104 protein-coding genes (1 of these 104 cut by a window edge) are annotated in these 115,343 nt (G+C 51.5%); 101 read left to right on the forward strand and 3 right to left on the reverse strand.

What is annotated here, in order from left to right:
* The 40 genes from KB449_RS35505 to KB449_RS35705 all read left to right on the forward strand — a co-directional run.
* Nucleotides 1-490, forward strand: the 3' portion of a protein-coding gene (locus KB449_RS35505; protein WP_282913143.1) for a glycosyltransferase family 2 protein. Its footprint begins 488 nt before the window's first position; 490 of the gene's 978 nt are visible here — the last part of the coding sequence; its start codon lies beyond the left edge, outside the window; its stop codon occupies nucleotides 488-490.
* A gap of 19 nt (nucleotides 491-509) precedes the next feature.
* On the forward strand, nucleotides 510-998 hold the full coding sequence (locus KB449_RS35510) for a hypothetical protein (RefSeq protein WP_282913144.1): 489 nt from the start codon (nucleotides 510-512) through the stop codon (nucleotides 996-998).
* A gap of 15 nt (nucleotides 999-1,013) precedes the next feature.
* The gene (locus KB449_RS35515; protein ID WP_282913145.1) at nucleotides 1,014-1,991 is read left to right on the forward strand and encodes a glycosyltransferase family 2 protein; all 978 of its coding nucleotides are present in this window, start codon (nucleotides 1,014-1,016) and stop codon (nucleotides 1,989-1,991) included.
* 25 nt (nucleotides 1,992-2,016) lie between these two features.
* Nucleotides 2,017-2,817, forward strand: a complete 801-nt coding sequence (locus KB449_RS35520; RefSeq protein WP_282913146.1) for an ABC transporter permease — start codon at nucleotides 2,017-2,019, stop codon at nucleotides 2,815-2,817.
* Nucleotides 2,814-4,070 carry an ABC transporter ATP-binding protein gene (locus KB449_RS35525; protein WP_282913147.1) on the forward strand — a complete coding sequence of 419 codons (1,257 nt, stop codon included), beginning with the start codon at nucleotides 2,814-2,816 and terminating at the stop codon, nucleotides 4,068-4,070. Before KB449_RS35520 ends, KB449_RS35525 begins: the two co-directional genes overlap by 4 nt.
* A complete protein-coding gene (locus KB449_RS35530; protein WP_282913148.1) occupies nucleotides 4,063-5,127 on the forward strand; it encodes a class I SAM-dependent methyltransferase in 1,065 nt (354 codons plus the stop codon). Before KB449_RS35525 ends, KB449_RS35530 begins: the two co-directional genes overlap by 8 nt.
* Nucleotides 5,111-6,553 (forward strand): BUD32 family EKC/KEOPS complex subunit, encoded by a 1,443-nt coding sequence (locus tag KB449_RS35535; protein WP_282913149.1) that lies wholly within the window; start codon nucleotides 5,111-5,113, stop codon nucleotides 6,551-6,553. Before KB449_RS35530 ends, KB449_RS35535 begins: the two co-directional genes overlap by 17 nt.
* A complete protein-coding gene (locus tag KB449_RS35540; protein ID WP_282913150.1) occupies nucleotides 6,550-8,763 on the forward strand; it encodes a glycosyltransferase in 2,214 nt (737 codons plus the stop codon). Before KB449_RS35535 ends, KB449_RS35540 begins: the two co-directional genes overlap by 4 nt.
* A 14-nt stretch (nucleotides 8,764-8,777) precedes the next feature.
* Nucleotides 8,778-9,521, forward strand: a complete 744-nt coding sequence (locus tag KB449_RS35545) for a sugar phosphate nucleotidyltransferase (protein ID WP_282913151.1) — start codon at nucleotides 8,778-8,780, stop codon at nucleotides 9,519-9,521.
* Between the two features lie 24 nt (nucleotides 9,522-9,545).
* Nucleotides 9,546-10,097 carry a dTDP-4-dehydrorhamnose 3,5-epimerase gene (gene rfbC / locus KB449_RS35550; RefSeq protein ID WP_282913152.1) on the forward strand — a complete coding sequence of 184 codons (552 nt, stop codon included), beginning with the start codon at nucleotides 9,546-9,548 and terminating at the stop codon, nucleotides 10,095-10,097.
* Nucleotides 10,098-10,112: 15 nt separating this feature from the next.
* A complete protein-coding gene (gene rfbB, locus KB449_RS35555; protein WP_282913153.1) occupies nucleotides 10,113-11,129 on the forward strand; it encodes a dTDP-glucose 4,6-dehydratase in 1,017 nt (338 codons plus the stop codon).
* 3 nt (nucleotides 11,130-11,132) lie between these two features.
* Nucleotides 11,133-11,987: a dTDP-4-dehydrorhamnose reductase gene (gene rfbD / locus KB449_RS35560; protein WP_282913154.1), complete on the forward strand. Its 855-nt coding sequence runs from the start codon at nucleotides 11,133-11,135 to the stop codon at nucleotides 11,985-11,987.
* 3 nt (nucleotides 11,988-11,990) lie between these two features.
* Nucleotides 11,991-12,953 (forward strand): glycosyltransferase, encoded by a 963-nt coding sequence (locus KB449_RS35565; protein WP_282913155.1) that lies wholly within the window; start codon nucleotides 11,991-11,993, stop codon nucleotides 12,951-12,953.
* A gap of 40 nt (nucleotides 12,954-12,993) precedes the next feature.
* On the forward strand, nucleotides 12,994-15,018 hold the full coding sequence (locus KB449_RS35570; RefSeq protein WP_282913156.1) for a glucosyltransferase domain-containing protein: 2,025 nt from the start codon (nucleotides 12,994-12,996) through the stop codon (nucleotides 15,016-15,018).
* A 29-nt stretch (nucleotides 15,019-15,047) separates the two neighbouring features.
* On the forward strand, nucleotides 15,048-15,458 hold the full coding sequence (locus KB449_RS35575) for a sugar 3,4-ketoisomerase (RefSeq protein WP_282913157.1): 411 nt from the start codon (nucleotides 15,048-15,050) through the stop codon (nucleotides 15,456-15,458).
* 20 nt (nucleotides 15,459-15,478) lie between these two features.
* On the forward strand, nucleotides 15,479-16,033 hold the full coding sequence (locus KB449_RS35580) for an acyltransferase (RefSeq protein ID WP_282913158.1): 555 nt from the start codon (nucleotides 15,479-15,481) through the stop codon (nucleotides 16,031-16,033).
* Nucleotides 16,030-17,118 carry a DegT/DnrJ/EryC1/StrS family aminotransferase gene (locus KB449_RS35585; protein ID WP_282913159.1) on the forward strand — a complete coding sequence of 363 codons (1,089 nt, stop codon included), beginning with the start codon at nucleotides 16,030-16,032 and terminating at the stop codon, nucleotides 17,116-17,118. Before KB449_RS35580 ends, KB449_RS35585 begins: the two co-directional genes overlap by 4 nt.
* A complete protein-coding gene (locus KB449_RS35590) occupies nucleotides 17,108-18,040 on the forward strand; it encodes a glycosyltransferase family 2 protein (protein ID WP_282913160.1) in 933 nt (310 codons plus the stop codon). The genes KB449_RS35585 and KB449_RS35590 overlap by 11 nt, the downstream gene beginning before the upstream one ends.
* Nucleotides 18,024-18,416: a GtrA family protein gene (locus KB449_RS35595; protein WP_282913282.1), complete on the forward strand. Its 393-nt coding sequence runs from the start codon at nucleotides 18,024-18,026 to the stop codon at nucleotides 18,414-18,416. The genes KB449_RS35590 and KB449_RS35595 overlap by 17 nt, the downstream gene beginning before the upstream one ends.
* Before the next feature lie 96 nt (nucleotides 18,417-18,512).
* The gene (locus tag KB449_RS35600; protein ID WP_282913161.1) at nucleotides 18,513-18,788 is read left to right on the forward strand and encodes an alpha/beta-type small acid-soluble spore protein; all 276 of its coding nucleotides are present in this window, start codon (nucleotides 18,513-18,515) and stop codon (nucleotides 18,786-18,788) included.
* 153 nt (nucleotides 18,789-18,941) lie between these two features.
* Nucleotides 18,942-20,147, forward strand: a complete 1,206-nt coding sequence (metK, locus tag KB449_RS35605; RefSeq protein WP_282913162.1) for a methionine adenosyltransferase — start codon at nucleotides 18,942-18,944, stop codon at nucleotides 20,145-20,147.
* A 145-nt stretch (nucleotides 20,148-20,292) separates the two neighbouring features.
* Nucleotides 20,293-24,645, forward strand: coding sequence for an Ig-like domain-containing protein (locus KB449_RS35610; protein WP_282913163.1), 4,353 nt, complete (start codon nucleotides 20,293-20,295; stop codon nucleotides 24,643-24,645).
* A gap of 59 nt (nucleotides 24,646-24,704) precedes the next feature.
* The gene (locus KB449_RS35615) at nucleotides 24,705-25,487 is read left to right on the forward strand and encodes a tyrosine-protein phosphatase (protein WP_282913164.1); all 783 of its coding nucleotides are present in this window, start codon (nucleotides 24,705-24,707) and stop codon (nucleotides 25,485-25,487) included.
* Between the two features lie 93 nt (nucleotides 25,488-25,580).
* Complete coding sequence (locus tag KB449_RS35620) at nucleotides 25,581-27,770, forward strand: S-layer homology domain-containing protein (protein ID WP_282913165.1); 2,190 nt, start codon at nucleotides 25,581-25,583, stop codon at nucleotides 27,768-27,770.
* A 158-nt stretch (nucleotides 27,771-27,928) separates the two neighbouring features.
* Complete coding sequence (locus KB449_RS35625; protein ID WP_282913166.1) at nucleotides 27,929-28,708, forward strand: YveK family protein; 780 nt, start codon at nucleotides 27,929-27,931, stop codon at nucleotides 28,706-28,708.
* Nucleotides 28,689-29,384: a CpsD/CapB family tyrosine-protein kinase gene (locus tag KB449_RS35630; protein WP_282913167.1), complete on the forward strand. Its 696-nt coding sequence runs from the start codon at nucleotides 28,689-28,691 to the stop codon at nucleotides 29,382-29,384. Before KB449_RS35625 ends, KB449_RS35630 begins: the two co-directional genes overlap by 20 nt.
* A 25-nt stretch (nucleotides 29,385-29,409) precedes the next feature.
* Nucleotides 29,410-31,230: a polysaccharide biosynthesis protein gene (locus KB449_RS35635; RefSeq protein ID WP_282913168.1), complete on the forward strand. Its 1,821-nt coding sequence runs from the start codon at nucleotides 29,410-29,412 to the stop codon at nucleotides 31,228-31,230.
* A gap of 45 nt (nucleotides 31,231-31,275) precedes the next feature.
* Complete coding sequence (locus KB449_RS35640; RefSeq protein WP_282913169.1) at nucleotides 31,276-32,391, forward strand: DegT/DnrJ/EryC1/StrS family aminotransferase; 1,116 nt, start codon at nucleotides 31,276-31,278, stop codon at nucleotides 32,389-32,391.
* A complete protein-coding gene (locus KB449_RS35645) occupies nucleotides 32,391-33,032 on the forward strand; it encodes a sugar transferase (protein ID WP_282913170.1) in 642 nt (213 codons plus the stop codon). Before KB449_RS35640 ends, KB449_RS35645 begins: the two co-directional genes overlap by 1 nt.
* Nucleotides 33,029-34,009, forward strand: coding sequence for an ATP-grasp domain-containing protein (locus KB449_RS35650; RefSeq protein ID WP_282913171.1), 981 nt, complete (start codon nucleotides 33,029-33,031; stop codon nucleotides 34,007-34,009). Before KB449_RS35645 ends, KB449_RS35650 begins: the two co-directional genes overlap by 4 nt.
* Nucleotides 34,006-34,719, forward strand: coding sequence for an HAD family hydrolase (locus KB449_RS35655; protein ID WP_282913172.1), 714 nt, complete (start codon nucleotides 34,006-34,008; stop codon nucleotides 34,717-34,719). The genes KB449_RS35650 and KB449_RS35655 overlap by 4 nt, the downstream gene beginning before the upstream one ends.
* Before the next feature lie 272 nt (nucleotides 34,720-34,991).
* Entirely contained in the window at nucleotides 34,992-36,209 is a 1,218-nt protein-coding gene (locus KB449_RS35665) for a glycosyltransferase family 4 protein (protein WP_282913174.1), read from the forward strand.
* 44 nt (nucleotides 36,210-36,253) lie between these two features.
* Nucleotides 36,254-37,135 (forward strand): alpha-1,2-fucosyltransferase, encoded by an 882-nt coding sequence (locus tag KB449_RS35670; protein WP_282913175.1) that lies wholly within the window; start codon nucleotides 36,254-36,256, stop codon nucleotides 37,133-37,135.
* 38 nt (nucleotides 37,136-37,173) lie between these two features.
* A complete protein-coding gene (locus KB449_RS35675; protein WP_282913176.1) occupies nucleotides 37,174-37,917 on the forward strand; it encodes a glycosyltransferase family 2 protein in 744 nt (247 codons plus the stop codon).
* Nucleotides 37,917-38,990: a glycosyltransferase family 4 protein gene (locus KB449_RS35680; protein WP_282913177.1), complete on the forward strand. Its 1,074-nt coding sequence runs from the start codon at nucleotides 37,917-37,919 to the stop codon at nucleotides 38,988-38,990. Before KB449_RS35675 ends, KB449_RS35680 begins: the two co-directional genes overlap by 1 nt.
* A gap of 27 nt (nucleotides 38,991-39,017) precedes the next feature.
* Nucleotides 39,018-40,103 (forward strand): GDP-mannose 4,6-dehydratase, encoded by a 1,086-nt coding sequence (gene gmd, locus KB449_RS35685; protein WP_282913178.1) that lies wholly within the window; start codon nucleotides 39,018-39,020, stop codon nucleotides 40,101-40,103.
* A gap of 11 nt (nucleotides 40,104-40,114) precedes the next feature.
* Entirely contained in the window at nucleotides 40,115-41,047 is a 933-nt protein-coding gene (gene fcl, locus KB449_RS35690) for a GDP-L-fucose synthase (protein ID WP_282913179.1), read from the forward strand.
* A gap of 21 nt (nucleotides 41,048-41,068) precedes the next feature.
* A complete protein-coding gene (locus KB449_RS35695) occupies nucleotides 41,069-42,409 on the forward strand; it encodes a flippase (protein ID WP_282913283.1) in 1,341 nt (446 codons plus the stop codon).
* Between the two features lie 21 nt (nucleotides 42,410-42,430).
* Nucleotides 42,431-43,594 carry a glycosyltransferase gene (locus KB449_RS35700; RefSeq protein ID WP_282913180.1) on the forward strand — a complete coding sequence of 388 codons (1,164 nt, stop codon included), beginning with the start codon at nucleotides 42,431-42,433 and terminating at the stop codon, nucleotides 43,592-43,594.
* Nucleotides 43,595-43,622: 28 nt separating this feature from the next.
* Complete coding sequence (locus KB449_RS35705) at nucleotides 43,623-44,723, forward strand: glycosyltransferase family 4 protein (protein ID WP_282913181.1); 1,101 nt, start codon at nucleotides 43,623-43,625, stop codon at nucleotides 44,721-44,723.
* 229 nt (nucleotides 44,724-44,952) lie between these two features.
* On the opposite strand, the gene KB449_RS35710 is transcribed toward KB449_RS35705, so the two are convergent.
* Entirely contained in the window at nucleotides 44,953-46,134 is a 1,182-nt protein-coding gene (locus tag KB449_RS35710; RefSeq protein ID WP_282913182.1) for a hypothetical protein, read from the reverse strand.
* A gap of 361 nt (nucleotides 46,135-46,495) precedes the next feature.
* Between KB449_RS35710 and KB449_RS35715 the strand changes: the two genes are divergently transcribed.
* The 54 genes from KB449_RS35715 (at nucleotide 46,496) to KB449_RS35980 (ending at nucleotide 104,340) form a co-directional block, all read left to right on the forward strand.
* Nucleotides 46,496-47,854, forward strand: a complete 1,359-nt coding sequence (locus tag KB449_RS35715) for a sugar phosphate nucleotidyltransferase (RefSeq protein ID WP_282913183.1) — start codon at nucleotides 46,496-46,498, stop codon at nucleotides 47,852-47,854.
* 86 nt (nucleotides 47,855-47,940) lie between these two features.
* Nucleotides 47,941-49,104 carry a nucleotide sugar dehydrogenase gene (locus KB449_RS35720; RefSeq protein ID WP_282913184.1) on the forward strand — a complete coding sequence of 388 codons (1,164 nt, stop codon included), beginning with the start codon at nucleotides 47,941-47,943 and terminating at the stop codon, nucleotides 49,102-49,104.
* Nucleotides 49,105-49,231: 127 nt separating this feature from the next.
* Entirely contained in the window at nucleotides 49,232-49,903 is a 672-nt protein-coding gene (locus KB449_RS35725; protein WP_282913185.1) for a hypothetical protein, read from the forward strand.
* On the forward strand, nucleotides 49,903-50,616 hold the full coding sequence (locus KB449_RS35730) for a hypothetical protein (RefSeq protein WP_282913186.1): 714 nt from the start codon (nucleotides 49,903-49,905) through the stop codon (nucleotides 50,614-50,616). The genes KB449_RS35725 and KB449_RS35730 overlap by 1 nt, the downstream gene beginning before the upstream one ends.
* Before the next feature lie 21 nt (nucleotides 50,617-50,637).
* On the forward strand, nucleotides 50,638-51,624 hold the full coding sequence (locus KB449_RS35735; protein ID WP_282913187.1) for a copper amine oxidase N-terminal domain-containing protein: 987 nt from the start codon (nucleotides 50,638-50,640) through the stop codon (nucleotides 51,622-51,624).
* Between the two features lie 120 nt (nucleotides 51,625-51,744).
* On the forward strand, nucleotides 51,745-52,233 hold the full coding sequence (locus KB449_RS35740; RefSeq protein ID WP_282913188.1) for a VanZ family protein: 489 nt from the start codon (nucleotides 51,745-51,747) through the stop codon (nucleotides 52,231-52,233).
* Between the two features lie 222 nt (nucleotides 52,234-52,455).
* Entirely contained in the window at nucleotides 52,456-55,164 is a 2,709-nt protein-coding gene (locus tag KB449_RS35745; protein WP_282913189.1) for a stalk domain-containing protein, read from the forward strand.
* A gap of 148 nt (nucleotides 55,165-55,312) precedes the next feature.
* Entirely contained in the window at nucleotides 55,313-56,491 is a 1,179-nt protein-coding gene (locus KB449_RS35750; RefSeq protein ID WP_282913190.1) for a sensor histidine kinase, read from the forward strand.
* On the forward strand, nucleotides 56,481-57,215 hold the full coding sequence (locus tag KB449_RS35755; protein WP_282913191.1) for a response regulator: 735 nt from the start codon (nucleotides 56,481-56,483) through the stop codon (nucleotides 57,213-57,215). Before KB449_RS35750 ends, KB449_RS35755 begins: the two co-directional genes overlap by 11 nt.
* A gap of 342 nt (nucleotides 57,216-57,557) precedes the next feature.
* Nucleotides 57,558-58,145 (forward strand): hypothetical protein, encoded by a 588-nt coding sequence (locus KB449_RS35760; RefSeq protein ID WP_282913192.1) that lies wholly within the window; start codon nucleotides 57,558-57,560, stop codon nucleotides 58,143-58,145.
* 185 nt (nucleotides 58,146-58,330) lie between these two features.
* Complete coding sequence (locus tag KB449_RS35765; RefSeq protein WP_282913193.1) at nucleotides 58,331-60,493, forward strand: helicase-related protein; 2,163 nt, start codon at nucleotides 58,331-58,333, stop codon at nucleotides 60,491-60,493.
* Nucleotides 60,490-61,254 (forward strand): ComFC family protein, encoded by a 765-nt coding sequence (locus KB449_RS35770; RefSeq protein WP_282913194.1) that lies wholly within the window; start codon nucleotides 60,490-60,492, stop codon nucleotides 61,252-61,254. The genes KB449_RS35765 and KB449_RS35770 overlap by 4 nt, the downstream gene beginning before the upstream one ends.
* A 75-nt stretch (nucleotides 61,255-61,329) precedes the next feature.
* Entirely contained in the window at nucleotides 61,330-61,722 is a 393-nt protein-coding gene (locus KB449_RS35775; protein WP_282913195.1) for a flagellar protein, read from the forward strand.
* Nucleotides 61,723-61,811: 89 nt separating this feature from the next.
* Nucleotides 61,812-62,078 carry a flagellar biosynthesis anti-sigma factor FlgM gene (gene flgM / locus KB449_RS35780; RefSeq protein ID WP_282913196.1) on the forward strand — a complete coding sequence of 89 codons (267 nt, stop codon included), beginning with the start codon at nucleotides 61,812-61,814 and terminating at the stop codon, nucleotides 62,076-62,078.
* 25 nt (nucleotides 62,079-62,103) lie between these two features.
* On the forward strand, nucleotides 62,104-62,607 hold the full coding sequence (locus tag KB449_RS35785; protein WP_282913197.1) for a flagellar protein FlgN: 504 nt from the start codon (nucleotides 62,104-62,106) through the stop codon (nucleotides 62,605-62,607).
* A gap of 19 nt (nucleotides 62,608-62,626) precedes the next feature.
* Nucleotides 62,627-64,198, forward strand: a complete 1,572-nt coding sequence (flgK, locus tag KB449_RS35790; RefSeq protein ID WP_282913198.1) for a flagellar hook-associated protein FlgK — start codon at nucleotides 62,627-62,629, stop codon at nucleotides 64,196-64,198.
* Between the two features lie 19 nt (nucleotides 64,199-64,217).
* Entirely contained in the window at nucleotides 64,218-65,138 is a 921-nt protein-coding gene (gene flgL / locus KB449_RS35795; RefSeq protein WP_282913199.1) for a flagellar hook-associated protein FlgL, read from the forward strand.
* 17 nt (nucleotides 65,139-65,155) lie between these two features.
* The gene (locus KB449_RS35800; RefSeq protein WP_282913200.1) at nucleotides 65,156-65,737 is read left to right on the forward strand and encodes a DUF6470 family protein; all 582 of its coding nucleotides are present in this window, start codon (nucleotides 65,156-65,158) and stop codon (nucleotides 65,735-65,737) included.
* 166 nt (nucleotides 65,738-65,903) lie between these two features.
* Nucleotides 65,904-66,368, forward strand: a complete 465-nt coding sequence (fliW, locus tag KB449_RS35805; RefSeq protein WP_282913201.1) for a flagellar assembly protein FliW — start codon at nucleotides 65,904-65,906, stop codon at nucleotides 66,366-66,368.
* A gap of 4 nt (nucleotides 66,369-66,372) precedes the next feature.
* Nucleotides 66,373-66,624, forward strand: a complete 252-nt coding sequence (gene csrA / locus KB449_RS35810) for a carbon storage regulator CsrA (protein WP_282913202.1) — start codon at nucleotides 66,373-66,375, stop codon at nucleotides 66,622-66,624.
* A 150-nt stretch (nucleotides 66,625-66,774) separates the two neighbouring features.
* Nucleotides 66,775-68,391 carry a flagellin N-terminal helical domain-containing protein gene (locus KB449_RS35815; RefSeq protein WP_282913203.1) on the forward strand — a complete coding sequence of 539 codons (1,617 nt, stop codon included), beginning with the start codon at nucleotides 66,775-66,777 and terminating at the stop codon, nucleotides 68,389-68,391.
* A 127-nt stretch (nucleotides 68,392-68,518) separates the two neighbouring features.
* Entirely contained in the window at nucleotides 68,519-69,109 is a 591-nt protein-coding gene (locus tag KB449_RS35820; protein ID WP_282913204.1) for a DUF8042 domain-containing protein, read from the forward strand.
* Nucleotides 69,106-71,022, forward strand: a complete 1,917-nt coding sequence (locus KB449_RS35825) for a motility associated factor glycosyltransferase family protein (RefSeq protein WP_282913205.1) — start codon at nucleotides 69,106-69,108, stop codon at nucleotides 71,020-71,022. Before KB449_RS35820 ends, KB449_RS35825 begins: the two co-directional genes overlap by 4 nt.
* A complete protein-coding gene (locus KB449_RS35830; RefSeq protein ID WP_282913206.1) occupies nucleotides 71,022-72,071 on the forward strand; it encodes a nucleotidyltransferase family protein in 1,050 nt (349 codons plus the stop codon). Before KB449_RS35825 ends, KB449_RS35830 begins: the two co-directional genes overlap by 1 nt.
* Nucleotides 72,068-72,991 (forward strand): Gfo/Idh/MocA family protein, encoded by a 924-nt coding sequence (locus KB449_RS35835; protein ID WP_282913207.1) that lies wholly within the window; start codon nucleotides 72,068-72,070, stop codon nucleotides 72,989-72,991. Before KB449_RS35830 ends, KB449_RS35835 begins: the two co-directional genes overlap by 4 nt.
* The gene (locus tag KB449_RS35840; RefSeq protein ID WP_282913208.1) at nucleotides 72,984-73,697 is read left to right on the forward strand and encodes an acylneuraminate cytidylyltransferase family protein; all 714 of its coding nucleotides are present in this window, start codon (nucleotides 72,984-72,986) and stop codon (nucleotides 73,695-73,697) included. Before KB449_RS35835 ends, KB449_RS35840 begins: the two co-directional genes overlap by 8 nt.
* Nucleotides 73,690-74,511, forward strand: coding sequence for an SDR family oxidoreductase (locus KB449_RS35845; RefSeq protein ID WP_282913209.1), 822 nt, complete (start codon nucleotides 73,690-73,692; stop codon nucleotides 74,509-74,511). The genes KB449_RS35840 and KB449_RS35845 overlap by 8 nt, the downstream gene beginning before the upstream one ends.
* A gap of 98 nt (nucleotides 74,512-74,609) precedes the next feature.
* Nucleotides 74,610-75,026 carry a flagellar protein FlaG gene (locus tag KB449_RS35850; protein ID WP_282913210.1) on the forward strand — a complete coding sequence of 139 codons (417 nt, stop codon included), beginning with the start codon at nucleotides 74,610-74,612 and terminating at the stop codon, nucleotides 75,024-75,026.
* 31 nt (nucleotides 75,027-75,057) lie between these two features.
* Complete coding sequence (gene fliD / locus KB449_RS35855) at nucleotides 75,058-76,908, forward strand: flagellar filament capping protein FliD (RefSeq protein WP_282913211.1); 1,851 nt, start codon at nucleotides 75,058-75,060, stop codon at nucleotides 76,906-76,908.
* A gap of 55 nt (nucleotides 76,909-76,963) precedes the next feature.
* Nucleotides 76,964-77,362 (forward strand): flagellar export chaperone FliS, encoded by a 399-nt coding sequence (fliS, locus tag KB449_RS35860; protein ID WP_350356280.1) that lies wholly within the window; start codon nucleotides 76,964-76,966, stop codon nucleotides 77,360-77,362.
* Entirely contained in the window at nucleotides 77,355-77,705 is a 351-nt protein-coding gene (locus tag KB449_RS35865) for a hypothetical protein (protein ID WP_282913212.1), read from the forward strand. The genes fliS and KB449_RS35865 overlap by 8 nt, the downstream gene beginning before the upstream one ends.
* A 159-nt stretch (nucleotides 77,706-77,864) precedes the next feature.
* Nucleotides 77,865-78,860: an NAD-dependent 4,6-dehydratase LegB gene (locus KB449_RS35870; protein ID WP_282913213.1), complete on the forward strand. Its 996-nt coding sequence runs from the start codon at nucleotides 77,865-77,867 to the stop codon at nucleotides 78,858-78,860.
* Nucleotides 78,857-80,050: a LegC family aminotransferase gene (locus tag KB449_RS35875; RefSeq protein ID WP_282913214.1), complete on the forward strand. Its 1,194-nt coding sequence runs from the start codon at nucleotides 78,857-78,859 to the stop codon at nucleotides 80,048-80,050. Before KB449_RS35870 ends, KB449_RS35875 begins: the two co-directional genes overlap by 4 nt.
* Nucleotides 80,047-81,216, forward strand: a complete 1,170-nt coding sequence (gene neuC, locus KB449_RS35880) for a UDP-N-acetylglucosamine 2-epimerase (RefSeq protein ID WP_282913215.1) — start codon at nucleotides 80,047-80,049, stop codon at nucleotides 81,214-81,216. The genes KB449_RS35875 and neuC overlap by 4 nt, the downstream gene beginning before the upstream one ends.
* Nucleotides 81,213-82,295 carry an aspartate aminotransferase family protein gene (locus tag KB449_RS35885; protein ID WP_282913216.1) on the forward strand — a complete coding sequence of 361 codons (1,083 nt, stop codon included), beginning with the start codon at nucleotides 81,213-81,215 and terminating at the stop codon, nucleotides 82,293-82,295. Before neuC ends, KB449_RS35885 begins: the two co-directional genes overlap by 4 nt.
* A gap of 6 nt (nucleotides 82,296-82,301) precedes the next feature.
* Complete coding sequence (gene neuB, locus KB449_RS35890) at nucleotides 82,302-83,396, forward strand: N-acetylneuraminate synthase (RefSeq protein ID WP_282913217.1); 1,095 nt, start codon at nucleotides 82,302-82,304, stop codon at nucleotides 83,394-83,396.
* Complete coding sequence (locus KB449_RS35895) at nucleotides 83,380-84,396, forward strand: lipid II:glycine glycyltransferase FemX (protein WP_282913218.1); 1,017 nt, start codon at nucleotides 83,380-83,382, stop codon at nucleotides 84,394-84,396. The genes neuB and KB449_RS35895 overlap by 17 nt, the downstream gene beginning before the upstream one ends.
* A gap of 4 nt (nucleotides 84,397-84,400) precedes the next feature.
* Nucleotides 84,401-85,066, forward strand: coding sequence for a class I SAM-dependent methyltransferase (locus tag KB449_RS35900; RefSeq protein WP_282913219.1), 666 nt, complete (start codon nucleotides 84,401-84,403; stop codon nucleotides 85,064-85,066).
* Between the two features lie 183 nt (nucleotides 85,067-85,249).
* Nucleotides 85,250-85,447, forward strand: a complete 198-nt coding sequence (locus KB449_RS35905) for a cold shock domain-containing protein (protein WP_143106717.1) — start codon at nucleotides 85,250-85,252, stop codon at nucleotides 85,445-85,447.
* Between the two features lie 223 nt (nucleotides 85,448-85,670).
* Entirely contained in the window at nucleotides 85,671-86,231 is a 561-nt protein-coding gene (hpf, locus tag KB449_RS35910) for a ribosome hibernation-promoting factor, HPF/YfiA family (RefSeq protein WP_282913220.1), read from the forward strand.
* Between the two features lie 106 nt (nucleotides 86,232-86,337).
* Nucleotides 86,338-87,279, forward strand: coding sequence for a DUF2920 family protein (locus KB449_RS35915; RefSeq protein ID WP_282913221.1), 942 nt, complete (start codon nucleotides 86,338-86,340; stop codon nucleotides 87,277-87,279).
* A gap of 130 nt (nucleotides 87,280-87,409) precedes the next feature.
* The gene (gene secA / locus KB449_RS35920; protein ID WP_282913222.1) at nucleotides 87,410-89,926 is read left to right on the forward strand and encodes a preprotein translocase subunit SecA; all 2,517 of its coding nucleotides are present in this window, start codon (nucleotides 87,410-87,412) and stop codon (nucleotides 89,924-89,926) included.
* A 176-nt stretch (nucleotides 89,927-90,102) separates the two neighbouring features.
* Nucleotides 90,103-91,234 (forward strand): peptide chain release factor 2 gene (gene prfB / locus KB449_RS35925; protein ID WP_282913223.1). Its coding sequence is split into 2 segments (ribosomal slippage): nucleotides 90,103-90,180 and nucleotides 90,182-91,234, totalling 1,131 coding nucleotides; the frame shifts between segments, so codons are not numbered across the junction.
* A 222-nt stretch (nucleotides 91,235-91,456) separates the two neighbouring features.
* The gene (locus KB449_RS35930) at nucleotides 91,457-92,464 is read left to right on the forward strand and encodes a YitT family protein (protein ID WP_282913224.1); all 1,008 of its coding nucleotides are present in this window, start codon (nucleotides 91,457-91,459) and stop codon (nucleotides 92,462-92,464) included.
* Nucleotides 92,465-92,905: 441 nt separating this feature from the next.
* Nucleotides 92,906-93,988, forward strand: a complete 1,083-nt coding sequence (argC, locus tag KB449_RS35935; RefSeq protein ID WP_282913225.1) for an N-acetyl-gamma-glutamyl-phosphate reductase — start codon at nucleotides 92,906-92,908, stop codon at nucleotides 93,986-93,988.
* Between the two features lie 22 nt (nucleotides 93,989-94,010).
* Nucleotides 94,011-95,237: a bifunctional ornithine acetyltransferase/N-acetylglutamate synthase gene (argJ, locus tag KB449_RS35940; RefSeq protein ID WP_282913226.1), complete on the forward strand. Its 1,227-nt coding sequence runs from the start codon at nucleotides 94,011-94,013 to the stop codon at nucleotides 95,235-95,237.
* 16 nt (nucleotides 95,238-95,253) lie between these two features.
* A complete protein-coding gene (gene argB, locus KB449_RS35945; RefSeq protein WP_282913227.1) occupies nucleotides 95,254-96,036 on the forward strand; it encodes an acetylglutamate kinase in 783 nt (260 codons plus the stop codon).
* A 61-nt stretch (nucleotides 96,037-96,097) separates the two neighbouring features.
* On the forward strand, nucleotides 96,098-97,279 hold the full coding sequence (argD, locus tag KB449_RS35950) for an acetylornithine transaminase (protein WP_282913228.1): 1,182 nt from the start codon (nucleotides 96,098-96,100) through the stop codon (nucleotides 97,277-97,279).
* Nucleotides 97,280-97,781: 502 nt separating this feature from the next.
* Complete coding sequence (gene argF, locus KB449_RS35955) at nucleotides 97,782-98,744, forward strand: ornithine carbamoyltransferase (protein ID WP_282913229.1); 963 nt, start codon at nucleotides 97,782-97,784, stop codon at nucleotides 98,742-98,744.
* Nucleotides 98,745-98,871: 127 nt separating this feature from the next.
* Nucleotides 98,872-100,110: an argininosuccinate synthase gene (locus tag KB449_RS35960; RefSeq protein ID WP_282913230.1), complete on the forward strand. Its 1,239-nt coding sequence runs from the start codon at nucleotides 98,872-98,874 to the stop codon at nucleotides 100,108-100,110.
* Nucleotides 100,111-100,131: 21 nt separating this feature from the next.
* Complete coding sequence (locus KB449_RS35965) at nucleotides 100,132-100,302, forward strand: hypothetical protein (RefSeq protein ID WP_282913231.1); 171 nt, start codon at nucleotides 100,132-100,134, stop codon at nucleotides 100,300-100,302.
* Between the two features lie 264 nt (nucleotides 100,303-100,566).
* Nucleotides 100,567-101,982 (forward strand): argininosuccinate lyase, encoded by a 1,416-nt coding sequence (argH, locus tag KB449_RS35970; protein ID WP_282913232.1) that lies wholly within the window; start codon nucleotides 100,567-100,569, stop codon nucleotides 101,980-101,982.
* 284 nt (nucleotides 101,983-102,266) lie between these two features.
* Entirely contained in the window at nucleotides 102,267-103,094 is an 828-nt protein-coding gene (locus KB449_RS35975) for a helix-turn-helix transcriptional regulator (RefSeq protein WP_282913233.1), read from the forward strand.
* Between the two features lie 262 nt (nucleotides 103,095-103,356).
* Entirely contained in the window at nucleotides 103,357-104,340 is a 984-nt protein-coding gene (locus tag KB449_RS35980; protein WP_282913234.1) for a quinone oxidoreductase family protein, read from the forward strand.
* A 49-nt stretch (nucleotides 104,341-104,389) separates the two neighbouring features.
* On the opposite strand, the gene KB449_RS35985 is transcribed toward KB449_RS35980, so the two are convergent.
* A complete protein-coding gene (locus tag KB449_RS35985; RefSeq protein WP_282913235.1) occupies nucleotides 104,390-105,277 on the reverse strand; it encodes a LysR family transcriptional regulator in 888 nt (295 codons plus the stop codon).
* 178 nt (nucleotides 105,278-105,455) lie between these two features.
* Between KB449_RS35985 and KB449_RS35990 the strand changes: the two genes are divergently transcribed.
* The 4 genes from KB449_RS35990 to KB449_RS36005 are packed head-to-tail and all read left to right on the forward strand — an operon-like array spanning nucleotide 105,456 to nucleotide 110,120.
* Nucleotides 105,456-106,601, forward strand: a complete 1,146-nt coding sequence (locus KB449_RS35990) for an extracellular solute-binding protein (RefSeq protein WP_282913236.1) — start codon at nucleotides 105,456-105,458, stop codon at nucleotides 106,599-106,601.
* A gap of 2 nt (nucleotides 106,602-106,603) precedes the next feature.
* Nucleotides 106,604-108,298, forward strand: coding sequence for an ABC transporter permease (locus KB449_RS35995; RefSeq protein ID WP_282913237.1), 1,695 nt, complete (start codon nucleotides 106,604-106,606; stop codon nucleotides 108,296-108,298).
* Nucleotides 108,295-109,473: an ABC transporter ATP-binding protein gene (locus KB449_RS36000; RefSeq protein WP_282913238.1), complete on the forward strand. Its 1,179-nt coding sequence runs from the start codon at nucleotides 108,295-108,297 to the stop codon at nucleotides 109,471-109,473. The genes KB449_RS35995 and KB449_RS36000 overlap by 4 nt, the downstream gene beginning before the upstream one ends.
* An 11-nt stretch (nucleotides 109,474-109,484) precedes the next feature.
* Nucleotides 109,485-110,120: a metallophosphoesterase family protein gene (locus KB449_RS36005; RefSeq protein ID WP_282913239.1), complete on the forward strand. Its 636-nt coding sequence runs from the start codon at nucleotides 109,485-109,487 to the stop codon at nucleotides 110,118-110,120.
* 59 nt (nucleotides 110,121-110,179) lie between these two features.
* Here the strand turns inward: KB449_RS36005 and KB449_RS36010 are convergent, their stop codons facing one another.
* A complete protein-coding gene (locus tag KB449_RS36010) occupies nucleotides 110,180-111,637 on the reverse strand; it encodes a VanW family protein (RefSeq protein WP_282913240.1) in 1,458 nt (485 codons plus the stop codon).
* Nucleotides 111,638-112,125: 488 nt separating this feature from the next.
* Between KB449_RS36010 and ftsE the strand changes: the two genes are divergently transcribed.
* From ftsE to KB449_RS36025, 3 genes are read left to right on the forward strand one after another with little or no spacing between them, the layout of a single operon-like run.
* The gene (gene ftsE, locus KB449_RS36015; RefSeq protein WP_282913241.1) at nucleotides 112,126-112,812 is read left to right on the forward strand and encodes a cell division ATP-binding protein FtsE; all 687 of its coding nucleotides are present in this window, start codon (nucleotides 112,126-112,128) and stop codon (nucleotides 112,810-112,812) included.
* A complete protein-coding gene (gene ftsX, locus KB449_RS36020) occupies nucleotides 112,802-113,716 on the forward strand; it encodes a permease-like cell division protein FtsX (RefSeq protein WP_282913242.1) in 915 nt (304 codons plus the stop codon). The genes ftsE and ftsX overlap by 11 nt, the downstream gene beginning before the upstream one ends.
* 39 nt (nucleotides 113,717-113,755) lie before the next feature.
* Nucleotides 113,756-114,934, forward strand: coding sequence for a murein hydrolase activator EnvC family protein (locus KB449_RS36025; protein WP_282913243.1), 1,179 nt, complete (start codon nucleotides 113,756-113,758; stop codon nucleotides 114,932-114,934).
* Nucleotides 114,935-115,343: the final 409 nt, after the last annotated feature.

Below are 115,343 nucleotides of genomic sequence, written 5' to 3' on the forward strand. Positions count from 1 at the left end.
CAGAGATACGTTCATCCAATTAGGAGGCTTCCCGGCACCGATTATTTTGAATGAGGATATGATGATTGCGGCAAAGTGTATTACCAATGGCTATGCCGTCGTGTATAACCCGCGAGCCAGCGTCATTCATTCTCACGACTACAGTCTAAAAAAACAATTCAAACGCAATTTCGATATCGGCGTATCCATGCGGATGAACGAATGGATCTTCCAATATGCGCGAGCGGAAAAAGAGGGCGGCCGGCTTGTCAAGGAACAGCTAGGACGCTTGTGGAAACAAGGGAACTGGAGATGGACTCCGCGATGGGTCGGTGAAGCAGCTGCTAAGTATTTGGGATACCGACTGGGCGTATCTTACAAGCAGCTTCCTGTGCTGATTAGAAGACGCTTCAGTATGCACCCGGACTTCTGGTCTAACTACGATAAGTCGCAGATTGTTCGAGATCCCGTTATTTTCAAAGCAGAGGCGCAATCGGTCACCAATCATTGAGCATGAAGGGATGGTCATCATGAATCGATATACCAAGACTTTTGGCATTCTTGTCGCAGCTGCTGTTGTCGCAGGAGGCGTTAACTGGTATCAATCCGCATACGCAGACGTTCAACAGACAACGCCAGGCCTCGCGGATGATCCGATCGTGACGAAAAGTTATGTGGATCAGAAAATCGCGGATTTAAAGAATGGCGGTAATGCTGGCGAAGGCACGCAGACTCCGGAGTCTGCATCAAAGCTCGAAGTCGTTACTGTGCCATTCGGAGCTAAGCTAATGGTCAGTGCCGGCGGAGAAATTGTTGTGCGTACTGGCAAAGCCGTTGCGTATAGCTCGGACACGAACGGACTATCGGATCTCACGGCCGGCGCAGATATCGCTTCGGGTTCGCCAATTGCGACAAATCATTTGATCTTGTTTCCGCGGGATGGCAGAGGGATTGAACCGGATCCAAAGCAGAAGAATGGGTTGACGGTGTTGGTGCGAGGTTTCTACAAATTACAATAATGAAGGTTGATCCAGTTGGAAGTTACAGTAGTAATTCCTAATTATAATGGCAAGGAATTTCTCGGTCCGTGCTTGGATTCTCTTTGTAATCAGTCTGTAAGTGAATATAAATTAATTGTCGTCGACAATGGTTCTCAGGATAATAGCGTAGAGTTTATTAAAGAAAAGTACCCTAAAGTACATTTAATTGAACTCGAAAAGAATGTCGGTTTTAGTGCCGCTGTAAACATAGGAATAAAAAGCGCTCGGACTCAGTTTGTTGTGTTGATGAATTCCGATACAGTAGCGGAAACTTTCTGGTTAGAAACTCTCTATAACTGTATAGCGGCGCAACCACAAGTTTTCTCTTGCTCCAGTAGGATGATTCAAATGAGGGATCCTTTATTAATTGATAACGCTGGGGATCAATTTACCATCATAGGTTGGGCATTTCAAAGAGGGCATGGATTGTCAGTCAGTAAATACAATCAAAGCAGTAAGATCTTTAGCAGTTGCGGCGGAGCGGCTATTTATCGGACAGAGGTATTTGAAAAAATCGGATACTTCGATGAAGGTTTTTTTGCTTATTTGGAAGATGTTGAAATTGGATATCGCGCTCGTTTAAATGGATATCAAAATATATATTGCTCTGATGCCCAAATATATCACTTTGGAAGTGCTACTAGCGGAAGCAAATATAACGAGTTTAAGGTGAGATTAACTGGCAGGAATACAGTGTATATGCTATGTAAGTTAATGCCGAGACTTCAAATCATTTTGAACTTGCCATTCATCATTATTGGAATCTTGCTTATGGGTTGGAATATGAAAAGAAACTCTTTAAATAAGGCTTACTATGAAGGTATTAAAGAAGGACTTCGAAATCGGAATAGACAGCCTGTCTACAAATCTAGCCTAATACAAGTTCTTAAGATCCAATGGAATTTATACTATAATCTTCTGGAGTTCGGCCTCCAATTTCTTCAGAAATGGCAGGCTTCAAGAAATCAATAAATGAGTGCTCTGGGAGAGATTGAAAATGCATGTTGGAACTACACTAAGAAGTCTCTATTCGAATAAATTTTTAATTCGAAACTTTGTATTAAAAGAGTTGAAAAATAAATATGCCGGTTCTTTTCTTGGTTTCCTTTGGTCTCTAGTTCATCCTCTTACAATTATGGGTGTTTACTCAGTCGTATTTTCCTGGATGTTAAAAACTAGACTCGGTGAAGAGGTAGGAACTTCGAACTTTCCGGTTTGGCTTTACGCGGGGCTCTTGCCATGGACCTTATTTGCCGAATCGCTGAGTAGAGCGACGAGTTCGGTTCTTGACCATGCAAATTTAATCAAGAAGACAATTTTCCCATCTGAAATATTACCGGTTGCATTATTATTGGCTAATTGCGTTAACTTCTTAATTGGCTTAACGATTCTTTTATGTTTTAACTTAATCGTCGGCGGCAGTTTTACTTGGGGCGTTTTCCTGATTGGTGTATATTTTATTCCCTTATTCTTATTAACACTAGGAATGAGTTGGATAGTTAGCTGCCTAAACGTATATTTCCGGGATATGGGCCAGTTGGTGGGTGTGTTTGTGAATATTTGGTTTTACGCCACGACTATTATCTATCCTCTGAGCGTGGTCCCGCAGAGGCTTCATCCATATTTTCAACTGAATCCCTTAGTGCAAGTTGTCGAGGGTTTTAGGTCTGCTTTATTCAAAGGCCAGCTAATTTCCGATAATAAATTGATCTACTTATATGCCAGTTCATTTGTGCTTTTTATCGTAGGCCAATTTCTATTTCAAAAAACCAAAAAAGGGTTTGTGGATGTAATATGAATAACGAAGCCGTTATTAGGGTGAGTGAACTTTCGAAGTCATATAAAATTTATAAAAGACCCTACCATCGTTTATTAGAACTTTTGACCGCTAAGGATAAGGCTCTATCCGTAACGGCTTTAAATAATGTAAGCTTTGAAGTCCGAAGAGGCCAAACGCTTGGTATTGTTGGGCCTAATGGCTCGGGGAAAAGTACACTTTTGCAAATAATAACTGGAATTCTACAGCCCAGCACTGGCTCCGTGTACGTCGGTGGGCGTATTTCTGCTTTGTTAGAGCTAGGTGCCGGCTTTAACCCGGACTACACTGGAAAAGAAAATGTTTATTTATACGCATCAATTCTTGGCGTCAGTAAAGAAGAAATAGATAAGGCATTTCCCGACATTGTTCAATTTGCTGACATAGGAGACTTCATTCATCGGCCTGTAAAAACATATAGTAGCGGCATGTATGTGAGATTGGCATTTTCAGTTGCCATTAATGTTCAGCCAGATATTTTGATTGTAGATGAAGCTTTAGCTGTGGGGGATGAACGTTTTCAAAGGAAGTGCTTTCGAAGATTCGAAGAGCTTAAAGCTCGCGGAGTGACTATTCTTTTTGTTACACATAGTTTGGGATTGGTAAAACAATTCTGCGACGAAGCTATACTTATTTACAATGGAGTATTTTTGCAGCAAGGTCATCCTAATCAAGTTATAAACTATTATACAAAGCTTATTGCCGAGGAAGAGAATAAGTATAGTCAGGCTCCTACTGAAATTATGAAGACAGAAGAGGACTCGAACGAGTTTCGTTATGGAAACGGACAAGGTAAGATTGTAAGTTTTGAAGTTACGGGCGAAGAAAATAATAAGTCCAGAGTTTTTAAACACGGTGAAAAGATCTCCTTTAGTGTTGAGGTTGAATATGAAAGACCAACAGAAAATAGTTTGATTGCCTATACAATAAAGAGCATATCAGGAGTAGAAGTTACAGGGACGAATACGCTCTATGAAAATATTGATTTAGGTCTAAGAGTGCAAGGTGAACGCTTATTAGTTCAATTCGATCAAACGATCGTTCTAAATGCAGGAGACTATGTGGTGTCTTTTGGATTCGTACAAATGAACGACGATCGGATTGAGGTTTTGGACCGTCGCTATGATGCGACAACATTCAAGATTGTGGAGAATAAAAAAGCGGCCGGTTTTGTAGACCCCCAAGCAATGATTAAAGTCATCCATAAATCACTTAAGGGGGAAGAAAATGATTAATTTTTGTTGTATTGATTGCTCGAGTTTGCTGCACGTAGATCAAGAGCATTTAATTTGCTCTACATGCGGTAAAAGGTACCCAATAGAAGGCGGACTTTATTTGTTTCCAGGCAGTGACTTTTATTATTCCGACTCTTCTCCTGAAGAAATGCGAGAACTGATAATAAATTGTAAAAAACAGGGTTGGCTTGCAGCAGCTTTGCAGAGTTTTAAAGAAAAACCTTTCGTCGTTGATATTATTGCCGATGAGACTAGGGCAGATTGGCAATATTTAATTGATTTGCCCTTTAATTCAACGATTCTAGATATAGGGGCAGGGTGGGGAACCCTCTCAGTAGCGCTTGCCAGGAATTTTAAGCATGTTGTAGCTCTCGAGGGTACGAAGGATCGTTTGGAGTTTGCACGCATTCGCGCAGAGCAAGAGGGGATATCTAATTTAACCACGGTTCACGCAGATTTCTTTAAACATCCTTTTCAAAACGGACAATTTGACTTGGTTTCATTTAATGGCGTACTAGAATGGGTCGGAATGGGTTCAAAATCCGAAAATCCTCGAAATAGACAAGTAGAAGCCTTGAAATTAGCTTATGAATTGCTGAAAGAAGGCGGATATTTATATATTGGGATTGAGAATGCTTACGGATTAAAATATCTTCTAGGGGATCCCGACGATCATACAGGAGTTAAATATATTACTTATTTGGAGCGACAAGAAGCTAATCTGCTTAACCAAAAGCAAAATGGAATGGACTATCGCACATTTACTTATAATATGGATGGTTATATCAATCTTTTGCATGAAGCGTCTTTTTCAAATGTAGAATTTTTTTGCCCATATCCCGACTATAAACGCATTGAATCGCTACATAATTTATCCAATACAAATGTGACAAAGTTTCAGTTGGACATAATGAGAGCTAGCTCCCCGAGAGATGAGCGGAAAGAAAGAGCAATCGACATTGGATATTTGCTTAATGGCTTCGATACTATGAAACAGTTTACAAACTCATATAGTATCTTAGCGAGAAAGAGGGAAAACTATGCTACCTCAAATTGAAAGATATCTATTGGAATCGTGGAATCTTTTTTTTGATCGTCGCCCTCATCAACTCTCAAGTATGCTTCTCTCCAATCCTCAAAATAAAAAAAATGTTACAAGCAAATGCACGGTCCTTATATTTATTGATCAAGAACAAGAGCCTCGTTTGGTCGCTAAATTTTCTAGAAACAGAAACAATCAGAAAAAAGTTATTAATGAACAGCATTTGTTGGAACGACTAACATTAACTATGACCCCTCGTTCATTTGGTCTTCATGATATTAATGGACGTAAAGTGTCGTTTGAACAATTTATGAAAGGGAAATCGGTCAAGCAAAAGCTGAAGTATAATATACACCAAGTTTTTCAGAATACGCTTGACGATCCTGATTTACGATTAACGATCTCCCAAGATTTTGAGCTATTTTCTGCTTTTTATTCAGCATTTCTCAATCAAGCGGGTACTTTCAAACAAGTTTCAGAGAGCTATATCGATAGGTCGCTAGAACGTCTTGAACATCACATACATGAACTTGACTTGGAATCAGACTTTATTGATATTGCGAATGTTATGAAATTAGAGTATATGGAATCGCTACGACATACTTCCATAAACTTGTCCCATCTCGATATGACTCCTTCAAATCTTATCGTACAAGATGGAGAAATGGTATGCATCGACTTTGAGTTTTCGGCGTTTTCTCAGCATGCAAATATAGATCCTATACGTTTCTTGTTTTACTATTTTCATGAATTGCATGACAACGGAGTTCTTCCATATGGTTCTTATGAAGCTAATTTTATTTACTTTTTTAAAGAAGATGAATGGTTACAAAGCGTAGTTACTGAGCATTTAAGCCATACGTTGAGTTCTGTTAATCCTAATAAAGAACTATGGAACTTATTGTTTGTATTACTCATAGGTAATGTTCAATTGCAAAAAGAAGAACTCAATTATATACATGAAGATTTCATATTAAACAGTAAGAAGTTGATAGAAATCGTTTGTGGATTAAAATTAGGCCTGGATATTCACTCTCAGCAATACAATAAAGATTCGTTCAATACAAGAGCACACCAAGTAAAATCGAAGTATGAATTAATCGAGGATTTACACCAATCAGCATTAAAGGAAAAGCAATATCTGAAGGATATTGAACATAGGGATACGCTACTACTTAAAAATCACGGTTACATTAAGCTGTGTCAGGATACGATAGAATCAAAAGACGAGCAATTGGGGCGTAACGTTAAATATATAGAACAATGTCATTCAACAATCGAATTGCGAGATCGGCAGTTGGCAGAAAAAGAGCTTTTGATTGCGGAACTTCAACTGCGCATATCTAAATTGGAAACAGGACTTGTGAGCAAGTTTGGAAGGTTTCGAAGGAAGCTAAGCGCAATAAAAAAAAAGTATGGCAGTAAGGAGAGGCGGCCTTGAGCTTAACTAGGTGCGATATTATCATTCCCGTGTATAACGCTCTTGAGGAGCTGCGTGAATGTATAGATTCATTATTAAAGCACACAGAAAGACAACATCAAATCATCATCATAAATGATAAAAGTCCAGATCCTGCAGTGGCAGATTATTTAAATAGCCTTAAGGAAATTGAAGGGATTAAGGTATCGGAAAATGAAAACAATTTAGGTTTTGTAGGAACTGTTAACAAAGGTATGCGGATGAGCAATAGGGACGTAATACTATTAAATAGTGATACTGTCGTTACAGACAATTGGCTTAATAAACTAATTATAGCAGCCGAATCAGATGAAACGATTGCTACGGTTACCCCCTTAACCAATAATGGAACGATTTGTTCAGTACCTGTTTTTAATGAAGACAATGAGGTTCCCGAGGGTTTTACTCTCGATTATTTTTCTTACTTTATAGAAGAAATCTCCCTTAGACTGTACCCGGAAATTCCTACTGCAGTCGGCTTTTGCATGTACATTAAAAGAAAAGTAATCGATGAGATCGGCTATTTTGATGAAAATGCTTTCGGCAAAGGTTATGGTGAAGAGAATGACTTTTGCTGTCGAGCACTGGAACAAGGTTATGTGCATATCCTGGCTGACGATACGTATGTTTATCATAAAGGTTCTATGTCCTTTCAAGGCGAAAAGCTTAAATTGATTCAAAAAAATATTCAAGTTTTACTTCAGCGATATCCTTATTATAACGATATGATCCAAAAATTTATCAGTAATCATTCACTAGATATTATTCACGAAAATATTGATGTCAGGATAAATCAATACCGGTATCAAGAAGCCTCCGATGGGAATGTTCTGTATGTTCTCCATAATTTTTTTGACGAAGCTTATAATCATCCCGTCGGAGGGACGGAATACCATGTAAAAGACTTAGTAACAAGACTAGAACACAAAAGAATCTTTGTTATGGTAAGCAACGGATTCGAGGTTCGGCTAAAATGTTATTACAAGGGAACGGTCACAGGGGCACTAAGATTTAAATTAAATGATCCGTTAACTTCAACGCAGATTCATCATAGAGAATACGCTAGCATCGTCAGAAGCGTGTTAGAGACATTCAATATCGACGTTGTACACATTCATCACTTGATCAGGCATTCTTTCGATTCTGTTTTTGAAGCGAAAAAGCTCGGAATAAACGTTATAATCAGCGTTCATGATCTTTATCTCTTAAGCCACCAGCAACGTATCTCGCCGGAAGCATGGAATGGCGCAGTCAGACGTCTGCTTACGAGCGTTGATCGAATTATTTGTCCTTCGATGTTTATAAAAGAATCTCTGATGAAAAGTAGTTGTGATAATTCCATAGAGGACAAAATATTTGTTATAGAACATGGAATTGATTCGGATTCGTCCCTGCGTCCAAGTCGGTTAGGGGAGAGAGAAAATCGTCCATTGCGTGTATGCTTTTTGGGGGGGCTCTCTCCTACAAAGGGCAGTGAGTCTATAACAAAGTTAATACGAAGCTATAAAAAAGAGATTGAATGGTATGTTGTAGGTGGAATTGGCGATCCCAAGCTACAATTTCTCGAGCAAGAAAATTTGATGAAGATAGGGCCCTATGAACGGAAAGACTTAGAGGGACTTCTTAATCGGATAAACCCCGATTTAATCTGTCTTCTATCGACGGTTCCGGAAAGCTTTTCTTATACCTTGTCCGAAGCGTGGGCTCATCGAATCCCTGTTCTCGTCACCCCGGTAGGTGCGCTTAAAGAGAGAGTATTGAAAACGGGTGGAGGTTGGATAGCAGATTCAACGCAGTTTGATTCTATACTCCAAGCTTTTAAGAAAATTATCGGACAAAGCCCTCAGGAATGGAATGCCATCAATAAATGCGTAGAAGACATTCAACTAGTATCTATCGATACAATGGTTGAACAATATGCCAGACTGTACACAACAAATATGAATAGAAGCCAAAGAAACGCTCATTCAAGGCTTGATAATAAGGAGTTGCTGAACCGGATGAGACAGACTCATATTCATTCGGATCAGTTTCACGATTATGAGCTTTTAAGGCGAGAACTCGAGCTTATTAAAATGACAATCGGGTGGAGAGTTCTTAATCAAATGAGGACAAGAACACCCCGTGTCTTGTTGGTCGGCAAAAAACTACTGAAGTTTGTAGTTCGCTACGGGGGCATCAAAAAAAACTAGCTGGGGGTTTTTAGATGAAAGGAATCATTTTGGCTGGGGGCACTGGCTCCCGCTTATTTCCGTTAACGAAGGTAACAAATAAACATCTACTCCCTGTTGGCAAGTATCCAATGGTTTTTCATGCAGTAGCAAAACTCAAAGAAGCCGGTATTACGGATATTTTAATCGTAACTGGTAAAGATCATATGGGAGATGTGGTCAACCTTCTTGGGAGCGGGCAAGAAATGGGCGTTACATTTACATACAAAGTGCAAGATGAAGCGGGAGGCATCGCTCAAGCGCTCGGACTCGCTGAGAACTTTGTAAATAAAGATTTAATGGTGGTTATCTTAGGAGACAACGTATTCTCTGATAGCATCGCGCCTTATGTGCAATCGTTTCGAGAAAAAGGAAGCGGGGCCAAGATCTTAATTCAGGAAGTACCTGATCCCAAACGTTATGGCGTTCCCGAGCTGCAAGAAAAAAGAATTATTTCCATTGAAGAGAAGCCGCAACAGCCTAAGAGCAATTACGCCGTAACCGGCATATATATGTTTGATGCGCGGGTCTTCGAGATTATCCGTTCATTGAAGCCCTCCGCCCGTGGAGAGTTGGAAATAACGGATGTCAATAATGCTTATATTGCTACGGACGATATGGGTTATGACGTCCTGCAAGGCTGGTGGACCGACGCTGGAACGCATGCTTCTTTAACTCACGCCAATGAGCTTGCCAAGGATATTTTATTCGATGAAGAGTTTGGCAAGCTTAAACTGTAAACCGCGATTGGAGAAGATAGACAAATGAAGGTAACGGCAGCAACGCTCCCTGGCGTAAAACTAATCGATCCCTCTGTTTTCGGCGATCACAGAGGCTACTTTATGGAAACATACAATGCCAAGGTTTACGCTGAATTTGGAATAGATATGGTTTTTGTTCAAGACAATCATTCATTGTCAGCAGAGGCTGGCGTTCTTCGCGGCTTGCATTACCAGCTTGATCCCAAAGCTCAAACAAAACTTGTCCGTGTGGTGGCAGGTGCAATTTATGATGTTGTCGTAGATTTGCGTCAAGAGTCTCCGACATTTGGACATTGGCAGGGGTTCATATTATCGGCAGATAATAAACGTCAGCTTCTGGTTCCAAAAGGATTTGCTCATGGCTTTTGTACGATTGCACCGCATACGGAAGTGCTTTATAAGGTGGATGAACTGTATTCTCCGGAACACGATCGGGGCATTGCTTGGAACGATCCGGCATTGGGTATCGATTGGCCAGCATTGAATCCCATTTTATCCGACAAAGATATGAAGCATCCTTCTTTGGCTCATGCAGAGTTGAACTTTTCGTTCTAAGGGAGAGATTTAAAGATGAAAATACTCGTGACTGGGGGCGCCGGATTTATCGGTAGCAACTTCGTTCAATACAGTTTGCGTGAACATTCAAATGATCAGATTATTAATGTAGATTCGTTGACATACGCAGGTAATTTAGAGAACTTAGCTGCTGTAGAGAACAATCCTAACTATCGGTTCGTACTGGCAGACATTTCGGATCGTGCGAAACTTGAGCCTTTATTTGCTAACGGAATAGACGCCATTGTACACTTCGCGGCGGAGTCCCACGTAGATCGCAGCATTCTCGGTCCAGATATATTCGTACGCACGAACATTTTGGGGACGCAAACTCTGCTTGATTTGGCTAAGCAATATCAAATCGCTAAGTTCGTGCATGTATCGACTGACGAGGTATACGGCTCGCTAGGCGATACCGGACTATTTACGGAGCAGACACCGTTGGCGCCAAATAGTCCATATTCGGCAAGCAAGGCTGGCTCCGATCTGCTTGTTCGGGCGTACCACGAGACATTCGGCCTGAATGTGAATATCACCCGCTGCTCGAATAATTACGGACCGTATCAATTTCCTGAGAAGCTGATACCACTTATGATTCAGAACGCACTAGCCGACAAGGCGTTGCCAGTTTATGGGGACGGCCTTAATGTACGGGATTGGCTTTATGTGGACGACCATTGCAGTGCTATTGATCTTGTCTTGCGTAATGGCGTGAGCGGAGAAGTCTACAATATCGGCGGCAATAATGAACGTACCAATGTTCATGTCGTGAAAACAATTCTGGAGGAGTTAGGTAAACCGGATACTCTAATCCACTACGTTCAGGACCGTCTTGGCCATGATCGGCGGTATGCCATTGATGCTACCAAGATTCGCACCAATCTCGGCTGGAGCCCTAAGTTCCACTACGAATCAGGTATTCGCGAGACGATCCGTTGGTATTTGACTAATCAAGATTGGATGGAACGGGTTCACACTGGCGAATATCAGAACTATTACGACAAGCAATATGACAAGCGACAGGGAGGATAAATAATGCTTCAAGTAAAACCGATAGTGCTAGTTACTGGAGCTAGTGGTCAATTAGGTCAAGAGCTGTTGCGCTATCGGGAGGATCAAGTTGCGGTTGTCGGCAAGAGCAGGACGGAGTTGGATGTAACAGATCTAAAGCGTTGTAGAGAAGTGTTGGCTGATCTAAAACCATCTACTGTTATACACGCTGGAGCCTATACAGCGGTTGACAAGGCAGAATCCGAATCGGATCTTGCCTATCAAGTTAACGCGGTGGGAACGCGGAACTTAGCCTTGGCGGCCAGAGAAATTGGTGCAAAACTCTGCTATATAAGCACCGATTATGTATTTGACGGGATGACGGATATTCCATACAACGAATATGACAATACGAACCCGCAGTCTATTTACGGGAAATCCAAACGTGCAGGAGAAATTCTCGTTCAGTCGCTATGCAGTTCTTATTTTATTGTTCGAACCTCTTGGGTATTTGGGAAATATGGAAGCAATTTTGTAAAAACGATGCTCAAACTTGCTCAACAAAATGATACACTAAAAGTCGTCCACGACCAAATCGGTTCTCCGACCTATACGAAAGATTTAGCAGCATTTATTTTTCAATTGATTCGCACCGAGAACTATGGTATATACCATGCTTCTAATTCTGGACAATGCAGTTGGTTTGAATTTGCGCAGGCGATTTTTGAAGAAAGAAATATCCAAGTACATGTGACGCCGTGTACAACAGAAGAGTTTCCGCGTCAAGCCAAACGCCCTCCCTTCGCCATCCTGGATCATGCCGCTATCAGGCAAAATGGATTTTCCGATTTACAAAATTGGCGAACGGCGTTAAGGGAATTTTTACAGGAGATTGAGTAAACGATGAAAAGTGCTTCTGTCGGCGGTACGGAACACGCGGCTTCCGTCGCCATATGCATTGTAACCTTTAATAGCGCAGAATATATCGGCAATTGTCTAGACCACATCAGCCGGCAAACTTGGAGCAATCTTAGAACTATAATTGTAGACAATGCTTCCGTAGACAATACATTGTCCATTATCAACAACCACCCTTATCCGACTGATGTGATTAAGAACCCTATCAATCGTGGCTTTGCTGCAGCGCAAAATCAGGCAATTCAGGCAGGGTTGAACTCAAATTATTTCCTTGTGTTAAACCCTGATGTATCTATGGAGTGCAATTATATATACGAACTTATAAATGTTATGGAAAAAGATTCCGATATCGGTAGCGCATGTGGATGCCTCTGCTTTGCAAACGAACCGAATATAGTCGATTCGACTGGGCTTGCCATGAACTGGGCCAGACGAGCTAGCGATCGAGGTAGTGGTCGTCTTCAGCAAGATTTCATTCATGAGGAGGATGTTTTTGGCGTTTCGGGTGCAGCTGGCATGTATCGTAGCGCGATGATTAAACATATCTCACTTCAACAAGAGTTTTTTGATGAGGATTTTTTCGTGTATAAGGAGGATGTTGATGTCGCATGGAGGGCCCAGCTTCTAGGATGGAGGGCTCGTTATATCCCATCGGCAAGAGCTCTACATATCCGACAGTGGCGATCCAGCGTCAGCCGTAGCTCGATGAGTCTGAAAACTCGAAAACATTCGTATATCAATCGCTATTTGAGTCTAATAAAAAACGAAAATTTGGGATTCAAATGGTGGCTGCGAGTTCCCTTATTTATATGCTATGAAGTGGCAATAAACGGGTTTTTAATTTTAAAAGACCCGGCTGTGTTGGGGGCATGGAAAGGTTCTAAACGACTACTAACAGGTGCATTGCAGAAGCGGAGACAAATAAAAGAAAAAATGAACGAGCTTTAAATGCAACCAAAATCACTAGTTAGCTAGAGAGGGCAGACCAATGATTAAAGATGGCATGGAAGACTTGAAAGACTTGAAAGAATTATTTTATTCATTTCTAACTTATTTGAAGTATAATAAAATAACGCTTGTTCTGATTTTCTTCTTTTCTGTGCTAGCTTATGGGATTCCATTGTCGCAATATACTTTATCCGTGGACGAAGAAATGGCGATGTTTAGAGACCCGCATAGCAGTGTTATAGTTTGGGCATCCCAAGGGAGATTCGGGATTTCCTTTATTAAGTTTTTTTTGAATTTTGAGAATAGTAATCCGCTGACCAGTACATATCTTGCTATCTTTTTACTTGGCTTTTCTAGTTTGCTCTGGGCGTTTGTCTTTAAGCTGTATTACTCGGAAATAGAGACAAAGCAGGACCGCAAGGGCATTATCGTTTCCTTGTTGTTTCTTACTTTTCCTGCTTATGCGCAAAATATAGGTTTTTCTATGATGAGTTTCGAATTAGGCATCGGATGGAGCGTAACGGCGCTCGCTACTCTTTTTCTAACGCAGTGGGTCATTCTTAAAAAAAACGCTGTTTATTTATACTTATCTATAATTTGTACTGTATTTGCTACGGCTATCTATCAAGCTTTTCTTCCGGCAATTATTTGCGGAGCTATGGCAGTGACTCTGCTTTATTTAATTCGAATGTACAATAATCAAGTGAATGCAGAAAGCAAAACGTTGACCGCTTTAATTTTAAAATACGCTATTGTGTTCTCGTCGAGTCTGCTTACCTATAAGCTTATCGATAAAATAATTAGCGTATTCATCCCTCCATCTGACTACATTTCAGGTTTTTTTAACTGGAACAGACAGTCGCCGCTAGTTATTATTAAGCATCTGGTTCATCATTATTTACTCTATTTCAGCGGAAAAGTCATTTATGGAAGTCTTATTTTAATTCCGACATTTATGATTTCTATCCTGATTGTCGTCGTTTTAATTTGGAGAACGGTGAAGTATAAAGCCACGCGGAGAACAAGTCTAGCCTTGTTGATTGCCTTTTTCGGGTGTGTATCTACTCTTTTTTTAATGCCTGTCATGTTAGGTATTGCGCAATTAATCAGAATGGATCTGGTTAGCGCTTTGTTTGTAGCAATAATATGGATCTTATTTTACATCTTGCTGTCCAAACGTGGATGGGTTAAACCGATCTTGCTTTTAGTTGCTCTGTACTTTGCGTTTTACCAATCCATTTCAATATCCAAGTTATTTTACAGTGACTACTTAAGATATCAGGACGATGTTAAGCTTGCTGTTCAAATCGGAGATCAAATCGAGGAAACGACAGGCTCATATGAGACAGACTTGCCTGTGGCTTTTATCGGACAGCATAAGCAAGCAGAGAGCATGAATATAATCAAGCAAGAAGTATTGGGTTTTTCGCTTTTCGAGTGGGACCAAGGTAATCCTTATAGAATGAATCGGTTTATGGGTTCCTTAGGGTACAACTACCTTCTTCCGAGCAGCGAGCAGACAGAGATTGCGCTTAAACTTTCCAAGGATATGCCGATGTGGCCTCAAAAAGGCTCCGTGGCTTTAAAGAACAATGTTATTATTGTTCACTTATCTGAAGATCAGTCGGTAGGCAAGATTCAGTACTTTCGTAATGAAAATAATACAGTTGAGAGCAACCAGGTTGTGTATACAATGAACTGGAATTCAGAAAATAGTATGAGTAGCTTTGATGTAAAGTCCGAGGAGCAGAACGGAAAGTTAAGCATTTTGTCGGGCGATATTGACCCTCAAATCTCCTTCCAGCTAGACAGGGCCTACTTAAGTTCGGAGTTTAAGTATGTCGAATTTGAGATCACGGCTCAGGAGAAAGGGGATCTTCAATTATTTTTAGCAGAAAGCAAAGGGCAGTATACAGAAGAAAACAGCACGCTAATCTCCTTAAACAAGGGATACAATAAAATTTATTGCAAGCTACCACTAACTTTTGATAATCTTTCAGCCATAAGATTTGATCCTCCCGCAAAATCGACTGTGGAGTTCAGCAGTCTGCAACTTGTGAATTGAATTAATGATAATCTCGGGGAGACTAAGACATGAACCAAATCAACGAAGACAGCAAGTGTATATACACGATAGAGCGGGGAGATGAGCGGGGGCTACTGGCGGTCCTCGAAGAACATACTTCCATTCCATTCGATATCAAAAGAGTGTTTTATATTTACGATACAAAAGAAGGCATAAGGCGGGGCTATCACGCGCACTACAAAACGAGGCAGGCTCTAGTGTGTGTAGCTGGTTCCTGCAAAGTAGATTTGGATAATCTTCGGCGCCAAGAAACGATCGTATTGGACAAGCCTAATAAAGTGCTTCTGTTAGAACCTAATGATTGGCATGAAATGTATGATTTTTCTCCTGGTTGCGTATTGCTGGTATTGGCCTCGCATCATTACGACCCGCAGGATTATATAAGAGAATATGAAAAGTTCGTAGAAGTATACTCGTAATTAAACAGGAGTGAGAGAAGTTGCCTTATTTCAAGCATCCGAATGCACTAGTAGAAACCGAGAATATCGGCGACAATACGAGAGTATGGGCGTTTGCCCACATTCTCCCTATGGCCAAAATCGGTTCGGATTGCAATATTAATGATCAAACTTTTATTGAAAACGACGTTATAATTGGAAACCATGTGACCGTCAAGTCGGGGGTATATATTTGGGACGGCGTTCGGATCGAAGATCATGTTTTTATTGGTCCAAACGTAACTTTTACAAACGACCTTCGCCCGCGCTCGCAACAGTATCCCGAATCTTTTGCTAAAACAGTGGTTAGAGAATGGGCTTCTCTTGGAGCGAATGCGACTGTTGTAGCAGGAATCGAGATCGGACGTTATGCCATGATCGGAGCCGGCTCGGTCGTCACGAAGAATATTCCGGACCATACGCTATGGTATGGCAATCCCGCAAGAATGAAAGGGTATGTTTGTTGCTGCGGAAATAGTTTGGAAACGGACTACTCATGTAAGAACTGTGGACTTCAGTTTGGCATGCAAAATGAAAAGTTGGTGGAAATCAAATGATTCCCTTTCTCGATTTAAAGAGCATGAACTTGCAGATAGAAGAAGAAATAAAGGAAGCCATGAATCGCTTTATTCAGTCGGGCTGGTATGTCCTTGGTAAAGAAGTAGAGAGTTTCGAGCGAGAGTTTGCAGCTTATTGCGGTACGGAGCATTGTATCGGAGTTGCCAACGGTCTGGATGCGTTAATGCTGATTTTAAAGGGATACGGTATTAAAGAAGGCGATGAAGTGATTGTCCCCTCGAACACGTACATTGCATCGATTCTGGCGATTTCAATGGTGGGGGCGACGCCTGTCCTGGTTGAGCCGGATTTGCGTACATATAATATAGATCCAGAAGAAATTCAAAACAAAATAACGAATAAAACAAAGGCTATTCTAATCGTTCATCTTTATGGTCGGGTGTGCGAAATAGATCCAATCCGAGAAATAGCAAAGCGGAATCGTTTGAAAATTATCGAAGATTGCGCTCAATCTCATGGTGTTCAATACAATCAAAAGCGAGCTGGAAGTCTAGGAGATGCAGCCGGATTCAGTTTTTACCCTGGCAAAAATCTCGGTGCTCTCGGCGATGCGGGGGCCGTAACGACGGACGATGGAGATTTGGCAATTCGCCTCCGAGCGCTTCGTAATTACGGCTCGTTGAAAAAATACGAAAATGTAGAAAAAGGGTTTAATAGTCGTCTGGATGAGATCCAGGCTGCGGTTCTACGGGTAAAATTAAAGTATTTGGAAGAGGGGAATCAGAGAAGAAGAGAAATAGCGAATTTTTATTTGCAGCACATTCAAAATCCAAAGATTACTCTTCCGGATTTACCACTAGATGAATTGCAACATGTATGGCATTTATTTGTCGTGCGTTGCCCCGATAGGCAGCACCTGAGCGAACATTTACTCGAGCGCCATATACAAACATTGATTCATTACCCTATTCCACCACACAAACAAGAGGCGTACCTAGAATGGAAGGATCACTCTTATCCAATCTCTGAACGTATACACAGAGAAGTGCTAAGTTTGCCTATCAGTCCAGTTATGGAATTGACTCAAGCGGAAGCAGTGGTGAAGGCAATAAATGAATACTAAGCTTAAGTTCTCCATCGTCGTTCCTATTTATTTTAACGAATTAAATATTGAACATACGGTTCCCCGGCTTAAACGGCTTCAGGAATCGCTGCCTGAATTTGAACTGGAGTTTATATTTGTAGATGATGGCTCCAAAGATCGATCGCTAGCATTACTGCTAAGCGAGAGGGAAAAAGATCAAAGAATTAAAGTCATCAAGCTGAGTAAAAACTTTGGTTCGATGTCAGCAATTCAGGCAGGTTTAGGTTTGGCAAGAGGGGATTGCGTGGGCATTATCTCGGCGGATCTTCAAGATCCGCCGGAACTTTTTGTTGATATGATTGAACGTTGGAGAAGCGGTCATAAAGTAGTGCTTGCTTCAAGATCGGACCGTGACGAATCGTTTTCGCAGAAAATGTTCTCGAATACTTATTATTTTCTGATGGAAAAGTATGCTTTAAAGGGATATCCCGCAGGCGGTTTCGATTTTGTGCTAATCGATAAGCAAGTAGTTCAGGAGATTAACAATATTAAAGAAAAAAACACGAATATCATGAGCCTTATTTATTGGCTCGGTCATGATCGTAGTATTATTCCTTATGTCCGTCAGGAAAGAAAATTTGGAAAGTCCCGATGGACCTTGTCGAAGAAAGTGAAGCTGTTCATCGACTCGTTTGTCAGTTTTTCGTATGCGCCAATCAGATTTATGTCCTCCATTGGTTTTATCACGGCTGTCATCAGTTTCCTTTATGGCATTTTTGCTATTGTAAATGCATTTGTCGGAAACGTAGGCATCCAGGGATGGACGTCAATTGTAGCCGTAATTACGTTTTTGTTGGGAATCATAATGATGATGTTGGGGATAATAGGAGAGTATTTATGGAGAATATTGGATGAAAGCAGGCAGCGTCCGGCGTATATTATCGATGAAGTATTTGACTGAGATTATTAAATTCGTATTAGTGGGTCTTATAAATACATTTACTACTTATTTTGTTTATTTAGGTTTCCTGCACTACCTTCCTTATATCGCAGCCTATTCTATATCCTATGGGTTAGGCATTATTATCTCTTATTTCTTGAACTCGCTATTAGTGTTCAAAGAAAAGCTCTCTTGGAAATCTTTTATTAAATTTCCGCTCATATACGTCGTTCAATATGGACTGAATACGTTGCTGTTATACATTTTTGTCCATCATTTAATGATTCATGAGCGCATTGCATTATTAATTTCGATTATAATCACTACCCCTCTCACTTTTCTTTTGAGCAGATGGATTATAAAAAGTCGCACAAATAAGCTTGAACAAGTGAGATAGCCTTTATTTTCCCCCGCACCCATAAACTCATACGCCTCCGGCGAAGCGGACCTGGTCATACTAGGTCTGTCAAATTCAACGGAGGTGCATGGCGAAATGGCAAACAGACGCAATCGCAAGTTGGTGCCGGAGAGCGCAAAGGCACTGGACGCAATGAAGTACGAGATCGCATCGGAGCTGGGCGTCGATTTCGGTCAATACGGCGGTGCGGCAGGTGCAGGGGATACGGAGTTTGCGGGTGAGCTGGGCGCGTTCTCGGCCGGTGGCGGCGGTTCGCAGTATTTGGGCAACCTGACTTCGCGAGAAGCGGGCGCGGTGGGTGGCGGCATCACGAAAAGGCTGATCCAGCAAGCGCAGCAATCGCTCATTTAACTGCTGGATAATAACCAGTTGACAAAAAGCCCGATCGTATTTTCCGCACATTGACACCCCTCGACAATTCCGGTATCATTATTCAGAAGGTCTGTCCAACAACCTTTTCCTACCGGAAAAGGTTCATTTTTTGTGTAGGGGAGGTTGAAGATATTGTCGACGATTAAGGGCCGGCATCTCTTCACGTCCGAATCGGTCACGGAAGGCCATCCGGACAAAATTTGCGATCAAATCTCAGACGCGGTGCTTGACGCATTCCTTGCGGCTGATCCATACGCGCGCGTCGCTTGCGAAGTATCCGTCGCTACGGGTCTCGTACTCGTTATCGGCGAGATCTCCAGCTCCGCGGACTTCATTGACATTTCGTCGATCGCCCGCAAGACGATTCGCGAGATCGGCTACACCCGCGCTAAATACGGCTTTGACTCCACGACTTGCGCTGTCCTGACGTCGCTCAACGAGCAGTCTGCCGACATCGCGCAAGGCGTTAACGCAGCAATCGAGAGCCGCGACGGCAAGGACGTACTCGTCGAGAACGCCGACATCGGCGCCGGCGACCAGGGCCTCATGTTCGGCTTCGCGACCAATGAGACGCCTGAGCTCATGCCGCTGCCGATCGCGCTGGCGCACCGCCTGTCGCGTCGTTTGTCGGAAGTGCGCAAGAACGAGACGCTTGCTTATCTTCGCCCGGACGGCAAGACGCAAGTCACGATCGAGTATGTCGACGGCAAGCCCGTTCGCGTAGACACGATCGTTATTTCGACCCAGCATGCCGAAGAGACTTCGCTCGAGCAGATCCAAGCGGATATCAAGAAGCATGTCATCCTGCCAGTCGTGCCTGAAGAATGGCTCGACGGCGAGACCAAGTTCTTCATCAACCCGACGGGCCGCTTCGTTATCGGCGGACCGCAAGGCGATGCAGGCCTCACCGGACGCAAGATCATCGTCGACACCTACGGCGGATACGCGCGCCACGGCGGCGGCGCATTCTCCGGCAAGGATCCGACGAAGGTCGATCGCTCCGCAGCTTATGCAGCGCGCTACGTTGCGAAGAACATCGTCGCTGCCGGCCTGGCCGACAAGTGCGAGATCCAGCTTGCCTACGCCATCGGTGTTGCGAACCCGGTCTCCATCAACGTCGACACCTACGGCACCGGCAAGATCGCCGAGGACAAGCTCGTCGAGCTGATTCGTTCCAACTTCGACCTGCGTCCGGCCGGCATCATCAAGATGCTCGACCTGCGCCGTCCGATTTACAAGCAAACCGCTGCTTACGGCCACTTCGGCCGCACCGACATCGACGTGCCTTGGGAGCGTACCGACAAGGTTGAGCTGTTGAAGTCCGGCGCTTGGGCTTAATTCATTCATACGATCGATCACCACATGCAGCCGCCTCTACGGACGAAAATCCGTAAAGGCGGTTTTTGCGTATAGCCTTAATTTCCACCTTCCAGGAGCCGACATATACAGTACAGTATGCCTTTAGGATCTGGAGGAATCGCAATTGCAGCGTCTTCGTTTCGTACCCGTACTTTTATTGCTTACGCTCCTGGCCCAGACGTTCAGCCCGATCGGGGGCGCATTTGCAGCCAGCGGCGGTCCAGCCATCGTCGCTCTTCAGCCAGCGGACAACAGTCCGGTCGTACCTGCCAACGCGCAGCTCTCCGTGACGTTCGATGAGCCGATCTATCGGGGCTCCGCCGGTTCCATTCTTATTAAGGAAGTGGCGTCCAACAATACGGTGGCCAGCTTCGACGTAGCTTCCGACACTTCACGCGTGCAGATTAGCCCGAATAACCGGTTGAACATTTTGCCGAATGCCGGTACGCTCGTCGCCGGACTGGATTACTATGTCCAAATTACGCCGGGCGCTTTTACCGGAGCGAGCGGCTATTTCAGCGGCATCACGGATGCAACGGCATGGAACTTCCATGTTATAGCCGCGGATACTACGCCGCCTGCAGTCAGTGCTTATGTGCCACAGCAGAACGGTACCATAGGGGCGACCGGCGCGCTGACCCTCACGTTTAACGAAGCGGTCCAAGCGGCATCCGGCAGCATTCAGATCGTTCGCCGCGACACGCAGGACGCGCAGGTCATCTCTGTGCTGTCTTCGGCCGTGACCGGCTCGGGCACGAACGTGATTCGCATTCAGCCGCCGACGCGATTGGCCGCGAGCACGCAGTATGACGTACTCGTCGACAATGGGGCTTTCGTCGATGCTGTCGGCAACAAGTATGCCGGCATTTCCGGTCCCTACATATGGTCGTTCGCCACCACGGCTTCGGATGTAGCAGCGCCGCAGTTTGCGAACCCGCTTCGCGGCGCCTCCGGCGTGAACGGCGATTCGCCGATTACGTTGTCGCTTCAATTCCAGACGGGAATGAGGACAGGCACGACAGGGAATATTACGGTGAAAAAGGTATCGAACAACGAGACGGTTGAAACGATCGCCGCAAACGCGGGAAGAATCTCGATCAATGGCGCCACGGTGAACGTACCGATGTCCGTCTCGCTCGCGCGCAATACTTCTTATTATGTATTGATCGATCCCGGCGCTTTGGTGACGACCGGCGGGGCTTCCTATGAAGGCATCGTAGATCCTTCCGGCTGGTATTTCTCGACCATGGCTTCCGCGGACACGACGCGTCCTACGGTCGCAACGCTGACGCCTGCCGCCGGCGGTTCTACGACAGATATCACCGGATCGCTCACCATCCAATTCAGCGAGCCTGTCGTGCCCGGTTCCGGCAACGTTGTGATCCGCAACGCCGACACCAACGCTGTCTTTTGCTCGATTCCGGTTACATCGACTGCGATCACGGGCGGCGGCACCGCGACGATCTCGATCAAGCCTTGCGCCTCGCTGTCCCCGAACACCTCGTATGCCGTGCAGATCGGCACGATGGCATTCGCGGACCCCTCGGGCAACTATTACGCCGGCATCGGAACCTCGGACCTGACGACCTGGCGTTTCCGCGTGGCATCGGACAATACGCCGCCTGAGCTGGTGTCCACGGACCCGGCACCGCTGCTCAATAGCGTGCGCCCGAATGCCGTTCTCCGCATGACCTTCAGCGAACCGGTGCGGATCGCTTCGGGCGGCGTGACCGCCAGCGCGATATTGGCCACCGATGCCAGCGTCCGGATTTCTCTCTCGCTCGCGGTCGACGGCTCCGATCCTCGCATCGTGACATTGACGCCAAGCGCCAATTTTTCCGCGGCATCCCGTTATATCGTGAATGTCCCCGCGAACGCGATCACCGACCTGGCCGGCAATGCGTATCCCGGCATTCTCAACGATTACCGCTGGACGTTCCAGACGCTCGGCACGGACACGACGGCGCCAAGCCTGTCGAGTGCGACGATGGACAGCGCGGCGATCGTGCTCCTGACTTACAATGAAGCGTTGGACGAGAATTCAATTCCGTACGCCTCCAACTATTATGTGACCGTGAACGACGTACCGCGGCAAGTCAATGCCATCTCGGTCAAAGGGACACAGGTGCGCCTGACCCTACAATCGGGCGTGACAGTAGGGCAGACCGTCAAGGTGTCCTATACGCTCGGGGCTGTTACGCTTAAGGACTTGTCCGGCAATGCCGCACCGGCGTTTAATTCGACAAATGTCGCGAACACGGCCGATACGACCCAGCCGCGTCCGTCAAGCGGCGTGGTCTCCGGCAGCAGCGTGACATTGACGTTCAACAAGACGCTGGCGACCGTATCCTCATCGGCGGCGAGTCAGTTTACGCTCAAAGTGAACGGAACGGCGCAGAGCATCGCATCGATCTCTTCGAGCGGCGCGAACGTCACGTTCGGTCTGTACAGCTCTATCGCAGGAAGCCAGTCGGTGTCTGTCAGCTATACGCCAGGCAGCTTCAAGCTCACCGATTTGTCGGGCAACGAGGCGGCTGCGTTCAGCGATTTCTATGTGCAAAATACGAACGATACGACGCCGCCTTCGCTCACGGGCGCCACCGTGGCTGGGACTTCAGTCGTGCTTTCCTATAATGAGGGACTTCTCGCTTCTTCCGTGCCGCCCAAGTCCAGCTACTCTGTTCTCGTCGGCGGTTCGGCCGCCGAGATAACCGGCGTATCCGTAAACAATAATACCGTGACGCTGACGCTGGCCTCCACCGTGATGACCAATCAGACTGTGACCGTTACTTACATTCCGGGTTCTACGCCGATCAAGGACCTTGCGGGGAACGCAGCTTCGTTGTTTACGGGGTATTCGATTACGGCGGGCTCTGCAGCTACAGCCACAGTAACGAGTATTACGGTAAACGGGACCGCGCTCACGATTCAGTATTCCGGCGCCTTGAATCCGTCTACGGTTCCTTATGTCGCGCAATACACCGTCAAGAATGCTGACGGCGGGTTGTACGGTATCGGCAATGTCGGCGTTAGCGGCTCTCAAGTTATTCTGACGTTGACGGCGCCGGTAGCTGCAGGCAAAGCGGTCATTGTCAGCTATTCGACCGGAGGCAACGCGTTGAAAGACGCATCCGGTCAAATCGTAGCGGCATTCAGCGATAGGGCGGTTACGAATGGCACTTCAGCTGTCGCGGGATTGCCAGATTACTTGACGTTGGATGGAGCGGGGGGACTGCTGCTCAATCAGTCGACCGCCTCCAAGGCAGCGAGCCAGACATCGTCGGGCAAGACGGCAGTTCGTTACAACTTGGACCGGGACAAGGTGACGATGGCATACTCGGCGCTATCCACGTCGCTTAATGCAGGCACGGTGTCCGTGCCGCAGCTCTCGTTCAGCGTTCCGCAGAGCGAAGCGGGCGCGATCGTGGCCATTCCGGTGATGGCGCTCGCCGGCGCGGTCACGCAGAATTCATCCGCGGTCTTCCGGCTGGACTACGGCGATCTGCTCTTCAGTCTGCCGCTCAAGGCGATCAATTACAGCAAAGAAGTGCAGACCAGCGGCGGCGATATGACCAGCGCTTATCTAGTGCTTAAGATCGAGAAGCTCTCCAACACGACGCTGGCTTCGGCGTTGAATGCCAAAGGCATTCAGTCGCAATCGGCGACAGCCGACTTCACGGCTGCGATCGAAGTGGGCGGAGGCGAACGCGCGATCGACGAATACAGCACCTACGTGACAAGGACCTTCTTGCTGCCTTCCTCGGGCACATCCGCTTCCGATGCGGCGGTCGTGCGACTCGACGGCGATTCCGGCGAGATCGTCTACGTCCCGACCAAAGCCGTTGTCAGCGGTTCGACGCTGCGCGTGGATTTTATGCGCAAGAGCAACAGTCTCTATGCGGTAGTGGCGAAGCCGGTCACGCTGTTCAGCGATATGACCAAGCATTGGGCGGGCGTGGACGTGGCTGCGCTGGCCTCCAAGTTTATTGTCAAAGGGAGCAGTAATTCCGCCTTTGCGCCTGAGCGCAAGATTACGCGCGCGGAGTTTGCAGAATTTATCGTGCGAGGTTTGGGGCTGAACGGCAGTTCTGCATCCGCAGCGCGCTTCTCCGACGTAGGCAGCGGCGGCACCTCGGCTGCTTATATCGGCGCTGCGGTGAAGGCGAGTATCGTGCAAGGCGGTACGGACGGAAAGTTCCGGCCGAACGCCACGATTACGCGCGAGGAAATGGCGACGATGATGCTGCGGGCGATGTCGTATGCAGGCGTCATGCCGACCGTTACCGGTACGGAGATCAACGCTTACAAGGACCGCACCAAGGTGAGCAGCTGGGCGAAGGATGCCGTCGTGGCAGCCGTTAAGACGGGGCTCATCAAGGGCGTGACGACGACAGAGCTGAAGCCGAAGGATAATGCGACGCGCGCGCAAGCGGCGATTATCGTCAAGCGGTTTCTGGAGTATGTCGAATTGTTGTAAAATAGTCGGGGGCGCCATAGCGCCCCTGTTACATTTTTGTCGAAAGTGGGTACAGGTTGATGATAGATATACATTCCCATATCTTGCCTGGTCTCGACGACGGTGCGCAGGACTGGGAGGATGCTTTGGCATTGGCGCGCGCGGCGGCAGCCGAAGGCATCGAGACAATTATCGCGACCCCGCATCATGCCAATGGCGAGTATGACAACTTAGGACCGAACATCGTAGCGGCAGTGGAGGCGATGAACGAGCGACTGATGGCCGAGGGAATCGGGCTGACGGTACGGGCGGGACAGGAAATCCGGGTGCACGACGACCTGCTGGACGCCTGGGCGAGAGGGGACCTGCTTACTTTGGCCGGTACGCGGTATATTTTAATCGAGCTGCCCACCTCCAGAATTCCGCGCGGTCTATCCGAACTGCTGCACGAGCTCAAGCTGTTGAATCTATCGCCGATCATCGCGCACCCCGAGCGCAATGCTGAGATTGTCAGCCATCCCGAACGACTTGCCGAGCTTGTAGCGGCTGGCGCATACGGTCAGGTGACGACGCATTCGCTGCTGGGCGCCTTCGGCAAGCGAATCGAGCAAGCATCCTGGCAGCTATGCAGGGAAGGCCTTATTCATCTCGTATCTTCCGACGCGCACCATGTGACCAAGCGGGGATTTTTACTCCAAGAGAGTTATTGCAAAATAAACCGTTTGTTGGGCGTTAATTTTGAGCTTTTTTTTAGAAAAAATGCGGAATCCGTGCTGTATAATGGTGACATGTCGCCGCATCCTCCGATTGCTCGAAATGAGAGATTATGGATGAAGTTCGCAAAAATTCTCAGGAAAAGTTGACCTGGCCGCTAAGTATTCGTTAGAATACTTGTTAAGGCAAGTAAATATTAACACTGCTAAAACAAAAAAATGGTAGAGGTGAGATTATTGGTATTGAAGAAGAAGGTAATCGCCGGCACGATCGCGGCCAGCCTGACGTTCACCGCACTGGCGGGACTGCCGCTCAGCGACAAGGGAATCGCTGAGAAGCTGGGATTTAGCGTAGCTTATGCAGAAAGCGCTCAATTTCCTATTCCACAGGTCGTAACTTGGGCAAACGCAGTCAAACAAAGCATTGCTGGTGCCGTTTATGCGCCGCACGTAGCCGACAACATCGAAGTTAACCTGGGCAACAGCAGTGTTGCAAGCATTACATACTCCGTTTATGGTCAGCCTTCCGTACCCAGCACCGTTTACTCGGTATACCAGATTACGGAGCCGGTAGTAGGCAAGCTGAACTTGGGATCAGAAGACGATCGTAAAAATGTGGACAAGCTCTTTGCCGGAATCGCGAAGTTCGCGCTCGACCAAGATACTTATGCCCTTGAAGCGCTTCGTGAAGACGAAGGCATCCGGGATGCGCTTCGCAATATTTCCACGGATATCACGTTGAACGATCTTAGCACGTTCTTGTTTGATCCCACTACCGGCCTCCAAGCCGTAGTCAACAACAAACTGAACAGCAAGACGCCGTCCGAGCTAGCGACGCTCGCTACTGATGTAGCTGCTCGCAATGCTTTCATCGATGAGATTTTCTCGGCGATTCTGAATGGAACGAACAATTCCAAGATTCGCGCTGTGCTCAACGACAAGGGGATCCTTGGCAGCGACTTTAAGCAAGTCTTCCTGAACTTCCGTCACGCCGTTGGTGAATCCAACTTTGACAAGGCTGCCGTCGAGCTGTATCTCGCTTACCAACAGGCTGCAGGCATTGTCGGCTATACGCCTAACACGAACCCCGGCACCCCGACGCCAACCGTCGAGGCATCCGTTGCCGCTCTGGTGAACGACCTGGCCGCGCTGAAGTCGCAGATCGCCGCCGCTACGGGCGACGAGAAGCAGAAGCTGATCGATCAAGCCGTCTCCAAAGCCAACGCGGCTATCGAGAAGCTGGTATCGATCGATGCTTCCAAGCTCGTCTCAACGGTGAACGGCAAGGCAACGGTGTCCTTGTCCGCAGCGGACGTGACCAAGCTCGTTACGGCTGTCGGCGACGCCAAGAAAGCGCTGGCTGACGCAGCGGGTTCCGCGGACGGCCTGAAGGTTGGCGCGATTACGCTTGACCTGGGCGCAATCACGCAATCCGGCGCTTCCGTCTCGCTTCCGAAGGAGCTGTGGACGCTGGCTTCCGACATCAAGGCTGACGGCGTTGCCATCAAGGTTGGCCCGATGAGCGCTACGCTGCCTACCGGCACCTTCACTGACGCCGTTACGCTGGGCGTTACGGTTGAAGCAGCAGACGCAACATCCGCTTCGTCGAGCGTTTACGGCAAGTCCGTCGTATCCGACGTTTACAACGTCGACCTCGAAGTCGGCGGCAAGGCTGTTCACGAGTTCAACAAGCCGATCAAGCTTCGCCTGCCGCTCAAGAACCTGACCGGCGTCGACAAGGAACTGCTCTCCGTAGCTCGTTACGAAGACGACGGCTCCGTGTCGATCCAAGGCGGCAACGTAGATGGCGACTACATCCTTGAGGACCGTTACAAGCTGTCCAAGTATGTCGTTATCGAGAACAAGGTTACCTTCAACGATATTGCTAGAGTCGAAGGTTGGGCGGGTCGTCAGATCCAAGTCGTAGCGGCCAAGGGAGCTATCGAAGGCAAATCTGCCGGCATCTTCGCTCCGCAAGACAAGATCACCCGTGCCGAGTTCGCCAAGATTCTGATTACAGCACTCAACCTGGACAACACGCTGGCGACTTCCTCGAAGTTCTCCGACGTGCCTGCATCCCACTGGGCTGCTCCGTACATCGCGGTAGCTGCCGAGAAGGGTATCATCAACGGCAAGACGGCGTCGACGTTCGCGCCTAATGCGACGATCACCCGTGCCGAGATGGCTACGATGATCGCACGTGCGCTTAAGGTCACGCAAGATCTGAAGGACATCGACAATGTCGAAGCGGCACTGTCGGTATTCAAGGATTCGAGCAAGATCGGATCCGCGTTCCGCTCGAGCGTAGCATGGGCTGCTGCCAGCGACATCATCATCGGCGCTAACGGCAAGTTCCTGCCGAACACTAACGCGACGCGTGCCGAAGCTGCCGTTATCATCTATCGCGCAATTAACTTCAAGCCGCAAGCTTAATAGTTTCACCCGCTTTAGCTACGCTGCATGACGAATAGACGCATCCTCCTCTCTTGGTTTCGAGGGGAGGATGTTGTCTATGACCGGGTGTTGTTGGCGAATTATGGCATTTTGATCGTGATGGCAGCTTGGGACTCATACATTTGGAGGGAATTCGTGTGACTAATGAATTGGACCTGAGAGACTACTTCCGGATTGTTCGGAAGCGGCTATGGTGGATTGTCGGGGTCGTCCTGATCGTGACAGTCGCCGCAGGTCTATATAGCATTTATGTGAAAGATCCAATCTATCAAGCTTCCACCAAGATAATCGTCAATCAGACCTCGACGCAGGCGATTGCCAATCAACCACAACTGAATAGCGATGCCGTAAATACGAATATCCGCATGATCGAGACCTATAAAGAAATTATCAAGACGCCCGCGATCCTCGACAAGGTCGTCCAGAAATATCCACAGCTTCAGTTGACTTCCGAGCAGTTGGCCGAGAAGATCAAAGTCAGCTCGGTGAACAATACGCAGGTGATGACGGTTGGCGTTACGGATCTCTCTTATCGAAAGGCAGCCGAGATCGCCAACGCCGTGTCCGAGATTTTTCGTCAAGAGATCCCGAATATTTTTAACGTAGAGAACGTATCCATCCTCAACAATGCCAAGCTAGAGCCCGCTCAACTCCCCGGACCGATTTCGCCCAATATACCGCTCAATATCGCGATCGCTTTTATTGTGTCGCTTATGCTCTCTGTCGGCGTCGCGTTTCTGTTGGAATACATGGATGACAGCATCAAGACCGAGTCGGACGTCGAGAAATACCTGGAGCTGCCGGTTCTCGCCTCCATCTCCAGAGTGAACTTCGACGAACATCAAGCCGGTGCACCAGGAAGATCAACTCAAGTCAAAAGCGCGGGAGAATTGAATCATGTCTCAGCAGGCAAGTAGCAGCAAGCGACCGCTTATTACATTGACGAACGCGAAGTCTCCGGTATCGGAATCCTACCGCTCGCTCCGCACGAGCATCGATTTTTCTTCCGTAGACGAGCGAATGCAGGTCATTGCCGTGACTTCGGCGGGGCCTGGTGAAGGGAAGTCCACGACAATCGGGAATCTGGCGATTACTTACGCACAGTCCGAACGACGGACGCTTTTGATCGACGCGGATCTCCGCAAGCCGACCGAGCATCACACCTTTAACCTTTCGAATCGGAAAGGACTGTCCTCGGTACTGTCCCAGCAGTCTGAGGTTGACGATGTGATTCAGGCGACGGATATCCCGAATCTGTCCGTCATCTCTTCCGGCCCCATTCCGCCCAACCCTGCGGAGATGCTCGCTTCCAAGCGCATGAGCGCTTTGATCGATCAGTTGAGGGGGCAATTCGACGTCATTTTAATAGATACGCCTCCGCTGTTGGCCGTCACGGATGCACAGGTGCTTGCGACCAAATGCGACGGATACGTGCTGGTGCTCGATCAGGGCAAGGTGAAGCGGGATATCGCGATCAAGGCGAAGGCTAACCTGGAGAAGGTCGGTGCTCGTATACTCGGCGTCGTGCTGAACAACATCAAGCGCAAGAAGAGCGAAGGGTACTACTATTATTACTACGGGGAAAATAAATAACGATCAAGGCGGAGGCTTTCGTAAAATGGCAGTCAAGAAGAAGATGGCAATCTTGTTTCTCGTAGATTTGGTCATCATTTGGTTCAGTATCTGCAGCGCCTATTTCTTTCGTTTCGAAGGCCCTGCGCCTGAACAATACACGAACCAGATGTTCTTGTACTGCGCCATTTCCTCCGTTTTGTGCGGACTGAGCATGGCTTACTTCGGCATGTATCGCAAGATGTGGCAGTATGCCAGCGTCTCCGAGATGTTCTCGATGTGCGTCGCCGTTACGATCGGATGGGGCCTCTCTTTTCTCGCTACGACTATTGTTTCGGATTTTCGAGTACCGTTGTCCATCGCCGTACGCACGCTGGAGACCAGCCTGCTCCTCGTCGGCGGCATACGCGTGATCTGGCGAGTCATCCGTCTTCGTCAGGGGAAAGGCGTCGATCAGCGCATTCCAACTCTGATCTATGGTGCCGGTGATTGCGGCTCTCTTGTCGCCCGCGAATTCAAAGGCCAGTCGATGGACGATCACAAGCTAGTCGGTTTTATAGATGACGCGCAAAATAAGCATAACCTTACCATGCACGGCTTGCCTGTACTTGGAGGCCGTACGGATCTGCCAACGTTGGTAGAAGTATTTAAGGTTAAAGAAATTATTATTGCCTTGCCTTCCGTACCTCGATCCCAAGTATCGGAGATCATTAATCTCTGCATGGCTTGCGGCGTTAAGATCAAGATCATTCCCGGCATTAACGATCTGATCAAAGGTAGAATCTCGGTCAGTGCCATCCGCAACGTCGACGTCGAAGATCTGCTTGGCCGGGATCCGGTGCATACGGATCTGCAGGGCATCGCGGATTATGTACATAACAAGGTCGTCCTGATCACAGGCGCAGGCGGATCCATCGGTTCCGAGCTGTGCCGTCAAGTCGCGTCCTTCGCGCCGGACAAGCTCCTGCTCCTCGGACACGGCGAGAATAGTATTTACACCATCGAGATGGAATTGAAACACAAGTTCCCCGGCATGCTGTTCGAGCCAATCATCGCGGATATCCAGGATCGCAGGCGGATGGAGGAAGTATTCGACGCCTATCGTCCGCAAGTCGTCTTCCATGCGGCAGCGCACAAGCATGTCCCCCTAATGGAGAAAAACCCGGCGGAAGCCGTCAAAAATAACGTGTTCGGCACGCAGAATGTTGCAGATTGCGCAGACAAGTTCGGAACGGAGCGCTTCGTTCTCGTCTCCTCCGACAAGGCAGTTAACCCAACCAGCGTCATGGGGGCAACCAAGCGCATCGCAGAGATGTATGTGCAGAGCCTTAATGCGTCATCCCGTACCAAGTATGCGTCCGTTCGTTTTGGCAACGTCCTCGGCAGCCGAGGCAGCGTCATCCCGGCCTTCAAGGCCCAGATCGCCCGCGGCGGTCCCGTCACCGTCACCGACCCGCAGATGGTCCGCTACTTCATGACGATCCCCGAAGCTGTGCAGCTTGTCATCCAGGCCGGCGCCATCTCTCAAGGCGGGGAGATTTTTATCCTTGATATGGGCGAGCCGGTTCAGATTCTTAAGCTGGCTGAGGATCTCATTCGCCTGTCAGGCTACGAGCCTTATATCGATATTCCGATTCACTTCACGGGGATCCGGGAAGGCGAGAAGCTGTTCGAGGAGCTGCTCACGGCCGAAGAGGGCGCGACAAAGACGCACCATGAGCGGATTTATATTGGGAAGCCGGAAGTGATCAGCCGGGAGGACTTGGCTAGAGAACTGAACAAGTTAAATCGAGTCATTGCCGGCGGAGCCGACGATGTGAAGGAAGCGATTGAACAGTTGGTTCCTCTTTATGAACAAGTCTCGTAATTCATCGTGACTGCGGCGTAAAGGCCACGAAAGGAAGCCAGGACTATGAAAGAAAGAATCTATCTCTCCTCGCCTCACATGAGCGATGAAGGTTATGAGATGCAGTATATACAAGAAGCATTTGCGACCAATTGGATTGCCCCGCTAGGTGAGAATGTCGATGCGTTCGAGCGGGAGTTGGCTCAGAAAGTTGGAATTAAGTCAGCCGCCGCCCTTTCGTCCGGGACGGCAGCGATACACTTAGCCCTAAAGGCTGCCGGCGTAGGTGAGGGCGATATCGTTTTTTGTCCGACCTTAACGTTCTCGGCGACTGCCAACCCAATCATTTATCAGAACGCAACGCCGGTCTTTATCGATAGCGATTATAAGGCTTGGAACATGTGTCCCGAAGCGTTAGAACAAGCCTTTCACAAATATCCGCACGCAAAAGCCGTGATTGTTGTACACCTATATGGTCTGTCTGCGGACATGGACAGAATCATGGAAATCTGTCGCCGTTATAATGCCACCGTTATAGAAGATGCTGCCGAATCTCTAGGTACTTATTACAAAGGGAAACATACCGGGACGATTGGCGATTATGGCATCTTCTCTTTTAACGGAAATAAAATCATTACGACCTCCGGTGGGGGAATGCTTGTCTCGAATCTTGAAGACAAGATCGCCAAGGCACGGTTCTGGGCAACACAGAGTCGCGATCCGGCGAGACACTATCAACATAGCGAACTCGGCTATAATTACCGAATGAGTAATGTCGTAGCCGGAATTGGCAGAGGCCAGCTTAAGGTGCTGAAACAAAGAGTCGAGAAGAAAAAGTACATCCTCGAATTCTATAAGCGTGAACTTGGGAATCTGGATGGCATTGAGTTTATGCCAAGCAATGAATGGAACGAGCCTAACTATTGGCTAAGCACGACTGTTCTCACAGGCAAGGTGCGGCCAATTGATATCATAGAAGTGCTCGAGCGGGAAAATATCGAATCTCGTCCCGTATGGAAGCCGATGCATATGCAGCCTTACTTCGAACAATACGATTACATTGGAACCGATGTGGCGGAGCAGTTGTTCGAGAATGGGGTATGCTTGCCTTCAGATACGAAGATGACGGATGAGAACTTGAACAGAGTCACAGCACTAATAAAAGGACTGTGGTTGAGATAATGAAGAACTCTAACGGCGAAATTTATAGTAGGTTCGTTAAGAGACCTATGGATTTGACGTTAGCCTTATTGGCTCTCATTATTCTAAGCCCAGTCTTTCTTATTGTTGCGTTGCTTGTAAGGATTAAGTTGGGAAGCCCCGTGCTGTTTACACAATCCCGTCCGGGAATGAATGAACGTATATTCAAAATGTACAAGTTTAGGACAATGACGGATAAGCGGAATGACAATGGAGAACAATTGCCGGATCATGTTCGCCTCACTAAATTTGGAAGACTCTTACGCTCTACTTCGCTTGATGAGCTGCCTGAGTTGATTAATATCATTAAGGGCGATATGTCTCTGATTGGCCCTCGGCCACTACTTGTTCAGTATCTTCCCCTCTATAATGAGCAGCAGAAGAGAAGGCATGAAGTAAGACCTGGATTATCTGGATTGGCGCAGATCAGCGGGAGAAATGCTATAAGCTGGGAGAGTAAGTTTGATTTAGATGTTAAGTACGTAGATAATGTTTGTTTTACCAGAGATATGAGGATTCTGTTGTCTACTTTTAAAAAGGTATTTGTTAAGGAAGGGATTAGTTCAGACACATCTGTGACAATGGAGTATTTTGAAGGAAGTAAGGTGAGCGGTAGATCATGACAGAGATCAATATACTTATATTAAGCGCCGGTAGAAGAGTTGAATTAGTAACCTGCTTTCAAAAGGCGGCTGAGAAACTAGGGATTAAGAGTAATATTGTTGCAGGGGATTGTTCCGACACAGCTCCAGCTTTATTCTTTGCCAATAGAGCTGTACAATTTCCGAGGATTAATGAGCCTAACTATATCAAATCTATTATAGAAGTTTGTGTTAAAGAAAATATTTCGCTCGTCGTGCCGACAATTGATACAGAATTATTATTACTTGCTGAGAATAAGAACCTTATAGAAGTGAACACGAAAGCAAAAGTTCTTATATCTGATATTCAAATTATTCAAGTATGTAGAGATAAGACGGCAACCCAAAGATTTTTGGAGGAGCATGGATTCGGAGTTCCCAAAATGTACACTGATACAGAAATTGCGACTGAGAACATAGAGTTTCCGTTATTCATCAAACCAAAATCGGGCAGCTCAAGCATTAATGCATTTAAAGTAAATAATAAAAGCGAACTAGCTGTATATAAACAAATAATTGATCATCCCATAGTTCAAGAGTACATCGAAGGTGACGAATATTCGGTCGATGTATTCCTGGATTTTGATAGTACTGTGATAACAACAGTTCCTCGCTTAAGAATGGCAACACGTGGCGGTGAAATTTCCAAAGGGAAAATTGTGAAAGATCGGGAGATTATCGACGATGTTACTGAGATGATGAACGTCCTAAAGCCGATTGGACACATAACAGTACAGCTTATGAAAACTAAAAGGGGAATAAAGTATATCGAAATAAACCCACGTTTCGGTGGAGGGGCACCGATGAGTATTCAGAGCGGGGCTGATTCATGCGAAAATCTCTATAAAATACTACTCGGGCATGGGCTAGAATATAACGAAGAATATAGAGAGCAACTTACGCTTGTGAGGTTCGACAGCAGTATTTGTTTAGATGAGAACATGGTGAGACTGCAATGATTAAAGCTATTATTTTTGATTTGGATGACACACTTATCCCCGAAAGGCAGTATATTGAAAGTGGATATAAGTATATTGCGAACATAATAAGTTTCAAACTGGGGAAAAACAGTTTTGAGTTATATCATCTGCTCATAGAACTCTTTGAAGAAAATTCCCAAAAGGTATTCAATCGACTTTTTGAAAAGTTGGAAGTTACGTACTCCCAAGAAGAGATAGATAATTTGGTAATTGAATATCGTAATCATATGCCATGTATAGATTTTTTTGAAGATGTAATTCCTTGTATAAAGTTGATAAAAAGTAAACATATAAAATTGGGTATTATTACTGATGGGTTTACAAGAGCTCAGCATCAGAAACTTAATGTTACCAAAGCAGATGAAATATTTGATGAAATTATTGTAACTGATGATCTGGGGAGAGAATATTGGAAGCCTCATCCTAGGGCCTTTGAGATTATGAAGGAAAGATTAAATGTTGAGTTCGAAGAAATGATCTATGTTGGGGATAATCCGGAGAAGGATTTTTATATAAGAAAAATATACCCCATACAAACAATAAGAATCAATCGAGGTGGGCACTATAGCCTGAAAGACTATAAATTGGGGATAAAGGAAAACCTCTTAATTTCATCCCTGCTGGAACTGGAAAATATAGTAAAATATGGAATGTTCCCTTATCAATTGAGATGCAATAGTAGAACATGACAATACGATAGAGGATTTTGTACATCTCTCTCTTAGAGTGAAACTAGCCGGGTCGGTAGAGATCGGAAATAATACATGGCTTGGCATCGGCGGTGTTTTAAGTAATAACATTAAAATTACAAGTGACTGCAAAATCGGTGCAGGTGCAGTGGTTATAAGGGATGTAGAAGAAGCTGGTACGTATGTTGGAGGTCCATTGAGGCGGCTAAAATAATATAATTTCTACGAATATAGGGAGTTAAAATTTAACACAATGAAACATAGGTGGAATTATGAAGAACGTTTGGATAATAGCGCCATTTTCAAATATTGATAACATCGGTACAAGAAATAGATTTCAATATATATCACATATGCTATATAACGAAGGCTATAAGGTAACTTTATTTACGAGTAACTTTAATCATATGAAGAAGCAGCATATTACTGATGAAGTTGAAAGTTGCTACCCGTTTGAAGTGAAATTAATACCTGAAACAGGTTATAAGAAGAATGTTTCATTAGGAAGAGTTGTAAGTCATATAAAACATGGCCTAAATTTAAAGAGGTACATTAAACAACTAGAAAAACCGCATATCATATATTCTGCATATCCCACTATGAGCGTGTCATATGTAGCAGGCAAATATGCAAAGAAAAATAAAATACCATTTATTATTGATATACAAGACACTTGGCCGGAATCAATATCATCAGCAATAGATACCGATAAGCTCACGGTAAGGTTTATAATGTATCCATTTACTCAATTGGCTAACAAGATCTATAAAATGGCCGATTTAGTGTTCGGGGTTTCTGAAACATATGCGAACAGGGCGAATGTTTCAGGTACAAAGTGCAAAGAATTTATACCCGTTTACATCGGTGCAGAAATTGATAGGTTTAATCAAAATAATTCATCTTCAAGCATTGTTAAGAATGAAGATGATATATGGATCTCTTATATCGGCACTTTAAGTCATAGCTATGATATAGAAACCGCAATTCGGGCTTTTTCAGAGTTGAAGGAATATAAGAATATTAAATTGAATATTTTGGGGTCAGGCCCAGATGAGAAAAAGTTGAGAGCACTATCAATGGATTTAGGAATTTTAGATACTAATGTGTTTTTCCATGGGTTTATACAATATGAAATGATGGTTTCTTATTTACAAAATTCAGATATCGCTCTTAATGCAATAAAGCAGAATGCTAAGCAGACAATAACAAATAAGTTAGGAGATTATATGTCTGCTAGTTTACCAATATTAAACTCATGCCAAGAGACAGAGGTTCTAAGCCTAGTAGAAAATAATAGAATCGGTATGAATTATAAACCGGGTAATATCCCTTCATTAAAAGGAGCCATATTAGATATTACTCAAAGTAAAGAAAGATTGACGGAGTATTCTAGAAATGCCAAAAAGCTTGCAGAAGAACGCTTCAATCGTAAGGAGAGCTATAAAGTAATATTAGATAAAATTCAGCACTTGATATGGGGAAAAATTTAAGCATAAGATTTAATTTGTCTTAAAATATACGGATGGTGAATAGAGTGATCGCAGTTAAGATATGGGGTGGACTTGGTAACCAGTTGTTTCAATATGCATTTGGATATAGCCTTGCCAAGGTAAAACAGGCAGAGTTGATGCTTGACACGCATTTTTATACCCATCAGCCAAAACATGTTGGGAAAAGGAACTTTAAGTTAGATCAATTAAGGATTGAGAAAGGGGAAATTATGAATGAGATCCCTTTCGGAGTTCGAATTTTAGAGAATAAGTACATTAACAAAGCTATTCGGGTGTTCCCAACCTTTTCGATTAAAGCAGGATCTGAAATAACTTTTGTCAAAGAGACCCGGCAAACATTCCTTGATCATATTTTTAATATTGATTGCAAGAATTTATATGTGGATGGGTACTGGCAGACAACGAAGTATTTTTCAGATTTTCGAAAAGAGCTTATTCTTCAATTTAAGCCTACTTATCACTATTTACAAGAAGTTAAAGACACTTTAGATGAAATAAGCCAAACAAATAGCGTTGCTGTTCATATTCGGCGTGCAGATTATATTAATTCTAGAGGCAGAACGATAGGACATTACACGAGACCTCAATACTATCACGATGCAATTAGTAAAATAAGTCGAGAGCAGAATAATCCAGTCTTCTTCTTTTTTTCAGACGATATGGATTGGGTAAGGAACGAGTTTGGAGACGCTATCAACAGTCGGTTTGTTCAATTTAATACCTTACATAACGATATTGATGATTTAATGTGTATGGCAAAGTGCACACATAGCATAATGTCAGCGAGTACCTTTAGTTGGTGGGGGGCTTGGTTGAAAGAAAACCCAGAGGAGTCAATGGTTATTGCACCCAGAGGGAATTATTTTAACCAGTACTTCCTTGAGCCGAATTGGTTGCAAATTTGACAATAACCTCTGAGAACATACAGAAATGAGGAATTAATTTGGTTATTAGTGGCGAGGGTGGGATTCCCCCTAAAGTTTCAATAGTAACAATCGTATATAACAACGTGACTGGGCTGGAACGAACCATACAAAGCGTATTGCAGCAAAAAAAACGCTACTCGAATATTGAGTTTGTAATCGTTGATGGCGGCTCTACTGATGGAACGGTAGATCTGATCGAGCAATACTCCAGTGAAGTATCTAGTTGGATAAGTGAGAGAGACAATGGAATTTCAGATGCGTTTAATAAGGGAATATTAAATGCTACAGGCGAAGTGCTGTTTTTTTTAAACAGCGGAGATACCTTTATTGATGACATTGTATTATACAATGTCGCACAAGAATGGGCTAGGAATCCTGTAGATATCCTCTTCTATAAGGTGCATGTCGAAGGGCAGAAATTTATTCCGGCTAATAGTTATAAGGATAATGAAAACGATATATGGAAAATGTCCGATGTACCTCATCAAGGGGCATTTGTTAGTAATACCGTGTTTAATAAAATAGGTCTCTTTAATCTCAACTATGGTATCCGAATGGATCTTGAATTTTTTGCGAGATGCAGGAAAAAGAATTGCTCGCACCGCTATATTCCAGAGGTTATTGTTTCCTACGAGACTGGCGGGAAGTCGATGCTTAAGTCAAATAGAAAACAATTCTGGAAAGAGGGCATGTCCGTCAAATACCTTTATAGCATCCCCTTTACTGTTAAGGATGTAATCAAGATGGTGATTTATCGGTAATGAAAAAAAGGAAAGTAATTATACGAACAGGTAAAGTAATTCCTAATACGAGCATGGAGAACTATCTTCAAAATTGTATTTTGCCGCTTGCCTATATACTATTGGAAAATGGTTATAAAGTAGTCTTTCAAACGAATGTCAAAACAACCGATTTTGATTCTATTGCATTTAGATTACAGAACAGAAGAGGTCCATTTCACATACTGGGCATGTTATTTGATGAACTTCAGATCGCCTTTCATACTTTATTTACTAAAGATCAAGTATTGATCTTAAATATGAACCAACTGCTTCCCAACATTCTTTGTGCAAAAAATACGATAATGATAATCCATGATATTATGCCGTTGGAGTATCCAGCACATTGGCCTTTACTTCATAAGTATTATAAATACTACCTTGGGCCTCTACTAAAAAGGTGTAGGGCTATCATTTCGGTTTCAAATACGACCAAAAGAAAATTGCAGGAGTTTTACAATCTTAAAGAAGACAAAATTATAACCATTTATAATGGAATTAAATTTAGTATCAAAGAAGAAGATGTTACAACCAAGATGAATGTGGAAGAGGCATTCATTTACATTGGGGCTGATTTACCTAATAAGAACTTAAGGTTACTAACAGATGTTTTTGCAGAATTGGATGAGCGCTATTCCCTCAATATGATTAGTGGCTGTTGTAATAACAAAGATGTAACTGCTGCAGCTGCAATTAACAGTAATATCAAATTAATGGGATATATCTCTGAAGAAGAACTGAAACAACAATATCTGAACTGTAAGGCTTTGGTTTATCCATCATTTTCAGAGGGGTTTGGATTGCCTTTAATAGAGGCAATGTGGTATGGAAAAACGATAATAGTTGCGGATAAGGATTATGCAAGAGAGGTATGTGAAGATTATCCGGCAATCTATTTTGAAAACAATAAACAGTTAAAGAACGCAATAGTTATGAGTCAGGAGTATAGCGCTAATTTAGATCTCGTAAAGGTAAGGAAAGATTTAACTAGTAAGTTTTCTTGGGATAAGGCAAGGCAATCAATTTTCAATGTGCTAGACAATATTATGAAATAGTCAAACTAAAATGTGAGGTTATATCATATGGGAACTAAAGTAGCTATAATTACTGGTATTACAGGTCAAGACGGATCCTTTCTTGCGGAGCTTTTATTGAGTAAGAATTACATTGTTCACGGCATAATCAGAAGAAGTTCATCGTTTAATACCGGTAGAATTGAGCACTTATATATTGATGAGCTCCTGAAGGATATGCATCTAAGTAGAAGAGTTCAATTACATTATGGTGATATGACGGATTCAACTAACTTAATACGTCTTATTCGCGAGATAAAGCCCGATGAAATCTATAACCTAGCTGCAATGTCGCATGTTAAGGTGTCATTCGAGGTGCCAGAATATACGGCTGATGCCGATGGTATTGGAACCTTAAGATTACTTGAAGCCGTTAGGTTCTTGGGCTATGAGCAAAAGACAAAGATCTATCAAGCTTCTACCTCTGAGTTGTATGGAAAAGTAGTTGAGGTGCCTCAAACCGAAAATACACCATTCTATCCTAGAAGTCCTTATGGAGTCGCGAAGCTTTATGCATACTGGATTACAAAGAACTACAGAGAAGCATATGATATGTTTGCTGTAAATGGAATTCTATTTAATCATGAATCAGAGCGAAGAGGAGAGACCTTCGTATCAAGAAAAATAACGCTAGCAGCTGCTAGAATAAATAAGGGCACACAGAAAAAACTGTACTTGGGTAATCTAGATGCAAGACGTGACTGGGGCTATGCTAAGGACTACGTGGAGTGCATGTGGCTCATGTTACAACAAGACGTTCCGGAAGACTTTGTGATCGCAACAGGCGAGATGCATACCGTTCGAGAATTCGCCAATTTGGCATTCAAAGAAGTGGATATTGAATTGGAATGGCAGGGCGAAGGGGAACAAGAACAGGGTATAAACAAGGCCACAGGAGAAGTTATTGTTGAGGTAGATCCTAAATACTTCAGACCAGCGGAAGTAGAGCAACTATTAGGTGATCCTACAAAGGCAAAAACAGTGTTGGGCTGGAATCCAACGAACACAAGTTTCACTGAATTGGTAAAAATTATGGTTGCAAGCGATTTGAAGCTCGTTGAGCGTGAAGAAAGAATTAGAAGAGAATTTGATTAAGAGGTGAACCAATGAATACAGATTCTAAAATATATGTGGCCGGTCATGCTGGCATGGTTGGAAGTGCAGTTGTAAGAAACCTTGAAAGTAGAGGATACTCTAACATTGTTACGCGAACATCCAAAGAACTAAATCTAGTCCGCCAGGAAGAGGTCGAAGCTTTCTTTGAGTGTGAAAAACCGGAATACGTTATCTTGGCAGCAGCTAAAGTTGGAGGCATACTGGCTAATAAAACTTATCCGGCAGAATTTATTTACAATAATCTAATGATAGAAGCCAATGTCATCCATAGTGCTTATGCAAATAAAGTTGAAAAATTACTGTTTTTAGGATCTTCATGCATATACCCTAAAATGGCGGCACAGCCCATTAAAGAAGAGTATTTGCTTACGGGAGCGTTGGAAGAAACAAACGAAGCCTATGCCATTGCAAAAATAAGCGGTATAGAACTATGTAAGTTCTATAGGCAACAGTATGGCTGTGACTACATTTCGGCTATGCCCACTAATCTCTACGGGATCAATGATAATTTTGATCTTGAAACATCCCACGTATTGCCTGCCCTAATTAGGAAGTTTCATGAGGCGAAGGTAAATGGCTTAAAAGAAGTAGTCATGTGGGGAACGGGGAAACCTAAACGCGAGTTTTTATATGTCGATGATTTAGCGGATGCATGCGTACACTTAATGGAGAGTTATAGTGGAGATAAGCATGTTAATATTGGAACCGGACAAGATATTGAGATCGGCGAACTGGCGAAGATTGTAAAAAGTGTTGTCGGTTATGAAGGGGAAATTATAAACGACTTATCAAAACCGGACGGCACTCCAAGAAAGCTACTGGATGTCAGTTTATTAAGGAGTACCGAATGGCAACATCGAACTTCCCTTATCGAAGGCATAAAAACGGTATACGAATGGTATACGAATATTGATGTGCACTAACATGCGGGTATCCAGGTGAGTATGACAAAGTATGTTCCAAAGATGATACGAGAGAAATTAAGTAATAAGGTGATCATTCTATCAAATATCAGTTGGTTGGTATTTGATAGATTCTTTAGAATGGGTGTTGGGGTTTTTGTTAGTATATGGGTAGCGAGATACCTGGGGCCAAGTGATTTTGGCTTGTTAAATTTTGCCCAGGCATTCGTTGCCCTGTTTGCTGCTTTTTCAGCGCTAGGTCTAGATGGAATTGTAGTTAGAAATCTGGCCCACCATGCTGAAAAAAAACGAGAAATTTTAGGTACAACATTCTTACTGAAGTTAGTAGGCGGAGTGCTATTAACTGTTGTATCATTAGTGACTATTTTGGTAATTCGCGGAGATGACCATCAAAGCGTTTTGCTAGTAATGGTAGTTTCTTTAGGGTCCATTTTTCAATCTATGGATGCGATAGATTTTTGGTTCCAAGCTAACATCAAATCGAAGTTTACGGTTTATGCTAGAAGTGCATCCTTTATTATGATTTCTATACTAAAGGTTGGACTAATACTAACTGGTGCTGATTTGATGGCTTTCGCCATAGCTGGTGTTCTTGAAATAGGCTTAGGCTCAATCTTTATGATGTTTATTTATCAAAAGAAGGAGTTTGACTTATTTAAATGGAAAGCTAGATTTTCATTAGCTCGGAATTTATTAAGGGACAGTTGGCCATTAATATTCTCCAATATTGTTGTCGTTATTTATATGAAGATAGATCAAATCATGCTGGGTCAACTTAAAAATAGTGAAAATGTTGGAATCTATTCCGCTGCTGTAAGACTTTCGGAGGTGTGGTACTTTATACCGACTGCCATCGTGTCTTCTCTTGCGCCAATTATCGCAAGTTCTAAGAGGGACGGAAATCGTATAAAGTATGACACTCTTAATCAACAGCTATTTAATGTGGTTGCCATATTATCGATTGGAATCGCCATACCAATGACTTTTCTATCGGATACAATAGTTAACTTGTTGTACGGGAACGAATATGCTGTTGCCGGCAAGGTTCTAAATATACATATTTGGTCTGCAATATTTGTATTTCTAGGTGTTGCTAGAAATCCTTATATTCTCAATGAAGGCCTAATGAAGTTTTCTTTTGCTACCAACGGAATAGGCGCCTTGACCAACATTATCCTTAACCTTTTCTTAATACCCAAGTACGGGATGATTGGGGCTGCATATGCTACTCTAATTTCTCAAGCATTCGCATCATATTTGACGAACGCTCTTTATTCGAAAACTAGGCCGCTATTTATATATCAAACGAAGGCCTTATTTTTAACTTGGATATTAAGAAGAGAAAATAGAGGAAATCAGTAATAGTGGAAAGAGGGGGGCAATGTGCCTCAACTGAGAATAGCTATTTATCGACCGGGTGTGATTGCGAATGGAACTGCATTCGAGGCAATGGCGCTTATATATAAGTACTTACAACGTAAGTATGGATGGGAATTTACCGTCATCAAGGATGAAGAAGATCCCTTTGAAGATAAGAATCTTAAAGTAATTAATGTTCCCAAAAAGTCTAGGAAGACTATGCCGTTTACTCCTTTGCCATTAAAACCATTCGGGTTCAGGAGGGATGTCGTTAAAGTATTAAAGGGATATGACATTATCCTAAGCGTTGATCCTACTATATACAGCCAAGGGATACATGCTGCTTATGCCGCTAAAAAGTGGTCAATTCCTTTGGTCGTCGACGCGTCTCTAACCACAATGGGGGCTGGATATAGTTTGTTCTGGAAAGGGCATAAAAAATTTGCGAGTTGGGCATTGAAACAATCAAGCCTGATTTGGATTCCAACGCCTAAAACGGCTGAACGCTTCAGAGATCTAGGGTATCGGGACGAATCCATATTATCAAGATTAATTGTGTTAGGGCACCCCGTTGATACGGAATTGTTTAAGATAAACAACAGTGTGACAACTGAAAGGAAAACAATTATATGCGTAGCCCGATTGGTTTTGGAGAAAGGGATACAGTATATCATTGAAGCGGTTGCTCCTGTGATTAGAGAAGATAAAGAAGTGAAATTAAGGATCGTAGGAAGCGGGCCTGCGAAAAACTTTCTAACCAGACTTATTGAAGACGAAGGAATCAGCAACAATGTTGAATTCACCGATCCTGTGTCCCACAGCAATGTAGCAAGCTTATATCAGAGCTCCGGTTTATTTATAGGCCATCCTATCTCCATTTCCGATTGGGAAGAATTCTTTGGGGTTGTAAATATTGAAGCTATGGCCTGCGGTCTTCCTATTATTACGACGAGATGCGGTGGGATAACCTATTTAGCAAGAGAAGATATTGCTTCCTTCGTTGAAGAACGCGATATTGTAGCTACTACGGAAGCGATTAAAGGATTGTTATATAGTGATGAGTTGTATATGACGAGAAGTCAAAATGGAATAGAGTATGTCAATCGAAAATACTCTGTGAACGTCATTGGAGAGAAATATCGGAAATATGTTTTAAATCTAATAGAATCTCAAGCACACGGATCGTGAATGATAGAAATACTTTGAGGAGAACGATATGAAAATTGTTTATGATTTTAATGTATTCTCATTTCAAAGATACGGTGGAATTTCCAGGTATTTTTACGAGCTTATCCAAAGGGTTTCCAGGGATAATGATGCAGAGGTTTCGGCTTTTTTAGGTTTTCATATTAATCAGTATGGATTAGAAGACTATAAAGAATATATGAGCAATTACTTTGGTATAATGCGTCCTATGCTTCCTAAGTCGTATAAAGCATTTCTATTGCTAAATGAAATGTTGTTTTCCAGGCATCTTCAACATAATAAATTTGATATATACCATCAAACCTATTATTCAAGAAAAAACCACCGGACTAAAGCTGCCAAAATTCTTACGGTTCACGATATGATTCATGAAAAATTCCCCGAATACTTCTCTGAAAATGATAATACAACGAATCAGAAAAAAATCTCCATTAAAAATGCTGACGGGATAATTTGTATTTCCGAATCGACAAAAAAGGATCTTGTTGATATGTATAATGTCCCACAGGAAAAAATCAAAGTTATTTATCATGGTAATTCACTAAAAAAAGAAGTGAAGAATCAAAGAATAGTTGCGGCCCCTTACATTCTATATGTTGGCGACAGAAAAGGTTATAAAAACTTTAAATTGTTATTACAAGCTTATGTAAGTAACAGCATGACAAGAGATAATTATCACATCGTATGCTTTGGAGGAGGAGAGTTCTCTAAAGAAGAAAGAGAATATCTATCGACAAATAATATTATAAACAAGGTCCATCACTATGGTGGTTCTGATGATACTTTGTCAAACTTATACTATTTTGCATCATTGTTCGTTTATCCCTCTCTTTACGAGGGATTTGGTATACCTCCTTTGGAAGCAATGTATTATGGATGTCCGGTGTTAGCGAGTGATAAAAGCTCAATACCAGAGATAATGGGGGAAGCTGGGTTGTACTTTGATCCGTACTCTCTCGAGGACATGAGCGATAAGCTGAGTATATCCCTAGAAAATACGGACCTTCGAAATAAATTAATTACGAAGGGGTACGAACAAGAGAAGAAATACTCTTGGGACAGATGTAGCTCAGAAACGATAGAATTTTACAGAGAATTTCACAATAGATAAAGGTTACACTGATGCTCGGTTTCAACATGTTACCCGTTCTGATTGCACGGTGCGTTTTTCTTTTTTTAGTTGCTCTGTATTTGGGAAAGACACTGTATTATCAATTGGCTTAACGTAAATGAGAAGTAAATATTCTGAGAAAATTGTTGAGGATTAAACAGTGTGGATTGCAGCAGAATCGCTCCTGAGTTTTGATGCGTACAGATTGCTGGACATAGAAAAACCTCCATCATGTGAGGAGGTTTTCTTGTTCCATTTGGATTGTTTTTAGGTATCCACAAACATAGAGGATATAAGCAACGAATACGGGAGAGGCAATCAATACGGGTTCAACGAACGAACTAACGAATATTGCAATGAATAAACTAACGATTAAATATCGTTCAATGTTTGCTTTAATTAGCTTGAGAATTGAAGATGCATGCCGTATTTGAAATACAATGATGAGAATTACAGGGAATACTCCAACATAATTTCCGATATCAAGCCAGAAATTATGGGTGAAGTTCCCCTCTAACTCTGTTTTTAGCCCGCCTAAAGGATGCATAATCAGGCCCACAAACCCTTCTTTCCATAAGGTGTATCTGGAGCTTTGCAGTTCTTCGGAAAAGATTCTTTGAAGAATATCGGAGTTAGTAATAAAAGATGTGTAACGATTGTAGACGTAGAACAACAGCAATAGTACTACAGAAAAAGCAAAATAATCTCGTAATTTAAGTTTTTTATTAAAAAAGTAGATGGACAGACATGAAATGATTACGATAAATCCAATGTACATTGGCGTCCTGTTCAAAAGAGCAGAGTTTCCGTATATCGACATAATTGGGAGGAGTAAGACAAGCATCTTATATCTCAATTTAATGTTCGTGAATAAGAGACTAATTGCTGCCATTCCTAATGAAAAGTAAATTCCATAAACTGGACCGTTTATGACTACATCAGGTGACCAGTAAGAGTGTGCGGATCTATGAGCGATAGGGAATGTGCCAATGCTTTTAGATTCTGTATAAGTTGACATGAATGCGAACACAACAAAACCGGAAAGGGGGATCATTATTGCCAGCTTAATATTTCTAAATTGCTGGGCAAAAAAGTAGCCAACAAGGTAGGAGCCTACAAACAAAAGTCCATTCTTCATATCAGCAATTGGAAAGAGTTTATAGTAAGCTCCAATTGAAATATATAAAAATGAGAATAAAAACAAGATTGAGGTATCGAGCAAGATTCCTTGTTTTAAAATAATTTTATTTCTTAAAAGTATTGTTATTACAGCTGCGCATAGTAATGAGATAGACGAGTACGACGGGATATTTAATCCGAAAATGAATAACAATAGGATTAATAATTGCTCCCGAAAGCCAACTTTTACCGAGGATTGTTCGGTGAGATGATTTATAGAATATGTAGTCACAGTAACCCCCAAAATAATAGAAATCATGAAGAGTATATCAAAAGAACATTGATAAGGGCTACTATTGTTGAATCTAATGTCGAAGTTCATTGGTATTAGGGTGATATAATTCCAATTTAGGAGGGTGATTGTAATATGGAAAATCTATGGAAAGGTTAAGTTAGGTTGGGTAGCTAAAGGGTTTGGAGATATTTTTATACTAGGGTTTAGAGATTTCACTATAATAGTTAGGGTTTCTATGGTGACCACTCATAATTAATACAATAAATGGTATAAGTAATTTGTTGGTCTCATTGAAATGGTAAAAGGTAAACGTGCTCAACTTTTGGAATTTTAAGTTTTTGGGAATGAGGTCTAATTCATGAAGCTTATCCTTTTGTCAGGCGGCTCTGGAAAGAGACTATGGCCACTATCGAATGATGCAAGATCAAAGCAATTTCTCAGAGTAATTGAAAATAATGAGGGTCAGCTTGAATCCATGGTGGAACGTGTATGGAACCAACTGGAAAATCATAAGTTAAGTGATTCGACTGTCATTGCTACGAGTAAGGCCCAAGTAGAAATGATTCATAGTCAGTTAGGAAGCCAAGTTTCATTAGTTATTGAACCTGAACGACGTGACACTTTTCCAGCCATTGCGTTAGCGGCTTCGTATTTAATGTCTATGGCACAGGCGAGTATGGATGAGGTAGTCATTGTATTGCCGGTGGACCCATTTGTCGATAATAATTTTTTTGATAGAATTATAGACTTAGAGACTACATTGAAAAAATCAGAAGCAGATTTAGCTTTAATAGGTGTAAAGCCAACTTATCCTTCTGAGAAATATGGATATATTGTTCCAGAACAAAGTTCTAGAACTGATTATTTGGATGTTAGTCACTTTAAAGAAAAGCCTACTGAAATCGAGGCTATAGAATTAATAGTTCAAAACGCTTTATGGAATTGCGGTGTTTTTGCTTTTAAATTAGAGTACTTAATCTCTTTGTTGCATGATAAAGGATTGCCTGTTCAATATGATGCTTTATTGAATAATTATAATCTTCTGGAGAAGACTAGTTTTGATTATGCAGTTGTTGAAAAGGCGAAGAGAATCGTAGCAATTGCATACGAAGGTGACTGGAAGGATTTAGGAACGTGGAACACCTTGGTTGAAACAATGTCAAGGAATATAATTGGTAAAGGCATATTAAGTGAGGATTCAACTAATACACATATAGTAAATGAACTTGATATCCCAGTAACTGTTTTGGGAGTCAAGGATGCGGTTATTGCAGTTTCATCGGACGGTATACTAGTAAGTGAAAAAAGTGCCAGTCCTAGACTAAAAGAAACTTTAAAGGGTTATGAACAACCGCCTATGTATGAGGAGCGTCGCTGGGGCTGGTTTAGAGTTCTGGATTATACTAAGTTTGAGGATGAAGATGAAGTTCTAACAAAAAGGGTTTGTGTTAAATCTGGGAGGAATTTAAGTTACCACAAGCATTATATTAGGAGTGAAGTCTGGACGATCATCTCTGGACACGGAGAGTTTGTTATAAACGATGAGATCAAAACGGTAAAATCCGGGGATGTTTTGCGCATTCCTAAAGAAACCAAACATGCAATTAAAGCTATTTCTGATTTAGAATTCATTGAAGTTCAAACAGGAAATCAATTATTTGAATCGGATATAGAGAGAATATTTTTTACATGGGAAGAGATAACCGGACTGATGTAATATACAAAGCCGACCATTGATCTAACGAAAAATCGCTATTCAAAATGAGAATAACTAAATTACCGTGTAAAATTTGGAGGTTCCCTATGAAAATCACCATAGCCGGGACAGGATACGTCGGACTCTCCAACGCGGTGCTGCTGGCTCAGCACAATGAGGTTATTGCGCTCGATATCATTCAAGAAAAGGTCGACCTGATCAATTCGGGGAAGTCGCCGATTATTGATCGGGAGATTGGGCAGTATCTTGCGACAGGGAATCTCAAGCTGACTGCAACAACCGACAACTACGTTGCGTATAAAGAGGCAGATTATGTTATCATCTCGACGCCGACGAATTACGATCCGGAGAAGAATTACTTCAACACGCGAAGCGTGGAGGCGGTTATCGCGACGGTTCTGTCGATCAATCCCGATGCGGTAATGGTGATCAAGTCGACGGTACCGGTCGGGTACACGCAGTCGGTGAGGGAGAAGTTCGAGACGGACAATATTATTTTCTCGCCGGAGTTCCTGCGGGAGGGCAAGGCGCTGTATGACAATCTCTATCCGTCGCGGGTCGTCGTCGGGGAGCGGTCGGAGCGGGCGAGGGTGTTCGCGGATCTGCTCGTTCAGGGGGCGATCAAGGAGGACATTCCGGTTCTGTTCACGGATTCGACGGAGGCCGAGGCGGTCAAGCTGTTCGCGAATACGTATCTGGCGATGCGGGTAGCGTTCTTCAATGAACTGGATTCGTATGCCGAGGTGAGGGGGCTGAATACGGAGCAGATTATTGCCGGTGTCAGCCTGGACCCGCGAATCGGGGATCATTACAACAATCCGTCGTTCGGCTATGGCGGCTACTGCTTGCCGAAGGATACGAAGCAGTTGCTCGCGAACTATTCGGACGTGCCGCAGAATATCATGTCGGCGATTGTTGACGCGAACCGGACACGCAAGGACCATGTGGCGGAGATGATTTTGAAGCGTAATCCGAAGGTGGTCGGCATCTACCGGCTGACGATGAAGATGGATTCGGATAATTTTAGACAGTCGGCTATCCAAGGTGTCATGAAGCGGATCAAGGCGAAGGGTATTGAGGTAATTGTGTATGAACCTTCGTTAACAGATGAGTTTTTTAATTCAAGAGTATACGCGGATTTACGAGAGTTTAAAGAAAAGGCGGATGTCATTGTTGCAAACCGGATGTCAGAAGGTCTGGTAGATGTAGCGGAAAAGGTTTACACAAGAGATTTGTTTAGCAGAGATTAATGGTCATAACGAGGTTTAGTGCCTTTTTTTAACCAAAGAAATTCCCGGACTTGATTTACAACTTATGCGACTAGTTACAACTAAGCGTAGCGGCTTCCTACGTCGAAATTGAGGTGAACTTATGAGCATGAAGAAAAACAGATTAAAGAAATGGCTAATCGGCATCGGTTGTATTCTTGTTATTTTGCTCGTTAGTGCATACTTCGGCATTAACTATGCAGCCGATAAGGTTATGGACAAGCTGTCAGACTCTATATTGGAGAGCGCAATGGCTTCGCCCAGTTCTTCAATAAAGGATGAGGGTCAGTCTTCCCCAATTCCTACAGGTTCTCCGACTCCATTCTCTTTACCTGTCAAGGGGCCTGAACAGGAAGAGCTCGACCAGTCAGTGTCCGGTAACACCGTCCCTAGCGGGCAGAAGGAGGCGGACCCTAACTCTACCAATACAACCAGCGTTAATGGGAATTCTACAAAAAATTCCAATGATAACTCCGGTCACGCCTACAGTGCAGAAGTTTCGATCGACAAGGCGCAGACGGTAAAAGAAGAAATAACTTTTGGAGAAAAAACAAAGTTAATGACGATTATGCTAAAAAGATTGAGCGCCAGTGATATTAAGACATTGTCGGATCTGGCCAGCGGTGGCCTAAGCGTAGAGAAGAAGGTAGAAGCCAAGAAGATTATTCTTGAAAAGCTCAGTGAAAAAGAGTACGACGAACTGATTAAGATCGCTCAGAAATACGGTATGAGCGAAGGCAAGAGCTATGACGATTCTAAAAAGGAAAAAGGTATGCAGTAATGAAAAAGTTATCTAGACGATTTCAGACTACTTTTGTTGCGGGCCTTATAACCATTACAGTTGTTGTTGTAGTTGCAGGATGTTCAAATGGAAATAGTGGAGGCGACGTGCTTCCGTCTTTGTCTCCGTCACCTAGTGCGGCTGCAACCCAGTTCGTTTCCCCTTCGCCCAGTAGTGAAACTGAAGAAACTCCGTTGCCCACCGTCGCTCCTTCTGAAACTGCATCGGCTACGATCGCGCCCACTAGTACACCTGATGCCACGCCAGTTCCTAGCAAGAATGTCGAGCCCAACGCAAGCGAACCGGCAAAGACGCCTTCTGCTTCGCCGAAGCCCTCTTCTACAGCTACCCAGAAGAATGGTGAGATTGAGCAAAAATACGAATCCGAATTCACCTCCATCCGTTCCAGCTGCCAAGCAAAAGTTAGCAACTTAACCGGAGAAGTGACGTCTTATATTGCAGGGGCCAAGTCGGGGGACGGCGAGGTGTCGATTGCGGATCTGCAGAAGAAGTTCCTGGGCAAGGTTGCCGCAGCCGAGGCGAGCTGTGATCAGAAGTTCAACAGCACGCTAGCACAAGCGGAACAGGCGTATAAGGACGCGGGCGTCGAAGAGACGAAGCTCGCTGCATGGAAGAGCCAGTACGATAACGGTAAGGCGCAGGCGAGGTTGTCGGCGATGTCGAAGATTCTGGCTGCTTGGCAGGCTGAGTAGTCAAAGGAGATGAGTAGTACCATGAACAGCAAGAGAAACATCCTATCCGCCGCGTTGCTGGGCGCGATGCTGCTATCGGTGCCGGTAGCGGCATCTGCGGCGACGACGACGATCGCGGTGGAGTCGAAGCCGATCGTGATGGAGTTTGATGGGAAGAAGCTGGCGCTGCCGTCGGGGCAGGTGGCGTTCATGTACCAGTCCAAGGTGTACATACCGCTGCGGTTCGCCTCTTATGCGCTGCAGAAGCAAGTTGAGTACGATGCGAAGACCAAAACGGTATCCGTCGCCGAGCCGACTTCGGGGCAAAAGGTCGCTTTAAAAGAGTACCTGACGAATGCTGTCGCTTCGGGTGAGAAGCCGTCCACTGCTATTGCGAAGGTCAAGCTGGTGCCTACGGCCGTAAAGCTCGTATTCGACGGTGTGGAGAAGAAGCTGCCGGCAGGGCAGCAAGCCTATAACGTAAACGGCTCGATCTATGTGCCGGTGCGATTTATATCTGAAGCAGTCGGTATGACCGTACTGTGGGACGCGAAGACGGGGACGGTCTCGGGCGAGTCCAAAGTCTATCGCGAGTCGCAGACGAGCGGCGGTACATCCGGCGGCACGAGCGGGAGCACCGGATCCGGTGGAAGCGCATCAGGCGGTGGATCGACGGGCGGAACGGGGAGCGGCAGCAACGGCGGGACCGGTGGCGGCGTCACGAAGCCGAGCTATGAGTCGATAACAGCAAGTGCGAAGAGTCAACTGGATGCGTTGAAAATGAATTGTACAGTGACGCTGTATGATCTCTACACACAATATCAAGGTGCAACGACTGAACAGAAGGCTGCATTAAAGGCCCAGGGCCAGAGCGCGCTAAGTTCCTGTACGACGAAATTCGAAAAGATTCTGGCTGACACAGGGGCTACACTGACGGCGAATGGTTACAGCACCGCGATTCTGGAGGATTACCGGGCGCAGTTCGAAAAGGATATGCAAACTGGAAGGGAAATAATCGGAGCCAACTGAAGTCGATGATTTAGCATCAAACAAGTTATCTCTCAAGCGATGAAGCTGTCGCCAGAGGAGATAACTTGTCTTGCAAGGAGGGTAATTCGCATCTCTACGCTCAAAAAGCTGCTGTACGCCATGCCGCTGGTGCTGTGGCTGCTGCTGATTTTCGACTTTTCCTCGCAGACGTATTCGCAGCAGAGCATCATCCCGTTTATGAGGGAGCACATACCGGAGCATCGCCTGCAGCAGATCGTGCCGGACGTGACGATTCAATATAATCATAGTGTCATTCATGCGAAGGCGGATCCGTACAGATTCGTAGAGTTTCTGTTCCGCAAGAGCGCGCATCTGTTCATGTACTTCATGCTCGGTTTGCTGGCGCATCTGTTGTTGGTGCCGTGGATTCGCAGCCTTGCGTTACGTGTAACGGGGGCGCTGGTCGTCGTAGCCCTGTTCGCCAGCCTGGACGAATGGAACCAATCGTTCACCGGAGGCCGGACGCCGACGCCGCTTGATGTGATGGTAGATATAAGCGGGGCTGTGATCGGGCAGATCGTATTGTTCGTCATCATCATGATCTATCGGCGAATGAAGCGTCCCGGACGAAGGGCCATTTATAGCTGACCAAGTATATAGAATTTTATAAAGCATGATCCCTCCGCACCAGGCGGCAGGGATTATTTTTATTTTGCGAAAACACGAAATTTATATAATTCTCTTATCGCATGTAACTTTTTGTAGATTACGGAGTCTACTATTAGAGGGGAAGTATTGGGAGTTTGGTAGGATTCGGCTGCCGTGCCGCCCCGCGCAAATCTATGACAACATGGGAGCGTATTGCATCTAATGTCTGAATCGAAGTTTAACATTCTGAGAGCCGCTAGAGTCGTATGTATACCGATGTTGGCCGGGACGCTTGTCGTTGCTTCGTTCGCGGGCACCGGGTTGGCGCCGTTTGCGCAGCTGCAACCGGGCGTAGCCTCGGCGGCCACGGCGGCGGTCACGTACAAGCTGGTGAAGTCCGCGGAGGCCATCGTGACGTCGGGCGTCAAGCAGATCAACTATAGCTGGGTGCCTTCCGATACGAAAAAGAGCACGGTGCTCGTCCACGTCATGCAGATCGATCTGACGAATCCGTACGTACAGATGAACGCCATGAGCGGCAAGGCCGGCAGCGTCACAACCGGTCAATCGGTCGGGGCCATGACGAAGGCGACCGGCGCGGTGGCGGGCGTGAACGGGGATGTGTTCCAGACGGGCACCACGAGTGAAGGCGCGCCGCTTGGAGCGGAGCTGGTGTCGGGACAGTTGATCGTCGCGCCGACGCAGCTGCAGGGAATGTATGCTTTTGCGCTGACGAAGGACAAGACGCCGATTATCGATCAGTTTGCGTTTTCGGGCAGCGTGCAGGCAGCCAATGGGGCGCAGTTCAAGTTGTCGGGACTTAATAACTCCTCCTATACGACGTATCCGGACAAGACCGCGAGCCACGTGAACGCGTTGTACATCTACACGAGCGCATGGACGGCTGCCAATCGCCCTTCCAACAGCGGCACGACGCCGATGGAGGCGCTGGTCGTGGACGGCACGGTGACGGAGATCGGCGACGGCGTGCAGATTCTGACGCCGATTCCGGCGAACGGCTACATTCTGCGCGGGCACAAGGGGAAGGACTCCGGCAACTTCATTCTCAACAATCTGCCGGTCGGCGCGAAGGTGACGAGCGCGTACAATCTGGTGTCGCAGACGAGCGGCAAGACGTACAGCGAGAGCGACTTCCAGATGATCGTGAGCGGGCACACGCTGCTGATGGATGGCGGCAAGGCTTCGGCGTTCAGCCGGGACGTCAGCGGCGTCAGCGGTTCGTCCAACACGGCCCGCACGGCAGTGGGGTATGCGAAGGACGGCAAGACGGCTTATCTTGTGACGGTTGAAAAGTATGGGACCAGCAACGGCGCTACGCTGGCTGATTTCCAGAAGATCCTGACATCGCTTGGCGTATGGAAAGCGGTCAATCTGGACGGCGGCGGATCGACGACGATGATCACGAGGCCGCTCGGCGAGACGGCGACGACGCTGGCGCACTCGACGACTTACGGCACGACACAGCGGGCTGTGGCTGACGGCATCGGGGTATTCACGATCGCGCCTGCAGGCGAGACCAAGGGCATTACGGTCAGCGGGGCGAAGACGCTGTTCATCGGCCAGCAGGCGACCTATTCGCTCAAGGCGTACGACACGTACTACAACCCGGTCGATCCGGGAGGCTTGACGGCCTCGTGGAGCGTGAGCGGCGGGCTCGGCAGCTTCGCAAGCGGCGTTTTGACGGCGTCCAAGGCGGGCACGGGCGAGCTGACGGTCAAGTCCGGCGCCGCGAGCGACAAGGCGAGCATCGAGGTGATCGGCGGCTCGCAGATCAATCAGCTCAAGGCGAGCCCCAATACGACCGTGCTTCAGCAGGGAGCGAAGATCACGGTCAAGCTGACGGCGACGCTCGCGGACGGCCGCACGCTCGAGGTGCCGGCGGACTCGGTGAAATGGGAGTTCAAGGGCTTCACGGCGGCTGCGAGCGGCGGCGTCATCACGATCGGCGCAGTCGGCGCAGAGACGAAGACCGGCTACGCGATCGCCAGATATGACGGCTTCTCGACGGCATTCGCGCTGAGCGCAGGGGCGGAGAAGAGCTTCGAGACGTTTGAAAACGCAGCTTACCCGGTGACGTTCGATCAGCTCCCGGCGGAGACGACAGGCACGGCCGCGATCGTCACGGGACTGCCGGGACGCGAGACGTCGAAGGCGCTGCAGCTGACCTACGACTTTACGGCCGGCACCGGAGACCGCTTCGCCTACGCGCTGCCGAACGGCAGCGCGGGCCTGGCGATCACGGGCAGCCCGAGCGCGCTGACGCTGGACGTCTACGGCGATGGCTCCAACAACTGGCTGCGCGCCGAGTTCAAGGACAAGGACGGCAAGCTGGCGCGCTTGGACATCGCCAAGGTGACCGACTGGATCGGCTGGAAGCAGATCCGCGTCGATCTGTCTGGCAGCGGCATCACTTATCCGGCGACGCTCACCAGGCTTTATGTCGTTGACCTGGCCGAGGGACAGGACGAGCGCGCGACGACGGGGGCGGTTGCTTTTGACAACCTGTCGCTCCAGTACCCGTCGGCCGTCGACGACGGCGCGCAGTCGAATATCGTGCTCCAGCTGGGTCAAAAGTCCGCTACGGTAGACGGCAAGAACGTGGCGCTCGACATCGCGCCGCTGCTGCTGAACGGGACGACGTATCTGCCGCTGCGGTTCGTGTCCGACGCGCTTGGCGCGGATATCGGCTGGGACCAGGCGGCGCAGAAGGCGACCGTCACGGGAGGCGGCAAGCTCGTCGAGCTGTGGGTAGGCAAGCCGGACCTGCTCAATACGGGCGTCCGCGCGACGGCCGCTGCGACCCCGATCCTGCGAAGCGGCAGAGTGCTCGTGCCGGTGCGCGTCGTTTCCACGGAGCTCGGGCGCAAGGTCGGGTGGGACCAGAAGACCAAGACGATTACAATTCGCTAATCTTGCGCAGCCAGACCTAGTCGGCCCGTCCACGTCGCACGCAAATATGATATGATGGAGGCATACCTTGTCTCCATTCAAGCCCGCCGGGGCTGGAAGCGTGCGACGCGAGACGGTCCGGAGTAGGGCGCGGAGGGGAGTTGCTCGATTGGACTATCGGGTTGAACAGATTGACCGGGTTATACAGAACGCGATGCGCGTCATGGAAGACAGCAAGATGCAAGTATTCGAGATCTGTGAGGCTGCGAGACGCGAGCTTGTATCGCTGGGCAAGGAACTGGAGAACGTTCTGAAAGAGACCTCCACGACGATCGACAAGGTCGATTCTCTCGAGCGGGACTACAAGCTATCGCGCATCCGGCTCACCGAGGTGAGCAGGGATTTCGTACGTTTCTCGGAGAAAGACATCAAGTCCGCCTACGAAAAGGCAACTCAGCTTCAGCTGGATCTGACCGTGTATCGGGAAAAAGAGAACTATCTGAAGGCGCGCCGGGACGACCTGCAGAGCCGCGTTCGCAACGTGGAGCTGTCCATCGAGCGGGCGGAGATGATCGGCTCGCAGATGAACGTCGTGCTGGATTACTTCTCGGGTGATTTGAACCAGGTTACCCGCATTCTCGAATCCGCGAAGAACCGCCAGCTGATCGGTCTCAAGATCATTCTCGCCCAGGAAGAAGAGCGCAGGCGCATGGCCCGGGAGATTCACGACGGTCCCGCCCAATCGCTCGCGAATCTGGTGCTGCGGACCGAAATTGCCGAGAGAATGCTGGATACGAAGGATTTGGAGCTTGTGCGCAGCGAATTGGTCGATTTAAAATCGCAGATACGTTCCGGACTGGGGGAGATTCGCAAAATCATATTCAACCTTCGGCCGATGGCGCTGGACGATCTGGGTCTTATCCCTACGCTTCGCAAGTTCGTGCAGGACTACGAGGAGCGCACTTCCATCCGTTCCGTCTTCGAGACGAGCGGGCGGGAAAAGCGAATCTCGACCGCACTGGAAGCCGCGATGTTCAGGCTCGTGCAGGAGGCGTTCAACAATGCCTTCAAGCATGCCGAAGCATCGTACATGTCGCTCGATATCACCTATCTGGAAGAGACGATCCGGATGGTGATCAAGGACAACGGCAAAGGCTTCCATACCGATCTGGCGGAAGCGCAGGCGAAGAAGAATGCCAAGTTCGGACTCATGGGCATGAAGGAGCGCGTGGATCTGCTGATGGGAGAGATCGACATCGATTCGGCCATCGGGCAGGGCACCACGATTACGATTCAAGTACCTATCAAAGCCGAAATGCGGAAGGAGTTGGACATTAATGGAGAGTAAGAATTCGAACATCGCCTCGGGCCGCAAGATTCAAGTCCTCCTTGCCGACGACCACCAACTGTTCCGCGAGGGACTGAAGCGCATCTTGAACATGGAGCCCGACCTGGAGGTGATCGGCGAATGCGGAGACGGCATCCAGGTGCTGGAGTTCTGCAATCGGCAAAAACCGGACGTCGTGCTGCTGGATATTAACATGCCGACCGAGAACGGCGTGATCGCCACGGAGAAGCTTCGCGACATTTTCCCCGAGATCAAGGTCATCATCCTGTCCATCCACGACGACGAGAGCTATGTGTTCGAGACGCTGCGGAAGGGCGCTACCGGCTACCTGCTCAAGGACATGGAGGCCGAGTCGCTCGTTGACGCGATCCGCACGGTCGCCAACGGCCATGCCTATATCCACCCGAAGGTCACCGGCAAGCTCATCAACCAGCTGCGCCGCATGACGTATCTGGACGAGATCGGCGCCGCCTCGGGTGCCGCCGCAAGCCGCGAGACGATCACGAAGTTCGTGCCGCGGGGCAACAATCCGCTCACGCGCCGCGAAGCCGAAGTGCTGCGCCTCATGGCGGAGGGCAAGAGCAACAAGAACATCGGCGAGAGCCTGTTCATCAGCGAAAAGACGGTCAAGAACCACGTCAGCAGCATCCTGCAGAAGATGGAAGTCGACGACCGCACGCAAGCCGTCATTAACTCGATCAAGTTCGGCTGGGTGACGCTGTAAAGGCTTATCGCAAGATCGCAGCAGCAGGTATCATACATATGGCAAGTCGCTAAGGCGCCCTCCGACGATCGGCAGATCGTGCGGGGGCGTCTTTGGTTTGGAGCGATAAAGCTGCGCGTCTGCACCATGAGTAACTGTGAAAAGTCAATAACGGCGATTACAAAAGGCTTTACGTGCGTATCATTGCGAAACTAGTCTCCATTTGCGCGGCCGCGGACGACGGAACCGCCGAGCGCTGCGCGGCATATAGTGTCGCATAGCGGCGCGGCCTTTTCGGAAGAGCGTGTTTCTTCCGCAGTACCGGGTACGGACCGCCGAGTTCACGCGAAGGAGGTGGGTCCCATGATCGGATTGCTGCTGTGGATCGCCGGATGCTACGCGGTTGCCGCGGCTTGCGCCTATCGGCTGCTGCGTCGTCGGCGCGGGCCGGTCGCCAGGCGGCATTATGTCATCGTGGCTTGCAATCACGAGGAGCAGATCGAATGGGTCATCCGCTCGCTCCGATATCAAGGCAGTCTGTCGGGGACGGATGTCGGCATTACCGTGCTGCTCGAGCCGGAGGCGGCGGACGGCACCGCGTCGATCGTGGAAAAGCTCGTGCGCACGGAGGCGGGCGTGAGTCTCATCCGCCAGCTGCCCGAGACGGGCGAGGATCGCGCGGAGGGGCGGAGACGCTGGGAAGAGGCGAAGAGGGCGTATGCGGAGGCTTGGAGCGGTCCGGATACGGTGTGGATGGAGCTGTCGCGGAGCGGGAACAGTGAGGTTGACGGTCGTGGCGATGGCTTCGGAGGCGGATTTGGCGGCGGCTTGGGCGAAGGTGCGGGCCGCAGGGCGGGATACGGCACGGGGAGTGGAGCTGGGCATGGGTCCGGGCGCGGGGACGACGAAGGGCATTCGGAATTGACATCTGTGACCGATCGTTTACAATAGAAGTAATTGAATGGCTGATAGTGACCGAATGTGGTTAGCTGATGAATGACGCTTGTAAATCAAATATTGGAACGAGTGAAGCACACTCGCTGACGGCCCGAAGGCCGGAGCGGATGTGCTTTTTTTGCGTTCCTCGCCTTCGCCGGAAGCGGGCATAAGATCGATTTTGTAAAGGGGATAAGAGAATGAGGGCAATTGTGTATGCGGTGCGAATGACGACGGGATGGCAGGCTAGGTACACGGTGGATTGGGAGACGGACATGGCCTATTGGCTGGATGCTAAATATCGTGAGTGCCTGGTGAAGGCATGGGGGCAGGAGGTTGGAGGCGGATTCGCTGTAGGGCGAGAGACGGCAAGCATGATTGTCAAAATGAAGCGCTCGCTTCCCTTAGGCGATGCCGAGGTTGGATGCAGCAAGATCCAAGCGAAGCTTGGCGGAAAAGGAGAGACGCTTGATGCAGGTGCCGTGGAGCGTATATTGTTGCGCGTGTTTGGCGGGGCTGAAGCTGCCCGCACGATTTATAGTTCGCACGTAGGCGTACCATTGCCGCCAGGTATAGGTTCTGGCTGCGAGTTGCTATTGCCCGTACCGGCCGGGGAATTGGGGCGCGGCGCCGAGGCGAGGCTTCAAGCGCTGCGGCTGCGGGTGATTGCGCCGCTGTTTCAGGGGCGCTCGCTGCTGCAGGCGGAAGCGGTGGCGCTGCTTGCCGAGCATGCGCCGGGGGTAACTTTAGGCGCCGGGCTGGCGGCGCTGGCGCAGCTGGGCGCCCTGATAGGCGCGCTGCGGCTCGGCGCGGCGGTCGCAGACGGCGCGCCGCGAGGCGCCGCGCGGCAGAGCGGGCGCCTGCGCTGCCGGCGGTGCGGCAGCGGCGAAGCGGCCATGCGGCGCTCGGCGTGCGCCGCTTGCGGGAGCGGCGCCTGCGCCGTCTGCGAGGCGTGCCTCGCGCTCGGCCGCAGCCGCGCGTGCGGGCTGCTCGTGCGCGGCCCGGCGCCCGCGGCTTCGCCGCTCGGTCTGGGCTTGGCCGGGGCGGCCGGCCCGGCCGCGGCGGACATATGCGCGCGTTGGGGGCTTAGCCCCGCGCAGCGGGTCGCGTCGGAGCAGGCGGTGCGCTTCCTGCTGGGCGGGCGCGAGCCGGGCGCCGAAGCGGAGCCCGGCCAGAGCACATTCGGCCCAACGGCTCCCCGCGCCGGCCGTTCTATATTTCGCTTCCGTCGCCGTTCTGCCGCTCTCTCCGGATCGGAGCAGACGCCGCCGCCGGAAGATCCGATGGCGATTCAGCCTCGCTCCTTCTTGTTATGGGCGGTCACCGGCGCCGGCAAGACCGAGATGATCTTCCCGCTGCTGGACGCAGTGCTGAGCGCGGGTGGCAGGGCTTTGCTGGCGACGCCTCGTAGAGACGTCGTGCTCGAGCTTGCGCCGCGGCTGGCCAAGGCGTTTCCGGCGCGCAGCATCGCCGTGCTCTATGGCGGCAGTGGCGAACGTTGGCAGCAGGCGGAGCTGACGCTGGCGACTACGCATCAGCTGATGCGCTTCGGCCAGGCGTTCGACCTCGTGCTGATTGACGAGCTCGATGCTTTTCCCTACCATGGCGACCCCATGCTTCACCATGCGGCTGCCGCAGCCCGGAAGCCCGACGGTTCCACCGTGCTTTTGAGCGCGACCCCGCCGCCGGCGCTGCGTCGGGCGGTCCGTTTTGGACGTTTGCCATGCGCGCGGGTTCCGGTTCGCTACCATAGGCATCCGCTGCCTATGCCAAGGATCATGTGCATGCCTCCGCTGCATCGTTGGAGTGTCGAGGCTGCAGCCGCATCTTCCGAGAAGCGCCCGGACCTTAGACAGCGTTTGGCGGGCAGGCAGGCTGCAGCGTTATTCGCTTGCATCGCCTCTTCGCTGGCACGCGGCGCCCAGGTTTTTGTGTTCGTTCCCTACATCAAGCAGATCGATTCGCTGGTGGCGCTGTTCCGCAGGCAGGCTCCAGTCTGGGGGATATCGCCGGCGTTCATCGACGGCACCTCCTCCCAGGACGATGGGCGCAGGGACAAAGTCGTGGCTTTCCGGGAGCGCGAGCTCCGTCTCCTCGTGACGACGACCATTCTCGAACGCGGCGTAACCGTGCCGCGCAGCGACGTCTTTATTCTCGACGCGCACGCCAAGCTGTTCGACGAAGCGGCGCTCGTCCAGATGGCGGGGCGCGCCGGCCGCTCCGCGGATGACCCGGCCGGCCGCGTATTCTTCTATGCCGCGCACCGGACCCAAGCATTGACCGGCGCGATCCGGCAGGTGGCTGCGATGAATCGTCTTGCGCTGCGCGGCGGATATTTGCTTGAGCAAGGTTCAAACCGATGATCGCGGCGGTAATGAAGTTCATCTATCGTCTCTTTCAGCCGGTTCCTTCGGTTTGTCCGTGCTGCGGCAAGGAAGGCAGGGGCGTCGCCTCCGCTGCCTCGGTCATGCCCATTCGCCATCCTGAGGCGCGGGCGGCGCTGAACGCGCTTTGCGCCTCTTGCCGAGCCAAAGTGCCCTGGATCCTGGAAATCGCATGTCCGACCTGCGGCCGCTCGGAGCGGTGCGGCGATTGCCCGCGGCGAGCGAAGCTGTACTTTACGTCAAGCCGATCGGCCGTCCGCTACGAAGGCGATATGAAGGAACTGCTCGCAGCTTACAAATACCAGGGTGCCGAACGGCTCGCGCCAATTATGGCCGCCATGCTCGCATCTGCTTTCGAGAGAATCGCTTCTATGCACGATCGGCCGTTCGATCTGGTTACGGCCGTTCCGCTCTCTGACATGCGGCTGGCGGAGCGGGGATTTAACCAGGCCGAGCGAATGGCGGCTATTTTGGCCGGCTGGTACGGATTGCCGTACGCCAACCTGCTCGTCCGCACGCGCGATAGCGACAAGCAGAGCCTTAAGGGCCGTGGGGCGCGGATTCGGGACATGCGCGGACTGTTCCGCGCTGCTGCCCGGACGGATTCGGCGACGAGAAAGAGAATCCTCCTCGTCGACGACATCTATACGACCGGGAGCACGATGAACGAATGCGCGCATGCGCTGCTGCAGGCTTTTCCCGAGGCCGAGATTCATGGGCTCGCGTGGGCGAGAGCGTGACCGCAGAAGGTTACAACTTTTTCCCTTTCATGCTAGAATAACAGTATTCACAAGTTTGATCGGGAGGGCTCTCAAGTGGCTTTAGCCAATTGTCCGCGCTGCGGCAAGCTGTTCAACCGTCAATTCCGCACGATCTGCGACGAATGCCATGCAGGGATCGAGAGAGATTACGAGACTTGCTTCAAGTTTCTCAAGGATCATAAGGGCGTGACGATAAACGAATTGTCCGAAGCGACGGAAGTTTCGGTGCAGCAGATCACCAAGTTCATCCAGGAGGGGCGGATATCCAAGGCGGTGGCGCCTAATCTGACCTATCCCTGCGAGATGTGCGGCGCGGCGATCCGGGACGGCAAGATCTGCTTCAACTGCCAGAACAAGCTGAAAAAAGGGATCGCGGGATCCCAGATTGGCCGGTCCGAAGCCGATTCCCGCAACGGATTCAGGATTCTCGACAGAGATGATCGGTAAAATGAACTATTCATATTTTACGCCAGCCGGCCGATAATAGATTTAAATCTATTTTCGGTCGTTTTTTTGTGGCGGAAGGGGTGCTTAATTTGAAAATCAACGAGACACAGCGAATAGCCAATATAAGAAGCGTATATGGCAGCAACAACGACAACGCCGTGAACAACAAGACTGCAGCGAAGAAGAAGGATAACGTATCCATATCGCCGGAGGCGCTTGAGTTGCTCCAATCGCAGCAGTCGAACGATGCCGACAAGGCCAAGAAGATCGAGGAACTCAAGAGCGCCGTATCGTCCGGCACCTATCACGTCGAGGCCGGCAAGATCGCCGACAAGCTGCTGCCCTTTATCCTCTAAGACCGACATACGGGAGTGAGCGCATTTGGAATCAGCCTTCGAGGCGATATTGGAGCCGCTGCATGGCTTGGCGGACATCTACGGCCAACTGATCGGGCTAAGCATGGATAAGCGCGAGGCGGTGCTGGCCAACCGGGTCGACGTCGTGGCCGCCGTCACCAACAAGGAGGCCAGGCTGCTGCCGCAGGTCGGAGAGCTTGAGGCCAAGCGCACCGCTGCCGTGCAGAGCTACCTGACCGGTCTTGGGCTCGGCGGAGCCAAGAACATCCGTATGGAGCAGCTGATCCGGCTCATTCCCAACGCAGAGGCCAAGCGCGCGCTCGACGCCGTCACGGTTCGCCTGACGCAGGCGACGGACGAGCTGCGCCAGCTTAACGAATTCAACCAGCAGATGATCCGGACCCATCTGGAATATATCCACTACTCGATCGATGTCATAGCAGGCCCCAGCGAGGACGAGGCGACATATCACCGTTCCCTGCAGGAGCAAGGCTTCTCGCGGCCCAGCCAATTCGACACACGTGCATAAGAGAGAGGTGAATTGACGAATGAGATCTACGTTTCACGGCCTGGAGACTGCCCGGCGCTCGCTGTTCACGCAGACGGCCGCGCTGTATACGACCGGCCACAACGTCGCCAATGCCAATACGACCGGCTATTCCCGCCAGATTGTTAATATGACTGCCTCGCAGTCCATGGAGGCCTACGGACTGATCCGATCGACCGTGCCGGGGCAGATGGGTTCCGGCGTCGAATTCACGTCCATCACGCGGGTTCGCGAGAAGTTCCTGGACGATCAGTATCGCAACGAGAACAAGTCATTCGGCGATTATTCGATCCGCCAGGATACGCTCGAGAAGCTCGAGACGATCGTCAACGAGCCCAGCGAGAGCGGCGTCCGCACCGTTATTGCCAACTTTTTCAACGCCTGGTCCGAGCTCAGCAAGTCGCCGGAGAATGCGGACGGCCGCAAGATCGTGCGCGAGCAGGCGCTGGCGCTCACGGACGCGCTTAATCATACTGCCAAGCAACTGAGCGATCTGAAAAACGACCTGACGGAAAATGTGGACATCCGCGCAGGGGAGATCAACTCGAGACTGCATGGGATTGCCCAGCTCAACCGCAGCATCGCGAAGCTCGAAGGGCTCGGAGACAACGCCAACGATCTGCGCGACCAGCGCGATCAGCTGGCCGACGAGCTGTCCAAGATGATCAATATCACCGTTACCGAGCAGTCGGACGGCTACAAGATCGACATGGGCGGAACCGAGCTCGTGGCCGGCTTCGACGAGCCGGCGCCGGTGACGGGAGAGACGCTGACGGATGCCGTGGCATCGGGCGACCTGAACAGCGGCGAAGTGTACGGCATGATCCTGTCCAGAGATACGTACGTGCAGGGCTATATTAACGATCTGGACCGCTTGGCCAATACCCTTGCCAACGGCGATATCGAAGTCACGCTGCCCAAGGGCTCCGTCATTCCCGAGGGAACGACGCTGACCAACTCGGACGGATCGACGACGCTCTATTCGGGTTCGGTGTCCAGCCGCACGCTGTCGGGCGACACCAAGGTTGTGCTCAAGGGTCTCAACGCGCTCCACCAGCTCGGTTACAACACCTCTTCCACGCCGACCGGATTGCCCTTTTTCACCAATGCCGACGGCAGCACCGGGACGATCACCGCGGCTTCGATCACGCTGAACAAGCAGATCGCGGACAATCCGACCAAGATCTCCGCCTCGATGCGGGTGAACGACGACGGCACGCTGATCGAAGGCAACAACTCGCTCTCCGTCCTGTTCTCTCAGGCGAGAGATATGCGCTTTAACTTCGGGTCCGCCGGGGATCCGAATCTCAATACGGTCGACGCCTACTTCCGCTCGATCGCGGGCCAGCTCGGCGTTCAGTCCGAAGAGGCGATCCGCCAGATGAACAACTCCAAAGGTCTCGTCGACCAGATCGACGGCCGCAGGCAGTCCGTCAGCGGCGTATCGCTCGATGAAGAGATGTCGAATATGATCAAGTTCCAGCACGCTTACAACGCGGCCGCGCGGAATATGACGATGATCGACGAGATGCTCGACAAAGTCATTAACGGCATGGGCGTCGTCGGCAGATAACGGGATGAGGTGATTGGCAGTGGGAATTAGAGTTACGCAATCGATGATGAACACGCAGCTGCTCCGCAACGTCTCGAGCAATCTGGGACGCATGAACGACCTGCAGAACCAGCTGTCGACGGGCCGCCGCATCAACAAGCCTTCGGACGATCCTGTCGGGCTCACGTTCTCCATGCGCTACCGCAGCGAGATCGACGCCAACGATCAATACGTGAAAAACACGGATTCCGCGACGTCCATGCTGGACTTTACGGACACCACGCTCGGCCAGGCCGGCGACGTCCTGCAGCGCCTGCGCGAGCTGGCGGTCAAGGGCGCCACGGGCGCGCAGCCGCAGGAAGCTTACGACGCCATCAACCTGGAAGTCAAGGAGCTCTACAACCAGCTGGTGGAGATCGGCAACAGCAAGTTTAACGGCAAATACGTATTCAACGGCGAGCAGACGCAGACGGCGCCTTACCCGGGCACCAAGATCGACGACGCCACGGGCAAGATGGCTTACGAGGTGACGACGGACGCAGGTCAGACGCAATACGAGCTGGGGCCGGGCGTTACGCTGGGCGCCAATCTGACGGGCGTCGAGATTTTCGGCAATCCGACGGATGCCGACAATGTGTTCCTCGTCGTCAAGCAAGTGAGCGACGCGCTGAAGGACGGCAACTATAACAAGGTTTCCGATCTCATCGGCAGCATCGACACCCGCTTGGGGACGCTGCTCGAGAAGCGGGCCGAGGTGGGCGCGCGCACCAACCGTCTGGCGCTCGTGAGCGACCGCCTGACGCAGACAGGCGTCAACCTGAAGAGCATCCAGTCCAAGACCGAGGACGCCGATATGGCAGAGGTGATCACGAACCTCAAGACCGAGGAAAACGTCTACCAGGCTTCGCTGTCCGCAGGCGCCAAGCTCATCTCGCCGAGTCTGGTCGACTTCTTGAAGTAAGGGGCGGTGGCTGACGGATGAGAGGGATCGTACTTGCGCCGCAGATTCAGATTCAGCAGACATACGCGCAGCTTGGCATCGACGCAGACATCGGCACGCAGCATATCGAGCAGCCGCGTCCGACGTTCGAGATGAAGCAACCGCGCGCGCAGCTGGAGATCGAGTCTCCTGAGGGCCGCCTTGAAGTGGACTCGTCCAAGGCTTGGGATGCATTGGGTTTGGGCGGCCATCTGAACGTGATGAACAACATCTATTCAATGGCACCGCAGATCGCGCAGCAGGGGCTGGCCCGTATCGTCGAGGAAGGCAACCGGATGGCCGACCTGACCAACCCGAACAATCCGTTTGCGGAGTTCGCGGAGGACTGGCGCCGTACCTTCCCTGAGTTCGACTTCCGCGGCCCGGCGGCTTATAACAATGTGAGTGTCACCTTTACCCCTGGCGACCTCTCGATTCGCGCCTCTGCCAGCCCCGTAGAGATCCACAGCGAGGTCAATCCGCCGCTCCTCTCGTACGACAGGGGCAAGCTGGACATTTATATGCAGCAGTACAACAGCGTGAAGTTCACGCCGCCGCCGCTGGTTAGTTTGCAGGGCTGAGAGCTGTTTGCTTTCGTGCAGGCAGGATCGGCAATTCGTATGGCGAAATTCTAAACCATAGCCCCAGTCCGGCGATTGATCGCCGAAACGGCGTTATGGTTTTTCTATTTCATTTACTTGTGCGCTTCGCGAGTATGCACTTCATCATAGATAGGGAGCTGTGCGAATGATTATTCAATCTTCCGTGCTGGGCGCGGTCGAGATCGAGACGGACAAGGCGGTCAAGTTTACGCAGGGCATGCCGGGATTCGAGGATACGACGTCGTTCGTCTTGCTGCAGCCCGACCCGAGCCTGCCGTTTACCTACATGCAATCGCTGGATCGATCCGAGGTCGTCTTTTTGCTTACCGATCCTTTCGTTTTCGCGCCGGAATATGATTTGAGACTTTCCGAGGATGCGGTTGAGGAACTCCAAATTCAAGGCGAACAGGATGTACAAGTTTGGTCGGTCGTCACGCTCAAGGATAGCATCGAGACAGCCACGATGAATCTGCTTGCCCCGGTCATTATCAATGTGCGCGAGAAGTTGGGCAGGCAGATTGTGCTGACCAACTCCACTTACTCAACCAGACAATTGCTCTCGCCGCCTGTTCCGCATGGTGAAACGAAATCTACAGGGGACGGGGCGTGAGCTTATGCTGGTATTGTCCAGAAAAAAAGGCGAGTCCATTATGATCGGTCACGATATCGAGCTTATCGTCCTAGGGACGGAGGGAGATACCGTGCGTCTAGGGATCAAGGCTCCCCGGAGCGTTGCAGTGAATCGCAAAGAGATCTATGACGCGATCCAGGAATCTAACCGGGAAGCGGTCAACGTGCAGGTGCCGCTGGCGGATTTGCGCAAGCTGCTGGGCGGTCACGCGGGGGACACGGAAAGCGATCAATAATTTTCTATTTTTTTAAATTTGCTATTCACTAGGATTCGACTGCATTCGATATATATGTTAGGAGTTGAAGGACAGGGCGGCCGACCTTGACTTCAGCTAACTAAACCCCACATGGACGTGGGAACCGAACCTTCAAGGAGGAAGAAATCAATGCGTATTAACCACAATATCGCAGCGCTCAACACGCACCGTCAACTGACGGGCAACACGGCTGCTGCCAGCAAGTCCCTGGAAAAGCTGTCTTCCGGTCTTCGTATCAACCGTGCAGGCGACGACGCTGCCGGCCTCGCGATCTCCGAAAAAATGCGCGCTCAAATCCGCGGCCTGGACATGGCTTCGAAGAACGCGCAAGACGGCATCTCCCTGATCCAAACGGCTGAAGGCGCGCTCAACGAGACGCACTCCATCCTGCAACGTATGCGCGAGCTGGCCGACCAATCGGCTAACGGCACCAACACTGCCGACGACCGCGCTGCGATCCAAGAAGAAGTTAAGCAGCTGAAGGACGAAATCGACCGCATCGGCAACACGACCGAGTTCAACACGCAAAAGCTGCTGAACGGCGCGCTGAAGTCCGCTGGTACGGTTAACGTTGCAGTTGACACGACGACGGGTTCGCAGGTTGCGAAGTTGACGGGTGGCAAGGTTACCGGTTCCGGCACCATGTCCGCTATCACAGTTACTGACGCTAACTTTACTGCCGAAACGATTACAATCGATGGCAACGAAATCACGGTAGATTGGTCGCAACTGACAACCGATCAGCGCAATACGCTGAAAGGAATCGGCTCTGATTCTACAACCAAGAACAATGCTAAAGATCTGATTCTTCAAACAATCAACGATGCAATCGACAAGTCGGGTAAGAACACGGCTCACGTGACTGGTTATGTTGATACCTCCGGTAACCTGGTTATTGAGAGCGGTTCTAAAGGCGTCGATTCTAAGATTAAATCTGGAACATCTGGAGTACTCGGTTCTGTCGTTGGTGCAGGTCGCGGTGTTCAAAGCGACGGCACGACTAACTATAACGGAACAGCAATCGCTTCCGGTGCAACTGCAGATATGACGATCAATGGAATCGGCATGCAGATCACGCTGAACAGCGGTATTGCTGCTGGCGAGTCGATGGCTTCCGCTGCAGTCTTGTTGCAATCCGCAATCAATGCCGCCATCACGGCCTACAACTCGGATATCACGCACAAGACTTCAGGCCAAGAGGGCTATATCACTGCAGCACAAGTATCCGTAAGCTCCGATGGACGTTTCGTTATTACCAATGAAAATGGTCCTATTACGCTTAAGGATCAAACCGGTCAAACCACGATCTCCGACCTTGGCTTGTCCAAAGCTCAAACGGAATCTTCCGGCAACGGCGGCGTGACGTTCCAAATCGGCGCTAACCGCGGTCAAACGATTAGCTTCGGCATTAGCGATATGCGTACAGCTGCACTCGGCCTTTCTGCAGTTGATGTGTCCACCGCTACCAGCGCATCGCAAGCTCTGGATAGCCTTGATTCGGCGATTAAGAACGTATCGTCGCAACGTTCCAAGATGGGTGCTGTACAAAACCGTCTGGAGCATACGATCAACAACCTGCAGACCGCTTCTGAAAACCTGACGGCTGCTGAATCCCGTATCCGCGACGTTGACATGGCGAAGGAAATGATGGACTTCACGAAGTCCAACATCCTCTCCCAAGCAGCTCAAGCGATGCTGGCTCAAGCGAACCAACAGCCGCAAGGCGTACTGCAACTTCTGCGTTAATTTTAATTCTTTTTTCAAGAGAGGAGGCGCCATTAGGCGCCTTCTTTTTTGTGCTTTTATTTCCATTTCATTTCTTGCGATTATTGCCGATATAAAGAGTATATTAAACAATCGGAAGGTGCCACTAATGAACATAAAATTCAGGGACCAAACTTTTTACATTGAAGAGACCGGTGACCAAGCTAATATAGTAGCTGCTATTGATAAAGTTATTAGCGAAAATAAGATTAATCTTCATCATATTCAGATTGACGGTGTTCCTTACTATGAATCGTTTGCGGAAGTATTAACAGAGAAGGCTATTGAGAGTAGCAACTTTGAAATTGTAGAAGCGGGCTCTCTAGGTTGGCTGTTGGACTTGCTGCATACCATGCAAAACTACCTCAAGTCCGCTCTAGGCGAAATTTCACCACTGGCCTCTTCCTTTCATCAGGGCGAGGATCAAATTGATTGGGAACAGTTTAAAGAGCTTCTGGGCGGAATGGAGTGGCTAAGTGAAGCAATGCAGCTGGTTGCTAGCAGCAGCTTCTCTGGGCCTTCTGAAGCATTTAAGACGAAGACGAAGCAGTTAACCGAATTGACCGAGGCTTTATTCTCCTCGCTCGAAGATCGTGACCGTACATTAACAGGCGATATTATACTGTATGAAATACAGGGATTTTACGAGGAGCTACAAGAGATTTCAATTAATCTCTTGTCAGAGGAGAAGATTGTATGAATATTGAAGCCTCCAATCTTCAAGTATTAAGCCGGCGATTCCCTTCCGTACTCGGCTTACTGGAACGTAGGGAACAAGAATTCGAAAATGCTGGTTTTTTTACAATAGCTTCGCGTGCTTCGGATCCGACGGTTTATCGAGAAGCGGAAGGGAAAAAAACATTTTGGTTAAGTCAGTATAACCCTCGCCAAGAGGCAGCTAACTTCATCTCAAAATTTCAAGATGTAAATGATTATAATCATGTTTTATTTTATGGAGCGGGCCTGGGTTATCATATTGAAGAGTTTGTCTCGAAGTTCCCAAATATCAAATATTCCATATATGAACCTGAACCGTCTATTTTTTATCAATGGATGAAGTGTCGTCCTAACGCGCTATCGTCTTTGAGTTTGCTTCAAAATATTTTCATTGAAACTCATCCAGACCAAGTAAATATTTATTTAAGTCATCTGCTCCAGCATACAAACGGTCAAATTCAATTAATTGTTCATCCAGCATATGAGAGGTTCCTTCAAGAAAGAATAAACCACTTTTTAGAACAGTTTAAAGTTACGCTTAAAGTAGCCAAGCATAATTTAGCCGCATACGAACACTTCCAGAATATCTGGGTGGTAAATGGTACGCTAAACCTGAGACACACGCTTTCCACACCAAACTACTTGCAATTTAAAGAGAAATTGAATGGAAAACCGGTATTAATAGTATCTGCAGGTCCTTCGTTGCAAGATGAAATTGAAAATTTGCGAATGATTCGACAAAAAAACTCGGCTTATATATTTGCCGTCGGATCTGCAAACAAGTCTTTAATTAATCACGGCATAATGCCCCATGCTGTATGCGCGTACGATGGTTCAAATTTACAAACCAGTGTTTTCAAGGAGTTAATTGAGAGCGGAGCCACCGATATTCCATTATTCTATGGAAGTTATGTTGGAGCGATGCTGTTAGAGGAATATCATGGACCAAAAATACATTTTCTGATGACCCATGATACCATCGGGCAGTTCGTACTTCAAGACGAAGCGCTCAATCAGCCAAGTGTTGTTACTTCTCCGACGATTGCAGGAGTTATGCTGGATGTCCTGTGTAAATTGAATTGTACTATTTATTTTGTGGGACAAAACCTCGCTCTTCGAAATTCAAAATATTATGCTGAAAAAATTAGATACGATCACTTACCTGAAAATGTACTCAGTGCCGACTATCAGTATGTAAAAACGCTGGATGTCGATGGAGTGGAGATAGATACAACAAGAGACTTTTTAATGATGAAGATGAGTATTGAAGCCATAAAGCGCAGCTACCCGGAAATCGTAGCTTATAATACGACAAAAGGCGGGGCGGCAATTGAAGGAATTCCTTACCGAACATTGGATGAGGTCATACAAAGTGATTTTAAGCAGAATACTGTAGATGAGAAATGGTTCGAGGATGTAACTACGGATATTCAAATAAATGCAGCAATAAATCAAATTGAATCCCTAGTAAAAAGCGCTGAATCTCTAAAGATCATGTTGGATAAGATATCGGACCTTTTAACAAAGATTTATAAAAATGTCGAGCAGCGCAAACCAAACAAGCTGTATCCGATATTTCCGAAGTTCGATGCCGCGATTCAAGAGTTGCTTCGGAACGATGCGTATAAAGTATTTCTGCTGCCAATGAATCAGAATGCTCACGATTTGCTCTGGAAAAAAATAAGCGACATTAAGCTTGAAGCGAATGTATTTACAAAGGGCAATATGATTGCCCAACACTTCGGAAGTTACATTTATGAATGTCAAAAAGCTTATGCGCAAAGTAAAGGTGTAATCAGCCATTTACTTGAGACTAAAACCATTGAACAGAAAAAGATCGAAGCGCTACAAGCCGAATCTCCTATCGCGGAGGTCGAAGTCGGGGGGGCAGTGTAATGACATCTTGGAAAAGTACTATCGTCCCTTTTAATATGCCTATCGCAGAAGTAATCAAAACGATCGATTCCAGCGCTATGCAAATTGCACTTGTGATATATGAGGATGGGAGACTTGCCGGAACGGTAACGGACGGCGACGTTCGCCGCGGGATTCTGCGCGGAGTAGGCCTTCATGAAGAGGTCTCCAACATTATGAACGCTAATCCGACGCTGCTTCCAGAGCAAACGGAGCCCGGTGTTATCCTGTCGATGATGCGGATCAAGCAGATTCGTCAGATTCCGCTGGTGAACCATGAAGGACAAGTAACCGACCTCAAGCACTTCGACGATTTGGTGAGGCCGACTCGCAAGAGCAATTGGGTCATGCTGATGGCCGGCGGACTCGGTACGAGGTTGAGTCCCTTGACCGACTCGATACCAAAGCCGCTACTCAAGGTTGGCGGCAAGCCGCTGCTAGAAACGATTCTGGAGAGCTTCATTGCAAGCGGCTTTGAGAAGTTCTATCTCTCGGTAAACTACAAGTCCGAGATGGTGGAGAGCTACTTCGGCGACGGTTCGAAGTGGGGCGTGACGATCCGTTATGTGCGCGAGAGTAAGCGTATGGGGACTGCAGGGGCGTTAGGCCTGCTGGAAACGATACCCTCTGAACCTATGATTGTGATGAACGGCGATTTGCTGACCAAGGTGAATTTTAATCAACTATTGGAATTCCATCATGAACATCGCGCGCTTGCAACGATGTGCGTGCGTAATTATGAATATCAGGTTCCCTACGGCGTAGTTAACGTGGACAAGCACAAGCTGATTGGTCTCGTTGAGAAACCGTCGCAGCATTACTTCGTAAACGCGGGCATTTATGTGCTGAATCCAGAAGTAATTAAACAGATTCCAAGCGATATTTTCTACGATATGACGACACTGTTCGAGTCGTTGATGGACAATAAACGAGAGACTTGCGTCTTCCCGCTTCGCGAATATTGGCTTGATATCGGCCGGATGGACGATTACGAGCGGGCTAACGGCGAATATGCGGAGATTTTCGTATGAACGTGCTGATCGTCGGCTACGGATCCATCGGAGCTAGGCACGATGCTATCCTGCAATCAATGGGACATACGGTTTCACTAGTCAGCGGCCAGCACATCCAGGATCGCCCGGTGTACCGGAGTATCCTACAGGCATTGGAGACGGAGTTCTTCGACTACGTTATTATTGCGAACAGGACACACCAGCACGCTGATGCGCTGCGATCGTTAGGCGAATTGAATTATCAGGGCAAGCTGCTTATCGAGAAGCCCCTTTTTGATCGAGTAAATGCCGAGTTTCAAACTCAGCAGCGCGATATTTATGTGGCCTATAACCTACGGTTCCATCCCGTTCTGCAACAGTTAAAGAATGCGCTGCACTCGAGCGGCTCCGAATTGCTGACGGCCAACATCTATGTCGGCCAGTATCTCCCTGATTGGAGACCTACCCAGGACTATAGAAGGGGGTATTCAGCACAGCGGGAAATGGGCGGCGGTGTGCTGCGAGATCTGAGCCATGAACTGGATTATGCCATCTGGCTGTTCGGCGAATGGGAACAATTAACGGCACTCGGTGGAAAAAGTAGCTCGCTTGAGATTGACAGCGACGACAACTTTACAATCCTTTGCCGGACTACAGGATGCGGTTCGCTGACGATTCATATGAACTACTTAGATCGAATGCCTAGAAGAACAATTGTAGTAAATACGAACGATGGAACATGGATTGCCGATTTGATAAAGAGCACGTTATCTTTTAACGGTGAGATTAACACGTACGAGACGGTGCGGAATGAATCGTATATTCGTATGCATGAAGCGATGATTGCAGGAGAGCCTGCGTCCCTATGTACTTTTCAAGAGGGGATGCGGATTATGAATATGATCGACGCCGTCGAAGCAGCGAATGAGAACAAGGATTGGGTGATGAGACGTGAATAGAATTTGCACGATTTGTGCGCGCGGCGGATCGAAGGGTGTTAAGAATAAAAATATTCGGATGTTGGATGGCCGACCGCTAATCGCGCACAGTATAGAGCAAGCGTTGGCCACCGGTATATTTGCCACGATCGCGGTAAGCAGCGATTCAGATGATATTCTGGTTGCTGCACGTGAAGCCGGCGCAACGATTCTGGTAAAACGCCCCGAAGAAATGGCGTCGGACACGGCGGCCAAGCTACCGGCAATCCGTCATTGCTTTACGGAGGCCGAACGCATCGCCGGAACGCGATTCGATACGATCGTCGATCTGGACGCAACATCGCCTCTGCGTATCCCGCAGGATATCATTGAAGCCGTGGAAATGTTGGAAAGCAAGCGAGTGTCCAATGTCATCACGGGGATGCCTTCCCGAAGATCTCCCTATTTTAATCTTGTCGAAATAAATGACAATGGCGCCGTTGAACTGTCGAAAAAGCTCCCTTACAAGGTCGTCAGAAGACAAGATGGACCGCCATGCTATGACATGAACGCTTCAATCTACGTATGGTCCCGTGAAGCGCTGTTGAATAACGACGCAATATTTGTGGCCGATACCCGGCTTTATGTGATGCCGGAAGAGCGCTCTATCGACATCGATAACGAACTGGAGTTCGAATGGGTGGAATTTTTGCTGAACAAGCAGAAGGAGGCGCGTCATCGTGTCTGATTCCCCTTTTGACTTCAACCTGCAGGGCAAAAACGCCGTAGTAACTGGCGCCATCGGAATACTCGGTCGCAGATTCTCGTTGGGGCTGGCGAGTCAAGGCGTCAACGTCGCCATCGTCGATTTGGACGAGGAAGCTTCATCGGCTTTCGCTGCAGAACTGTCCGAGAAGTACAACGTAAAATGCATGGGCGTCGGTTGCGACGTATCTAATCCAGATTCGGTAAAGCGTATGGTAGAGCGGGTAGTGGAGCAATTCGGGAGTATCGACATTTTACACAATAATGCGGGTGGCAAGTCTGATGATCTTATTGCTTACTTTAAACCGTTTGAGGAGTATCCGCTTGAGGAATGGCGTAAATCGATGGCGGTCAATATTGATGGCGTTTTTTTGGTCGCACAAGCTGTCGGCAAGCAAATGGTGGCCCAAGGAAGCGGGGGATCGATCATCCAAACGGCTTCGATTTACGGCATTGTTGCTCCCGACAATCGCATCTATGAAGGCTCCGAATATTTGGGCGTGGCTATTAATACACCGGCCGTTTACGCAGCTTCGAAAGCCGCTGTTGTCGGTTTAACCCGTTATCTCTCTACTTACTGGGCCTCGCAAGGCATTCGCGTGAACAGCATCACGCCAGGGGGCGTGGAGAGCGGGCAGAACGAGCAGTTTGTCCGCAAATACGCGAATCGCGTTCCACTTGGGAGAATGGCTCAGAGAGACGAGATGGTCGGCGCCTTGCTTTATCTGGCTTCCGATTTGTCGAGCTATGTAACCGGTCAAAATATAGTGGTAGACGGCGGGCTGAGCGCTTGGTAAACGGCTTTTATCATCCATAATTAAACAAATAATCTCTTCATATTAGCGCATGTTATTCCGATATAGGAAGCAAAGCTAAGTTTTTTGGAGGGATACGGATGGATTCAATATCATTGGGTTCGGCATCCGGTTACACGGGAGGTGTCGAAAGGGTTCCATCAGCACAGTCAACCGAGCCTGCAGCGAAAACGGAGGAAACGTCTTCTTCGCCCGATTTTCCTTCTTCTGGCGATTTTCCAAGTTTAGCTGCGCTTAAGCAGGCGGAACAATCGGGCGACCAGATCGGGATTAGCGACGAACAGGTCTTGAAAGCAATTGAAAAGGCACTTAAGAACCTTGCTGGAAAGACCACAAGCCTGCAGTTTTCAATACATGAGAAAACCAAGCATGTCATGGTTAAGGTGGTTAATTCCGAGAACGGCGAAGTTATTCGGGAGATTCCGCCGGAGAAGAATCTTGACTTTCTTGCGAGTCTATGGGAAAAGGCGGGCATTCTGGTTGACGAACGCAGGTAAATCAATCCTTTAGAAAGGAAGGTGAAAATCATTGGTTAACCGCATTACAGGTCTGGCTTCCGGTATGGATATCGATTCAATGGTCAAAAAACTGATGGATGCCAATCGGATTCCGCTGACGCGATTGAATCAGCAGAAGACAGTGCTCACCTGGCAACGGGATGCATACCGTGCCGTTAACACCAAGATCTCTGACTTCAGGAACGTAGCTTTCGATATGAAGCTCAACAGCAACTTTAACAGCCGCAAGGCTACGTCGGATTCCGATGACTCTATATCGGTATCAGGCACGGCTACGGCGACTGAAGGAACGTATAAAATCAAGGTCGACCAAGTCGCCGAGACAGCGAAGCTTACCTCTAGCGGTGCCGTAGGCGCCAAGGCGCTTAGCGGTCTGGACACAAAGCTGGGGGATCTCAATCTGGCTGCGGATACCACGCTTACGATTGGCGGCGAAAAGGGAACGGCAACGATCGTCGTCAAAAAGACAGATTCGCTCGATACGCTGATTAAAGCCATCAACAACAAGTCCAACACGACTGGAGTAAAGGTCAGCTACGATACGACTTTGGACCATTTCTTTTTTGCATCCTCGGGAACGGGTTCCAACGCCAAAGTTGATCTTAAGAGCGAGGACGGCAGCCTGATCTCAAATGTATTTAAGCTAACGCCAGGAAGCCCGGTAGCCGGTAGTACAGTGACCGGTACGCAGACCTTTGCCGACGGTGCAACTACGCGGGTCAACAAGGACTTGACGACTGCGCAAACCCTTCGGATCGGCTACGATGGAAAAACGGTGGACTTTACGGTAGATGCTACGACCCAAATCGGAAACTTGATCGATCAAATTAACAACTCCGATATCGGTAAGAAGGGCGTGACCGCTTATCTGGACGCCAACAATAAGCTGGCGTTCACCAATCCTACCGATCAAACAGTCAAGCCGATTATGATCACGGACCAAACATCGGACGCCAAGGATGTCGTTGCGAATCTGGGCTTCACCGCGCCGGTCACAACGCCGCGCTCAACCGCGGGCTTATCGGGCTCAGGTAAGGACGCAATCATTGAATATAACGGCGTTACAGGCACCTATGCGACCAACACGTTTTCCATTAACGGGCTTAATTTTACAGCGAAAAAAGTCATGACAACCGAAGCTAATATTACGGTCAGCCAGGATACGGACGCGATTTACGACAAAATTAAAACCTTTGTCGACAAGTACAACGAGATGATCGGCTCAATCAACTCGACGCTGGACGAAAAACAATACAGAGATTTCACGCCGCTTACCGACGAGCAGCGATCCAACATGAAAGAAGACGAGATTAAGTCTTGGGAAGCCAAAGCCAAGAGCGGTCTGATCCGTAACGACCAGATGATTTCCTCTGCTCTCAACGGTTTCCGTCTCTCGTTATCCTCCGTTGTGTCCGGACTCCCTAGCGGCGATATCAAGCAATTGTCGCAAATCGGGATTACAACCGGCACATACGCGGAGAAAGGCAAGCTCTATATCGACCCGACTGCCTTAAAAAAGGCGATCTCGGAACATCCGGACGAGGTGTCCGCTTTGTTTACGGCAACGGATGGCGGCAATAAGACATCAAACACCGGGGACGGGCTCGCTACACGGTTGGTCGAACAGGCGGACAATCTCATGGCAAGCCTTAAGACTAAGGCAGGGACAGCATCCAGCGTTGATTCCACTTATACGATGGGGAAACGAATCGGAGAGTTTGACAAGCGAATATCAGCTATGTCGACCATGCTTGACGATATGGAGACCAAGTATTACAACCAGTTTTCCGCCATGGAGACTTACATCAATCAGATGAACGCTCAGAGCGCTTACTTGTCCCAGCAGTTCGGTACGAGCTAGGAATAGGTTGAGCTAGGTCATCTGTAGCTAAGGCAACTTTGAGGAGGATGCGGCTATGATGCCTGCAGCAACCCGCAACAAATATATGGAGACGGCCATTCAGACGGCCACTCCGCAGCAATTGTTGATCATGCTTATAGATGGTGCCATTCGTTTTTGCAGAGCAGGGATCGAAGGCATTAAAAACGGCAACTTCGAAGATGCCAACAAACAGCTTGTAAAAGCGCAAAACATTGTGAGCGAATTCGTAATAACACTGGACCGCGATCAGCCAGTAGCGGCTGGTTTGCTTCAACTTTACGAATACTTCAACTATCGTCTCGTGCAAGCCAATATCCACAAAAAAGCAGAGCCGGCCGAAGAAGTCATGCAGCATTTGTTGGAACTGAAGGAGACCTGGATCCAAGCCGCGAAGCTCGCATCGACGCCTGCGGTACAGAGTTCTCATGGATGAACTGTTTGTTGAGCTGCTGCAGATTACGGAAGAGGCGGCGATTCATCGTGAACGTCTGACGGACGAAGATTGGAAAACCTATATGACGAAGCGGACGGAATTGTTTATTAAAATTCGCCGCGTGGATGCGGAATTAGAGCCTTCTTCGCCTATTCGTTTAAAGATGACGCCATTTGTGCAGCGGCTTTCGGAGCTGGATATACTACTTTTGAATCAAATGCGCTCGATCAAAGATGAAGCTGCCCTTCACCTTCGCGGAATACAGGACGGACGTCGCCAGAAACAAGCGTACGAAGTTACGGAAATAATGGAAGAAGGCTTCTATGTCGATAAGCGGAGATAAGGGAATGATTCCGCAGGGGGAGTCTTCAATCGGCAGTTCTTCTACCCGTTAATGGACGCGGTAAAAGCCCCGGATCATCCGGGGCTTTTGTTGCTTCTGAACGCAGCGTTATGTTACTAATGAGACATACGTAAGTAAAGCAGGTCGGAGGCGTTGTTTATGAAGGTACTGGTAACAGGGGCGGACGGATTTATCGGCTCGCACCTGACGGAAGCTCTGGTAAGACAAGGGCATGACGTGAGAGCTTTTGTCTATTACAATTCGTTTAACACATGGGGCTGGCTAGATGAGTGTGGAGAGGACGTCCGCGGCAAATTCGAAGTCTTCTCCGGCGATATCCGGGACTCGCACTTTGTTCGTCATGCGATGGCAGGCGTGGATGCAGTACTTCACCTGGCGGCATTAATCGCGATTCCGTACTCTTATACTGCGCCTGAGGCATATGTAGATACCAACGTCAAAGGAACGCTTAACGTCATACAAGCAGCCAGGGACCTGGGTGTTTCAAAAGTTCTGCATACCTCTACCAGTGAAGTTTATGGAACGGCACGCTTTGTTCCCATTACGGAAGAGCACCCACTACAGGGGCAATCTCCTTACTCCGCGTCTAAGATCGGTGCGGACGCGATGGCCTTGTCCTATCATGCCTCATTCGGCACCCCGGTGACGGTAATCCGGCCTTTTAATACGTATGGTCCGCGGCAATCCGCGCGTGCCGTAATCCCCACGATCATCACGCAGCTGGCATCTGGCAAGCGTAATCTTAAGCTGGGCTCGCTTCACCCCACTCGGGATTTTAATTATGTGAGCGATACGGTAGGCGGATTCTTGGCGGCCCTCCGCAAAGAAGACATCGCCGGTCACACGTTGAACATTGGGAGCAACTATGAAGTGACCATCGGTGAGACGGTCCGACTCATCGCCGAGCTGATGGATACGGAAATAACGATTGAAACCGATGAACAGCGCCTTCGGCCTCAGGATAGTGAGGTGGAGCGTTTGTGGGCCTCAAACGCAAAAGCCAAAGCGCTGATCGGCTGGGAGCCGGCGTTCGGCGGCGTTGAGGGCTTCCGAAAAGGGCTCCGTCAAACCATCGATTGGTTTACGGATTCTGCAAATCTCAAGCGCTACAAGACGGAGATGTACAACGTATGAGATTGACGGATTTGAATACAAGCTCGATTCTGGAGGCCTTGAAGCGTTCAATAGAACCGTTAAGAGGGGCAGGTGAAGATCTGCTGCCACTTCATGCTCCCGAATTCGACGAGCAAGCGTGGACATACGTAAAAGATTGCCTGGATACTGGTTGGGTCTCGTCGGTAGGTTCTTATGTGACGCGGTTCGAGCAGATGCTAGCGCAACGCACCGAACATAAACACGCGGTAGCCGTAGTGAACGGGACAGCTGGTCTTCAGGCCGCGCTGGTCGCACTTGGAATCGGTATGGGGGATGAAGTGCTGATTCCTTCTCTTACTTTTGTCGCCACCGCTAATGCAGTCGTACATGCGGGGGCTGTTCCCCATTTTGTAGAAGCCGAATGGACGACGCTCGGGATCGATCCGCTGAAGCTGGAAGCCTATCTCGAGTCGGCTTGCGAGCAGCGTTCCGGCACTTTGTATAACAAAACCACGGGCAGGCGGGTGGCTACGTTAATTCCGATGCATACGTTCGGTCACCCTTCGGACATGGAGCGGCTTGGCGAGCTGGCGCATCGCTTGGGCCTTAAGCTGATCGAAGACGCCGCCGAAGCGCTCGGTAGCTTTTACCGGGAACGGCATGTCGGCCATCATGGACAAGCGGCAGTACTGAGCTTTAACGGTAATAAGATTATTACGACAGGCGGCGGCGGAGCGGTATTGACCGATGACGATTCGTTGGCCCGGCGACTTCGGCATTTGACCACGACGGCTAAGCTGTCGCATCGCTGGGCGTTCGAACATGACGAGCCGGCCTTCAACTTCAGACTGCCCAACTTGAATGCGGCTCTTGGATGCGCGCAGCTTGAGAGGCTGGATGAACTTCTCGATAGAAAGCGGCGACTGGCTTTCTATTATAAAGAACATATTCAAAACATAAATGGAATTCGTTTTCTGGAAGAGCCGGAGGGGAGCCGAAGTAACTACTGGCTGAATGCAATCGCGTTGGAGCAACCAAACATGGTGGCAAGGGATCAATTACTCGACGCGTTGAATGATGCCGGCATTCAAGTGCGCCCGATCTGGACCCCGATGCATCTGCTGAAAATGTTTAGCGACTGCCCCCGTATGCCGATGACAATCGTTGAAGATATCTATGCGTCGGTTATCAATCTTCCGAGCAGTGCCGCATTAGGAGGACGCGTATGAAGCGAAAACTATGCGTCGTAACAGGAACAAGAGCCGACTATGGGCTGCTGTCGGGTTTGATGAGCGAGATCTTGGCGGATCAAGAGCTAGAACTGCAGATCATCGCTACGGGCACGCACTTGTCGCCGGAGTATGGGATGACCGCTTCCGAAATCGAACGGGACGGCTTCCAAATCGACGTCAAAGTGGAGATGCTGTTATCTGCGGACACTTCTTCGGCGGTTGCCAAATCAGTGGGACTGGCTGTTATTGGGTTCGCCGATGCGTACGAGCGTCTGAAGCCGGATTTAATCGTCGTATTGGGTGATCGCTTCGAGATTTTGGCCGCGGCGCAGGCGGCGATGCTCTTCCGGATCCCCGTAGCTCACATCTCGGGGGGAGAGATTACGCAAGGCGCGGTGGACGATATGATTCGGCATGCCGTGACCAAAATGTCGCATCTCCACTTCGTGGCCGCAGAGACGTATCGACGGCGGGTTCTGCAACTTGGCGAACAAGGTGAGTTCGTGTTTAACGTTGGCGAGCCGGCACTCGACAATATCCGCAGATTAACGCTGATGGCCCGTGATCAGTTGGAAGCGGATATTGGGTACCGGTTCCATGACCCACAATTCCTCGTTACTTATCATCCCGTCACGCTAGGGAGGATGAGTTCGGCCGAGGCTATGCGGAGTTTGCTGGAGGCACTGGATCGATTCCCGCAAGCGGGGATATTGTTTACGATGCCGAACGCCGATATGGATAGCCGCGTGATCATACAGATGATTCGTGAATATGAAGCGGCAAGGCCGACCAAGGTAAAAGCCGTTTCTTCGCTGGGGCTACTGCGTTACTTGAGCGCGATGAGGCTGGCGAACGTCGTTATCGGCAATTCGTCGAGCGGTATAACGGAAGCTCCGGCGCTCCGAAAGGCAACCGTCAACATCGGCGATCGACAGGCGGGCCGTCTGCACGCTTCTTCCATCATCAACTGCGGCGAGCATGCGGATGAGATCGCGCAGGCTATCGAAAACGCCATCTCTGCCTCATTTCAACAAAGCTTGCCGTATACCGTATCTTTGTACGGTGAAGGCGATGCCGCCTTGCGGATGAAAGAGCTTTTGAAGCATGCAGATCTGGACGCTTTGCGTACAAAAAAATTTAACGACTGGCAGGACGTTCAATGACACGGATCGGCGGAGAGATGGAGCTTGATTTCTCTTATTGGGAAAGTGAACCTCTTCAAATGCCGCTTAGGCTCGCGCTTCCTTATCGTCTTTACACGGACAGTGCACGGAGCGCCTGCCTGATCGCGCTGGAGGAGTTAAAACGTAACGGATGCCACACGGCATGGCTGCCACGCTACGCCTGTGATTCAGTATTCCAGCCGTTTGAGCAGGCGGGGATAAATATTCGGTTATATTCGATGAGTGAGACATTAGAAACGGCGCACTTTGAGTATGAGCCCGATTCGGGAGACATTGTCTACTACATCCATTACTTCGGCAAGCAGCAGACGGCCGTGGAGCAATTGATTGAGCGGTGGAGACAGACAGGAAAACAGTTATGGGTCATTGAGGACGCCGTTCAAAGTTTGCTTGGCGAGCACACAGGCCGTTTAGGAAACTTTACGCTTTACAGCCTCCGTAAATTTTTGCCTGTGCCAGACGGTGGTATTTTGGCATCAGATATGCCCATCGATTATCCATTGGAGGCGGCGCTCGTCGAGCGCGCCACCAAGCGAATGGCAGCCAAGCTGCTGCGCAGTCAAAATCTCGCGGAGGAATGGCAGTTGCAGCTGGTACAGGAGACGGAAGAGGAATGGGACGGACCTATTCGTCCTCGCAGGATGAGCGGCATTACTGAGGAACTGCTTGCACGAATGGATTGGAAGGAGATAGCACGGGCGAGGCGGGACAATTGGAGAGAACTGTACCTGCGACTGTCTGGATCAGCTCCTGTATTTGACGGTCAGTTGGCGCTGTTATACGACGCGATTGCTGCGGAAGAGGTACCATTAGGTTTCCCTCTTCAGGTATTGAATGGGCAACGGGATTCATTGCGTGCTTATCTTCGAGATCGTCAAATCTACTGTGCGGTGCATTGGCCGTTGTCGCTGCTAAAAAATGAGAAGCATATACCTCAGCGCGAGGCGCGGGCTAGCGCCGAACTGCTTACTTTGCCGATCGATCAGCGCTACGGAGCTGACGATATGGACCGGATGGCGCAAGCCGTACAAGCTTTTTATAAAGGGATAAAAGGGTGAATATGAATGGCCACACATGCCTATCTAATCGCCGAGGCCGGCGTCAATCACAACGGATCGCTGGAGCGGGCGCTCGCGATGGTCGACGCGGCCGCCGAGGCTGGCGCGAATGCAATCAAATTTCAAACTTTTAAGTCCGAATTGGTTATCAGCAAGTTCGCGCCAAAGGCTGAATACCAAAAAAAGCAGACCGGGGAAGAGGAATCACAGCTGGATATGGTCCGCAAGCTAGAACTTGATCGAGCGGCGCACGAGCAATTAATCCAGCGTTGCGAGGAGAAAGGGATCGACTTTGTTTCGACACCGTTCGATTTGGACAGCGTGAAGCTGCTCGGAGACGAGCTCCAAATTCCGGTTTTAAAAATTCCTTCCGGAGAAATTACGAATGCGCCCCTTCTGCTCGCCGCAGCCCGCACGGACAAGCAGATTCTACTCTCGACAGGAATGTCCAGTCTTGGCGATGTGGAGACAGCGCTCGGCATATTGGCTTTCGGTTACCTTTATAGGGAGGGCGAGCCCTCGCTCCGCGCGTTTGCCGCAGCCTACCTAAGTCAAGAGGGACAGCAGGTACTACAAAAACGCGTACGGTTATTCCACTGTACGACCGAATATCCGGCTCCCTACGAAGATGTAAACTTGAATGCTATAAATTCGATGCGTTCCGCTTTCGGTCTGCCAGTCGGACTTTCCGATCACACGCCGGGCATAGAAGTGCCGATTGCGGCTGTTGCGATGGGGGCGGAACTGATCGAGAAGCATTTTACTATGGATCGGAGCTTGTCTGGACCGGATCATGCAGCGTCCCTTGAACCTGACGAGCTGAAGGCGATGGTATTCGCCATTCGCCATGTTGAAGCGGCAAGAGGCGATGGCATCAAGCGTCCAGCTGCGTCGGAGATCAAAAACATCGCCATTGCACGCAAAAGTCTCGTGGCGTCCAAGGCGATCCGGCAAGGAGAAGTTTTCACGGAACGAAATTTGACGGCGAAGCGCCCGGGCACGGGAATATCTCCTCTTCATTATTGGGAACTGTTAGGCAAACCGGCTTCCCGCGATTATGAAGAGGACGAGGTGATTCGCGGCGATGTGGGCGAATTATGACGAAGCGCTGACGATCTACAACATGCTGCCTGCTCAGGTGCGAACGCCGGAAAACCATCCGGAATATGTGCAACTCGATACACAGCGGAATTCGAATCTAACAGCCGTGTACTATGTTTATCGTGAGCAGGACAGCTTGTACTATCATGCTTTACATGAATCCGTCTTGCCCGACGGGACGGCAAAGGATCTCCAGTCGGCTTACGGCTATGGTGGACCGGTAACAAATGATGAGGATCCGGCGTTTCTCGCAAGGGCTTGGCAAGCTTATTTAACAGCGTGTATGGAACGGGGGATTTTGGCCGAATTCATTCGGTTCGATCCGCTTCTGCGCAACGATAGATGGTACGGAGGCAATTCTGCTAGAGATCGCAGCACGGTTTGGATTGATCTCGCGGCAGGCATGGATAGCGTCTGGCGTGAGATGAGCGGCAGGGCTCGAACTTCAATCCGCAAGGCCGAGAAGGAAAATCTGTCGATCCGCGAGATTAAACCGGAAGACACAGAGGGCTGGAAGCGATTCAAGGCGATTTATGAGGAAACGATGGGCGTGCTGGACGCAGACTCTTTTTATTTGTTTACTGAAGATTATTTTAAAGGCCTGGCTGGTTATGCAGGGCAGCGACTGCTTGTTGCAGAGAAAGAAGGGGAGCTGCTGGCGGCTTCTCTATTCCTTCGTCACGCAGGAAGAACGGAATATCATCTGTCGGCCTCCAGACCGGCTGGTAAAAGGATCGGCGCCAGCAATCTGCTATTAGCCGAAGCCATACGCCGTTATGGCGCTGAGGGAGCCCAATGTTTGCATCTTGGCGGAGGAACAGACGGACGTGAAGACAATCCGCTCTTATTTTTTAAGAGAGGGTTCTCGCAAAGGCGGGCGGAATTTCGCATCGGATGGTTTGTCCACGAACGTGGACGCTATGATGCCATGAAGCGGGCTTGGGAAGAACGGGCAGGAAAACGCGTTGACCGCATATTATTTTATAGATTTGGAGAGTGACAGTATGTCTTGGGATCCAGTTTGGGAGAAAGTGTTTAGTTCGCAGCAGTGGGGGAAATATCCGGGAGAAGATCTAATTCGTTTCGTTGCCAGAAACTTTTATAAAGCTGAAGATCGTAGTGTGATTCGTATTTTAGAAATTGGTTGTGGTCCGGGTGCTAACTTGTGGTATATGGCGCGCGAGGGGTTCAAGGTTTACGGGATCGATGGCTCTTCAAGTGCAGTAACTCAAGCCCAACAATATCTCAATGCTTCCGTGCCAGGGTGGGAAGGCGAAGTCATAAAAGGTGATATTATAAATCAGCCTTATCAAGATGGTTGGTTCGATGCAATTATCGATAATGAAGCGGGTTCTTGCAATTCTTATGAAAATGCTTTGCTTATTTATAAGGAAGCGCACCGAGTGCTCAAGCCCGGCGGCAAAATATTTATTCGTACCTTTGCGGAGGGAAGCTGGGGCGAAGGAACTGGCGAGCGGCTGGCACCTGACGCTTGGTCTTGTTCCCAGGGACCATTGGCCGGAAAAGGGTATTCCCGATTTACGAAACAATCTCAGATCCCCGAGTTGTTAGCCGGTTTCGAAATAGAAAGTATAGAGAAGCTGGACAGAACGATGGATGATATGAAACAAGTGGTGTCGGAATGGCTCGTTAATGGAGTTAAAAAGTAGAGAAACTACGATTGTTGTCAAACTGACAGCTTATAAGCACAGCATGGCAGTAATCGCTTACATTTTCCCCATTGACACAAAACTTTCCATGATGGTATATTCTCGTTGTGGGCCAGGCCAAATCGCCTATAGCAGTGGAATCATTGATCCCATTGAATTGAAGATGAAGGGAATGTTATGCACATGCAAGGTAAAGTGAAATGGTTCAACGCAGAAAAAGGATATGGCTTCATCGAGGCAGAGCAAGGCGGCGATGTTTTCGTTCACTTCTCCGCGATTCAAATGGACGGCTACAAGGCGCTTGAAGAAGGCCAGCCGGTTGAGTTTGACATCGTGCAAGGTGCACGCGGCCCGCAAGCAGCAAACGTTATCAAAATCTAATAATAGAGCGCCGCAAAGGCGTTCGGCTCGTATAGATAGAACATCGGTCCTGAATACGATTGATGGCCACCCCGCCTCGGAGCAATCCGGGGTTTTTCTCTTTCGTTAATCGTTTTCATAGCTGTTTTCAAAGTTAACAGAAAATTCAAAACAATCATCGGAATGTTTTGAAATCGGCCTCCGTGGTATGTTAAAATGAAGTCAGCAAAGGAGGCAACAGCATATGAAATATACGATTCGCGGTCAGCGCATGGAAGTCACGGCAGCCCTGAGGGAATATGTCGAAAAAAAGCTAACCAGGCTCGAACGGTATTTTGAAGCGCCTCCCGAAACCGATGTTCAAGTAACGTTAAGCGTAACCAAAGGCAGCAGCGCAGTTGAGGTAACGCTTCCGCTACCGGGGATGTTTCTCCGGGCGGAGGAGAAGAGCAACGACATGTATGCTTCGATCGATCTCGTAGTGGACAAACTCGAGCGTCAGATCCGCAAACACAAAACCAAATTGAACCGCAGAATGAAGCAGGATAACCAAGCCCGTATCTTTAAGGAAACCGTTCCGGGAGCGACTTCTTCCGCCACCGCTCTCTTGCTGGATGAAGAAGAGGACTTCGAGCTCGTGCGGACGAAGCGATTCAAGTTCAGACCGATGGAGGTCGAGGATGCGATTCTGCAGATGAATCTGGTCGGTCACAATTTCTACGTGTTCGCCAATTCCGCGACGAAGGAAATGAATGTCGTTTACCGTCGGAATGACGGGACGTATGGGTTGATTGAAGCCGATTAATAAATTGACTATAGTTATAAAATTAAACCCTGACTCTAGAGCCAGGGTTTAATTTTATGGTTGAATAATCCGATATATCCTGCATATTAAGCAATCGAGGTGCATTATGGCTAAGGAATATGAATTTGTCATGCCAGGACATCCAAACATCTACGGAGGGGATCAGCCACATAATTTAAAAATTTATTTTTCAGAACCTGATTCGGGCGTGAATACAGATACAGGCATTGTATTGTTTATTGCTGGATTCGGAGGACATGCGAATTCAAATGTTTATAAGAAAATGAGATCCAATTTTGCTGATCGGTATAATCTAGTAACAGTCCAATGTGATTTTTTTGGTTGGGAGTTCATGCAGGCTGAACCTTTGGAGGAGTCGCTGAATAATTTTAATGATATGGGGCTAATGCAAGTTCTCGATAATATAACTGCGGTTATGGCCGTTATAGAAATATTAAAAGATAATGAGTTCACTTTTAATTCTAAAAAAATTATTGCGTATGGACATTCCCATGGGGCTTATTTGTCATTGTTATGCAATCGATTGGCCCCCGGTCTATTCTCCTTGATCATAGATAATTCAGCCTGGTTGTATCCTGCCTATCTAAGTGCAGATCGTTATTTGTTTACCGGCAGCGATACTCCAATTGTATTTAATTATTTTGCGAAAAGTAATGAGAATGACAAGGGGATTTTGAGTCTCCCTTTAGTATACAAAAGCATAAATAAATTTTGCCAAATTCATTCCTTCCACGGTTCGGCAGACAGGTTAATCACTTTTGAAGAAAAAAGAAGATTTTGCAATGCCATTCGCAACTGCTACTTGCATGAGATAACGGCCGCTAAGGTGGATCATCAAATATTTAAATCAAATGATCACGGTTTAGATGCAGATTTTTTATTGCTATTTGATTATGTGATGACAGAACTTGACGTTAAATTTAATCGCGGAACGGAAGTTATAATTCCGAATCATGAAATCCGTACCGATTTACATTCGTACCATTTCGATTACACTAATAAAATCCCGATCTTAACTTTAAAATAATCTCAGCAAAATTAATTCTGAACACAGTAATCTGGTGCATCAATCTTGATTTTCCTGTTCCTTGCCCCCCTCCCGCCAAACTGCTAAAATAAATAGATACGGTCATCCCGGATAGGGGAAGGGGTATCATATGCTCGGAATAGTGAAGAAGATATTCGGAGACGCCAATGAGCGCGAAGTGAAGCGGCTGTCCAAGACGGTCGATGAGATCAACGAGCTGGAGTCTTCGATTAAAGGGCTGAGCGACGAACAGCTCCGTGCCAAGACGGACGAGTTCCGCAATCGCCTGGATAAAGAAAATTTTGAGTTGGACGATATTCTGCCGGAGGCGTTCGCGGTCGTGCGCGAGGCGGCGCTTCGCGTGCTGAAGATGCGTCACTTTGACGTGCAGCTGATGGGCGGCATGGTGCTGCACAGCGGCAAGATCGCGGAGATGAAGACCGGGGAAGGCAAGACGCTCGTCGGTACGCTCGCGGTCTACCTGAACGCGCTCGCCGGCAAGGGCGTGCACGTGGTTACGGTCAACGACTACCTGGCTCAGCGGGACAGCCAGCTCATGGGACAAGTCTATGAGTTCTTGGGCCTCACGGTCGGCTGTAACCTGCATGGTCTTTCCCATGAAGAAAAGCAAGCCGCGTATGCGTGCGACATTACTTACGGCACGAACAACGAGTTCGGCTTCGACTACCTGCGCGACAACATGGTGCTCTACAAGGAGCAAATGGTTCAACGTCCGCTATATTACGCGATTATTGACGAAGTCGACTCCATTCTGATCGACGAGGCGCGTACGCCGCTGATTATCTCCGGTCAGGCGCAGAAGTCGACGCAGATGTATTATCAGGCGGACCGCGTGGCGAGCCGGCTGTCGGATACCGAGGACTTCACGATCGACGTAAAAATGCGCAGCATCGCGCTGACGGAAGCCGGCGTGACGAAGGTGGAGCAGGCGTTCGACATCGAGAACCTGTTCGCGCACGAGCACGTGCTGATCAACCATCACGTGAACCAGGCGCTGCGCGCGCGCTTCATCATGAAGCGCGACGTCGATTATGTCGTCCAGGACGAGGAAGTCGTCATCGTCGACGAGTTCACGGGCCGTCTGATGGCGGGACGCCGTTACAGCGACGGGCTGCACCAGGCGATCGAGGCGAAGGAAGGCCTGAACGTACAGAACGAGAGCATGACGCTCGCGACGATTACGTTCCAGAATTACTTCCGGATGTACCGCAAGCTGGCCGGCATGACCGGTACGGCGAAGACGGAGGAAGAAGAGTTCAAGCGGATCTATGGCCTTGAGGTCGTGCAGATCCCGACCAACCGTACCAACATCCGCAAGGACATTCCGGACGTCGTCTACAAGACGGAGAACAGCAAGTTCCGCGCCGTCGTCGAGGAGATCGTGAAGCGCCACCAGACCGGACAGCCGGTGCTGGTCGGTACGGTATCGATCGAGAACTCCGAGCGCGTGTCGGAAATGCTGAAGAAGAAGGGCATCAAGCACCAGGTGCTGAATGCCAAGTATCACGCAGAAGAAGCGGAGATCATCTCGAGCGCGGGCCAGCGCGGCACGGTCACGATCGCGACGAACATGGCCGGACGCGGTACGGACATCCTGCTGGGGGAAGGCGTGCCGGACATCGGCGGTCTTCACATCATCGGCACCGAGCGGCATGAGAGCCGCCGGATCGACAACCAGCTCCGCGGCCGTGCGGGCCGTCAGGGCGACCCGGGCTCCTCGCAGTTCTACCTGTCGATGGAGGACGAGCTCATGCGCCGCTTCGGCGCGGACAACATCATGGGCATGATGGAGCGTCTGGGCTTCGACGAGGATTCCCCGATCGAGAGCCGTCTCATCACCCGTGCGATCGAATCGGCGCAGAAGCGCGTCGAAGGCAGCAACTTCGACGCCCGCCGCGTCGTCCTGCAGTACGACGACGTCATCAACCTGCAGCGGGAGAAGATCTACGGCGACCGCCGTCAGATCCTCGGCTCTGAGAAGATTCGGGATGTCGTGATGCCGATGATCAAGTCGGTCGTCGAGCGCGCGGTAGACAAGCACTGTCCGGGCGACGACGTGCCGGAGGATTGGGATCTCGAGGGTCTCGCAAGCTATGCGCATGCGAACTTCCTGCCGGAAGACCGCGTGAACAAGGACGAGCTGTGGGGCAAGGAAAAGGAAGAGATCGTCGAGCTGCTCATGGCGCGCATCGAACAGCTGTACGGCGAGCGCGAGGAAATGATAGGCGAAGAGACGATGCGGGAGTTCGAGAAGGTCGTCGTTCTCCGCGCGGTCGACAGCAAGTGGATGGACCATATCGACGCGATGGACCAATTGCGTCAAGGTATCCACCTGCGGGCCTACGGCGGCAACGATCCGCTTCGCGAATATCAATTCGAAGGCCACAACATGTTCCTGTCCATGATCGAGCGGATCGAAGAAGAAGTGACGCTCTACATCATGAAGGCGCAGGTCGAGAGCAACGTGAAGCGCGAAGCCGTGGCCGAGGGCCAAGCTGTCGATACCAAGGCAGAGGCGGGACCGAAGCGTCCGGCGCGTTCGCCGGAGCAGCGCGTCGGCCGCAACGACCCTTGCCCTTGCGGCAGCGGCAAGAAATACAAAATGTGCCACGGTCGCATAGACTGATTCAAGGCACGGGAGCGGTGCTCCGCCGGGCGGCCTAACCGGGCCGCGTCCGGTGAGCATCGCTCTTGCATGTCGGGCGTACGGTAGCGACTGACAGGCAACACCGGGCAGAATGACGATACAAAGCGAACATCGGACCGCATGCCGGGCCGTATTCTACGATGAGGTGATTTTAAATGGCCGTCAACGATTACACAGCCAAGCAAGACCTTCGCGAATCCGCGAAGCGACTCACGTATCTTAGGGGGTCTCTTTGACTTAGGTCTCAAGCAAGAAATGATCGCGAACTTCGAGGAGAAGATGAGCGCGCCTGACTTCTGGGACGACAACGAGAAGGCGCAGGGCGTCATCTCCGAGCTCAACGCCATCAAAGGCGTCGTAGAGCAATACACGGCGCTCGCGGCGGAGCAGGAGGACCTTGAGGCGATGCAGGAAATGCTCGAGGAGGAGACGGACGCGGATCTGGAGTCCGAGTGGGTCGGCAGCGTCAAGTCGCTGTCCAAGAAGGTCGACGACTTCGAGCTGCAGCTGCTGCTCAACCAGCCGTACGACAAATCCCATGCCATCCTGGAGCTGCACCCGGGCGCGGGCGGCACGGAGTCGCAGGACTGGGCTTCTATGCTATACCGGATGTACACGCGCTGGGCGGAAAAGAGGGGCTTCAAAGTGGAGCTGCTCGATTATCTGCCGGGCGACGAAGCGGGCATCAAGAGCGTGACCATCATGGTGCGCGGCTACAATGCCTACGGCTACCTGAAGGCCGAGAAGGGCGTGCACCGGCTCGTGCGCATCTCGCCTTTCGACGCGTCGGGCAGACGCCATACTTCGTTCGTGTCCTGCGACGTCGTGCCGGAAATTCCGGACGACATCACCATCGAGATTCGTCCCGAAGACCTGCGGGTCGACACGTACCGGGCGAGCGGCGCCGGCGGCCAGCACATCAATAAGACCGACTCGGCGATCCGGCTGACTCACTTGCCGACCGGCATCGTCGTCGCCTGTCAGACGGAGCGCTCGCAGATTTCCAACCGCGACCGTGCGATGAAGATGCTGCAATCCAAGCTTTATGAAAAGAAAATTCAGGAGCAGCAGGCCGAGCTGGCCGCCATCCGCGGCGAGCAGCTCGACATCGCCTGGGGCAGCCAGATCCGCTCGTATGTCTTTCACCCGTACAGCATGGTCAAGGATCATCGTACGAGCGTCGAAACGGGCAACGTGCAGGCGGTCATGGACGGCGAACTCGATCCGTTCATTGACGGCTATCTGCGCAGCCAGATCAAGACGGATCCGGCGGCTGCTGCCGAATAACCGACCGAAGTGCGCGCGCTTTGTTCGAATAAAGCATGAAGCAAGTTCCGACACTAATGGCAACGCGAGGAAACGTTTCTTCCGATCGCCTGCGCGGTCTCCCTCAACGGGGACCGTTTGCCGGCATCCGTCCGAAGTGAACCTATCGCGCCGCCGGGGTGGAGGGGCTTGCTTTTTTTGCATGGACGTAACGCTCTAAAATAAAGGAAGTGGCTTCATACGATGGAAAATGCAAACGAAACGAATCGGGCGGCGCTTCCGCTCCATCCGACACCAAGGCCGAACAAGCGCCGGCGCAAGCCGCGCTCGCCGTTCTACCGCAATACGGTGTCGATGGCGCTGCTGCTCGCGGGATCCTTTCTCATTGCGGTCAGCTTCAACCTGTTTTTTCTGCCGAATAAGATCGCTTCAGGCGGTGTATCCGGTATATCGGTCATCGTTAACTACTTGACCGACATCAAGCCCGCTTACACCCAGTGGACGCTCAATATTCCGCTCTTCCTAGCTGGACTCGCTGTTTTCGGCAGCCGTTTCGGTATCAAGACCGCCGTCGGCTCCGTCGTGCTGCCGCTGTTCGTGCTGCTCACCGCGCACTGGACGCCGCCGACGCACAACCCGCTGCTCGCCGCGATCTACGGCGGCCTCGGCGTCGGTCTCGGCCTCGGCCTCGTCTTCCGTGGCCAAGCGTCTACGGGAGGGCTCGACACGGCCGCACAGATCCTGCACCGCTACACCGGCCTGCGCCTCGGCCTTGCGGTCGCCACGCTCGACGGCCTCGTGATCCTCGCGGCCGGCATCCTCATCGCGCCGGAAAACGCGCTCTACGCCCTCATCGGCTTGTTCGTCACGAGCAAGACGATCGACGTCGTGCAGACGGGGCTGCAAACGTCAAAGGCCGCGTTTATCGTGACAACGCAGCCCGAAAAGGTGTCGCAAGCCGTGCTCATCGATCTGGACCGCGGCCTCACCAAGCTGCAGGGCGAGGGCGGTTTCACTGGCGAGCAGCGTCCCGTCCTCATGACCGTCGTCGGCCAGAACGAAGTGACGCGCCTCAAGCTGCTCGTGCAGGATGCCGATCCGGGTGCTTTTGTCATTATCACGAATGCGGCGGAGGTGCTGGGGGAGGGGTTTCATGAGCCGCATCTGTCAGCCAAGCCGGGCGGATCCGACAAGCCGCAATTCGCACCTAAAAGGCCAAAATCCGGCGGCGACGGCATCAACAAGCCCTGACGGCTTTAGATGACTCAAGCTTCGACAGCTGCGGGAATCTTAACTTCAGGCATAGACAGCCGCGAGGCCGGGCGAGTGCGGCCGCAAGTCCTATCTGCAACCGTGAGCCCTGAGCCCATTCATTTATCAACAGCATCGATCGTTCCATCAAAAATAACCTTACCTCCCAGCCGATTCTTTCATTGAATAAATACTCATTCGAATGTATAATGATACACATCGACAACCGTCAATTGTGTGCCGCCGAGCCGCCGTCCGCCGCGTCCCGCAGTGCCGACAGAGCAACTGCATCTTACATAGCCGGGACGCGGCGGCGGGGCTTAACTTGTTTTAGACATCCCCTTCGCGATCCGGTACAATGGGAATAGTTTGCCATGAACGGCGGGCGAGCGCCTATCGCGCTAGCGTCCCATTCCTTTATACAGCAAGGAGTGTATGTAAATGCCATCATCATCATCATCTTCATCCTCGGCGCCATCCAAGGTGCGCGCCGCCATCGTCGGGTCGACCGGCTACGGCGGCGTCGAGTTGATCCGCTTGCTGGCCGCCCATCCTTACGTGACGGTCACGTCTGTAATCTCTTCGTCCAACGCGGGCGAGCCGTTCGCGGCCGGTTATCCGCATCTGACGGAGATTCGCACGGACATCCTGGACGCCGTCGATCCCGAGCTGATCGCGGGCAAGGCCGACGTCGTCTTCTTCGCGACGCCGCATGGCGTCAGCACGAAGCTGGCCAGCCAGTTTCTCGCGGCAGGGCTTAGGGTCATCGACCTGTCCGGCGACTTCCGCCTGAAGGACAGAGAGAGCTACGCCCAATGGTACAAAAAAGAAGCGCCGCAGCAGGACGAGCTCGAGCGCGCGGTGTTCGGCATGAGCGAGCTGTTCGGTGATGAAGTACGCGGCGCGGACTTCGTTACCAATCCGGGCTGTTTCCCGACGGCGACCACGCTTGGCCTGTATCCGGCGGTCAAGGCCGGCTGGATTGACCCGGACAGCATTATCGTCGACGCCAAGACCGGCGTGTCCGGCTCGGGCCGGGGCCTCAGCATGGCCGCCCACTTTTCCGAGATCAACGAGAACTTCAAGGCGTACAAAGTCCATCAGCATCAGCACACGCCGGAGATCGAGCAGACGCTGGCGCGCGCGGCCGGCGGTCCGGTGACCGTGTCGTTCACGACGCATCTCGTGCCGATGACGCGCGGGATCATGAGCACGATGTACGCGAGCTTGACGGACAAGAGCCGTACGACGGCCGATTTCCGCGAGCTGTACAATCAATTCTACGAGGGCCGGCCCTTCGTGCGCGTGCGTCCGGAGGGGACGTATCCGTCGACCAAGGAAGTGTACGGCTCGAACTACTGCGACATCGGCGTGCTCGTCGACGAGCGGACGAAGCGCCTGACGGTCATCTCCGTCATCGACAACCTCGTCAAGGGCGCGTCGGGCCAGGCGATTCAGAACTTGAACTTGATGATGGGCTGGGACGAGACGACGGGTCTGACGTTCCTGCCGGTCTATCCATAACGGACGGGGGAACGGGAGCGACATGGGGAAGAGCTATCTCATCGTGCCGGACGGCGGCGTGACGACGCCCAAGGGCTTCAAGGCGGGCGGACTGCACTGCGGTCTGAAAAAAACGGAGCGTCACGATCTCGGCGCGATCGTCAGCGAGGTGCCGGCATCGGCTGCGGCGGTGTATACGACCAATTTATTTCAGGCGGCACCGCTGCAGGTGACGCGCGAGAGCCTGGCGGAAGAAGGGCTCCTGACCGCAGTGCTCGTCAATAGCGGCAATGCCAACGCTTGCACCGGCGCCCAGGGCGAAGCCGACGCGTACGCGATGCGCGCACAGATCGCCGAGGCGCTCGGCGTGGCGAAGCATCAGGTCGCCGTCGCCTCGACCGGCGTCATCGGCGAGCCGCTCAAGATGGACCGCGTGAGCGCGGGCATCGAGCGGCTGCCTGAGCGCTTGAAGGACGACGCGGCCGGCTCCGACGACTTCTGCCAGGCCATTCTGACGACCGACCTGGTCAAGAAGACCGCCTGCGTTCGTGTCGTCGTGGACGGCAATGAAGTCACCATTGCCGGCGCGGCCAAGGGCTCCGGCATGATCCACCCGAACATGGCGACGATGCTCGGCTTCGTCACGACGGACGCGGCCATCGGCTCCGCGGCGCTGCAGACGCTGCTGCGCGACATCACGAACCTGACGTTCAACATGATCACCGTTGACGGCGACACCAGCACCAACGATATGCTCGTGGCGATGGCCAACGGCCTCGCGGGCAACGGCGAGTTGACGCCGGCGCATCCGGACTGGGCTGCGTTCGCCGAAGGGCTGCGCTTCGTTTGCGAGGAGCTGGCCAAGGCGATCGCGCGCGACGGCGAAGGCGCGACCAAGCTGATCGAGACGACCGTCGCAGGCGCCGCGAGCGATGCGGACGCGCAGGCGATCGCCAAGACGATCATCGGCTCGAGCCTGGTCAAGTCGGCGGCGTTCGGCGCGGACGCCAACTGGGGCCGCATCATCGCGGCTGCGGGCCGCGCAGGCGTGCCGCTTAACGTGAATACGGTCGACGTAAGGCTCGGCGACATCCTCGTGCTGGAGCAATCTCGTCCGATCGCGTTCGACGAGGACGCGGCCCTTGTCTACCTCAAGGGCGACACGGTTGCGATCCGCGTCGACCTGCATATGGGCAGCGGCAAGGCGCTCGCCTGGGGCTGCGACCTGACCTACGATTACGTGCGGATCAACGCCGCTTACCGGACTTAAGGGGGCGACGACAACGATGGCATTCGTCATGAAATGCGGCGGCAGCACGCTCGCCGCGTTGCCGGACGCGTTTTTCGAGGATCTGCGCGACCTGCAGGAGAGCGGGGCGCAGCCGGTCATCGTGCACGGCGGCGGCCCGGCGATCAACGAGACGCTCGGCCAGCTCGGCATCGAGAGCCGCTTCGAAGGCGGCCTGCGCGTGACCGACGAGCCGACGCTCGAGGTCGTCGAGATGGTGCTCGCCGGCCGCATCAACAAGCAGATCGTGCGGCGGCTGCAGCAGAGCGGCGCGAAGGCGCTCGGCCTGTCGGGCACCGACGGGCGGCTGATTGAGGCGCGGCCCGTGGCGAACGCCGACGTTGTCGGCCTCGTCGGCGACGTGACCGGCGTCAACGCCGAGCTGATCCAGGGCATCGTGGCGCTCGGCTATCTGCCCGTCATCGCGCCGATCGGCATCGACGCGGCCGGCCAGCGCTACAACATCAACGCGGACACCGCCGCGGGCGCCGTCGCCTCGCATCTGGGCGTCGCCACGATGATCGTCGTGACCGACGTGCCGGGCATCATGCGGACAGTTGACGGAGAGAAGCAGGTGCTGCCGCAGGTCACCTTCGCGCAGATCGAAGAGATGATCGCGAGCGGCGAGATCTACGGCGGCATGATCCCCAAGGTGCGAGCCGCGATGGCCTGCCTCACCGGAGACGTGCGCGAGGTGTTGATCGTCGACGGCGCCGCGCCCCGGGTGCTGAGCCGTGCGGTGGGCGAGGGCAACCTCGGCACCCGCATCGTGCGGAGATAACGATTAACGGCGGGAGACGAACTGAGACCCCCGCGAACGAATCATTAAAGGAGTGGAAAACATGAGCAGCTTATTCCCGACCTACGGGCGCTATCCGATCGCGATCGTCAAGGGCAAAGGCAGCCGCCTGTGGGACGATCAAGGCAAGGAGTATCTCGACTTTATGGGCGGTCTGGCCGTCACCAACCTGGGCCATGTGCCGGACGAGGTGAAGGATGCGCTCGTGGCGCAGCTCGGGGAGCTGTGGCATGCGTCCAACCTTTTCGTGAACCCGTTCCAGGAAAAAGCCGCCAAGCTGCTGACCGACAACAGCTGCGCCGACGCCGTGTTCTTCTGCAACAGCGGCGCCGAAGCGAACGAGGCCGCAATCAAGCTGGCCCGCCGCTATCACCAGAAGGTGCTGGGCAACAATCGCTATGAAGTGATCACGTTTACGCAGTCCTTCCACGGCCGTACGCTGGCGACGCTGACGGCGACCGGCCAGGACAAGGTCAAGGAAGGCTTCCTGCCGCTGCCCGAGGGCTTCGTCCACGTGCCGCTGCACGATCTGCCGGCGCTGGAAGCGGCCATCACGGATCGCACGGCTGCGATCATGCTGGAGCTCGTGCAGGCCGAGGGCGGCGTCATCGTCGTCGAGCCCGAGTTCCTGCGCGGCGTCCGCGAGCTGTGCGACCGCCACGGCCTGCTGCTCATCCTGGACGAAGTCCAGACGGGCATGGGCCGTACCGGCAAGCTGTTCGCGCATCAGCACTATGACGTGGAGCCGGACATCTTTACGCTCGCCAAAGGCATCGGCAGCGGCTTCCCGGTCGGCGCGATGCTCGGCAAGGAGAAACTTATCCCGGCCTTTACGGCAGGCTCGCACGCGACGACGTTCGGCGGCACGCCGATCGCCTCGACAGTCGTGGCCGCCACGGTCGAGTCGATTCTGAAGCAAGACGCGCCGGCGCGCGCGGCAGCTTCGGGCGAGTACTTGATCGCCAAGCTGAGCGAAAAGCTGCTGGATCTGCCGGTCGTCACCGAGATCCGCGGCCGCGGCCTGCTCATCGGCATCCAGTGCACCGAGCCGGTCGCCGATTGGATCAGCGAGCTGCACAAGCGCGGCCTGCTCGTCGTCTCGGCGGGACCGACGGTCATCCGCCTGCTGCCGAGCCTGCTCGTGTCGCGCGAGGACATCGACCGCGCGGTCGAGCTGATCGCTGCCGTCCTGACCGAGGCGGCCGCGGCCAAAACATCGAATTAAGCGAGCGCGGGTGGCGCGCATCATCTTATGTGCAACTGCCCAACTCCGCTGCCGATCGCGCTTATCGGCTTAAGCCTTGCACTAGGGAGCAAGCCGGAGCAGGGGCAAAACCTGCAAATATGCAGCAATTTGCTTAAGAAAAGGGCTTCTCCGGGACAATAACTGCAAGTATACAGTTAATTTCTGCTGAGCGGCTCCCAAGGCGGCGCAGGGGTAAAATAACTGCATAAATGCAGTTATCGTCACCCGAGGCGCACATTTGGGGGAAATAACTGCAGTTTGGCAGCTAAGCGGATGGGCTGCGATGCACGCGGGGCGGATGGAAGTCCATTTACTTGCCAGGACGCTTCCGTCTGTGTCTGCGGTGGCGCGCATAGTCCTTCAGCATCCGGGCGAGCTCGCCTTTTCAGAGTAGCGCCCGGACGCTCGCTCCAGATAGGCTCCGCTCAAAACATTTCCGGGGCCGCAGCGCCCCTTTTACATTGACCAAGGAGGTATCGCCATGCCTAACCCGGCCGCAAACGCCGAAGAACTCGCCCAAGGCCTCAAAGGGCGGGATTTCCTGGGGCTCGTCGATTACCAGCCTGACGAGATCCGTTACCTGCTCGACCTCGCCATCGATCTTAAACACAAGCAGAAGTCCGGCGAAGTCTATCAACCGCTCAAAGGCAAGACGCTCGGCATGATTTTCGAAAAGTCGTCCACCCGTACGCGTGTATCGTTCGAGGTCGGCATGTTCCAGCTCGGCGGCCATGGCCTGTTCCTGAGCAAGAACGACATCCAGATGGGCCGCGGCGAGACGATCCGCGATACGGCGCAGACGCTGTCGCGCTATTTGGACGGCATCATCATCCGTACGTTCGGCCATCGCAACGTTGTGGACCTGGCGCGCTCGGCGACCATCCCGGTCATCAACGCGCTGTCCGACCAGTCGCATCCGTGCCAGGCGCTCGCCGATTATCAGACGATCCTCGAGCACAAGGGCAAGCTGGAAGGCCTCAAGGTCGCCTACATCGGCGACGGCAACAACATGGTGCATTCGCTCATGATCGGCGCAAGCAAGCTCGGCATTCACTTTGCCAGCGCGTCGCCGGAAGGCTATGAGCCGGATGCGGAGCAGGTGAAGCTGGCGCGCGAGTACGCGGCGCAATCCGGCTCCCGGGTCGACATCGTGCGCGACGCGCGCGAGGCCGTCGAGGGCGCCGACATCATTTACACCGACGTGTGGGCGAGCATGGGCTTCGAGGAAGAACAGCAGGAGCGCGAGCGCGCGTTTAAAAACTACCAGGTCAACGAGGAACTGGCGAAGCACGCCAAGTCCGATTACCTGTTCATGCACTGCCTCCCGGCGCACCGCGGCGAGGAAGTGAGCGAGGGCGTCATCGACGGCCCGCACTCCATCATCTTCGACGAAGCGGAGAACCGCCTGCACGCGCAAAAGGCCGTCATGGCCGCGATCATGTAGCATCCGACCCGCGCCGACTCGCGAGGCGGCGAACCGGAGCGCGGCGTTCGAGACGCAGCTTGCCGGAATCGCCGTCTCGTCGACGCGCATGTATCCATTTTCCAATAGAGGAGCGTTTATTCCCACCATGGCAAAAGAAAAAATCGTGCTCGCCTACTCCGGCGGCCTGGATACCTCCGTCATTCTCACGTGGCTGAAGGAGACGTACGACGCAGAGATCATCACCTTCACGGCCGACATCGGCCAGAAGGAAGAGCTGGACGGCCTGGAGGAAAAAGCGATCAAGACCGGCGCCTCCAAGGTTTACATCGACGACCTGCAGGACGAGTTCGCCAAGGACTTTATCTACCCGATGTTCCAGGCGGGCGCGCTCTATGAAGGCCAATACCTGCTCGGCACCTCGATCGCGCGTCCTTTGATCGCGAAGCGCATGGTCGAGATCGCCCGCGCCGAAGGCGCAACCGCCATCGCGCACGGCGCAACCGGCAAGGGCAACGACCAGGTCCGCTTCGAGCTGACCGCCGCTGCGCTAGCGCCTGACATCAAAGTCATCGCGCCATGGCGCGACGAGGCGTTCCGCGAAGCGTTTCCGGGCCGCGCCGAGATGATCGCTTACGCCGAGAAGCACGGCATCAACGTGCAGGCGTCCGCCGCCAAGCCTTACTCAATGGACCGCAACCTGCTGCACATCTCCTTCGAGAGCGGCATGCTCGAGGATCCGTGGTTCGACTCCAGCGCGGACGACGTGCAGGACATGTACGTGCTGAGCGTGTCGCCGGAGAAGGCGCCTGACCAGGCCGAGTATGTCGAGCTCGACTTCGAAGCGGGCAACGTCGTCGCCGTGAACGGCGAGAAGCTGTCCCCGCTCGAAGTGATGAACAAGCTGAACGAGCTCGGCGGCAAGCACGGTATCGGGCGCGTCGACATGGTCGAGAACCGCTTCGTCGGCATGAAGTCCCGCGGCGTGTACGAGACCCCGGGCGGCAGCATCCTGTTCACCGCGCACCGCAAGATGGAGTCGCTCACGATGGACCGCGACGTCATGCACCTGCGCGACTCGCTTATCGCGAAGTACAGCACGCTCGTGTACAACGGTTTCTGGTTCGCGCCTGAGCGTCTGGCGATCCAGGCGCTCGTGAACGAGAGCCAGAAGAACGTCACCGGCACCGTGCGCCTCAAGCTGTACAAGGGCAACATCCTGGCCGCCGGCCTCAAGAGCCCGGTCAGCCTTTACAACCCGCATATCGCCACAATGGAAGCCGACCCGACCCAGGCGTACGACCAGGGCGACGCGACCGGCTTCATCCGCCTGAACGCGCTGCGTCTCAAAGTATCGTCCGGCGTGAACGGCGCTTCCGGCGTCTAAGACGAGCTAAGATCATGCGGTTTGTCCGCAGGCAACACCCGCAACACCCGCAACACCCGCAACACCCGCAACACCCGCAACACCCGCAACACCCGCAACACCCGCAACACCCGCAACACCCGCAACACCCGCAACACCCGCAACACCACAGAGATAACTGCATTTCTGCAGTTATCTCGTTCCCTTTTCTAGCCGAAGAATGAATAGATGCAAATATGCAGTTATTTGACCGGATATCCGTTCATTTGCAGGGAACGCGGTACATTAGCTGCACATATGCAGTTAATCGCCATTCGCCTAAGCCATGCCGTTCATTCAGCTGCATATTTGCAGTTATTCGCATGAGGCGTGCAACGCGGAGTTGCCGGACAAGCGTGCAGCAGCGCGATCGCCGGCTTATCCGCATGAGCGACGAAAAGGGCAGCACGGAACTTTAGAGAGGGGCTAACTAGCGTCATGAGCAAGCTGTGGGGCGGCCGGTTTACGAAGAAGACCGACCAGCTGGTTGAAGAATATACGGCGTCGATTACGTTTGACAAGGAACTGGCCGAAGAGGATATCCAGGGCAGTCTCGCGCACGTAACGATGCTGGGACGCTGCGGCATTCTGCCGCAAGAGGACGTCGAGACGATCAAGGCGGGCCTGCTCAAGGTGCAGCAGCGCATCCGCAGCGGGGAGCAGCAGTTCCTGATCGCCGACGAAGACATTCATATGAACATCGAGAAGGCGCTGATCGAGGAGATCGGCCCCGTCGGCGGCAAGCTGCACACCGGACGCAGCCGCAACGACCAGGTCGCGACCGACATGCACTTATACCTGCGCAAGCGCGTCGTCGAATTCATCGGCCTGCTGTCCAAGCTGCAAGAGGCGCTGATCGGCCAGGCCAAGGCCAACCTCGACACGATCGTGCCGGGTTACACGCATTTGCAGCGCGCGCAGCCGATTCTGTTCGCCCATCATCTGATGGCGTACGTGTCCATGTTCGGCCGCGACATCGAGCGTCTGCAGGACAGCTACAAGCGCATTGACGCACTACCGCTCGGCGCCGGAGCGCTCGCGGGCACGACGTTCGCGATCGACCGCCTGTACACGGCGGAGCTGCTTAACTTCGGTCGCGTTTACGAGAACAGCCTCGACGCCGTCAGCGACCGCGATTTCATCGTCGAATTCCTGGCAGGCGCATCGCTCATCATGACGCATCTGTCGCGCCTGAGCGAAGAGCTGATCCTCTGGTCGAGCACGGAGTTCCAGTTCGTCGAGTTGGACGACGCGTTCTGCACGGGCTCGAGCATCATGCCGCAAAAGAAAAATCCCGACGTGCCCGAGCTTGTGCGCGGCAAGACGGGACGCGTGTACGGCAACCTCGTCGGCCTGCTGACCGTGCTCAAGTCGCTGCCGCTCGCCTACAACAAGGACATGCAGGAAGACAAGGAAGGCATGTTCGACACCGTGAAGACGCTGCAGGGCGCGCTCCAGCTGTTCGCGCCGATGATCGCGACGATGAAGGTGCGCAAGGACAAGATGCGCCGCGCCGTCGACCAGGACTTTTCCAACGCGACCGATATTGCGGACTTCCTCGTGAACAAGGGGCTGCCGTTCCGCCAGGCGCACGAGGTCATCGGCAAGACGGTGCTGTACTGCATTCAGCAGAACAAGTTCCTGCTTGATCTTACGTTGGACGAGTTCAAGCAGTTCTCCGAGCTGTTCGACGATCGCATCTACGAGACGCTGAAGCCGGAGACTGTTGTCGCCGCGCGCAACGTTTACGGCGGCACGGCCGCGAACCAGGTAAACGATGCGATCGGTCGCGCGGAGGCCGCGCTGGCGCAGACGCAAGCCTGGACGGAGGAGTACGCCGAGAAAAGCCGCTAGGCTTAGCGGCAAACGAGGCGCGAAAGCTAGCCTAGCTATAACGTTCGACCGGCCGATACGCAGCATCGTTTCCCGTCAATGTCGGCGCCTTCGGGGGCGCAGCGTTGACGGGACTTTTTTTGCATGGAACTTTTGGCCGCTTGGATTAAACCGCTCTGCGACTGGAGTTCCTGCGCGGCGTCCAGCGAGCGGAGCACGGAACTTGATCGGAAAAGCGTGCGGCGCCTATACTTTGGATAAGGAAGCTTCGTCGGCATACGCCGGCGAGGGAGGAGCGTGTAGAGATGGAAGACCAGCTGCAGCGCAAGTCGCTCGGCGATTTTCTCAAATCCCGCAGGGCGAGCTTGTCGCCGCAAGCGTTCGGATTCCGCGACGGATTCAGCCGCCGGCGTACGCCGGGCCTGCGCAGGGAAGAAGTCGCCCAGCTCGCCGGCGTCAGCCTGACCTGGTACACATGGCTCGAGCAGGGCAGAGAGATGTCCGCCTCGCACGAAGTGCTCGAGAGCATCGGCAACGCGCTGCAGCTCACGACGGCCGAACGCCAGTACCTGCACCGGCTGAACGGGCGCCAAGCCCCGCAAGCCGCGCCGGAAGCGTCTCCGCTCACCGAGGCGTTTCTCGAGATGGTACGGACGATGCCGTACCCGTTTTTTGTGATCGACCCGCGCAACCGGCTCGTCTCCTGGAACGCGCTCGCTTGCGAAATGGTTATGGATTTCGCCGCCATTCCGGAAGAAGAACGGGTCATGCTGAAGCTGATCTTCCTCCATCCGGCGTTTCGGGAACGCGTCGTGAACTGGGAGCAGTCGACGAAGCTCGCGCTCGCTTATTATCGCAAGCATTACGATTTGATCGCGGATCAGGGCTGGTACGCGGAGCTCGTCTCCGAGCTTCAGGCGCGGAGCGAACCGTTCGCGGACTGGTGGGCCCGGCACGAAGTGGGGGAGAAGAACGGTATGCGCGTCGACATCGCCCATCCGGCGCTCGGCCTGCTCCGCTTCGAGGTCGTCACCTTCAGCCAGATCAACGATCTCGAGGCGTACATATGCTGTATGTACGTTCCGCTTCCCGGTTCGGGTACGGCGGAAAAGCTGACGGGACTGAAGCTATAGCGTAAATAAGCCGTTCGAATCGTTAGACATTCGAATCCGACATCCCATTCCAATGCCCGTCCTATGCTTCGCCCAAGGCTCGTCAAGCGCCTTGGGCTTTTCGCTTTTTCACGACGTATTTCCTTGTACTGCGCCGGTTCGATCCTGTTAGCGATCATAATAGCTTAACTAAAATCTGGCTGGCCGCCGGCCGCGCGCGTAAAGTAGGGACTAAGGCAAACGCCGCATTCCAAACAAACGATCAAAAAGGAGCGAACGAAGCATGCAAGCATTCGTCGTGGAACAAACGGGAGACCAACGGATCATGAGACTGCAGGAAAGACCGAACCCGGAGGTATTGCCGGGGAAATTGACGATCGATGTCGTCTACGCCGGCGTCGGCATGATCGACTCGCTGCTCAGCAGGGGTTACCTTGGGCTGCCGATGCCGTTCGTGCCGGGGCTCGAAGTATCCGGCTACGTCCGCGCGATCGGCGAAGGCGTCGAGGGCTTTAAGATCGGCCAGCCTGTCGTCGCGTTGACGCTGACCGAGCTGGGCGGCTACGCATCGGTCGTCACCGCGCAGCCCGAGCTGACAGTGCCGTTGGACGGACCGCTGGAAGGCCTCGGAATGGACCGGGCGGCTGCGCTCGCCGTCAACGCCGCGACGGCGTACCTGGCGGTCAAGCGCGTCGCGCAAGTGGAGCCGGGTCAGCATGTGCTCGTGCATGGCGCGCTAGGCGGCTTGGGAAATCTGGTCGGGCAGGTCGCAAGACGGGAAGGCGCGGGTCTGGTGCTTGGCACGGTAGGCAGCGCCGCCAAGCGGGATGCCGCTAGCGGGGAGATATACGATAAGCTGCTGCTGCGCGGCGAGTTCGCGGAGGAGACGCTGCGGCTGACCGGCGGCAAAGGCGTGCACCATGTGTTCGACCCGGTCGGAGGCGTGACCAGGACGCGCAGCTTCGAGACGCTTCAACCGCTCGGTCGTCTCGTCCTGCTCGGCAATGCCAGCGACGAGGCGGATACGGAGCTGCGGCTGAACGAAGCTTGGCTCGGCAACCGGGCCGCGCTGGGCTTGAACATCGGCGCCTACGCGGCGTTTGCGCCGAATGCCGTAGGCGAGGCGATGTACCAGGCGCTGGCGATGGCCGCGCGAGGCGAGCTGGAAGCCGACATCTACGGCGTGTATCCGATCGCGGAGGCCGAGCGGGCTATCAGGTTGCTGGAGCAAGGGGGCACGACGGGCAAGCTGCTACTTCGCGTCTGACCGGAAGGAGGCAGCTCAAAGCCTCAAGCTCCAAAATCCCCAATTTCAACTACACCCCCAGCTTCGCTCGCATAAAATCGATAAAAGCCGCCGCCTGGCGAACCGGTTCATCCTCCTTCCGATAAACAAGGCAGATCCGGCGGACGCTGACCTTGCCGGGCAGCTCCCGCAGCACGAGCTCGCCGGACAACTCCTCCCTGCGTGCGCTGCGCCGCGGCAGGATGCCGATCCCCATGCCGTGTTTGACCGCTTCCTTGATCGTTTCGATCGCGCCGAGCTCCATCCGGATTTGCCAGTTCAAGCCGTTTTCCGCCGCCCATCGTTCGGACAGCCTGCGCGAGGTCGAGCCGCCCTCGTGCACGAGGAACGGCTGTCCCTGCAGGTCCTCGATCCCGATCTCGCCCACGGCCAGCGGGTGAAAGGGCGCGAATGCCAGCGTGAGCGGATCCTCGCCGAGCGGAATGACATTGAGCCCGGGATAGGGTTCCTCGGACAGGGAGACGACGGCGACGTCGACCTCGAAGCTCTCGAGCAGGGCGAGCGCATCTCCGGCCTGCTTGACGGTCAGCGTCGGCAGCGCCAGCGGGTACTGCATCTGGAATTCCGCCAGATATGCGGGCAGGAAGTAGGTGGCCGGCGTATAGCTGGCCCCGATCTTCAGCCTGCCGCGGCCTTGCTCGCGGTAGTCGGTCATCAGCTGCGAGGCTTCGTCCAGCAGCGCCGAGATTTTGGCGGCGTAAGGGAGCAGCGCCTCGCCTGCATCGGTCAGGCGCACGCGACCGGCTTGCTTGCGGAACAGCGATAGGCCGACCGACTGCTCCAGCTTCTGCATGTGAAAGGTGACGGTGGGCTGCTTTAAGCCGAGCGAGGAGGCCACTTCCGTCAGGCTGCGGCCGTCCGCGGCTTGCATGAAAATTCGAAGCTGTTGGGGATTCATCGAACGTTCGCCCTCTTTTTCGTCGGATGACTGCTACTGCAAATATAGATTCTATCTATGATTTTATCAATATACATAGAGTATATTTAACTTCGATTTGTTATCCGCTTTACGCCATGCTGACAAACCCCCCTTAAAGTGAAGGTATCACGAACGATTACGAGGGGGATATCGAAAAATGAATCTCATGCAGCACCGCAAGCTCGCAGCACTGGCGATTGTTGGCTTGTCCTTGACCGCAGCAGGCTGCGGCAACGCAAATAACAACAACTCGGGTGCGGCGGCTGCCACGGCTTCGGATTCTGCCGCGCCATCGTCGGCAGCGGCCTCGCCATCGGAAAGCGCATCGGCATCGCCGTCCGAAAGCGCTAGCGCATCGACGCCGGCCGGAAACGGCGAGACGCTGACGGTTTACCTCAATGACTTCGACACGATCGTCAAGCCGATGTTCGAAGCCCAAACCGGGTACAAGCTCAACATCGTCAGCGGCAACGGCGCGGAGATCATGTCCCGCATCGAAGCGGAGAAGGGCAATCCGCACTGGGACGTCGTCTGGATGGACGCGATGCCTTCGATCGAAGGACTGGGCAAGGCAGGACAACTGATGGAAGGCTGGGAGCCGACTGCCGCAGCGGGATTGACGGACTTCGCCAAGGCATTCGTGCCTGCGAATAAAGCATACTACCCGACCGGCGCTCATGCCGCAGGCGTGATCGTATACAACACGAAGGCGTTCAGCGCGGCCAACGCGCCGAAGAGCTGGGCGGACCTCGCCGACGCCAAGTACAAGGGCACCGTCGGTATGGCTGATCCAGCGGTAGCGGCGCCTGCTTATCCGTTCGTGTCGTGGTTCTTCCAGGACAAAGGGTCCGAAGGCGGCCAAACATTCTTTGACGACGTGTTGAAAAACGGCGCGCACGTCTATCCGAAAAACCCGAACGTCGCCAAGGCGCTTACGGGCGGCGAGATCAAGGTCGCGGCGCTGCAGGAGAGCAACGCATATACGCTCAAGAACGACGGCGAGCCGATCGAGATCGTCTGGCCGGAAGAAGGCGCGCCGGCTTCGGTACGCGTAGCGGCGATCCAGAAGAACAGCGCGCATCAAGACGCGGCCAAGGCATTCGTCGAGTTCTTGCTCGATCCCAAGACGCAGCAGGCGCTCATCGACGAGGGCGACGAGAGCTACTTCCAGCCTAGCGCCACCGGCGTGACGATGAAGGCAGACCGCGCGCAAAACGCCAAGCTTGTCGCGGCGGACGCATCGTGGGCGTCGGAGCATGAAGCGGAGATCAAGCAGTGGTTCGCCGATCGCTCGGTGAAATAAAAATGCGCTTTACGATTTTCGCTCACGGAAGCAGGACGGGCTGGCTGGTGCTGGCCCTTCTTGTTTTGTTGATCATGCTGCCGCTTGCCGCGGTCGTTCTTCAGGTGCTGCTGCCGGGCTTTTTCTTCGGGAGCCGTCAGATCGGCGACCTCTCCCTGCTGGGCGAGATGTTTCGCCGTCCGCTCTGGTATTTATCGCTCAAAAACACGCTGGTCCTCGGCCTCGGCACGACGGCGCTCGGCACGGTGCTCGGCGCGGCGCTCGCTACCGCGCGATCCCGCTGGTCGTTCCCGGGCGCGCGGCTGCTCGACGGGGCGGTATGGCTGCTGATAGTGACGCCGTCCTTCATCCTCGCGCAAGGCTGGGTCATGTTCGCTTCGTCGGACGGACTCGCCGAGTCCTGGTTCGGCTGGCACTGGGTGCATGACGCCGTCTTTACGCCCGCGGGCTTGATTGCGGTCATGTCGTTAAGCAAATTTCCGTTCGCTTATCTGGCCGTCTATTCCGCGCTGGAGTGGAAGATGGACCGCCTGGGCGAAGCCGGCCGCTTGAACGGCGGCACCGCCTGGACCGTCTGGCGGACGATCGAAGCGCCGCTGCTGCTGCCCGCCTATTGCTCGGGGGCGCTGCTCGTCTTCATGGACACCGTCGGCGATTTCGGTCTGCCGGCTTCCATCGCGGCCGTTTTCCGTTTTCCGACGCTGCCTTACTCGATCTACTCGGCGCTGTACACCTCGCCGATCCGGTTCGACATGGCCGGCGTGCTTTCCTTTTACCTCGTGGTGCTGATCGCGCTGGCGATGAGCGTGCAGTTCTGGGCGCTGCGCCGGGCGCGCTTCGACTTCCTCGGCGGCCGGGCGACGCGCGCCAAGGCCGAGCGGCCGCGCAAGGGCGCCTTGCTACTGGCTAGCGGCAATCTCCTCCTGCTGGCCATCGCGGTGGGCATTCCTTTAGGCGCCAATCTACTGACGTCGGTGACCCGTCCCGGCAAATCCGGCAGCTCGGCGTTTACGCTGGAACATTACCGGGAGCTGTTCGTGGAAGGAGGACAGCTGACGGACGCGCTGCTGCACTCGCTATCGATCGCGGCGTTTGCCGCCATCGTCGGCTTGTTCGTCGGCCTGCTCGTCGCCTACGTGCTGACTTATTCGAAATTCAAGCTGAAACGGGCGATCGACGTCATCTCGCTCGTCTCGCTGGCGGTTCCGGGCGTCGTGCTCGGCATCGGCTACATCTTTATCTGGAACCAGGCCTGGCTCGAACGCATCGGGCTGCTGCTATACGGCAAGCCGGCCATCCTCGTGCTGGCCGGGGTGGCGGGCGCCATTCCCGTCATCACCCGGATCGTGACGGGGGCGATGGCCAAGGTGCCGCAGGGGCTGCTGTCGGCGGCGCAAATGCAGGGCGCCTCGTTCTCGCGCAGAGTGCGGACGATTCTGCTGCCGCTGCTGCGCGACGCGCTGCTTTCCGCCGCGCTGGCGGCGTTTGGCGCGAGCGTCTTCGACCTGGCGATGACGTCGATTTTGTTCCCTCCTAACTTCATGACGCTGCCCGTCGTGATCAACAAGGCGTTCGAGGACCTGGACTTCGGCTACGCAGCCGCCGCGACATTGACCGGCGGGACCGCGGTCGTCGCATTGATCCTCGTTATGGAGCGAATCTTCAAACCGAAGGAAGCAAGGAGGCCAAGCCGTTGAATCCAATCTTAGAGATCCGCCAGCTTCACAAGTCCTACGCGGGCCAGCCTGCGCTTCGGGGCATCGACTTCAGCGTCTCCCGCGGGCAGATCATCAGCGTGCTCGGACCGTCAGGCTGCGGCAAGTCCACGCTGCTGCAGCTTATCGCCGGCCTGCAGCAGCCGGACGGAGGCGAGGTGCGGCTGCGCGGCGAAGCCGTGTCCACGGCTTCGAAGCTCGTGCCGCCGGAGAAACGGGGCATCAACATGGTGTTCCAGGACTACGCGCTTTGGCCGCATATGAACGTTTTCGACAACATTTCGTACGGGTTGAAAAGAAAGAAGGCAGCGTCCGCGGACATTCGAGCCAAGGTCGGGGAGCTGCTGCGTCTGCTGCATTTGGAGCCGTTCGCAGACCGCCTGCCCGCGCAGCTGTCCGGCGGCCAACAGCAGCGCGTGGCGATCGCGCGCGCCTTGGCGACGCAGCCGGACCTGCTGCTGCTTGACGAGCCCATGTCCAATCTCGATATGCGGCTGCGAATCGAGATGCGAACGGAGCTATCCTATCTGCTGCGCAAGCTGGGGACGACAGTGTTCCATGTGACGCACGATCCCGAAGAGGCGTTCGCGATGGCGGACCAACTCGTCATTATGCGCAGCGGCGGCATCGACCAGATCGACAGTCCCGAGGCCTGCTATCGCCGGCCCGCAACGGCATCCGTCGCCTCGCTGCTCGGCGCGGGCAACCGTCTGGCAGGGCCGATCGACGAAAGCGAGGCGGCGCCTGCCATTCGTCTCGACGGCGCACTCGTCGCCGGACGGACAGCGTCCGATTGGAGCGCCCGCCGGCCGTCCGGACCGGCGATCGCGCTGTTCCGCCCGGATGCGGCCGTCTGGGAGACCGAGGATGCTCGGGCATCCCATCCGAGCGAAGAGGTTGCCGCAGGGGTGGAGGCCGGTACGGCCGGCTCCCGCGCGGTCGGCTTCCGCGCGGCCTCGGACTTCAACCGGCTGGCCGCGCGTATCGCGCACAGCGCCTTCGAAGGCAATCGCTGGCGCGTGCTGGCGGAGACCGGAACCGGAGAGATGCTTTCCTTATTCCATCATGAGCCTCTGAAGGCGGGCACGCGCGGCTGGCTGCGTTTCCCCGTCGAGGAGACCTACTTGTACCCGGCTGACGCCGGCAGCGAAAGGTAGAAGAAATTGATATGACCCGCATACTTGTCATCTCGGATATTCACGGCCAGGCGGCGGCGATGCGTTCGCTGCTGCGGACGGCCGAATACGCGCCGGGCAGGGATCGCCTGTATCTGCTAGGCGACTTCATTAATCGGGAGAAGGAGAGCTGGCCTGCGCTTAAAGAAGCGATGGCGCTGGTCAAAGCGGGCGCGCGCGCCGTGCTCGGCAATATGGAGCGGTGGCTGCTCGACGCCTCCGCGCGGGGAGAAGGCCTGCCGGCGGATGCGGAAGAGCTTCGGTTTCTGAACGAGACACCTTTGTATTGGGAAGAGGAAGGTTTCCTGTTCGCCCATGCGGGCATCCGTCCGGGCCTGCCGCCGGCCAAGCAGAGCGCCGCGGATCTGACCGAAATTCGCAGCGAGTTCTGGGCCGACGGCGGTCCGCTCCCGTATACGGTCGTGTTCGGCCACACGCCGACCTTTAAGCTCGGCGCGCCTGCTGGCGAGCTGTGGCTCGGCCGCGACCGGATCGGGATCGACACGGGGGCCAAGCACGGCTGCCGGCTCACGCTCGTCGACCTGACCAATCGGCTGGCTTATTCCTGCGGCGTGGAGCCGGAGCGCCAGCCTGGCGAATGCCGCCTGTCCTCCTGGGCGACGAATTGAAACGCAAAAAAGCCGCCGGAGGCACAGGCACGGCGGCTTTTTGCGTTCTTCATTGGCCTTTACATCGGTTCAGCCGGCGTCCGTCCCTGCGGCTGAGGGTGCGGCTGCTCCGAACGCCCGGCGCGCGGATCCGAAGGATGCACGGCGACGATCGCGTCCTGCGCGCGATAGGCGGAGCGGTTCAGCTTGCGGCGCGCGGCAAGCCGGTCGTCCACGAACTTCAAGCGGTAAGTGTCCACGACTGCGCCTGGCTTTCCTTCCTGCAGAAGACGAGACATGCCGACCGGGACGTCTGCATCTTGCATATAAACGGTCTTGGGCGTAAGCTCCTTCACGTGGACCGTCTCCAGCTCGTACCTCACATTGTCCGCCATCGTGCCGAACAGCTTTACCGTTAGCCTTTTGCCGCGAACAGAGGCCTTGATCAGCAGCCGCTTGCCCGTGTCGTTGCGGAAGCGGAAATTGATCGAGCCCTCCGCAAAGGTCGCATCCATGCCCTGCGGCAGATAGTTCACCGCGAGCGAGTGGTTGCGCCGCTCCACGATCTCAATATTAGAGGCACGCAAAACGGCATTGTAAAGCGTGCTGGACACCTGGCAGATGCCGCCGCCGATGCCCGGCACGAGCTTGCCCTTCAGGATAACCGGGGCTTCCCGGTAACCGTAAACCCGGCGCGCCTCGGCGACGATGGCGCCGTAATCGAAGGTCTCGCCCGGCAAGAGCATTGTGCCGTCCAAGGCCTCGGCGGTGGCCTTGACGTTATGGACGCGCCCTTCGCCGCTCGCCGTAAAGGAGGTGGTGAACTCGGCGATCTTGCGTGCGATCCCTTGCGCCCGCAGCAATGCCGTCGTAATCTCGGGCTTTACGGAGGCTACGGGCACGCGCAGCTCGATCCGTATCTGATCGTCTGCGGACTGCGCCACCTCGCTCAACCCCGCTGGCGCTCGCTTCTTGAATGCCTTCAGCAGCGAAGCGATGTCGAGCGTCTCGCCTGGCGTTTCCGGCGAATAAACGACCCGGTCGCGGTCGTCGATCGTCCGGACGGCGTCGATCGGCTGCTTCTCCGCGAGCCGTCCCCACAACGCTTCCGCTTTATCCGCAAACATCTCCTCGTCCCAAACCGCTTCTATCGCATAGCGCTTCGCCATCGCCCGCGCGGCTGACCGGCGCTCTAGCCAACCTGCGTCCCGGTAGCGCACGATCGCACGTATGGCTTCCTCTGCGTCCAGATTGAGCCCCAGCTCGCGCCAGGTCGGCGCAAACGCCGTTGCCGGGGCAGGGGAGGCTTCCTCCGGCCGCCTGTCAACCAGCGTCACATGCCCGTCAAGCGCGGCTTCGATCCGCGACCCCACCTTGGCAATGGCGGCGTCCGCGCTCATGCCGCCCAGCTCCAATCCGCCCACAGCGACGCCGTCCGGCAGCATGCGAGGCCGGCGTGCCGCGGGGTTCGCGGCAGCGATGTCGGCGACAGCCGCTTGGCCACCAACTACCGGGGCACGAATGAATTGGCCATCCACTACCCGACCACCAACTACCGGAGCGCGAATTACCCGACCACCGACTCCCGGGGCATCTTTCGCCTCGACGCTCGCCACTCTAACCAGCGCGGTTCCCCCAATCACTCCTGCTGCCCGCGCTTGTTCCGCTGTCCCTGTCCCCACGCTCATGCCGACGGCCAGCGCGAGAGCGGAGGCCGCGATCCGGACGATTCGACTGTTCATTTTTCGGATGTCCTCCTTCCGGCAAACGCATCTCTCCCGTAGGATTCCCTCCAGATTAAAAATTTCTCAAAATAACGGAAATCGACAAAAATGCGTGCCGAAATGGGCGCGGATTCGCGTCCGTCGGCGAGATAAAGCTCGACAAATAAAGGATTTCCCGGCAAGATGTCGAAGTACCTTTAGTCTGCGGAATATTAGCCTTTCGACGGGAAGCGTCTCCCTGAACGTATATATGCAACGGCTATATGCAACGGCTGTCTACCATGCAAACAGGATGTGATCGCGTGATCGAAATGCACGACATATGGAAGACCTATCCGGACGGCACGCCCGCCCTGCAAGGCATAAATATCGTGATCGACCGCAACGAGTTCGTGTACGTCGTCGGCCCGTCCGGCGCCGGCAAGTCGACGTTCATGAAGCTGATCTATCGCGAGGAAGTGCCGACCAAGGGCCAGCTGTCCGTCAACGGGTTCAATATAGGCAAGCTCAAGCAGCGCAAGATCCCTTACGTCCGCCGCAATATCGGCGTGGTGTTTCAGGATTTTCGGCTGCTGCCCAAACTGTCCGTTTATGAGAACGTCGCCTTCGCGATGGAAGTCGTCGAATCGCCCAAGCGGCATATCCGCCGGCGAACGATGGAGGTGCTCGAGCTTGTCGGGCTTAAGCACAAGGCGAGCAGCCTGCCGGCCCAATTGTCCGGCGGCGAGCAGCAGCGCGTCGCGATTGCCAGGGCGATCGTCAACAGCCCCTCCGTCATCGTGGCTGACGAGCCTACCGGCAACCTCGATCCCGAGACCTCGTGGGGAATCATGAAGCTGCTCGAAGAGATCAATTTCCGCGGTACCACCATCGTCATGGCCACCCACAACAAAGAAATCGTCAACACCCTTCGCAAACGGGTCATCGCGATCGAGCGGGGCACCATCGTGCGGGACCAGCAGAGAGGGGATTACGGATATGAAGTTTAGCACCCTCGTGCGCCACGTCCGCGAAGGTGTCAAGAACGTCTTCCGCAACGGCTGGATGTCATTCGCCTCGATCGGATCGATCGTCGTGTCGCTGTTCGTGCTGGGCGTGTTCATGCTCCTCGCGCTCAACGTGAACCAGTGGGCGGATCAGTTCGACAGCCAGGTTCAAGTCAACGTCTACCTCCAGTCGGAGATCGGCCAGTCCAAGATCGACGAGCTGAAGACGCGCATCGGCAACATCGCCGAGGTCAAGCAGGTCACCTTCGTTTCCAAGGAGGAGGGACTTGAAAAGCTGCGTCAGGATCTGGACGAGGACGTAAAAGGCGCGCTCGACGGCTATAAGGATGCCAACCCGCTGCCGGATGCGTTCGAGGTCGAGCTGTTCGACGCCCAGCAGGTGTCCTACGTCGCCAAGCAGATTCTTGCCTTTAACGAGACGGACGCGGACAAGCCGGTCCTCAGCGTCAAGTACGGACAAGGCTATGTCGAAAAGCTGTTCCGCATCACGAACGCCGTGCGCAACGTCGGTCTGGTCGTCGTCGCGGGACTCGCGGTCATGGCGATGTTCCTCATTTCCACCACGATCAAGATGACGATACTGGCCCGTCGCAGAGAGATCGGCATTATGAAGCTCGTCGGCGCCACCAACAATTTTATCCGCTGGCCATTCTTCATCGAAGGGATCGTCATCGGCTTGGCAGGCTCAGGCCTTACGACAGCGCTGCTGCTGTACGGGTATTCCGAATTGATCGCGTCGACCCATTACAACATGGGCCTGATGATGATCGAGGTCGTCGATATGAACAAAGTCGGCTGGCTGGTCGGCGGCACGCTCGTGGCGCTCGGCACGTTGATCGGCGTCTGGGGCAGCGTCGTTTCGGTTCGCAAGCATTTGAAGGTGTAGCTCTTGCCGTTCATGCTCAGATGATGGAGGAGAACATGGGTGAATAAAAGATTGATCGCGGTATTGGTCATGCTGCTGGGCGTCGTATTCCTCGTCCGGCCGTACGAGAGCCACGCCGAGACGAAGATGCAGAAGATCGAGCGGCAGCTCAAAGAGATCCAAGCCCAGATGAACGCCGCCGCGGAAAGCAAGAAGGAAGCGGAGCGCCGGAGCGAGGATCTGACCAACAAAAAGGCGCTTGCCAAGACGGATATGTTTACGCTGCTCAAGCAGATTCAGCAGACTTCGGATCAGCTCGACGCGACTCAGGCCAAGATAGAGTCCGCCGAAACCAAGCTGCTGAAGACGACGTCGGAGCTCGAGTCCGCCGAAGCCTCCAGGCAGAGCAGGGACGAGCAGCTGCGAGAGCGCATCCGGCTTATTTACATGAACGGCTCTGTATCTTATCTGGACGTGCTGCTCAGCTCCAAGAGCTTCTCGGACTTCGTGGGCCGTTTCCAGTCGCTGCAGTCGATTATGGAGCAGGATAAAGAAGTGCTGTCGCAGACCGAGAACTACAAGGCGCTTGTCGCCGACAAGAAAGCGCAGGTCGAAGTCGATCTGGCTTCCGTCAAGAAGCTGTACAGCGACATGGCGGACAAAAGGGCCGAGCTGCAGGATCAGGAAAAAGAAAAAGAAGTGCTCGTAGCGAGCATTAACCAGAAAATCGAAGAAACCGAGGATATCAGCGAAGAGGCCGAAGCCGCGCTGATGGAGTTCGGCAAAAAGTATTCGAAGCTGCTGGAGCAGAAAAAACAGCTGAAAACCTACTACACCGGCGGTAAGCTTGGTCTCCCGCTGAAGCGGGAATACCGCTTGTCGTCGCCGTTCGGCTACCGTACGCATCCCGTGACCGGACAGAAAAACAAGCTGCACACGGGCTTGGACATGGCGGTTCCGGAGGGTACGTCGGTCTACGCGGCCGAATCGGGCACCGTTATCGTCGCCCAATCGTGGAGCGGGTACGGCAATTGTATCATCATCAACCATGGCGGCGGTCTGTGGACGCTGTACGGTCACTTGAAGCCAGGCGGGATCCTGGTCGAGAAGGGCGAGACCGTCAAACGCGGCGAAAAAATCGGTCTCGTCGGCATGACGGGCACCGCTACCGGTTACCATCTGCACTTCGAGGTTCGCAAAGACGGCACGCCGGTCAATCCGGCGCCGTATCTCAAATAAATCGGAGCCTCGCGCAAAGCCGTCCCAAGGCAGCGCCCACTTGAGAAGGTGGGCAGCCTGGGGCGGCTGCCGCATTTTTGGGGCATTTTCGGGCGTTTGAACGGTATCCCTTTCAATCAGGGGTTTGAACGGTATCCCTTTCGATCAGGCAGGGGATGATTAGCAGGAGACGATAGAAGGGATTTGCGCTTTGAAGCGGAGCAATGCTCTTAAGCGATATCCCCTTCGATCAGATTAAAAGTTTATCATGCACACAGGCGGGCCCCTTTACACGGTATCCCCTTCGGTCAGGGATGTCTACGATTTTCATCGTTAGAATGGGGATCAAAGCAGCGGCTTGCGGGCGATTGCGGCTTTCGGGCAACGTAACGCATTCCTGCGCGAAGGGGATATCATTAAAACGGGAAAA

The sequence above is a fragment of the Cohnella hashimotonis genome (assembly GCF_030014955.1).
In the GTDB taxonomy this organism is placed as follows: domain Bacteria; phylum Bacillota; class Bacilli; order Paenibacillales; family Paenibacillaceae; genus Cohnella; species Cohnella hashimotonis.

Bases quoted from the DNA above. Each gene is read 5' to 3' on its own strand.
- fliW (WP_282913201.1), top strand. From the start codon at position 65,904: ATGATTATTCAATCTTCCGTGCTGGGCGCGGTCGAGATCGAGACGGAC.
- KB449_RS35875 (WP_282913214.1), top strand. From the start codon at position 78,857: ATGAGATTGACGGATTTGAATACAAGCTCGATTCTGGAGGCCTTGAAG.
- KB449_RS35545 (WP_282913151.1), top strand. From the start codon at position 8,778: ATGAAAGGAATCATTTTGGCTGGGGGCACTGGCTCCCGCTTATTTCCG.
- argJ (WP_282913226.1), top strand. From the start codon at position 94,011: ATGGGGAAGAGCTATCTCATCGTGCCGGACGGCGGCGTGACGACGCCC.
- KB449_RS35575 (WP_282913157.1), top strand. From the start codon at position 15,048: ATGAACCAAATCAACGAAGACAGCAAGTGTATATACACGATAGAGCGG.
- argH (WP_282913232.1), top strand. From the start codon at position 100,567: ATGAGCAAGCTGTGGGGCGGCCGGTTTACGAAGAAGACCGACCAGCTG.
- KB449_RS35510 (WP_282913144.1), top strand. From the start codon at position 510: ATGAATCGATATACCAAGACTTTTGGCATTCTTGTCGCAGCTGCTGTT.
- KB449_RS35885 (WP_282913216.1), top strand. From the start codon at position 81,213: ATGACACGGATCGGCGGAGAGATGGAGCTTGATTTCTCTTATTGGGAA.
- KB449_RS35745 (WP_282913189.1), top strand. From the start codon at position 52,456: ATGTCTGAATCGAAGTTTAACATTCTGAGAGCCGCTAGAGTCGTATGT.
- secA (WP_282913222.1), top strand. From the start codon at position 87,410: ATGCTCGGAATAGTGAAGAAGATATTCGGAGACGCCAATGAGCGCGAA.
- KB449_RS35995 (WP_282913237.1), top strand. From the start codon at position 106,604: ATGCGCTTTACGATTTTCGCTCACGGAAGCAGGACGGGCTGGCTGGTG.
- rfbD (WP_282913154.1), top strand. From the start codon at position 11,133: ATGCTTCAAGTAAAACCGATAGTGCTAGTTACTGGAGCTAGTGGTCAA.
- argF (WP_282913229.1), top strand. From the start codon at position 97,782: ATGCCTAACCCGGCCGCAAACGCCGAAGAACTCGCCCAAGGCCTCAAA.
- KB449_RS35640 (WP_282913169.1), top strand. From the start codon at position 31,276: ATGAAAGAAAGAATCTATCTCTCCTCGCCTCACATGAGCGATGAAGGT.
- KB449_RS35905 (WP_143106717.1), top strand. From the start codon at position 85,250: ATGCAAGGTAAAGTGAAATGGTTCAACGCAGAAAAAGGATATGGCTTC.
- KB449_RS35520 (WP_282913146.1), top strand. From the start codon at position 2,017: ATGCATGTTGGAACTACACTAAGAAGTCTCTATTCGAATAAATTTTTA.
- hpf (WP_282913220.1), top strand. From the start codon at position 85,671: ATGAAATATACGATTCGCGGTCAGCGCATGGAAGTCACGGCAGCCCTG.
- csrA (WP_282913202.1), top strand. From the start codon at position 66,373: ATGCTGGTATTGTCCAGAAAAAAAGGCGAGTCCATTATGATCGGTCAC.
- KB449_RS35895 (WP_282913218.1), top strand. From the start codon at position 83,380: ATGTGGGCGAATTATGACGAAGCGCTGACGATCTACAACATGCTGCCT.
- KB449_RS35590 (WP_282913160.1), top strand. From the start codon at position 17,108: ATGAATACTAAGCTTAAGTTCTCCATCGTCGTTCCTATTTATTTTAAC.
- KB449_RS35715 (WP_282913183.1), top strand. From the start codon at position 46,496: ATGAAGCTTATCCTTTTGTCAGGCGGCTCTGGAAAGAGACTATGGCCA.
- KB449_RS35980 (WP_282913234.1), top strand. From the start codon at position 103,357: ATGCAAGCATTCGTCGTGGAACAAACGGGAGACCAACGGATCATGAGA.
- KB449_RS35630 (WP_282913167.1), top strand. From the start codon at position 28,689: ATGTCTCAGCAGGCAAGTAGCAGCAAGCGACCGCTTATTACATTGACG.
- KB449_RS35525 (WP_282913147.1), top strand. From the start codon at position 2,814: ATGAATAACGAAGCCGTTATTAGGGTGAGTGAACTTTCGAAGTCATAT.
- KB449_RS35825 (WP_282913205.1), top strand. From the start codon at position 69,106: ATGAATATTGAAGCCTCCAATCTTCAAGTATTAAGCCGGCGATTCCCT.
- KB449_RS35800 (WP_282913200.1), top strand. From the start codon at position 65,156: ATGAGAGGGATCGTACTTGCGCCGCAGATTCAGATTCAGCAGACATAC.
- gmd (WP_282913178.1), top strand. From the start codon at position 39,018: ATGGGAACTAAAGTAGCTATAATTACTGGTATTACAGGTCAAGACGGA.
- argD (WP_282913228.1), top strand. From the start codon at position 96,098: ATGAGCAGCTTATTCCCGACCTACGGGCGCTATCCGATCGCGATCGTC.
- KB449_RS35820 (WP_282913204.1), top strand. From the start codon at position 68,519: ATGAACATAAAATTCAGGGACCAAACTTTTTACATTGAAGAGACCGGT.
- rfbC (WP_282913152.1), top strand. From the start codon at position 9,546: ATGAAGGTAACGGCAGCAACGCTCCCTGGCGTAAAACTAATCGATCCC.
- KB449_RS35725 (WP_282913185.1), top strand. From the start codon at position 49,232: ATGAAGAAAAACAGATTAAAGAAATGGCTAATCGGCATCGGTTGTATT.
- KB449_RS35570 (WP_282913156.1), top strand. From the start codon at position 12,994: ATGATTAAAGATGGCATGGAAGACTTGAAAGACTTGAAAGAATTATTT.
- KB449_RS35830 (WP_282913206.1), top strand. From the start codon at position 71,022: ATGACATCTTGGAAAAGTACTATCGTCCCTTTTAATATGCCTATCGCA.
- ftsX (WP_282913242.1), top strand. From the start codon at position 112,802: ATGAAGTTTAGCACCCTCGTGCGCCACGTCCGCGAAGGTGTCAAGAAC.
- KB449_RS35695 (WP_282913283.1), top strand. From the start codon at position 41,069: ATGACAAAGTATGTTCCAAAGATGATACGAGAGAAATTAAGTAATAAG.
- KB449_RS35595 (WP_282913282.1), top strand. From the start codon at position 18,024: ATGAAGTATTTGACTGAGATTATTAAATTCGTATTAGTGGGTCTTATA.
- KB449_RS35730 (WP_282913186.1), top strand. From the start codon at position 49,903: ATGAAAAAGTTATCTAGACGATTTCAGACTACTTTTGTTGCGGGCCTT.
- KB449_RS35645 (WP_282913170.1), top strand. From the start codon at position 32,391: ATGAAGAACTCTAACGGCGAAATTTATAGTAGGTTCGTTAAGAGACCT.
- KB449_RS35635 (WP_282913168.1), top strand. From the start codon at position 29,410: ATGGCAGTCAAGAAGAAGATGGCAATCTTGTTTCTCGTAGATTTGGTC.
- KB449_RS35850 (WP_282913210.1), top strand. From the start codon at position 74,610: ATGGATTCAATATCATTGGGTTCGGCATCCGGTTACACGGGAGGTGTC.
- KB449_RS35600 (WP_282913161.1), top strand. From the start codon at position 18,513: ATGGCAAACAGACGCAATCGCAAGTTGGTGCCGGAGAGCGCAAAGGCA.
- KB449_RS35960 (WP_282913230.1), top strand. From the start codon at position 98,872: ATGGCAAAAGAAAAAATCGTGCTCGCCTACTCCGGCGGCCTGGATACC.
- KB449_RS35765 (WP_282913193.1), top strand. From the start codon at position 58,331: ATGAGGGCAATTGTGTATGCGGTGCGAATGACGACGGGATGGCAGGCT.
- KB449_RS35535 (WP_282913149.1), top strand. From the start codon at position 5,111: ATGCTACCTCAAATTGAAAGATATCTATTGGAATCGTGGAATCTTTTT.
- KB449_RS35835 (WP_282913207.1), top strand. From the start codon at position 72,068: ATGAACGTGCTGATCGTCGGCTACGGATCCATCGGAGCTAGGCACGAT.
- KB449_RS35760 (WP_282913192.1), top strand. From the start codon at position 57,558: ATGATCGGATTGCTGCTGTGGATCGCCGGATGCTACGCGGTTGCCGCG.
- KB449_RS35585 (WP_282913159.1), top strand. From the start codon at position 16,030: ATGATTCCCTTTCTCGATTTAAAGAGCATGAACTTGCAGATAGAAGAA.
- neuC (WP_282913215.1), top strand. From the start codon at position 80,047: ATGAAGCGAAAACTATGCGTCGTAACAGGAACAAGAGCCGACTATGGG.
- KB449_RS35655 (WP_282913172.1), top strand. From the start codon at position 34,006: ATGATTAAAGCTATTATTTTTGATTTGGATGACACACTTATCCCCGAA.
- KB449_RS35720 (WP_282913184.1), top strand. From the start codon at position 47,941: ATGAAAATCACCATAGCCGGGACAGGATACGTCGGACTCTCCAACGCG.
- KB449_RS35770 (WP_282913194.1), top strand. From the start codon at position 60,490: ATGATCGCGGCGGTAATGAAGTTCATCTATCGTCTCTTTCAGCCGGTT.
- KB449_RS35865 (WP_282913212.1), top strand. From the start codon at position 77,355: ATGGATGAACTGTTTGTTGAGCTGCTGCAGATTACGGAAGAGGCGGCG.
- KB449_RS35740 (WP_282913188.1), top strand. From the start codon at position 51,745: ATGCCGCTGGTGCTGTGGCTGCTGCTGATTTTCGACTTTTCCTCGCAG.
- KB449_RS35615 (WP_282913164.1), top strand. From the start codon at position 24,705: ATGATAGATATACATTCCCATATCTTGCCTGGTCTCGACGACGGTGCG.
- fcl (WP_282913179.1), top strand. From the start codon at position 40,115: ATGAATACAGATTCTAAAATATATGTGGCCGGTCATGCTGGCATGGTT.
- KB449_RS35975 (WP_282913233.1), top strand. From the start codon at position 102,267: ATGGAAGACCAGCTGCAGCGCAAGTCGCTCGGCGATTTTCTCAAATCC.
- KB449_RS35985 (WP_282913235.1), bottom strand. From the start codon at position 105,277: ATGAATCCCCAACAGCTTCGAATTTTCATGCAAGCCGCGGACGGCCGC.
- argC (WP_282913225.1), top strand. From the start codon at position 92,906: ATGCCATCATCATCATCATCTTCATCCTCGGCGCCATCCAAGGTGCGC.
- KB449_RS35530 (WP_282913148.1), top strand. From the start codon at position 4,063: ATGATTAATTTTTGTTGTATTGATTGCTCGAGTTTGCTGCACGTAGAT.
- neuB (WP_282913217.1), top strand. From the start codon at position 82,302: ATGGCCACACATGCCTATCTAATCGCCGAGGCCGGCGTCAATCACAAC.
- rfbB (WP_282913153.1), top strand. From the start codon at position 10,113: ATGAAAATACTCGTGACTGGGGGCGCCGGATTTATCGGTAGCAACTTC.
- KB449_RS35650 (WP_282913171.1), top strand. From the start codon at position 33,029: ATGACAGAGATCAATATACTTATATTAAGCGCCGGTAGAAGAGTTGAA.
- KB449_RS35565 (WP_282913155.1), top strand. From the start codon at position 11,991: ATGAAAAGTGCTTCTGTCGGCGGTACGGAACACGCGGCTTCCGTCGCC.
- KB449_RS36005 (WP_282913239.1), top strand. From the start codon at position 109,485: ATGACCCGCATACTTGTCATCTCGGATATTCACGGCCAGGCGGCGGCG.
- KB449_RS35755 (WP_282913191.1), top strand. From the start codon at position 56,481: ATGGAGAGTAAGAATTCGAACATCGCCTCGGGCCGCAAGATTCAAGTC.
- KB449_RS35990 (WP_282913236.1), top strand. From the start codon at position 105,456: ATGAATCTCATGCAGCACCGCAAGCTCGCAGCACTGGCGATTGTTGGC.
- KB449_RS35735 (WP_282913187.1), top strand. From the start codon at position 50,638: ATGAACAGCAAGAGAAACATCCTATCCGCCGCGTTGCTGGGCGCGATG.
- KB449_RS35665 (WP_282913174.1), top strand. From the start codon at position 34,992: ATGAAGAACGTTTGGATAATAGCGCCATTTTCAAATATTGATAACATC.
- KB449_RS35815 (WP_282913203.1), top strand. From the start codon at position 66,775: ATGCGTATTAACCACAATATCGCAGCGCTCAACACGCACCGTCAACTG.
- KB449_RS35900 (WP_282913219.1), top strand. From the start codon at position 84,401: ATGTCTTGGGATCCAGTTTGGGAGAAAGTGTTTAGTTCGCAGCAGTGG.
- KB449_RS35705 (WP_282913181.1), top strand. From the start codon at position 43,623: ATGAAAATTGTTTATGATTTTAATGTATTCTCATTTCAAAGATACGGT.
- KB449_RS35930 (WP_282913224.1), top strand. From the start codon at position 91,457: ATGGAAAATGCAAACGAAACGAATCGGGCGGCGCTTCCGCTCCATCCG.
- KB449_RS35870 (WP_282913213.1), top strand. From the start codon at position 77,865: ATGAAGGTACTGGTAACAGGGGCGGACGGATTTATCGGCTCGCACCTG.
- KB449_RS35915 (WP_282913221.1), top strand. From the start codon at position 86,338: ATGGCTAAGGAATATGAATTTGTCATGCCAGGACATCCAAACATCTAC.
- argB (WP_282913227.1), top strand. From the start codon at position 95,254: ATGGCATTCGTCATGAAATGCGGCGGCAGCACGCTCGCCGCGTTGCCG.
- fliS (WP_350356280.1), top strand. From the start codon at position 76,964: ATGATGCCTGCAGCAACCCGCAACAAATATATGGAGACGGCCATTCAG.
- KB449_RS35680 (WP_282913177.1), top strand. From the start codon at position 37,917: ATGAAAAAAAGGAAAGTAATTATACGAACAGGTAAAGTAATTCCTAAT.
- flgK (WP_282913198.1), top strand. From the start codon at position 62,627: ATGAGATCTACGTTTCACGGCCTGGAGACTGCCCGGCGCTCGCTGTTC.